This is a genomic window from Aerococcus sp. BD502 (genome assembly GCF_057919555.1).
This window is the reverse complement of sequence record NZ_CP147972.1, coordinates 230687-346029: the sequence shown is the minus strand read 5'-3', so window position 1 is coordinate 346029 and position 115343 is coordinate 230687. Positions and strand designations below refer to the sequence as shown.

Here is a 115343-nt window from a genome sequence, read left to right as displayed (position 1 = left end):
GGACCAAGAAAAAGCACGCCAGCAGATGGCGGCCTTAACCGAAAAATTGAACAGCTATGCGCACGCTTATTATGTTTTAGATCAGCCGATCGCAACCGATGCGGAATATGATGAAGCTTATCAGCAATTACTGGCTCTAGAGAAGGAGTATCCTGAATTTCGCCTGGCCGAATCGCCCACGCAAAGAGTTGGCGGCGTGGCTGATGAGCGCTTTGAAAAAATTCAACATGATGAGACCCTGCTCTCCTTAGATGATGTCTTTAGCCAAGAAGAGGTGGAGGCTTTTATCCGGCGAACGAAGGAGAGCTTAGGCGCAGACACGACTTATGTTTGTGAATTAAAAATTGATGGCCTGTCCGTTTCCTTACGCTATGATGGTGGGCGGCTAACGTATGGGGCGACTCGAGGCGATGGGCAGGTCGGTGAGGATATCACGGCTAATATTAAAACCATCCCCAGCATTCCCCTGAAACTAAGTGAGCCTTTAGATGTGACCGTGCGCGGTGAAGTTTACATGCCCAAAGCAGCTTTCGAGGCTTTGAATGAAGAGCGGGAAGCTGAGGGCCAGCCGACCTTTGCGAATCCGAGAAATTCAGCGGCGGGCAGTGTGCGGCAACTGGACAGCCGCATTACGGCTAAGCGCCAGCTTAATGTTTTCCTCTATGCCTCCCACTTTGAGGGGGAACCGGCTGTTAATACCCAGGCCGAACTCCTCAAGGCTCTGCCACAATGGGGTTTGCGGGTGAATCCGAACTATGCCCTTTGCCAAAACAGTGAGGAAATTTGGCAGTATATTGAAGCCATGGCTGAGAAACGCCACGCCTTACCTTATGATATTGATGGGGTGGTCATTAAGGTCAATGACTTCAAGGAGCAAGCCCAATTGGGGAACACAGTGCGCGCTCCTCGCTGGGCGACAGCCTATAAATTTCCGGCGGAACAAGCCCAAACCACCTTGCACGATATTGAATGGACGGTAGGGCGTACCGGAGTCGTGACCCCAACTGCGGTGATGGAGCCGGTCTTACTGGCAGGCTCAGTGGTGCAGCGGGCTAGCTTGCACAATGCTGATTATATTGAAGAGAAGGATTTGCGCTTAGGCGATGAAGTCCTCATTCATAAGGCTGGCGATATCATCCCTGAAGTGATTAAAGTTCTCACCGACCATCGTGGTGATCAGGCAAAACCTTATGAAATCCCGACCCACTGCCCAGCTTGCGACAGTGAATTGATCCACTTGGAAGATGAAGTGGCCCTACGCTGCATTAATTTAGCCTGCCCCGCCCAAGCCAAGGAAAAACTTTATCATTTTGTTTCACGGCCCGCGATGGATATCGTCGGCCTCGGCCCTAAAATGCTTGAGAAATGCTATGAGGCGGACCTCGTCCAAGACCCTAGCGACCTTTATCATTTGACCGAGGAGGACTTGCTCACCCTTTCAGGCGTGAAGGAGAAAACAGCAAGTAATATTTTAACCGCTATTACCGACAGCAAGGGGCAATCTTTAGAACGCCTGCTTTTCGGCTTAGGCATTCGCCACATTGGCCAGAAAGCCTGCCGGGATCTCGCTAGAGAATTTGGCGACTTGAAGCATCTCATTGAAGCCAAAGAAGAAGATATTGCGGCGGTCCCTGGCTTTGGAGCAATTATGGCCCAAAGTGTGGCCGAAGCCTTCGGGAATGAAGATATTCTAGCCCTCTTGGAACGCCTGGAAAAGGCGGGCGTCAACATGACATACGAAGGCGAGAGCCGAGCAGAGCTTGCCGCCAAGGACACTTTTTGGCAAGGGAAAACGGTCGTTTTGACCGGTAAATTAGAACACTATACTCGCCAAGAAGCCAAGGCTGCCATCGAAGCGGAAGGCGGTAAGGTCACTGGTTCCGTGTCAAAAAATACGGATGTGGTTGTGGCAGGAGCAGACGCAGGCAGTAAATTAAGCCGGGCACAGCAATTAGAGATTACCATTTTTAATGAGCAGGAGATGCGGGAGAAATTGCCATCTTAAGCGGCCAAAAATTATGTTAGAATAAAAGGGTAAGCATTGTGAAAGTAAGGAGCTAAACGTGTGAAATTGAAGCAGACGAAACGGGCCTTAGTGGCTTTTTTGAGCCTGGTAGTCCTGGCCTCTTGCCAAAGCGTCCCCCAAGTGGATAAGGGAGAGGGCGAAACAGAAGAAGCCGACTTAAAACAGGATACCGGCCAAAGGCTCAGCAAAAGCTATTATTCCGCCCTTATTACCGATGGCCAATATGCCATGAACCCCAGCCGTGGTGTCGTTTCCGGGCAAAGTTCGGAAGCCAATTTGCGGCAATTTGAGAAGGGGCTTTATGAATTGGCCCAAGAGCAATTCTCAACGGATGATTACTTGATCCAAGAAGGGCAATTAATTGACCAGAAATTAGCAGCGAATTGGCTCGCCCCCAAAGGGAAAGATTTTCCCGAGGGCTTAAATCCCAAGGAAGCAACCGCCAAGACACGGTCTAATTTCAAACCCAAAATTTTAAATTCTTTATTGGAATATGATTTTTTGACTCAAGATGAAGATGGCAAACATCATTTGGCGGGGGTGACGATTGGCTTAGCCCTAAATTCCAGTGAACAATTTACGAATGGTGAAGAAGAGGAAACGGTAGAGATTGACCAAGATACAGCCCTGGCAGAGGGCAAGAAAATGGCTCAGGAAATTGTGCGCCGCTTGCGGAAAAAGCATGATGCTTATAAGAAAATCCCCATTCAGGTGGCCCTTTTCTATAGTGCACCAGTCTCTGACTTAGCTGGTGGAAGTTTTAAGGCTGAGGCGGTCTCTGTTGCTGGTTCTTCCTTTAGTGATTGGCAATCCATTAATGTTCAGCACAAAACGTTGGGACTTGGTGATGATACGACTGCCGAGGATAATGTTGGCTTTCAACGCTTCCGTGAGGAAGTCGATAACTTCTTCCCACAATTGAGTGGGATTGAGGGGGTGGGCACCTATCAAAATGGACAATTAGTGGCTTTGGATATTCAAATCAACAGTCAATTCGATGGTTATTCTGAAATTATTGCCCTCGTGCAACATGCAAGCAAGCAGGCCAATACCATTTTCCGCAATAATCATGGAGAAGTGACCATGCGCTTGGTGGGACCCGGGGGCACGCGTGCCATTATGAAACGGCCAGCTGGCGAAACAAATTTCACCTACCAGATATTAAATTAGCCTTCATGGAGGCTAGGAAGGCTCGTTGTCGCCTTACTTTGACTTATGCTAAGATATAGACAATAAAGCTAGGAGGATGATGGATGGAAGTGACGAAAGAATTAGTCCACCACGTGGCTAATTTATGTAAATTATCATTTACAGACGAAGAAATACCAGCGATTACCCAAAAATTTGAGAGTATCATTCAAATGATGAATGATATGGATGAGGTGGACACGTCCGATGTGACGCCAATGACTTGGGGAACGGCAAATCATAATGTGATGCGTCCTGATGAAGTCGCCTGGCAAATGGATCGTGAAGAATTACTGGCCAACACGAAGACCAAACGTGATGGCTTCATTGAAGTACCAACTGTAATCGATGAAAGTGAGGACAATGCTTAATGGCGGAAGAATTTAAAGAAACCATCCAAGGCCTGCATGAGCAATTACTCGCTGGCGATTTAACAGCCGTGGAATTGGTCGAACGTACTTTAGAACGGATTAAAGCCCAGCAAGAACGCCTGAATACCTTCATTACATTAAATGAAGAAGAGGCCTTAAAAGAAGCCAAAGCGAGCGATGAAAAAGGCTACAGTGCCGACCGTCCCCTCCAAGGGATTCCTTTGGGGATTAAGGATAACATCATGACCAAGGGCCTAAAAACCACAGCGGCCTCTAAAATGCTGGCAGATTTCTTACCGGTCTACAATGCTTCTGTGATTGAAAAATTACAAGAGGCCGGGGCTATTATTATTGGTAAATTAAATATGGATGAATTTGCCATGGGGGGGTCTAACGAAACGTCTTTCTTTGGCCCCGTGAAAAACCCTTGGGATACAGAGCGGGTTCCGGGCGGCTCCTCCGGTGGGTCAGCCGCTGCTGTGGCTAGCGGTGAAGTAGTCGCTAGTCTAGGTAGTGATACGGGCGGGTCGATCCGCCAACCGGCGGCCTTTACCGGCACGGTTGGGATGAAACCAACATACGGTCGGGTTTCCCGCTTTGGCTTAATTGCCTTTGGGAGCTCCTTGGATCAAATTGGGCCCATGACGCGCAATGTTTACGATAATGCGCTCCTCCTGCAGACTTTAGCCGGTGCGGACGACCGCGACAGTACAACCAGCACAGAAGCGGTTCCAACTTATACGGATAAAATCAAAGACGGCATCAAAGGCCTTAAAGTTGCTGTGCCTAAGGAATTCTTCGGCCCAGGCATCAGTTGGGAAGTGAAGGACCAAGTGGAACAAGCCGTGAAGAAGTTTGCCGACTTGGGGGCCAGCGTTCATGAAGTGAGCCTGCCTCACCTTGAGCACGGGATCTCCGCCTATTACATCATTTCGTCATCCGAAGCGTCCTCCAACTTGCAACGCTTTGACGGGGTGCGCTATGGCTACCGCGCTGAGGATGTGCATGATATTGACGATCTCTACACCAAAACGCGGAGCGAAGGTTTCGGGACTGAAGTTAAAATGCGGATTATGCTGGGAACTTTCTCCCTGTCCTCGGGGCACTATGATGCTTACTTCAAAAAAGCTCGGCAAATTCGCCAACTGCTGAAGGAAGACTTTGCCCGTGTATTTGAAGACTATGACATCATTGTCGGTCCAGTAGCAACCAGCTGCGCCTATAAATTAGGTGAACGTGTGGAAGATCCGGTCGAGATGTATACGGCTGACCTGCTCACTGTGCCCGTTAACTTGGCTGGCTTACCTGCTTTGGCAATTCCAGCTGGCTTTAGTGAAGGTGGCTTACCGATTGGCATGCAGTTAATTGGGAACTACTTTACTGAAGATACCTTATATCGGGCTGCTTATGCCTTTGAGCAAGCGACCGACTATCACGAAAAACATCCAGAATAGGGGGGAAGCAGCGTGAATTATGAAACCGTCATTGGACTTGAAGTCCATGTGGAATTAAAAACAAATACGAAAGTGTTCTCCCCAGCACCAAGCCGTTTTGGGGCAGAACCTAATACCAATACTAACCCCATTGACTGGGGCTATCCCGGAGTCTTACCGGTCGTGAATGAAGAAGCCATTCACTACGGCTTAAAAGCAGCCTTGGCCTTGAATTGCGAGGTCAATCGGGAGCAATACTTTGACCGGAAGAACTACTTCTATCCGGACAATCCTAAGGCTTATCAAATTTCCCAATTAGATCAACCGCTCGGTGAGAATGGCTACATCGATGTGGAAATTGAGGGCGTAAATAAACGCATTGGCATTGAACGCATTCACCTGGAAGAAGATGCGGGGAAATCGATCCACGGCGGCCAAGGAACCTTGGTGGACTTGAATCGGCAAGGCACCCCACTCGTGGAAATTGTCTCCAAAGCCGACATGCGCTCACCCGAAGAAGCCTATGCTTACTTGGAACGGATCCGGGAAATTATGCTCTACATTGGGGTTTCTGATGTGAAGCTTGAGGAAGGGTCCATGCGTTGTGACGCTAATATTTCCTTGCGCCCTTATGGCCAGGATGCCTTTGGAACAAAAACAGAGATTAAAAATCTGAACTCCTTGAGCAATGTGCGTCGTGGTTTAGCTTATGAGGAAAAACGCCAAGCCCAAGTCTTAAATGCCGGCGGTGAAGTCGTGCAATCGACTTTGCGCTACGATGATGCTCAAAGAAAAACCATTCTCATGCGCGTGAAGGAAGGAGAAGCGGACTATCGTTACTTCCCTGAGCCAGATATTCCTCCGTTTTCAGTTACTGAAGATGTGTTGAAGGGTCTGGCCCAAGAAATGCCTGAAATGCCAAATGAACGTCGGCAACGTTACGTTGAAGACTTCGACTTGCCAGAATACGATGCAATGGTTCTAACACAAACGAAGGAAATGTCCGATTTCTTCGACCAAACGACTCAAGCTGGTGCTGATCCTAAGCAAGCGTCAAACTGGCTGATGGGTGAAATTTCTGCCTACATGAATGAGACCGAACAAGGCTTAAGCGATTTGAAATTGACACCAGAAAACTTAGCTGAAATGATCCAACTCATTGCTGATGGAACCATTTCCTCTAAACTTGGGAAAAAAGTCTTCAAAGGTTTAGCTGAAGAAGGCGGCAGTGCCAAGGACTATGTGGAAAAACATGGTATGGTGCAAATTTCTGATGAAGCGACCCTCTTACCCATGCTTGAGGAAATTATTGAAGCCAATCCGCAATCTCTTGAAGACTATAAGGCTGGGAAAAAGAAGGCGATGGGCTATTTAGTGGGCCAAGTGATGAAGCAAACACGTGGGAAAGCGAACCCGCAAGTCGTCAATAAGCTCTTGAAACAAGAACTCGACAAGCATGTTTAAAACCGTAAAGCGCCATTTTGGCGCTTTTTTTGTTTATTATTGGAAATTGCCTGTATGTTTTGTTTCATTATCATATTAGTATGTTATAATATATAATATCAAATAAATTTAGGAGGTCATTGTTCCTATGCAAAAACGTTTTAATCGTTCGATGCTAGTTGGCGACGACCACGAAGCTGGCTACAACCTCTCTTGGGGTGCCATTTTCGCTGGAGTTGTTACCTTCTTTGCACTCCTCTTTACTTTATCCTTAATTGGTGACGCCATCGGTTTTGGTATGCTCTCACCAACGTCATCGGATCCGATGGCTGGGGTCGGTACCGGCGTGATCATTTGGACGGTCATTTCCTTGATCCTCTCCTTCTTCGGAGCAGGCTTCGTTTCAGGAATTACCGCTCGTCGCGTGGGCCTTGTTCATGGTTTCTTAACCTGGGCCTTAAGCTTGATGCTGACAGTGATTTTATTGGTCAGTGTGCTCTCCCAAGCCTTGTCCGCCGTGGGCAGCTTATTTGGTAATATTGCCCAAGGTGCGGGCCAAGTCACCAGTGAAGTTGCTAGCTCTGCTAGCGACGCTGTGACGGAAAGCTTCGATAAAGTTGTTGGCCAAATTGATGTGGACCAACAAGATATCGATGAATTCAATGGTAATGTTGAGCAAATCTTGCGAGACACCGACGTTAAGGAATTGCAACCAGACTACCTTCGCCAGCAATTAAACGAAGCGAGCGAAGAAATTGGCCAAGCAGCAAAGAATGTTGTCACTGAACCTGAATCAGCTGACAAGACTTTAGATACCTTAATGAAAAATCTTGACCAACGTGTGGAAGGCATTGCCGAAAACGTTGACCAAGATGCTGTAACGAATGCTATTTACCAAAATAGTAATCTTAACCAACAAGAAGCTCAAGAAGCCACCCAAAATATTGTGGAAGGCTACGAAAAAGCCGCTAAGAGCACACGCGAGCAATTGCAAAAAGCAACGGCTGAGCTGGATCAAGCCCGTGTGGACTTAGAACAAGATGTAAAACAACTTCGCCAAGGTGCAGATAAAGCTAGCACCACTGCAATGAGCACCTCAATCTGGGCCTTTGTGGGTGTGGTTATCGGTGCCGTTCTTGCTGTCTTCGGTGGCATCTTAGGGACACGTTTTGTGACTGAAGAAATTACCGAAACGCGCAGCTAAAATTTAGGCTAAAGAAAAAAACCTCATGCCGCGTCGCATGAGGTTTTTCTAATGGGAAAAATTAGATATCGTTATGATCGGGATCCGCCTTATCGACGAGGTAGCTGAGGTCATCTAGTTTCGCCATATCGGCTTTCTCTAAGGTAAAATCAAAGACATCTAAATTGCTCTCAATATTGGCTGGAGTTTTAGACCTAGGCAGGGGAATATAGCCATGTTGCAAGGACCAGCGCAAGGCAATCTGTGCGACGGTGTGACCATATTTTTCGGCCAGTTCAAGCAGTGTTTCATCTTCAAAGATTTTCCCTGAGCCAAGCGGACTATAGCCTTCCAGCTGCAGGTCTTCTTGCCGGCAAAATTGAACCAATTCGGCTTGCGGGAGACCAGGAGCTAATTTAATTTGGTTCACGGTGGGTAAAATTTCAACGTGCGGCAGCAAGGCCTTTAAATGATGCTCTTCGAAGTTTGAAACACCTAGCGCCCGCGCCCGGTCTTCCTGGTAAGTTTTTTCAAAAGCCGCCCAGAGATCCAGGTTTCTCTTTTCATAGCCTGGCTCTTGGCGGAAGGCTACAGGGTTCGGCCAGTGAATCAGCAAAAGATCCACGTAATTAAGCCCCAATTTATCGAGCGATTCCTGAATGGAATGCAAGGCCTCTTCCTTAGTTCCAATATTGTTCCAAACTTTCGTGGTGACAAAAATCTCTTCGCGGTCGAGGCCACTGTCCCGGATGGCTCGGCCCACACTGGCTTCGTTGCCGTAATATTGGGCAGTATCAATATGCCGGTAGCCGGCTTTCAGGGCAGTTGTCACGGCTTCATAGCACTCGTCACCATCTGCAAGCTTCCAAGTCCCAAAACCCAATACCGGAATTTCCACCCCATTATTTAATTTATAGGCATTCATTTTCATAACCTCCTTTGCTTTTCTTAATCTTAGTAAAGAAAACGGTCTTAAGCAAAGAAAAGCGCTTATTTCTAAAAGTTAATTTGACCTTTACTGACCAAGATGCTATAATGAATGTAGTGGGGCAAAGGCCTCCAGAAAGAAAAGGTGATTAATATGAAAAAGTATCATGTGAGTGCTGATGTCAACAGTAAGAAATATGGGAAAGGTCAATTAATCGCTGAACTCAATGAAGCTGAATTTATTGAATATGCGAATCTGCCTGATGAAGATAAATTGGCTTTCCTCAAGGACAAAGGAGCTTATTTCCAAGTGGATATGGCTGACTTAGCGGCTGATGAAGTAGCTAATTTTCAAATTAAGCCGGCAGAAAAGAGTCAGGCCCCACGGGAAAATACAGTTGAGCCCCAAGTGCAACGTAAAATGCGCATGAATATTAATGGCCAAGATACCGGTTGGGTGGATGTGACAGAAGAAAATCAAGCCCAGTATGATGAATTGATGGACCATTTCAATCACATGCATAAGGAATTTAACCAACGATTTGGGGACTTCTTCCAAGATTTCCGACCTGGTCGTTTCCTCGACCATTGGCCAAAAGCTTTTACGCCCGGCCTAGAAGAGCCAAAAGATAAGGAAGACGAAAAGAAAGATCAAGATTAATAATTTTATTAAGAGGGGTAGGCGAACTGCTCCTCTTTTCTTATGGCTGTATTGCTCTCGCTTTGCCCTGTTGCAAGCCTTTGTTATAATGGATTTGTGTGAAAAATAAAGCAGATAGAAAGGATCGAATTATGGCTAAAGTTGAAAGTTTTGAACTCGATCATGATGCCGTTAAAGCCCCCTATGTCCGGATTGCTGGCCGAGAAGAGGGTCCGAAAGGCGATAAAATTACAAAATTTGATGTCCGTTTGGCCCAGCCCAATGTTTCCGCAGTGGATACGGCAGCCTTACATACGTTAGAGCATTTATCCGCGGCTTACATTAGGGATTACATGGACCATGTTATTGACATTTCGCCCATGGGCTGCCGGACTGGCTTCTATGTCAGTGTCTGGGGTGAGCCATCTGCTGAAGATATGGCCAAGGCCTACACCAAAGTTCTACATGATGTTGTGAAGGCTGAATGGAAGGATGTGCAAGGGACCGAACGAAAGAGCTGCGGTAACTACAAGGATCATTCGCTGTTTGGTGCGCAAGAATGGGCTAAAATTGTTCTTGATCAAGGTTTTTCCAAAGACCCTTTCAAGCGGGAAGTAGTTGACGTGACGGAATAAAGCTTTCCCCAGGTCAGCCTGGGGTTTTTATTTTGCCTGAAAGGAGGCGGCTGATGACGGCACCGGTTGTCAAAAACGAATATTTAGAAGTAACTATTGAAGATTTAACTTATGCAGGCATGGGGGTGGCAAAAATTCAGGGCTATCCGCTCTTTATCGCTCAGGCCTTGCCTGGGGAGGCCTGCCAGATTAAGGTTGTCAAAGTCTTAAAAAATTATGGCTTTGCGATACTCATAAAACGCTATACGGACAGCCCAGAACGGGCTGATGTATTACCCGCCCGGGATAATATGCTGAAAACAGGCACCTTGCCCCTGGCACATTTAAAATACTCTGCCCAGCTCTCCTTTAAAGCTAAGCAGGTTAAAAATTGCCTGCACAAAGAAGGCTTGAGTGAGCAGATTCAGGTTTTGGAGTCTTTGGGGATGGCTGACCCCTGGCATTACCGCAATAAAGCGCAGGTACCAATCGCCGGATCGAAGGGAAATTTGTACACGGGCTTCTACCGGCAAAATAGCCATGATATCCTATCGGTAAGCAATTATTACATTCAATTGCCGCAGATTGATGAAACCCTTGAGAAGGCGATAGAAATCCTCCGCCAATTTCCTATTGACGCCTATGACGAAAGCCGCCATCAAGGCCTCCTGCGGCACCTGGTCGTACGAGTAGGCTATTATACGCAGGAAATGCAGCTGATCCTTGTGATTAATGGAGAAAATTTACCCCAAGAAAAGCAAATTGTGGAAAAATTGAAAGCCGCACTTCCTCATTTGGTTTCCTTAGTGCTAAATGTCAATCAACGGAAGGATAATGTGATTTTAGGTGACCGTGAGCGGGTACTGAGCGGCCAAGCCTACTACCATGATCAATTATTCAATCAACGCTTTGCGATTTCAGCGCACAGTTTCTTTCAGGTGAATACTTTACAAGCGGAAGTCTTGTATGAGCAGGTGAGGAAGCGGGCCGCTTTAACGGGACAGGAAATCGTTCTAGATGCCTATTGTGGTCTGGGAACGATTGGGGCCAGCCTCGCTCCCAAAGCTCAGCAGGTTTATGGGGTGGAAGTCGTTCCAGAAGCGATCGCGTTAGCAAAGGAAAATGCTAAGGCGAATGGCTTAGATAATATGACCTTTGTTGCCAAAGATGCCAGCCAGCAATTAGCGACTTGGCAGGCGGAGGGCGTGCATTTCGATGTGGCCGTAGTCGATCCCCCGCGGAAAGGCTTGGCGGAAAGTTTTATCCAAAGTCTCTGTGAATTGGCACCCGCTAAAATCATCTATGTCAGTTGCAATCCCGCGACGCTTGCTCGTGATTTAAAGGCTCTGCTGGCTAATGGCTATGAGGCTGGAGACTTGCAGCCGGTCGACATGTTTCCGCAAACCACGCATGTGGAAGCTATAGCATTGATACAAAAGATGTAAACTTAGAAATCCTGCATTTCAAGCAGTTTTATAAGCATTTTGTCTTCGATAAAGATGAAGAAGGATACGTCAAAAAGACTCAAAAAAACTACATGGATGTAAGAGTTGTTTTGCAACTGGTATGAGGAAACACAAAAAATATATTTAACTCATTTTGTACTTTCTATAAGAGTAGCGTAAAAGGCTGCTCTTTTTTTGTTAAAGGGAGCAAGGATTCGTTACATCCTTTTCAAAATATGAAACATTCACAAGCCAACTTTACATATTCGCTTTTAAAACATATAATAAAAGCGTAAACGAGAGGAGGCGGACTATGAATACACTTAAAGAATTTATCCAAGAAAATTTAGTAATAACCAACAAAGAAGCAGAAGAACTTGGATATACTAGGCATAATTTATCAGAATTAACAAAAATCGGACAATTAGAAAGATTAAGACCAGGACTGTATCAATTAAAAGGAAAGGTAATAGACGATTTTGTTTTAATATCATCCAATAGCAATCGAATTATATTTTCTCATCAAACAGCCCTATACCTCCACGACCTATCAGATAGGACACCAAATGTATTTCATATATCTGTACCCCAAGGCTACAATGCCAGCCATATCAAAAAGAGGTACGAAGATCTACAAGTTCACTATGTAAAAAAAGACCTATACGAAATTGGAAAGACAGAAATAAAATCACCACAAGGCAACCTTATTCCAGTTTACGATATAGATCGAACAATTTGCGATATCATAATCGAAAGAGAAAAAATAGATAAACAGATTTTTACAGAAGCCTTAAAAAGATACTTTAAATCAACAAATAAAAATCTAAGACGACTCATAAAATACAGTAGACTATTTAAAATAGAAGATGAAATTAGAAAATACATGGAGGTATTATCGTGATTAATATCGAGAGTATAAAGGGAAAGATAAGGAGCTTGGCAGAGAAGAAAAATCTAAAGTCGTAAGAAGTTCTTCAAATATATTTTTTCGAAAGATTTTTAGAAAGGCTATCTAAATCAAAGTACAAAAATAATTTTGTAATAAAGGGAGGATTCTTAATATCTTCCTTAATTGGTATTGAAAATAGAACAACTATGGACATGGACACAACCATAAAAGGCATAGCCCTAAAAGAAGAGAAAATAAAAGACATTGTAGAAGAAATTATAAATATCAATGTAGAAGATGGAATAAGATTTGAAATAAAAGACATCTCTTATATAAGAGAAGAAGATGAGTACGAAAACTTTAGAATTTCACTAATAGCAAATGTTGGGAAAACTAAAAACCCAATGAAACTAGACTTAACAACAGGAGATGCAATAACACCAAGGGAAATAGAATATACCTATCCCTGTATCTTTAGCAAAGAAAATATAAAAATAATGGCATACCCATTAGAAACAATTCTCGCAGAAAAATATGAAACAATAATCAGAAGAAATATAGCAACGACACGAATGAGAGACTTTTACGACCTATACACCCTCTACAAACTAAAGAAAGATGAGATAAACTATGAAATTTTAAAAGAAGCAGTAGAGAGAACCTTAAACAAAAGAGAAAGCTGGGAGATAATGCAAGACTATGAGGAAATAATCGAGGACATAAAAGAAGATTCATACCTAAGATCCTTGTGGGAAGTATATCTCAGTGAAAATAAGTATATTGGGGATTTGAGCTTTGATAAGGTTGTTGATGTAGTGAGAATCGTTTCGAAAACAACAAGTTGATGTAAGTAGACAAAGGATTTTTAGGAAAATAAATATAAAAGAAAAGTTTGATTTAGAAGGTAAAGAGGAGTATTAAAATGATTTTAAAAAAGATGAAAGTCAAAAACTTTAGATTATTAAAAAATTTTGAGTTAAATTTTAAAGATGAATTGTCGCTAGTTATAGGCAAAAATAATTGTGGAAAAACATCATCTATTATTGTTTTAGATAAAATGCTAAATTCATCTAAATTATTTTGGGAAGATATAAATTTAGAATGCCAGAAAGATCTCTATAAAAAAATAATTGGTTTTGATATAACAAAGCTGGATGAAGTTCAATTATTAGAAACTATTAATATGCAATTATTCATTGAGTATAATGATAATGATTCATATGAGAATATTCAAAAATTCATGATGGACTTAAATCCAGATAATAACATAATAGTTTTAGAATTTATTTCGGTAATAGCTGCAAAAAAAATCATAGAATTAAAAAACATTATTAGTGAAAAAAATATTGAAGATTTTAAATCATTTTCCAAATTTATGAGTAAGAATTTTGCAAACTTCTTTGAAACGAAAAAATATTCAAGAGGGTTTGATGTTGAAGCAAACAAAACAACGCAAGATAGATCAGAAGAAATTGATAATAAAGATATTCAAAAAGTCATTAAAGTGGCAGGAATAAGAGCTGATCGAGCGGTTTCTAATGATGATCGTAATCATGTTTTATCAGGTTTAACTGGTAAATATTTCAGTTCTTATAAAGCTGCAAAAGATGAAAGTGAATCGGTATTTACAAGACTTGAAGAAAAATTGGAGGAAGCCGATAAAGAATTATTTAAGATTTACAATGGAGAAAAAAGTGAAGGTGAAGAACCCATTGATGGTATTTTTAGTGATGTTATAGATGTTATTAAAACTTATGGTGGTGCAGAAAATGGAATTGATATAGCAATAGAGTCATCTATTTCAGAGAAAAATTTATTGTCAGATAATACAAACTTAAGTTATAGACAAGGGGGAGATTATTCGCTTCCAGAAACATATAATGGATTGGGGTATTTGAATTTAATTGGTATTTTATTTGAGATTGAAACCAATATACAGGAATTGTTTGAACAACCAGCAGATATAAATCTCTTATATATTGAAGAACCTGAAGCACATACACACCCTCAGTTACAGTATATATTTATAAGGAATATTAAATCTCATATCAAAGCACATAGAAATAAGTTGTTGAAAGAAAAGAATAAGCAGTTGCAGATTTTAATCACTTCGCATTCATCACATATAGTTTCTGAATGTAACTTTGATGACATTATATATTTGAAGAAAAACGGGAATACGGTCATAGCTAAGAGCTTTAATTCTTTAAAAGAAGAGTATGGTGGAGATGAACAGAAAGGATTTAAGTTTGTAAAACAATATCTGACAATGAATAGAAGTGAACTTTTCTTTGCGGATAAAGCTATTTGTATAGAAGGAGATACCGAACGAATTTTAATGCCAGTGATGATGCATAAAATTGATAATAAAGAAAAGCCAAGAGCAGATATTATACCACTATTATCACAGAATATTTCTATAATAGAAGTTGGAGCGCATTCTCATATATTTATGCCTTTATTTTCCTTTTTAGGAACAAAAGTTTTGTTTGTTACGGATATTGACTCTGTTAAAGCTGAAAAGAAAATAGATAAAAATGGAAAAGAAAGAACTGTATATACGAGTTGTCACCCCGATGAGGGAACACATACAAGTAACGCATCAATAAAAGAATTTTTTAAAGATACTGGAATTGATACATCGAATAATCAATTTAAGGAACTTGTAGGGAAAAATGCTGAGGATAAAATTAAAGATAATATGAGAATGGCCTATCAAATACCAGAATCTTATGGTGAGTATCAAGCGAGTAGTTTTGAAGATGCATTTATAGCACTAAATAAAGACTTTATATTAAAAAACAAAGAAGGATTTCATCAATATGGAGCTTTAAAAGATTTTTCGAATGATGAAATAGAAAATGGTGATTATTATAATTTTGCTTTGAATAATGTGAAAAAGAAATCGGCATTTGCATCAAGCTTATTGTATTTTGATAATGAGAATGGCGAAGAAGATGAAAAATGGGCAGTTCCACATTATATTGAGGAGGGCTTATTATGGATACGCTAACATTGGAAAAAGAAGTATTAGAAGCTCTTCAATGTATAAAAAATGGTGAAAATTTTATTTTAGAAGGTGGAGCAGGTAGTGGAAAAACATACTCCTTAATTTCCTTAATAAATGCACTCACAGAGGAATCACCAGATATAAAGATAGTATGCATTACATATACAAATAATGCAGTTGCCGAAATTTTATCAAGAATAGAAAATGAGAATATTTGGGTTTCAACAATACATGAGTTTATATGGTCTCTTATCAGAAAATATCAGAATGAAATAAAAAATATTTTAGTTGAGCTTATTAACGATGATAATGAAAAGAACTTTAAAAAGCCAAAAGATTTTTCTGAGGATTTAATTTCTAAAGAATATTTCGAAAATCTTTATGTGGATTATGATGAGTATTATTCTGTAACGCCAAATGAAGAAAATAGAGTGAAAATCAGCCATAATCACATTTTGATTGTTGCAGAGAAAATGTTTGAGAAATATAAAAAAATAGCGGACATTTTAAAGGATATTGCAGATTGTATTTTTGTTGATGAATATCAGGATACAAGTCCTTTAGTTGCTGATATTTTACTAAAGCATCTTGAGCAAAGCGATAAGAAAAATGTAATTGGTTTTTTTGGAGATTCAATGCAGTCTATATATGACGACGGAGTTGGTAATTTAAATCAATATAATTTAACTAAAATAGTAAAGACGCAAAACCGAAGAAATCCAAGAGTTGTAATCGAAGTAGCCAATAAGTTTAGAGATGATGATATTGAGCAAAGACCTTCAGAAGATATAAATGCACCTAATATGGAAAATGGTACTATTAGAGAAGGTAGTATTAAATTTTTATATGGAACTGAAATAAATGATTTTATAAGTGTAAAGGGGAAGAATATTTTTGAATCTTGGGATTTTTCTGATGGAAAACAAACAAAAGAGTTAAGGCTAACACATAAATATAATTCTGAAATGACTGGCTTTAAAGACTTATATGATCTATATAATGCTGATTTGATAACTAAGCTTATAAGTGAGATAAAGAAAAAAATTGATAAGGGAAATTTAGACTGTAATAAGACTTTGGGAGAAATAGCGTTAGAGGTAAAACCGACATATAACAAAGTGGAGCTGTTAGATCAAATTAACGGAAATGAAATTTATCAGTCAATATATAGTGTTTTAGAAGATATGTCATGGGAAGAAGCTTACGAAAAATCTAGAATCACTAAGGAATCACTCATGTCATATAAATTAAATGGAATGAGTGGTAGATATGAAGCTAATTCTTATAGAGATAGGATTTTACGCAGATTAGATATATTAGAGGAGATTATTGAATTATATGAGGCTAATAGATTTAATGATTTTCTGAGAATAACAAAATTTTCTATTCATAATAGAAATGATAAGATTTGCCTTAAGCAAGCAATTGATTATCTTGTAAGTGAAGATAATCAAACGATAGAAAATGTATTAAAATTTGCGGAAGTAAAAGGGTTACTCAAAGAAGATGAATTGTTTAGTGATTATATTTCAAATAAAGGGTTTTATTTATGGGAGAGAATAAAAAAGATAACATTTAATCAATATAGAAAAAGCGTTTTATATTTAAAAGAATTTTCACCAATTTGTACTCAACATAGTGTTAAAGGTAGTGAATATGACAATGTATTGCTTGTATTAGAGTCTGATTGGAATAAATATGACTTTAGAACATTATTTGGGAAAGGATCTCCGAACTCTAATGTTCAGAAACGTACAAAAAAATTATTTTATGTATGTATAACAAGAGCAAAAAAGAATTTAATAATATATATGCCTACTGATGATTCTGACATATTAGAAAAAGCTAAAGAGTATTTTGGAGAAGAAAATGTTATAGATCTCTCTTCGATTTAATTGAAAAGTAGGTACTATTTCTACTTATGTTTTATGCTGCTTTTTAATATTATTCTATAGAATGAAAAAAGATAATTACTATTTTTATTTTAAGAATACTCTTGCATGAGGGTATTCTTTTTTTATTGTACACTTAAGTGAGTTGAGCGAACGAAAGAGAGCGAAACAAAAAACCACCTGCTATGCAGGTGGAGGGATTTAGCTTTAGCTTCAAGCACCAAGAAAACCCCCTTAAAGTATAATTGTGATAATCACATGCACAATTAAACAAGGAGGTCAAAACTTGGACAAGAATAGTTTATCACATACCAAGTGGAGATGCAAATACCATATAGTCTTTGCACCAAAATATAGAAGACAAGTAATATATAGACAACTAAGAAAAGATATAGGCAGCATACTTCGAGAATTATGTTCAAGGAAAGGAATAAACATAGTAGAAGCAGAGCTATGTCCAGACCATGTCCACATGCTGGTAGAAATACCACCAAAATATTCAATATCACAAATAATGGGATATTTAAAAGGAAAAAGTTCGCTGATAATATTCGATAGACATGCCAACTTAAAATATAAATACGGAAATAGACACTTTTGGTGTAGAGGATACTATGTGGATACAGTGGGAAGAAATGAAAAGAAAATAAAAGAATATATACAAAATCAATTAAAAGAAGATTATTACGCTGACCAAATAAGTATAAAGGAATACTATGACCCGTTTACGGGAAAGTCAGTAAATAAAAACAAATAAAAAAACTGCTTAAGCAGTAGTTGGGAAAGTGGTGCATGTGACGGAATACTCGGAGCCCCAATAGGGGCGTGCCGGTATTCGCGCCTTATAGGCGCTGTGCAAACTACCAGCTAAGCTGGTAGTTTTGATTGTATTTACTAGAATACTATATTTAAGTTCGGAAAGATATTTTTCAAATCATGTAGATTGATTTGAAAAATAAAAACATGATTATATTCATGAAAAATGCAGTATTTGATGTACCTAGTTTTTATTAAAAATGTAGAATTTCTCAGCTGGTATTTAATGTATTTATAAATTAAATTTTGATTTATATAATAAATTTCATTTTGATTTATTAAGAAGTAGGGAATGGATCTGCCATATTTCTCTTGACAACTTTTCTATCTGTTTATTCATTGATTCGATTTCATTCTTGTAAATAACACCAGTTGTATTAGCGGCTTTTGCAATCTGGTTTATATTATTTGTTGCATTTGAAAGTAGCCATTGGATATCTCTAAATGGTTCTAGGTCTACAATATAAATTTCTTTTTCTAATACGCATTTTCTAAGAAAGTGGGACATAGTTTTGCAATTAGCAAGTTTCATTTTCTTTTCAAAAACTTCCTTTTCTTCATCTGTTAAATATATTTTCAGTTGATTATTTCTTTTTCTATTATCCATAGTATATCTCCTTATCATAAAATATTGGGGTCTTAGGGTTCTCCCTAACAAGGTAAAATTGATAAAAAAAGAAGCAGTCCATAAAGGTTCTGCTTCATCAATTTTTCGTAAGTGGGTACTCACTTACTGTGCTTGCTCATATACTAATAGTATAAGAACAGCTTTAAGCATAGTTCTTAAAAATGAACCTAATCATCTATGATAAAATTATAGATATTAGGGATGAAATGGGATTGTTTTATGTGCTTGCTGGGTTTCCAATTTAGGAATTACTCATTTGATAGACTCCACCCTCATTCCATTGCCTTTCATCTTTTCGGTTGGTTAGGTTCATTTATTGATTACCTGTATAACTCGTGAGCCTGTTGTGGTTTTGGATTAACAGGGCATCCCAAATTATAGGAGGTATATTATGTCAGAAAAAATTGTTGTAGGAATTGATGTGAGTAAAGCTTTCAGTGATATCTGTATTCTATCACCTAATAATGACATCATCAAAAGACTTAAAATTTCTAATGATATTAATGGTATGAAGTCACTCATCTATGTACTTGAAAAGGTAGAAGATAAGTACAAAGACAGAGCAGTAATTATCATGGAAGCTACTGCACACTATCATCAAATTTTAGCTAATTTTTTCCGTAAGCATAATTACGAAGTCATTGTAATTAATCCGATTCAAAGTGGAGCATTGAAAAATATCAATATCCGAAAAATTAAATCAGATAAAACAGATGCATATAATATAGCGTTGCTATATCGTATTAAGAATTACAACGAAACAATTACGCACTCAGATACCGTTAACAGTATCAAAAAGCTTTGTAGACAGCATAAAGAATTGACGGATGAAATTGTGGAACACATCAACCGATTAATCGCTTTTTTAGATATTTCCTTTCCAGATTTCAAGAAAGTATTTGCGGATTTGCAAGGGAAAACACCTTTGTCTTTGCTTGAAAAATATTCTACTATACAAGAAGTATTATCTCCTGAAAATAAGCAAGATATTATTCAACTGATAAAAGAAAATTCACATAAAAGCACCTCCTATGCCGAAGTAAAATATGAAAAACTATTGAAATCTGCTGAAAAATCTATTGAAGTTTGTATAGTAAGCCTTAGTTCAGCAGTACTTATTCAAACAACTGTGAGGGTTATTTTCAGTTTACAGGAAGCTTTGAAAGCAATCGATGATGAAATCAAAAGACTATCTCTTTTAGATGAAAAGTTTCATAAAGAAATAGTGCTTTTACAAAGTATTCCAGGAGTTGGAGAATATACAGCATGTGTTGTTTTATCAGAGCTTGGAGATATATCCAATTTCTCGAAACCGAAAGAATTAGTTGCCTTCTTTGGCTTGGATCCGGGAGTATCCCAAAGCGGAACATACAATAGGAAAAACAATAAAATCTCTAAAAGAGGATCACCTCATGTTCGCTCAATTCTCCATATGCTGGCTAAATCTAATGTGTATCCAAATCGCAACAGAGAGTATTTAAATCCTATTATGCGAGCTTATTTTGAAAAGAAAATAGCTGAAAAACCATACAAAGTTGTAATGTGTGCAATTATGCGAAAGATGGTTCAAATTATTTTTGCTGTTCTCAGAAACCAAAAATCATTTGAATTAAGAACACCCGAAGAACATCAAAAACTAATTCGAGAAAAGAGTAAGTTAGTCGCATAAACTATTAAAAGTGTTGCCTCAAAAAATGAAAGTATATGAGGCTTATTTGCTATGCACATTTTTAAGTTCTGCGACTGAAAAATTTTTTTAAAAAATTTTTAAAATAACTATTGACTTCCTTAGTTGGTCTATTAAAGTTATAAGCGTTAAGCGTTTATTCAATTTTATTGATTATACCGCATTTAAAGAAATTAATAAAGAAGTATAAGCGAAGCTATTGACAATGATTATCAGTGTTGATATAATAATACCGACAATAGTGTCGGTTTGGAGGTTATTTATGAAATGAAAATGGAAGCTGATGAAAGAAAAAAGCAGATTAGACAAGCAGCTATGAAAGTCTTTTTGGATAAGGGATTTAGAAATACAGTTATGAATGACATTATGGAAGCTACTGGGCTTTCTAGAGGTGGTTTGTATCATCATTATGGTTCTACCTATGAAATTTTATACGACATTATGTTAGAAGGAAATAAATACAGAGAGAAGATAATCTATGATGAGATGAATAAAACAAGTCAGGATTTTAGCGAAGTTTTATCTGAGATTATTTTAGAAAAAATGCTATATCAGAGTGACTATGTTTCAATTTATGCAATGTTTTTGCAGGAATTAAATCATGACGATAAGTTAAAAGACTTATATAAGAAACTAAAAAAATCATCATCTGATAGTATTCTAATGTTATTTGATGAAGATGTAAGAGGTGAATTAAGTGAAGCTATCGAATTAATAACTGATTTTATTAACACATTTATTCTAGGTTGTGAAGTTCTAAATGCAAGAGAAAATTTTGTGAAGAACAAACTTGCATTAAAAAAATGATAGAAATTATCTTAGATAATAATGCTAAGTAAATCTTAGGGTTTACTCAGAAAGAAAAAATATATCTTAAATTGGAGGTTTATATGAAATTAAAAGATATCGTACAAGTTACAATTTTTACAGTAGTGGCGTTTATATTAAACATGGCTGTATCAACAGCAACAGGAATGTTAGGAACTTTATCCTTATATATAGCGGCAGGATTTTCTTCCTTTGTAGTAGCTCCGCCATTTATAATTATGGCTAAAAAATTACAAAAAAGAGGAATAGCTTTTATATTTTTCATGTTGCTGGGTGTATTTTATGCATTAAGTGGATATTGGCCAATGCTTATAGTAAATGCCATCGCAGCTATTGTAGCAGAATTAATTATAGGTAACTATAAAAATGATAATAGAGTTGCCTTAGCATTATCTGCTGGAATGTTTGTTATTTCAATGCATGCAATGACATTTGTAAGATTACTTGGACCAGAAAAAATTGTTGAAGTTTTTAGCGTATTTACAAAAGAACAGGCTGCCTTTATGGATGCCTTTTTTACACCAAAGGCAATGCTAATCTCAATAGGCATTAATATCGTTTTGGTATTAATAGCAGGAAGATTTGGATTATATATAAATAATAAGTTTTTTAAAAAGAGTAAAAAATCAGGAATATTGTAATGGAAAACATAAGGAGAGATGACAACTGTCTTGTAAATCCTATAATCTTATTTGTTTTAATTTTAGCGTTTTCGATTATATTATTTATAACAGATGATATTGGCTACTATATTATGATAGGAATATCAATGTTTCTAACCTTAACTTTTTCCTTAAAACAATTTATTAAACAACTAGCAACAGTTCTTATCTTGTTAATTGTTGGCAAAACATTAACTATTATAGACTTAGGAATAGGTGGAAATGCAATTTTAGGTCTTGTAGAAATCGTATTAAAACTCTTTCCGATATTTATTATTGGCGGTATTCTTGTGAATACATCACCACTTAAAATGATGAGTTCACTTAAGTTTTTACACATTCCAAATGTGTTTGCTCTAAGCATAGTGATAGGAATGAAGTTTATATCAGAGATGGGGTTAAGGATTAAAGAAATAAAGAATGGCATGAAGGTAAGGGGGCTAAGATTAAGTCCCCTCCATCCTGTTAGGTCTTTTGAACTTTACTTCATCCCTCTTATCTATAAATGTTTGCAAGTGAGTGAAACTTTGACTTCATCTATTATATCTAAAGGAGCAGAATATAGAGGGGAAAGGACTAATTATCATAAAATAACTTTTAAATTTTTTGATATCGTATTCTTACTTTTAGCTATTTTCTTATTGTGGAGGTCAATATGAATGTAATAGAAGCAGATATTAAAAAATTCTCTTATGACGGAAATGATAAGGTAATTTTAAAAGATATAGAGCTAAATATTAAAGAAGGGGAACTTGTTGTTATAAGTGGTTTATCTGGTTGTGGAAAAACTACGCTAACAAGAATATTAAATGGCTTAATTCCGAATCATTATCAAGGACAATTATATGGACAAGTATCTATTTTAGGAAAAAATATTTCGCAATATAACAATGGAGAATTGGCAAAGTATATAGGAAATGTTTTTCAAAATCCAACAGATCAGTTTTTCGCAAATATTGTTGAGGATGAGCTTGCCTTTGTTGGAGAAAATTTAGGAATGGAGCTTTCAGAATTAAAGAAAAGAGTTGATGACTCTTTGAGTGTGATGGGAATTGAAAATTTAAAATATAGAAATATCAATTCTTTATCAGGTGGACAAAAGCAAAAAGTTGCTATCTCATCTACTCTTGTTTATGATACTAAAATAATTTTCTTTGATGAACCATCATCAAATTTAGACTATAGGGGAATAGTCGAACTTAAGAATATTCTTGAAAAATTAAAATCATTAGGAAAAACGATAATAATATCTGAGCATAGATTGTTCTATTTAAATGATTTATATGATCGTTTTTTGTATATGAAAGATGGTAAAATCGAAAAAGTTTTTAAAAAAGGTGAATTAACAGAAAAGGATTGTAAAAATTACTCTTTAAGAACAATTAACTATAATTTTTTGCTATCTGAAAATATTGATAATTGCAAAAATGTAGTTGAGGATATAAGAGGAGCTGGTATTTCTATTGGTAAAAAAGAATTAATAAAAAATTTAAATATAAGCTTATATGAAAATGAGATAATGGCGATTATAGGTAAAAATGGAGTAGGTAAAACGACTCTTGCAAGATCTTTAGCTGGTTTATTAAACTTTAAAGGCAAGACAAGCTTTGGGAGAAATAAAAAAGAAAGATTAAGAAACTCTTATTATATGATGCAAGATGTAGAATACCAAATATTTTTTGATACGGTGGAAAATGAGCTTTTACAAAAAGATAGAATTAATGACGTTGGATATTTAGATAGACTTAGAAAAGAATTAAAACATATTGACCTTTGGGAAAATAGGTATGATCACCCTCAAAATCTATCTGGTGGGCAAAAACAAAGACTTGCCCTATTGACAGCTTGTTTAAGTGGTAGAAAGTTAATAATTCTTGATGAACCTACGTCAGGTTTAGATTATAAGAGGATGAACGACATTTCTCAAATAATAAAAAGATATTCAAAAACTTATCCCTTTGCAATAATAACTCATGATATAGAACTTATTTTTAAGGTTTGTAACTCTGTGTTAATGCTTGGAAAAAATGGATACAAGAAAGTAAATATCCAGGGACATGAAAAAGAAATTTTGGAATTTATTAAAGATGGACTGATTGTGTAAGGAGTTGATTTTATGAAACAAGATATGAAAGAACAATTATTAACAAAAAGACCTATAGATTTACTTTTTCAATTATCTATCCCTGCTGTAATAGGAATGATAGTAATAGGTCTTTATCCACTAATGGATGGAATTTTTGCAGGAAATATTATAGGACAAACAGCAATGACAGCTTGTGGTGTAGCTATGCCACTTACATTTTTCAATAGTGGTGTATCTACACTTATTGGTGTAGGTTCAGCATCGGTTTTATCAAGAGCTATAGGAAAGGGCGACAAAAAAACAGTTGATAAAATTATGGGGAATTTAATCTTTTGGGTTATTCTATTCTCATCAATTATTACAATAGGCGGAATTTTACTTGCACCACATTTTTTAGATATGGTTGGAGCAAGTGGAGAAATTAAAGAATATGGTATCAGATATTTACGAGTAATTTTTATTGGTTCTTTATTTGTAAACTTTACTCAATCAGCAAACATGGTTATGCGTGGAGAAGGATTAATGAAAAAAGCAATGCTCATTATGGGGCTAGGAGCTTTTTTAAACATAATTCTTGATCCCATTCTAATGAAATTAATGGGAAAATATGCAATAGAAGGGGCTGCACTTGCAACTATTACAGCACAATTTGTTCAAGCAATAATAACACTCCATTACTTCAAATATAAAAGTAAAGCAGTAAAAATAAATAAAATCAAACCTGATCAGGAAATAAAAAAAGAAATGTTTGGCGTAGGGTCATCTGCTATGATGATGCAAATTTTATTTATGATTCAACAAACAATGCTATATAAAATGTCATTTAAATATGGCGGAGATACAAATGCTATCTTAATGGCAGCAACTTTAAGAATATATGCCTTTTCCTTTATTCCACTTTGGGGAATGAGTCAAGGCTTGCAACCTGTTGTTGGTACAAACTTTGGAGCAAAAAGATATGACAGGGTAAAGGAGGCAATGAAGGTATTCTCCATTGGAGGACTTGTTCTTGCAGCCATATTTTGGCTACCAGTCTTATTATTTTCAAAAAGCATCCTTTCCCTATTTGGAGTAGAAGAAAGTATTATAACTCAGGGAGTAGGAAACTTTAGACTATTTTATTCTATATTTATCTTATATGGAGTAATGGTTATGTCTATAACATTCTTCCAAGCAATAGGAAATGCTAAAAAGGCAGGCATAATCGTCATGCTAAGACAATTATTTTTATTCCTCCCTGCCATGATTATTCTACCGATGATATTTGGGGTTAAGGCAGTATGGTTTGCTGAACCTCTTGTAGATTTAATTATGATTTTAACTGGAATAGGAATGATGATTGGAGAACTTAATAGAATGTCATCTCAAGCAAAAAAATAAAGTAGATAGTTAAAAAATACTACCAAAAGGAGGTTTTGAAGTGAATTTAGTAAAAGAATATGTAAATAAAAGAAAAGGCTCATATTTTATATCTATCCTACTTGCCATAGTGGGAGTAGTTGCTGGGCTTTTTTCTTATATATACATGGCAAAAATTATTGTAAATTTGATTAATGGTGCGAATGATATGAGTTTATATACTCCACTATGCAAAAATATTTTAATAACATTTGTTATTAAAGAAGTGGCAGCAGGAATATCAACAAGTATTTCTCATACGGCAACCTTTAATTCATTAGGAGAAATTAGAAATGATATTTCCAGAAAATTATTTAAGATGCCATTGGGAGATGTATTATCAAGATCATCTGGAGAATTAAAAAATATTATAGTTGAGCAAGTAGATTCTATGGAAACTTCTCTTGCCCACCTTGTGCCAGAATTTACTGCAAATTTAGTAGGACCTATTCTATTGTTTATTTACATGTTTACATTAGATTGGCGTTTAACTTTATTATCACTAATTCCATTTGTGGTAGGAATGGCTACCATGATGTCTGTAATGAATGCTCATTATAAAGAAATGTTTGGAAAGTCAGTTGCCATTGGTCAACACATGAATAATTCTATTGTTGAGTATATCAATGGGATTGAGGTAATAAAGACCTTTAATCAAAGCGAATCATCTTATAAAAAATATACTGATTCCGTCTATGACAATGCAAAATTTTATTATTCTTGGATGGACGAGTCTATGAATAAGGTTGCCATAGGTAGGTTACTTTCTCCTATGGGGATACTTACAATCATACCCTTTGGAATTTTATTTTATATCAATGGAAGCCTTGATTTAGGAAATTTAATTACCTTAATCGTCTTATCATTTGCTACAGTTTCTAGTATTTTAAAAATCATGAACTATATGGATGATATGTCAAGAATATCAACTATAACTTCTGAAATAGGAAAGATTTTAGACTCAAGAGAGTTAGAAAATATTGACAAGGGAGAAAAAATAGGATCCTATAATATAGAACTTCAAGACGTAGACTTTTCTTACGATGGAGAAAAGAAAGTCATTGATAATCTTTCTATGGAAATAAAAGAATCTTCTGTTTCAGCCCTCGTTGGACCTTCGGGATCAGGCAAGTCAACAATAGCAAAACTTATTGCTGGATTTTGGAATGTAGATAAGGGATCTATTAAAATCGGTGGAGTAGAAACAAAAGATGTGTCGCTCGAAAATTTGTCTTCACTTATTTCTTTTGTATCCCAAGACAATTTCCTCTTTGATATGACTATAAAGGAAAATATTAGGCTTGGAAATAAGAATGCCTCTGACGAAGAAATTATAGATGTATGTAAAAAATCTGCCTGCCATGATTTTATTATGAATCTATCTAATGGTTATGATACAAGAGTTGGCGAAGGTGGAGGTCATCTATCTGGAGGAGAAAGACAAAGAATATCTATTGCTCGTGCCATGCTAAAAAATGCACCAATCGTAATTTTAGATGAAGCAACTTCTTATATAGATCCTGAAAATGAAGCTCTCATACAAAATGCCTTGGCAAATCTAGTTAAGGGTAAAACTTTAATCATAATCGCTCATAGGTTAAAGACAATTGTTGATGCAGATAGGATATTTGTTATTAAAGATGGTAAATTGGATTCTTATGGAAATCATAAAGAACTATTAAAGTCATCAGAGCTTTATAAGGAAATGGTTGCTGCAAATTTAAGGGGTGATGAAAATGCTTAAGGTGTTTAAAAAGATATGGAATTTTTCTAAGGAAGAACAAGCAAATATTAAAAAATCTATTCTGGCTGGATTCTTTCATGCAGTCTTTAATGCTCTACAATTTGGTGCAATTTACTATATGTTGGTAAATATCTTTGCTAAAACTTTAGACTATGAGGCAATCTTTATTTGCCTTGGAATCTTAATAGTTTCCCTTGTTGGAAAAATCATGACACAAAAATCATCTCAAATGGCACAAACTCACGCGGGATATTTTATGGCTGCCCATAAGAGAATAGAAATAGGCGAGAAGATAAAAAGAGTTCCCATGGGTTTCTTTTCAGACTTTTCACTGGGAAGACTTACAAGTATTGCCACATCTAATCTTTCCCAAGCAGAGCAATGGGTGCCTATGCTACTGGTTCTTGTACTTGGTGGAGTTTTAAATACTTTAGTCTTTGTTCTTGGAACTTTAATTTTTAACGTAAAGGTAGGACTGGTTGCTGTAGCAGGTGTGGTAGTATTTTTCATCGTTACATCAATGATGGAGAAAAAATCATCAGCTAATGCAGACAAAATGACAGTAACACAAACAAGACTTACAAAAGAAGTATTAGCAACTTTACAAGGAATGCAGGTTATAAAATCCTATAATCTTGGTGGAGAAAATAACAGAGCTTTAAGAAAGTCTATAAAAGATACATCCAAAATACTCTTAGACCTGGAGAAATCTGTAGCACCCTACACAGTTATTCAAAGAATTGTAATGGGAATAACAACAGTATTTATGGTCTATGTATCATTAAAATTAAATTTATCTGGTGAACTTCCACTTGCTGAAACAATTCTTATGATTATGGCATCCTTTATTATCTTTGAAGGCTTAATCGGGGCAGGATCAAACATGGCAATCCTAAGAGCTTGCGAAAATGCCATAGATTCTGTAGGTTTTATCGACTCTATGACTGATATGAGAGAAGGAAGTATTACAGAGCCTATAAAAAATCATGATATAGTCTTTAAAAATATTTCTTTTTCTTATGATGACAGACCAATTTTAAAAAATGTATCAGCAGAGATAAAAGAAAATACTATGACTGCTATTGTTGGACCATCTGGATCTGGTAAGACAACATTTTGTAATCTTATTGCAAGATTTTGGGATGTAAAATCTGGCGAAATTTTAATAGGTGGAAAAAATATTAAGGATTATAAGATAGAAAATCTTATGAATTCTATTTCCATGGTATTTCAAGATGTATATCTATTTGAAGATACGATTGAGAACAATATAAAATTTGGAAAACAAAATGCAAGCCATGAAGAAGTAGTTCAAGCTGCAAAAAAAGCAAGATGTCATGAATTTATAGAAGCTTTACCAGAAGGATATGACACTATTATTGGGGAAGGTGGAGCAAGCCTATCTGGTGGAGAAAAACAAAGAATCTCTATAGCCAGAGCCATGCTAAAAGATGCAGACATAATTATTTTTGATGAGGCGACAGCAAATATTGACCCAGAAAATGAAGATAAACTTAAAGAAGCAATAGAAACATTAACAAAAAATAAAACAGTAATTATGATTGCCCACAGACTAAAAACCATTAGAAATGCAGATCAGATTCTAGTCTTAAAAGATGGAGAAATAGTAGAACGTGGAAATCATGAAAAATTGATTGAAAATAATGGACTTTATTCTGACCTTATAAATGCAAAGGCTAAGGCAGAATCATGGAAATTAAATAATTGATAGGAAGAAATATTAAAGTCTTTAAACAGTAAAATTTAGAAAAGAGGATTTATGCCTAATAGCATAAGTCCTCATTTTTTATGTTCAAATTAATCATTAAAACTCAAAGTACTATAAAAAAATAAAAAATCTGGTTACCAAAGAGAGCAAATTTCACTTTATAAAGTGAGGGGTATTTTGTCATCTTTCTATAAAAAACCAAATACTTTGAAGAGTGAATATTCTTGAAAATGCTTAGGTGAGATTAACATGTTTCATATTTAATTCACTTATCAAGGTGAAAAAAATCAACTTACATAGGAGGTAAAATGCAAGCAATAAAGATTTATAGTATGAGAGTTGCTATGTTATGTAGACTTTATGATCTTAAATTAATTAATGATAAGGAATATACAAAAATAAAAAATAGAATAGAAAATGATTATAAGAAGAGAGATAGAAAGTAATTGTTCTTGTGATATAATAACACTGTAGAAAGATACAAAATGGGAAGGAGGTAAAATGAATACTAAAGTAAAAGTAATAAAAGCTTCAAATACAGGAGCAAGAAATAGAAATGCACTACATTTAGATTTAAAACGAGTTGCAGCATATTGTCGAGTAAGTACAGATAGTAAAGACCAACTTGAATCATATAAATCGCAAGTTGATTATTACACAAATCTAATAAAAAATAATAAGAATTGGACTTTGGCTGGTATATATGCAGATGAAGCGACAACAGGAACAACTACTACTAAAAGAGCAGATTTCATGAGACTAATAAGTGATTGCCAAAATGGAGATATAGACATGATAATTACTAAATCTATATCAAGATTTGCCAGAAACACATTAGATACTTTGAAATATGTAAGGCTTTTAAAGGAAAATAACGTTGGTGTAGTATTTGAAGAAGAAAATATAGATACTTTGACAATGGATGGAGAGTTACTATTAACAATATTAAGTTCAGTAGCTCAACAAGAAGTAGAAAATACCTCAGCCCATGTAAAAAAAGGACTGAAAATGAAGATGGAAAAGGGGGAGCTTATTGGTTTTCAAGGTTGCCTTGGATACGACTATGATCCTATAACAAAAAGTATCTCCATAAATGAAGAAGAAGCTAAGATTGTTAGATACATCTTTAAAAGATATCTAGAGGGCAATGGTGGCTCAGTCATTGGCAGGGAATTAGAAGAACAAGGATATCTCACTCCTAGAGGTAAAACGAAATGGTCTGACACTACAGTGTTGGGGATAATTAAAAATGAAAAGTATATTGGTGATATACTAATGGGAAAGACCTTTACAGTTGATCCCATAACAAAAAGAAGACTAGCAAACTTTGGTGAATCTGATAAATATCACATTGAAAATCATCACGAGCCAATTATATCAAGAGAAGATTTTGAAAAGGCACAAGAGATTAGACTCAGGAGAGCACAAAATAGAAACACCATTGCTAACAAGGATAGAAAAAGAGAAAAACTATCAAGACAATACGCTTTTTCAAGTATGCTGGAATGTGGATTTTGTGGAGAAATACTTTCAAGAAGAACTTGGCACACAAGTTCAATTTATAAAAAAATTAACTGGCAATGTGTAAGGTCAACAAAAAAAGGTAAAAAATATTGCCCTCATTCAAAAGGAATACAAGAAGCAGCAATAGAAAAAGCATTTGTTGAAAGCTATAGGCAATTATGCCATGCGGATTCAACAGTAATAGATAACTTTTTAAAAATTGTAGAAGAAGAAATAAATGATAATACTTTAGTCAAAGATTTGAAAAAGTTAGAAAATCAATTAAACAGAATCATTAGTCAAGAAAGAAAGTTAGTTGATCTTCATTTAGAAGATAGTATAGACGAAGAAGTTTATGCTAAAAAGTATAAAAAACTTACAAAACAAAAAGAAGAATTACTTGATGAAAAGAAAACACTGGAACTAACAATAAAAGATGAAAATTCTATTAAAGAAAGACTAAAGCAATTTAAAAAGGTCTTAGAGAATAGAGAAATTATAGAGGAATTTAACAGAACAGTATTTGAAAGCATAGTTGATAAAGTCGTGGTGGGTAGAATTGACAAAGGTGGAACAGTTCATCCATATGACTTAACATTCTATTTCAAAACAGGAATTAAAGATAGTCAAAATTCTAATGATTTCAAAGATAAAAGAAAAAATGCCAAGGACAATGACATTAATAAATTGTGTTCCTACAAGAATGACGAGGATAAAAAATTATGTTCCCAATCAAAAGACAACGCATGTGGAGTGCGTCATCTTGCTGTCACGCTCCGTTAAATAAGAAGGTAAATCGCCAGGGAGAATGAGATTTTTATCAAGCTAAATAATGAGTATTAAACTGTCTGATGGAGAAGGAGGGAGTTATGATGGCTTTAATTGACTTACTTACCGAACTTAAAAGCTATGAATGGATTAATCTGACCCATGATATTACGGAGGGAATGCCTTTATACCAAGCCTTTGAACCTTTAGTTCCCCATGTGGTGACCACGATTAAGGAGACCGGTTCAGATAACCGTACCTATACACTAGCAACTTCCCATGGAACGCATACCGATGCTCCCATGCATTTTATTCCCGGCGGCCGAAGTTTTGACGACATATCGCTCAAGGAACGGGTCTTACCCTTATGTGTAGTTCACATCGAGGACCAAGTGAAAAAAGATCCTGGTTATGCGGTGACAGTCGATGATTTAAAGGCTTGGGAGTCTCAGCACGGCAAATTCCCAGCGGGGTCCTTTGTCGCCCTATCCACGGGCTGGTACCATAAGGCAATTGACCAGGAAACATTTGAAAATCGTAATGCCGAAGGAGTTGAAGTGACGCCAGGTTGGTCCATTCCGGCCTTGGAATTTCTGAGTCGCGAACGGCAGATTCAAGCCATTGGCCACGAAACCTTAAATACCGATTCGGGGGTGGAAGCAGCTGCCTCTAAGGCCGACTTACCCCTGCCTGCCCAACGCTTCTGGCTGGGTGAAAATAAGTACCAGGTCGAAATGCTCAAAAATCTAGACCAATTACCCGCCACGGGGAGTCTCATTTTTGTCACACTTCCCCATGTCAAAGGAGCGCCAGCCTTCCCGTCCGAAGTGTGGGCTATTGTTCCTAAAGAATAGAATATTAAGAAGTAAAAAGCTAGCCAACAGGGGCTAGCTTTTTTATCGGGCTATTTTCCAGGAATATTGAGTCTCATCACATCGACGCTCGGCACCATGACTTGGGCGGCGAGGGCATCACGGAGCAAACGAGAGAGCGGGCCATTTTGGTTATAGGCGTAGCCCCCACCGAGGCGCATGGCGAGGAGGGCGGACTGAATAGCAGAGTCGGAGGCATGTAGGCGGGCGGCTTCTAATTTGGTCACGCCGGCCTCTTCATGCTGTTCCACGGCCGCGAGGGCATCCCGCAGCAAGGCCTCCGAAGTTAATTGATTCTCATAGATATGGGAGAGGTGGATCTTCACCGTTTCCTTGTCGAAGAGGGTGCTATGATCGGGGAATTGCCGATTTTGGGTATGGGCTAAGGCAGCGTCATAAATGGCTTTGGTGAGGCCGGTGTAGACGGCTGCTAAGCCGGCCATAAAGTAGATCCCATTGGAATCCACGGGGTAGGGAAATTCATCATGCTCCCGGTTGCGCATAATCCGATTTTCCTGTGGCACTTCACAATGATCCATCACCATGGGGCAGGAGTAATTGCCGCGCATGCCGAGGCCATTCCATAAATCCCCCTCAAAGCTCAAGCCCTTCGTGTCACGGGGAATCACATAGCGGACCGGTTCTCCCGCTTCATTATCGGGGACGGAAGTGAGATAGTAGCTAGCGTAATCCGCGTTCGTTACCATGCTTTTCCGGCCGGTGATGGTGGTCAGGGCGGCGCTGTCTTCCGTACGGGTTTCACTATTCTTAACATTGACGCCACTTTTTGACTCACTGACGGCAAGGGCGAAGAAGTTTTTATGCGTTAAAATATCTGTGATAATTTTCTCCCTTAGCGCTGGCTGGCCGTATTGCAGGACATAAGTCAGCCCCGCATTATGCATCATATAGCAAAGGCCGACTGTGCCCGCTCCGGTGGCTAACAGCCGGGAAACCTCCGCTGCTTCTGTTAAGCCCATGCCTAAGCCCCCTGCTTCGGCGGGAATAATCAGAGCAAAGAGGCCCAGTTCCCCGATTTGCTTAAAAATATCAGCGGGGAATTTATTTTCTTTGTCAATCCGCTCGGCCTTGGGCTCCACCACTTCTCGGGTGAAGGCCTGTACTTTTTCATATAGGTCTTGTTTTTCCATTCAAACACCTCATTTAAGTCCTTTTTGCTTACTAACTTTATCCTAGCACAGTCTGACCCGTGGACGAAGGGGAAGGCTTGCCTCGTCTTTATGGGAAAGTAACCTTAAAAAACTAACTTAAATGAAAATATTATGAGAATAAGGTTGACAAAGCTCATAGAACGGCGTATACTCATTAAAAATCAATGAAGTGGTGGTGGCTAACAGACATCTTAGCGAGCTGAGTTGAGTGGAAGTCAGCGATGGAAGTTAGCCAACCGCGGGCCATGGAGATGGTATTGTGAATGATGAGCAATACCCGCGCTGCAGCGTTACGCATGAGGTGGGGCAAATGCCCAAGAAGAGTGGTACCGCGGAATGTCGTCTCTTTTCCTGAAAAGGAAAAGGGATTTTTTTATGGAAAGGATGAGGCAGATGATTGAATCGATTAAAAAAGTGGTGTTAGCTTACTCCGGCGGCTTGGATACTTCGGTGATGATTGCGTGGCTTAAGGAAAATTACCATTGTGAAGTGGTTGCGGTAGCGGCCGATGTGGGCCAGGGCGAGGAATTAGAGGGCTTGGAAGAAAAGGCCTTGAATTCCGGTGCCAGCAAGCTCTACATTGAAGATTTACAAGCAGAATTTGTGGAAGACTTCATTTTCCCGACCCTCAAAGCAGGCGCCAAATATGAAAACCAGTATTTACTGGGAACGGCCTTTGCCAGACCGCTGATTGCAAAGCGCATGGTGGAAATTGCCCACCAGGAAGGAGCCGATGCGATTGTGCATGGCTGTACCGGCAAGGGTAATGATCAAGTGCGTTTTGAAACGTCCATTAGACATTTTGATCCGGAGATTAAGATTCTAGCACCCTGGCGGACTTGGGAATTGAAATCCCGCCAAGATGAAGAGGCTTATGCTTTGGCGAGAAATATTCCGATTCACAAAAATCAAGGCTGTGCTTATTCAGAAGACCGTAATTTGTGGCATATTTCCCACGAAGGCTTAGAAATTGAAGATCCGGCCAAGGCGCCCAAGTACGAGCGTTTCTTAACTTTGACGAAAACTTATGAGGCGGCCCCAGATACGCCTGAGGAAATTAGCTTAACTTTTGAAGAAGGAGTGCCCGTCGCTTTGAATGGCAGGAAAATGAGTCCGGTAGCTCTGATTGAGGCCCTTAATGACCTGGGTGGCCAGCATGCGATTGGCATTGATGATATCATTGAAAATCGTATTACGGGGATGAAGGTTAGAGGTATTTATGAAAATCCGGCTGGCAGCATTCTCTACCAAGCCCACAGTATCTTAGAATCCCTAACTCTTGACGGCGATACGCAAAAATACAAGCAAACATTAGCTTTAAAGTATGCTGATCAGGTCTACCAAGGCCTCTGGTATTCGAAATTAAGAACCGCCCTGCAGGCCTTTGTTGAAGAAACCCAAGCCCGTGTTTCTGGTGTGGTTAAGCTGAAATTGTATAAAGGCAATATTATTGCTAATGGGGTTGAGTCGAAATATTCACTCTTTTCACCGGAATTTGCCACGTTTGAAGAGGATGAAGTCTACAATCAGCAAGATTCCGAAGGCTTTGTGAATATTTTCTCCCTCCCGCTTAAGATTGAAGCCCTGCAAAAGAAAGTGGGTGGCTGGTAATGGATCTCTACCACGGACGTTTTAAGGAAGAAGTGGCCGATTTGGCCCAGGCTTTTAATCATTCCCTCCCGATTGATTATAAGCTTTACTCCTATGATATTATGGGCTCCATCGCCCATGCGCAAATGCTTGGTGATTCTGGCATTATTGAAACGGCGGAGGCCGAGGAATTGGTCGCCGGCTTAGAGGCGATTAAGGCAGATATTGAAGCAGGCAAGTTAAGTTTTAATTCGAGTGCAGAAGACATTCATTTGTTTATTGAAGAGGAGTTAACCCAACGTTTAGGTGACGTGGGAAAAAAATTGCACACGGCTCGCTCGCGCAATGATCAAGTGGCTTTGGATTTAAAATTGTATGTAAAAGACAAGCTTGAAGGCCTCATTGCCTTACTTAAAAACTTAGAAACGGCCATTTTTAAATTAGCTGAAGAGCACTTAGAGACGCTGATGCCAGGCTATACGCATCTCCAAATTGCTCAACCGGTCACTTTTGCCCATCATATCATGGCTTATGCACAGATGTTTTTAAGAGACTTAGAAAACTTAAAAGCTTGTCAGGATCATTTAGAGACGTGTCCCTTAGGAGCCGGGGCGTTGGCGACGACAACTTATCCCATTGATCGTTTCCAAACTGCACAAGCTTTGGGCTTTAAACGACCTGCTTGGAACTCCTTAGATGCCGTATCGGACCGTGATTTTATCATTGAAAGCCTCAGTTGTTTAGCAACTTTTTCCTTGCATCTTTCGCGCTTGGCCGAGGAATTAATTATATTTTCTTCGCAAGAATATCAGTTTGTGGAGATTTCTGAAAAATATTCAACCGGCTCGTCAATCATGCCCCAAAAAAAGAATCCGGACATGGCTGAATTAGTTCGCGGTAAGGCGGGGAAAATGATTGCCAATCTGCAGGGCTTCCTTACCACCTTAAAAGGTTTGCCCCTGGCTTATAATAAGGACATGCAAGAAGATAAGACGTATCTGTTCGACAGTGTGGAAACAGCAGAGATGCTGGCTAAAATCATGACAGGCATGCTAGAAACGCTCACGGTGAAGGGGGAGCGTATGGCGGAGATGGCTCATTTAGGCTACATCAATGCGACCGATGCGGCCGATTACCTCGTGAAAAAAGGCCTTCCCTTTAGGCAAGCTTATTATATAATAGGTAAAATTGTGCAAGACGCGATTGCTAAAAAATTACCCCTTTGTGACATTCCTTTAACGGTGTATCAACAATACTCGCCCCTTTTTGAAGAAGATTATTATGAAGCCATCGATCTGGATCATATGCTCGAAGGCCGCCAAGTCTTTGGGGGACCCGCTCCCTCATGCGTGGCCCAGCAAATTGAATTAACCCGAGAAGCTGTGCAAAATATATAAGAAAAACCCGTTGAGCGTGAAAACTCAGCGGGTTTTGCCTTACCTTAGCAGCAGCAACTGCCTCCCTCACATGAGGCGGGACTGTCATCTGGCCTTGGTTCACTGCTGCTACCACAACCAGGAAAAGCGCCAAAATGCGTTGACCGATCCCCTTGAATGCTGAAGAAATTTTTGAAACGGGTATTTTCCAGCATGGCACAAGAGTTGCCACAAACGAGGTGCGGGCGGCCTTTTTCAAAATAGTGGTGGTCGTCTAAGGTAAAGCCCCATTCGTGGTCAGGAATGCCTCCTTGGTAGGTCGCAATTTGCCCGTAATCTTCACAAATATCTTCGATAAGAGTGGGTAATTTAAAGGCCCGTATCGTTCGCGAGCTGAATTTCGCATTGCCCACGAGGGCTTCAATGTCCGGATTTTGAATGGTGGAGACGGTACTGGTGACGTAGCGGAAATCTAACCAGCCCACGCGTTGCATCAGGCGGCGGAAGTCTTCAATGTACATAGCTCCCCCAAGGCACTCTCCCCGTAAAACAGGCTCCGTTCGCAGACTCTCCGGTAAACGGCGGTCGCAGAAAATATCCGCAAAGTAAAGTTCGCCGCCCTCTTTAAGAACACGCCAAGTTTCCCTAAAAACAGGCTCTTTATCGGGGGCTAAGTTAATCACACAATTAGAAACCACGACATCAATGCTGGCATCGGCAATACCTAGCGCTGCTAAATCTTCAATGTAGCCTTTTTTGAAAGTGATGTTGCTTTTTTCATAGCCCCATTTCTTAGCCATTTCCTCTTGGTGTTTTTTTGCAATAGCTAGTTGATCATCATTCATATCGACACCAATGACTTTGCCGTTTTCACCGACCAAACGGGAGAGAATATAACAATCTCGGCCCGTGCCACAGCCCAGATCTAAAACCGTACAACCCTCTAAAGCTTCCGGAATGGGGGAGCCACAGCCATAAAAACGTTCGGTAATCTCGGGGGTAATTTCTCGGGCAATGGCTTTAAATTCTTCGGGCATGCTGGAAGCCGCACAGGTGCAGATATTGGTTTTCATTTTTCCGGCCTGTTCTTTGGTAATATGACTATAATATTCTTTGACACTTTGATGTTGATCCACCTTAATCACTCCTTAACAGCAGCAAGTATTTTTAAAGTTTTGACGAGGTTCAACGATATATCTGAAAACAAGCACCCCCATAGCCGCTCCGATGAGCGGACAGAGGGTATAGACGAACAAATTCGCAAGCGTAAAGTTAGGGGCACGAAAGCCGGCTAAATACCCTACTAGCCGCGGTCCCAGGTCTCTTGCTGGATTTAAGCCAGCATTGGTCATGGGACCAATCGTGCCAATTAAGCCCGCAATGGTCAAACCGATGAAGACTGGGAATAAATCAAAACTGGGGCGGCCAAGGTTACAACCTTCTGTCATTGAAAAAATGACCAGGACTAAAACACTAACTCCCAAAGCTTCTGCAAAGCCGGCAGTCCACAGAGAAACAATACCATTGGGGGTGTTGGGGAAAACTTCCAGCCAGATCGATGAAGCTTGTGTGGCTTCTGCCATACCATTAGCTATTCCAGCGAGCTGTTCCTTGATGGTATCCATAAAGAATAGCCAAAGGGTACCACTGCCTAGGATAGCGCCTACAAATTGACCTGCCACATAAATGGGAAAATTTTTCCAAGCACACCGCCCTGACAGGCACATGGCGAAGGTCACGGCAGGATTAAAATGAGCTGCGGATAGGTTTCGTGTCATGTAGATACCAATCATAATGGCCAACCCCCATATCATCCCAATTTGATAGGGGCCGGTATGGGATTCATACAAGGTGGCAGTAGCAACCGCCCCAATTCCTAAAAAACACATCAGAAAGGTGCCTAGCACCTCACCCAAAAAATCTGACCAGGGATCCGAAGCCACGGAAGGCTCATCGCCGTGGTCGTTTTTTGTTACCATAGGAGCTCCTCCTTATTTTTAGTTACCTTAAGAATATCATACCATTTTAGGAAAGACTAGAATAATTTAGGTTTGCAAAAATCTTTGTCATCTCTAGCAGTTTTTCCTCCTGATATCAGCTCTTTTCGTGAGAGGAGGCTTGCGCATGCTTAAAGAAGATGATAAATTGAGGAAGCATCGTTAAAAATTGGGAGGAAAGAAGCCATGGGCAAGCAGCAGCTATTGTTTATTATCAGTCAGAAATCGGGCGTTCCTAACAATTATAAGAAAATTGAAGCCCTAATTCGGGCGCATTTTAAGCCTGAAGAAGCAACGATTCAAATTACGGAGAAAAAGCATTCCGTTTTTGAATATGCCAAGGCTTGGGCGGAAAAATTTGGCGATCGTGGGACCGTCTACATTTGTGGTGGCGATGGGGCCATTAATGAAGTCGCTAATGCCCTCTACGGCACGCCTACGCGAATGGGGGTCATTCCGGGCGGGACGGCCAATGATTTTGCAAAAACGCTATATGGCAAACAGCCTTTCACCGAAGACATTGTGCAAAAACTCCTCGATCAAGCCCACCAGCCGAAACATCAGGCCATTGACCTCTTGCGTTTGAACCAGGAAAAAGTTGTTGTCAATAGTGTATCATTGGGCTTTGATAATTTAGTGCTGAAGCAAGCTTATGAAAATATTAAAAAATGGCCGCGCATTGGTAGTCGGGCCTACCCCCTCGCCGTGGTGCAGTCTTTATTTAAGGATCGGTCCTATCCGGTGGAGATTACCTTAGAAACGGCAGCCGGAAAAACGCTGACCTACCGAGATGACATGGTGCTTTCGGTTTTCGCCAATGCTGGTTTTTACGGGGGTGGCTTTAATCCGGCACCTCATGCGGTTATTGATGATGGCCAAGGGGATTTCCTCTATGCTAAGGCCATGAATCTTTTTGCTTTTCTCCCCTTAATTCTTCGCTACGAAAAGGGCACCCACCTTAACCACCCCAAAGTGGTCAGCCAGCGCTTTAAAAAAGCTCGTCTCAAAAGTACAACAGGCCAGCCCATTCATGGCAATTGCGACGGGGACCTCTTTCAGGCGATAGAAGTTGAAGTGGAACTCTTGCCCAGCGCCTTGCCATTCTCACGTTTATTCTTATAGGTCTTCTAGCCTTACACGGTCCTTTTTACCGGTAAGGCTTTTTTATTTGCCTAGCCTCGGACATTGAATTAATATCCAGTTTTATAAGGGCTGGACCTTGTTTTCTGACGCTAATCCCTGTTAGGATGAAAGTGTCGGTTGTCAAGTATTTTTGAAAAGGAGACAAGATATGGAAGCCTTAATTACCAGTACAGAGGGCTTGCTTTTTGTGATCTTTGCGATGGTAGCGATATCTTTATTCCTGCAAAGATATAAATTGTTCAAGTCCCTTGGTCCGGTGCTCACGATTGTTGTTTTAGGAATTATTTTATCCAATACCAAAGTTGTGCCGATCGAGCATGATTTCTATAATGCGCTCGGAGCCTACGCCATTTTACCGGCCATTTCTATTATGCTGTTGAATATGGATATTCAGGAATTGAAAAAATTGAAGAAAGGGCCGGTAGTGGCCTTGGCTTCGGCTATTTTTTCGGTCATGCTGGTGGCCACACTTTTAGGTTTATTTTTCGCTCCCCATATTGAAGAAGGCTGGAAGACAGCAGGGATGTTTGTGGGAACCTACACGGGTGGGACGCCCAACTTAACGGCAATTGCGGTAGGCTTAGACACCTCCAGGGAAACACTAGCTGCTGCTAATGCTGCCGACTATGTGATTTCGACCCCACTCATGATATTAATGTTTGCAGCACCTGCCTTAATGAAGGCGTCAAAAAAATGGAATCAATTTTGGCCCTACCAATTTACGGAGGAAGAATTAAGTGTGGGCAGCAAGGAAGATGAATTTGGTGCCAGCAAGGAGTGGTCGATCAAAGACATTGTCATCCTCCTAGCCCTCGGTTTTGGCATTGCCTACCTCTCGGCAACCGTCGCCCAAGCCATCTTCCCCGATGACTTCTGGAAGGCGGGGCGTTTACTGCTCATTACGACCGTGTCCATTGCCCTTGCCCAATGGGAGCCGATTAAGAAATTACGCGGGAATTTAGACCTCGGTCTCTTGATTTCCCTGACCTTCCTAGCGACGATTGGCTTTGCGGTGGACTTACAACAGTTTATCGGCTCAGCCTTATGGATGACCCTCTATGTGTTCTTCATGCTCGTGGGCTGTATCATTGTCCACCTGCTCATTTGCCGTTTGTTCAAAGTGAAGTATGAACTAGTTGTCCTATCCATTGTTGGCTGTATCGTCGACGGACCGACTGCTTCTCTGACGGCAGCAGGTGGCGACTGGCCAGCACTCATTAATGTCGGCTTAATCATGGGCGTGATTGCGGGGGCTTTAGGGAACTACGTGGGTATTTTTGTCGCCTACGCCGTTCGCTTCCTCACGGGAGCTTAGTTAAATTCGCACAACCGACGATAACTGGCTGCAGCTAACAGCCAGTTTTTTTAAAGGTTGCTATGACAAGTTTGCTTTACAAAATGTCAAATAAAGTTTACCATTAAAGAACTATGACGAGGAAGGAAGTGAAGGCTATGGAAAATAAATTAGCCTATTTTCGTCATCGTGAAGCGCTCACGCAGAAGGCTTTAGCTGAGGCGGTAGAGGTTTCCCGGCAGACGATTATTGCCCTGGAACAGGGGCGCTATAATCCGTCACTCATTTTAGCGTTTAAATTGGCACATTATTTTAATGTCGCCATTGAGGATTTATTTTTATATGAGGAGGATAAGGATGGGTAAAAAAATTCAGCATCTGCTGGCTATCGGCGTCGGCTTGATTTTTATTCTTGGTGGAATTTATGGCGTGCATGGTATCGAAAAGCTAAATCCGGCCCTCCAAGTTTTCGCCTACCTTGCCTTAGGTTTGGGCTGCTGTTTGCTTGGCTACGGGGCCAGCCGTTTATCCCAGCGCCGTATATTGGCAGGCAACCCCGAAGTGGAAAAGGAATTTAGGATTAATCAGCAGGATGAACGCAATCAGCAGATTACTTTCCGCGCCAAAGCCAAGGCCTATGATGCCATGTGCTTTGTTTTTGCGGCTCTCCTGATCACATTTCTCATTCTTGGCGTAGCTCGTTTAGTGATCTTTCTATTCATTATTGCCTATGCTTTTGTTCTAGGTTATGGCCTATACCACCGCTTCAAATTACAGCAGAAAATGTAAATTCTTGAAAGGGTAAAAGGGAAGAAGCAGAGCAAAGCACTCCTGCAAGCGATAAAGTGAGAGTGTGATTCAGGACTGTTTATCGTATTGGCCATTAACTCAACCATCCGTTTTTGCGATCTTCTTCTAATGCCTGCGAGGCTTGCGCTTTGTTCCTCGATTTAAAGCACGGTCAGCTTCCTAGTTTAACTCTCCACCAAGCCCCTGCGCTTGCGTTAGTTCGGCTTTGGTCATATGTCCTAGTAACGAGCGACTTTTAAGTCTAGTTCGGCCAGGCAGTCTGGACATCCACTTCAACAAATACTTTGAGACCATGCTATGCTGTCTCTACAGTATTTGCTTCCAGCGATTTTGCCTGCTCTTTGAACTTCGCCTTCTCTTTGTAGTCCGGCTCAGGCGGGCGAGGCTCCACTTCACCAAGTTGTTGGAGACAATGCTACGCCGTCTCTGCACAACTTGGAGTTGAACTCACCACCAGTTCCTACGCTTGCGTTACTCGATAAGGATGAACCTGGCTAAAGCCAGAACCATCTTCATCGAGTCAACTCAGCGGGAACCCTGGTGGCTTCGTATCCTATTAGTTGAACTCACCACCTACCCTAGCGCCTGCGTTACTCAATAGAACGAACCTGACTTTGTCAGAACCGTTCTATTGAGTCAACTCGGCTAGGGTAAGCGGTGGATTCGTATCCTATTTTTTCCAGTGATTCTGACCGCTTCTCCGCCTTCGCTTACTAACATTAACGGGAACTTTACATTATTCTGCTAGGAAGTACGCTATAATGGGGGATACTGAGGAGGTCAATATGGTACATACTTTAATTGACTACCTGAAGCAGGGTTTAAGTCCTGAGTGGGTGGTCTTTCTTATTTCAATGTTACCGGTTTTGGAATTGCGTGGGGGCCTGATTGCGGCAAGTTTACTGGGCTTGCCTTGGGTAAAGGCGACGGTGATTGCGATTATCGGGAATGCTTTGCCGGTGCCTTTTATTGTTTATTTTGTGGAAAGAATCCTAAATATTCTCTGTGAGCGGGGACCCTTCAAGTTGCTGGCACGGAAAATGGTGCAGAAGGGCCGGCAGGGGAGTCAGGCCTTAACGGAAAAGTATCCGAATAGCATTTGGCTGGGCTTAATGCTTTTCGTGGGCATTCCCTTGCCAGGGACGGGGGCTTGGACGGGGGCTTTAGTGGCTGCCTTCCTGCGCCAGAAACCACGCCAATCGATTTTCCCCATCGCCTTGGGTTTAGTGATGGCGACAGTTATCATGCTGGCCATTACGTATTTAGCACCGGCAACTTTTGGTTTGAAGTAGGCAATTTTTCCAATTTTTTAGGAGGTCTCAGATGAAAAACGAAAAAGGAAAATGGCTGTTTCTCATAGGTCTAGTGCTTTTAATCATCGCGTTTTTCCTGCCCACAGAAATTCTGAGTGACTTTACCGAACTGAAGCCCATCGGCCTGGCATCTATTTTTTTCTGCCCCTTGCTGGGAGTTGCTGGCTTAGTTTTCTCGATTCGGGCCCGGCAGAAAACCTTTATCGTTTTAAACAGTCTATTAATCGCGGCTTTTCCGATTTTAATGCTTTTTGCTCAAATTTTTGCGCTCTTCCAGCCTTAATGCTTTAAAATTTTTAGAAAGTGCGTAAAATGTTTTTCGCCTATTTATTTAAAATGAGGCTTCTTGATCTCATGCGCTTTAACTTGATGAAAGTTATTTTCATGAGGGCTTGGCCTTCCAATCACAAGATAAGGCTGTTATAATTCAAACAGACACAACATATAGGGTGCAATGTCCATTGTTCCCTATATTTTTTATGAACGAATTTATTTTGAAGGAGCGATGGCCATGTCTCGAGTGAAAATTTATACGAAAAGCAATTGCCCTTGGTGCGACAAATTGAAAAGTTGGTTGGACGAGGAGAATATTGCCTACCAAGAAATTGATATTGAAGAAAACCGTGAAGCGGTAGAATTTCTCCAAGAGCAGGAACTCTACACAGTGCCCCAAGTTTTCATCGATGGGGTGCACAGGGATCACGAGCCGAGTTACTACATGTTATTAGAATGGCTGAAAAAAGATCCTGCCAAAGCAGTCACCAGCCAGCAAGTTACCAAGCGGAATGGCGAAGACGTGCCCTTTAACGCGGAAAAAATTGCGATTGCAATTGGCAAGGCCAACCATGAAACCGAAGAGATGAAAGAAGCGGAAGTCCAGCAAGTGACGGAAGCTGTGGTCAAAGCGATCGGTAAAAACCCGATTCATGTGGAAGAAATTCAAGACCTCGTCGAAGAGCAACTCATGCTCCAAGGTTTCACGAAAACAGCCAAGGCCTATATTCTTTACCGTGATAAGCAAACACAAATGCGAAAGCGGGATATCTTTAAGCCACGTGATAATTACCGGCCCTTTGAGTACCCGGAGCTCTTCGATTATGGGGAAGCCGTCCAGCACTCCTACTGGCTGCATACCGAATATAACTACGATTCCTCGGTACATGACTTCAAGGTGAACGTGACGGATGCCGAGCGGAACGCCATCAAGAATTGCATGCTGGCGATTTCCCAAGTGGAAGTTACTGTGAAAAATTACTGGGGCGCTTTGGCATGTGCCGGTTTTGGGAATAGTGTTCCGATTGTGAAACCGGAAATTTCCGGGACAGCCGCTATTTTTTGTGAGAGTGAAGTGCGCCACAGTGAAGCTTATTCCAACCTGCTGACCTTGCTCGGCTTATTGGATGAGTTTGAGCATTACAAGGAAATTCCCGCCCTTCATAATCGGGTGGAGTACTTGAAGTCCTATAATCGCTTCGTTTTCACTGGGAATAAACGGGACTACACCTTGTCCATGATTCTCTTCTCGGCCTTTATTGAGCACATTTCCCTCTTCAGTCAATTTCTCATTATGATGGCCTTTAACCGTCATCGCAATCTCTTCAGTGGCTTGTCGAACGCCATTGAAGCCACCTCCAAAGAAGAGCAGTTGCACGGAGAATTTGGCGTAGAGATTGTTAATATTATTCGTGCTGAGCACCCAGAATGGTTCGATGAAGATTTGGCCAACACAGTTTACGCCTTATCTAAGGAATGCTGGTCGGCGGAACAAGAGCTGTTGGACTGGATTTTTGAGGATGGGGAATTAGACTTTCTGCCCAAGCACGATGTCAAAGAATTCGTCAAACACCGCGTCAATAATTCGCTAGAAGCAATTGGCCTAGAGCGTATCTTTGAGGAAGACGAAGAAGCAGTTGAGCGAACGTTATGGTTTGATGAAGAAATTTTAACCACAAAACACACGGACTTTTTTGCTAAACGCTCCGTGAACTATACCAAACGCGCCCAGTCGGTCACAGCAGATGACCTATTCTAATGGGCTCTATACCAATAAAGGAGGTAAAGATGGTAAAACTGAAACACTTAGCTTATGAACCATTTTACTGGCTGACAGAGGATTCACGTACCTTCCTTTCGCGCGGCTACTTGGCAGAGGGCCAAGCCGCTGAGGAACGCTTGCGGGTGATTACGGACCGTGCCGAAGAAATTTTAGGCATCAAGGGCTTTTCGGATAAAATGTATGACTACTTATCCAAGGGCTATTATTCCTTATCGACACCCGTTTGGACAAATTTTGGAACGGATCGGGGCTTTCCAATCTCTTGCTTCGGCTGCACGCCATACGATAATATGGCCAGCATCATCTATACCGCCGGAGAAGTGGGCATGATGTCCAAATATGGCGGCGGCACGTCCGGTTACTTTGGCCACATTCGTCCCCGGGGAGCTAAAATTACGCATAACGGCACTTCCAGCGGGTCCGTACATTTTATGAAATTATTCGAGCAAATGACGGATACGATTAGCCAAGGTAATGCTCGTCGCGGGCGTTTCTCGCCTTACTTACCCATTGATCATCCTGATATTGAAGAATTTCTAGATATCGGCATTGAAGGGAATGATATCCAAGACCTTAACCACGCCGTCACCGTCACGGACCAGTGGATGAAGGAAATGATTAGTGGTGACCGGGCCAAGCGAGCAATTTGGGGCAAGGTCATCCAGCGTCGGATTGAGATGGGCTATCCTTATATTTTCTTCACTGATAATGTCAACAACCAAAAACCCGACTGGTACAAGGACTATCCCATTACCCACTCCAACCTTTGCAGTGAGATCGCTCTGCCGGATAATGAAGATTGGTCCTTTGTCTGTAATTTGTCGTCTATGAATCTGCTTCACTATGAGGAATGGAAGGATACCGACGCCGTAGAAACGATGATTTACTTCCTCGATGCGGTTATGAGCGAGTTTATTGAGAAATTAGAAGGCTTGCGCGATCATCACGACCGAGAATACACGGAGGCCTTTCATTTTATGAAGCGGGCCTATCAATTCGCCCGCGACAATCGTGCTCTTGGCCTGGGTGTCTTAGGCTGGCACTCCCTCTTGCAGGCTAATATGCTGGCCTTTGAATCCGAGGAAGCTAGTTTGCTGAATGAAGAAATTCACCAATGCATTCGAGACCGGGCGGATCAGGCTTCCCGGCAATTGGCCAAAAAGTTTGGCGAGCCTGCTGTGCTCCAAGGTACCGGCCGGCGGAATGCTACGCTCATGGCGGTAGCTCCCACCACGTCTTCTGCCTTCATTATTGGCCAAGTGTCCCAATCCATCGAGCCTCTATTCTCCAATTATTACGTGAAGGATATGTCAAAAATTAAAACGACCATTAAAAATCCTTACCTTGTAGAATTATTGGAAGCAAAAGGCAAAAACACCTCGGAGGTCTGGGACGATATTAAAAAACATGATGGCTCCGTCCAGCAACTCACCTTCCTAAGTGAGCATGAGAAGAAGGTTTTTAAGACTTTCTCAGAAATCAATCAGTATGAAATTATTAATCAAGCCGCGGTACGCCAGCGTTTTATTGATCAAGCGCAGTCTCTCAATGTCATGATTAATCCCGCCCTGACGACGGCGAAGGAAATGAATCAACTCTATATCTATGCTTGGGAACAAGGGCTTAAATCCCTCTATTATCAACATTCAACCAGTGCCGCCCAGGAATTTTACCGTTCCAGCGTGTGCTTGGCTTGTGAAGCTTAGAGAGGCAAAAGCTGTCTGTCAAGAAAAGTCAAAATGACAACTCTTGATGTGGAAGATAACTTTCATGCAAGAGAAGTAGAGGAAAAGCCCTCATTTTAGGGCAGATAAAAGAGTTTAGGGAAGCAGAAAGTAAGATAGAACCTGAAAAAGAAAGTAAAGAACAGAACAGAGAACGTTAAGGGGCTGGGAAATAAGTTGCCCTAAATAATAAAAAATGCATTGAAGTTATCCATATTGAATTCCTTCAGTGCATTTTTTACTTTTAGAGAAATGATTACGAAGGGCCTCTGCTCTTCGCCGGCTTTCAATGGCTAGTTTTGTTAAATTCATGCTCATCAGCATGACTCCGATATCATTATAAACTGCTTGTTTGCCTCTGACGTGCGTCCTGCGCATGCTAAAGACACCTTTCATCTTAAGCCTTTATCTGAAGGTGGAAGTCACGATGAAAGCAATCTTATGAGTTTATGTAAATCTTGTCATGAGAAAATTCATAGAGAAAGAGGAGATAGATAAATAACCACCCTATTTAGCATAGAGTGGTTATTTTACTTGATGGTCAATGATCCAATCAAGAAGCTCATTGTATCCTTCTTTACCAGATGCAATGGCTAGAATTTGTGAGATAAGTTCCTCTTGAGAGTAATCAAGTTCAATTCCGTTAAGTGCAAGAAAAACAAGCATAAGGTGTGTACCTGTCCTTTTGTTACCATCAATAAAGGGATGGTTAGAAATAACACCAAAGCCAAGTCTTGCAGCCTTTTGATAAATGGAAGGAAAGATATACTTTCCATCAAAGCTTTGAAAGGGAGTAGCTAGAGCAGATTCAAGAAGATTAATATCTCTTACTCCATTTAAGCCACCAGTTGCATTGATAAGGTCGGAATGAAGTTTCAATACTTGTTCTTTAGAAAGCGTAATCATTTGGCAAGTTCCTTATAGGCTACTTGATTTTTCTCGATTAGTCTTTTGGAAATGTCATCAACACTTTCGTTTGGTGCAAGTTGCATTTCTTCTGCTGATCCAAATTCAACGATTAAGTATCTCGGAACATTATTTTTAAGAATAATAGCAGAGCCCTGTTTATCAACTAAGCGAGTAACTTTAGAGAAATTTTGGTTTGCTTCTGTGATAGAAACCAGTGAATTAGTATTTATATTCATAAAAACACCTCCTTTGAACATATTATAATATAAAATAGGATAAATTCAACCTATTTTATAAAGGGAATGTCAAATCTCTAAAGGCAGATCCCCCTGAGAACGGCGGCCCCTCTTACGCACAAAAACAAGAAATCAAAGGGGGGATTAAAGAATATCCATCCAATTATTTGGGAAGCCCATAAATTTAAAATTAAAAAATCTTTCATATTTATAAAAAGTATTTTTTAAGTCATTTAAAAGAGAAATCCACTGCTCATTAGAATTTAACATTCTCTTTATTATTAGCAGGATAGGAAATACTTTATTTTGTTTTCCTTTATATTGTTCGTTTTCAGAATAAAGACGAGGATTTTCTTTTAAGGGCAGTTCAACTTGGTCTGTCCTTAAGAGATATGGATTTGCTTTTCATAGGTATGGTAAATGATATGTTCACAGAAAAGAATAACGATGAATACAAATACAAAGAAGTAGCTACGCAAGAAGACTTTGATAAATTTTAGAATCTATTTGAAGAAAATATAGATTGGAGTATATTGACAAAAATAAATTCTAGGAGGAAGAAAATGAAAAGAAAAATAACTTTTTTGTTGATATTCTCAATACTATTATCGACAATAATACCAGCTACAAAATCTTACGCTTCAGAAAATCAAACTAACAAGCTCGAAGAAGTAACTAACAATCAGTCTAATGTACATGTTACTAATGATGGTATATTCATAGATGATAAATTTTATACTCAAGAAGAATTTACTAATTTATTAGATAGTGCTATCTTGTTTCAGAAAACAATACTAATGGAATATCAACTAGAAGTGCTTCTGGAACAGCGGCGTTAGTTGCAGGTACATGGGAGATACCAGGAGTAGGATTAGTTGTTGTTACTGTTGCAGGAGTTATTTTAATAAAAGATGTAGTGATACCTGCTGGTTCATGGACTTATAAAAAAGTAATTAATTGGTTTGAAAATAGAGCATATAATAAAGCTAAAGAAAATGGGTCCAAAACAAATGATCACTCAACTCAAACAGGTGGTAGTCTACCAACAAAAGGTAGACCTAATTCATCGAAAGATAAGAAAAATCCTAAAACTGGTAAGGTAGTTCAAAGAAGGTATTATGATAAAGATGGAAATGCAGATATGGATATTGATTATACTAACCATGGAAATCCAAAACAACATCCTAAAGTTCCGCATAGACATGATTGGAAAAATGGTAAGAGAGGACCAGCGTATTAAAATGGACAATTATAATTTAGAAAGTTTTAAAGAAGACATTAAAGCAAATAGAGAGTTTGAATTTAGTTATCATGATAAAATGTACTCTCTTACTTTTTCAAAGGAGGGGTATATTTTCACTGATATTTGTGGGAAAAAAGATTCGGTATACAATTCATATGCTGATTTACTAAATTATACAAAAATAGAAGGAAAAAAATTGAAGAAATAATAACTGGAAAGCTTTATGATGATTTAAGTATATATTAGAAGGCTTTATTAACTAAAATTATTTTTTAGCATCTATCAAAATGATAGGTGCTTTTTTGATGCCTAAAATCAAGGAGGTGAGATATTGGCAAATAGAATAAAAGGGATAACTGTTGAGATTGGGGTCACACGACGAAATTACAGACGGCTCTAAAAGGTGTAAATATTGAAATAAAAAATACACAGTCTCAGCTTAGAGACGGAAACAAGTTATTAAAACTAGACCCAGGAAATACTGAACTTATTAAACAAAAACATAAACTCCTAGGGCAATCTATTGAAGAGACTAGGAAGAAATTGGAATCTTTAAAAGAAGCGCAAAAACAAGCGCAACAAGCTTTGTCTGAAGGTAAAATCCCACAGGAACAAAGCGAGAAGCTACTTACTCAGAAAATATGAGGCTAAATTATCGCTTCTATTGCTTGAAGAATCTTGACTATTCAGGGCTTTAGAGTGATGTATGTAATGGGAGGTAAATAATGAAAAACATATAAAAACTACAGCCTAAATTACTAAGGGCTAGACAGCGTCAGAAAGTCTGTGCTTATGCCAGAGTGGTTCAAAATCAAGAAACTTACAACAAGAATTATAACCAGTTGATTGACAAATTTGAAGCCAGGAAGGCAGAGTATGAATGGGTGGAAGCCTTAATTAGCGACAAACAAAACCGAGCGAATCATACTGAGCTTTTCGTTCGTACCCTCAAAGAGATGGAGGAGCTCATCACGCCGTTTGATCCGCTTCTTTGGAATCTGTTGCTGGATTATGCAGAGGTAGATGAGGAAGGAGAGATGTCCTTTAAATTTAGAACTGGAGAGTAAACACGAAAGAGCTGATCATCAGGCTCTTTTTTGTTATATTAGTAATAATAGAATTGAAAGAGGGGTAGCAATGAAAGCGGAAATAGAAATCGGGCCTAATGGCGTATATGATCTGGGTGATGTATCAAAGACTAGTCGAGAAAAAGGGAAGAGTATTATTGATTTTCCAGAAGAATATGTCGTTTTAGATTTAGAAACGACCGGGCTTGACCCTAAATATGATTCAATTATAGAAATAGCAGCCGTTCGATATAAAGAGGATAAAAGAGTTGCAGAGTTTAATACGTTGGTTAAACCGAGCAAATATTTTTTATTGGATGAAAATGATGATGATATGGATTTCATTATAAGAGATGGCTATAAGATATCTTACTTGTCAAACTTTATTAAAGAATTAACAGGCATTAGTAACATCGAATTAGATTCCGCTCCTGATGAATCATCCGTTATCACCGATGTCTATGACTTTATCGGAGATTCAGTAGTAGTTGGTCACAAAGTTAATTTTGATATTAATTTCTTATATGATGCGCTATTAAAACACCAAGCAATTTATTTTAAAAATGATTTTATAGACACTTGGCGAATCGCAAGAAAGTTATTAAAAAAATTAGATCACTATCGTTTGTTGGATTTAGCAAATCATTATGATATCGATAATGATCAAGCTCATAGGGCACTGAACGATGTTGAGACTACCAGTCAAGTTTACCTTGCTTTAAAACAAGAAGTCGAAAGTAAGTATGAAAGCCATCAGGAATTCATTAATTTATTCAAAACATCATCCTCAAAGATAAAGGCAAAAGATGTAGTACCCGAATCATTTGATTTTGACGAGGATCATATTTTATTCAACCAAGAATGTGTGATAACGGGTAAATTAGAAAAAATGACTCGAAAAGAAGCCATGCAAATTATCTCGAATATTGGTGGTAAAAATAGAGATAGTGTAACTAAGAAAACCCGCTATTTAATTTTGGGCGATTATTCGGATTGTAGGAATGTAAAAGGTGGAAAAACTGGAAAGCTTAAAAAAGCCGAAGCATATATGCTTACAGGGCAGGAGATTGATATTTTGTCTGAAGAAGCTTTCTATGATTTAATAACTTTTGAAAATTAATGGTGTTTGAACACCCCATAAGCCTGTTTGCACATACGCAGACAGGCTTTTTTCTGTGCCATTAATTTGTATCAAAATAGGTAAGAACATCGATCCACCTTCTAACTTAATTAATCCCTATCTCTCCACTTCCTTTATCGTTTTTCTTTTTAAAAATATCTTTCAACTTTCGCTGTTCCCAAGGAAAAAACACCGTTTTAAACCGATACTAGGGAGCTTAAATTAGCTTTTAAACGTGATGAAAGTATAATGGAGTTAATTGATGCAGCACTTGGCGGTAGAGTAAACTGGAATAGTGAACTCTAATGATCGTTTTCTAGCTCAGCTAGGTAGAAAGAGCAGTGCCATGAAGAAAAGAATTGCTTTATTGGTTTACCCAGAGTTCAGTTTGCAGGAAATTGGGAATACACTGGCCTTGTTTCGCTGGTATTTTTCTTCACCAACGGATGTTATTGCTTCAACTAAGGCTGCTGTAAGGTCAGAAGAGGGCGTTCGTGTTTTGCCGGATAAGACGGTGCTTGAATTTTCAGTGGCTGATTATGATTGCCTGATTTTACCTGGTGTGAGTGATGTGCGACCCTCCTTAAATGACCAGCCATTGCTGGCATTTTTAAGAGGCTTAAAGGCTTACTCCGAATTGGTGATTGGGGCCATTGGTGGGGGACCACTCTTTTTATCGTTGTCGGGCTTACTGAAGGGTAAGAAATTTACGAATGAACTCTATGTGGAAATGAATGAGCGCCTGCCTTTTATTGAGGAGGAAAATATCCAGTATCAGCCGCTCGTGGTGGACGAAAATATCATTACCGCTACTTCAGGAGCCTATGCGGCTTTTCCCATTGCACTGGCGAGGGTGCTGGGCTATGAATGTCCGGAGGAGGCCTACCAACCCCTGCATGGTCAGGCAGTATCAGAAGCAGACCTTAAATTCCACCTCGACGAGGAGGGGGTCAAAATTTTTGAAGAGACGTTTCAGGACTTTCTTTAAGGTGAAAGCTGTAAATTAAAAAGCATCGGCTAGAGCTCGATGCTTTTTTAGACTACTTTTTGGCTAATTTTTCAAAGAGGTAAGGGGTCAAAAAACTCGTGATAATGACGCCTAATGCGAGCTGGCTAATGGCTGGAGCGATAAAGGGCTCAAAACTCGGAATAAAGCTGGCGACAAAGGGTGGGATGGACATGGAGAAGGCTGCAATGGAATGCATGGAGAGGGCCATCCGACCGTGATTTTTATTCCACTTCTTGTCGAAGAAATAAAGAGGGAAAACCATCAGCACATAGAAGAGAGCCGTCACGACTAGTCCAGCTGGTCCCGCATGCAGGGCATCGATCAGATTAATTTTAGCCCCAAAAGTCACCGCTAAAAAAGGAATGAGCAAGCGTGAGAGAGGCGCGTAAGTTTGCCGGGAGCTGGGGAAGAGGCCACCGACGACCATGCCAATAATAAAAGGCAGGAGACTGGCGATTAAGGGCATCAGAATGGGCACGTGCAGGCCATCACTTTGCGTGATATTAATGAGCATTAAGGGGAGGGCTGGTAGCATGAGAAGATTAACCATGGAAAAAGACGACTCTTCGACTTCCGAAATATCCTCCCCCAAAAGGACTAAATACATGCCGGGGTTGCAGCTGAGGAGGGTTGCACAAATGGCCAGGCTGGAAATCCCGAGCCAGCCGTCATTGCCGCCCAATTTTACCCAGATAAAGGTAACAAGGCCCGTCAGTAAAATTTTTAAGATAAGAATAGGCCCGATGGAGCGTGCTACTTTGATGAGGTCTTCGAGAGTCGTTTGCAGGCCAGAAACGAAAAGTAGGATCGCCACGATGAGGAAGGTCGCCTCGGTCGTGAAAAAGCCGGAAAACGGCACGCCTAATTCTAAGACGCTAGGGAAAAAAGTATAGATGAAGGCAACGAGAAACATTGGTATAATAAAGTTACTGCCTGGGAAATGCAGGAGTTGTTTAAGTTTTGACAATGGATTCACCCTTTCAAATTTTGTGTACTGCTGTAGTATACAGAATTTCGATGGAAAACTCCACCAATTAGTTTAGGAGGATCGTATGATCGAAAATATTAGTAAGTATTTAGCGGCCATTTACCGACAAAGCCGGGGGCAAATCGAAAAAACGTCACCAGAGCGCGAGGTAAAAATGCAGCACTCGGACTTACTTTTGTATGTGTATAACAATCCGGGATCCATGCAGAAGCAAATTGCTCATAGTATGGCCATGGATCCCAGTTTACTCAGTAAAGATATGAAGAAATTAGTAGCTAAAAACTTGGTGCATCGCCGCCGTGGTGCGGATCGGCGGGGCTACCAAGTTTACTTAACCGAACATGGTCAGGAAGTAGCGGAAGCCTTGACGGCTGATTTAATCGCTTGGTGGGAGAAATTTTTTGCGAAGCATCCTAATATTGACGCCGAAAATTTTGTCCAAGGGCTGGATGACGTTTACCACGTCTTCCAAGAGGAATTTCCCTTGCAATAGGTGAGGTTGGCTTTCCCAGAGCAGCGCCATTTTTTTAACGTTGATTTGCTTGAAAATTCAAGCAAATTCAAAAGATCATTAATATACCATAGCCCAGCTTGAGGCTTGAAAAATTCACCCACCACAGAATGTTTTCTGGTGGGTGTTTTTTTATGGAGGCGGTTGATCCTGCCTTAATAATATTTACACCTCCTTCACCTGAGTTTAACGCTTGCCGGCGCTGACTCATGCTATCCTAAGTAAGGAAACAAAGTTTGTATAGATAAGGGGGCTCCCATGGTTATTTCCTTACTCATGAGTACGCTGGTGCAATGGTTCTTATTTCTGCTGCTGCCCATGGCCTGTTATGCTATTTTTATGCGGAAACATTATAAGCTCGGGGAGATGTTTGGCTTGCAGAAAGCTTCTTCCCTGCCCCAGCGTGAAATGTGGCTGCTTGTCGGCTTAAATATATTTTTCCTGGTCTACAATGAATGGCGCTTGACCCATTACGGCCTTTACCTGGAGGATATTCGCTACCAAGCTTATCAAAATTTTGGCTGGTCGGGGCGCACCATATTGATTATTCTGGTCTATTCCTTAATTAAAACGAGCTTTTTGGAGGAGCTCGTTTTCCGGGGTTTTATGATCAATGCCTTGCGTTTATTTTTTTCTTTGCGTGTTGCCCTTCACTTGCAAGCTTTTCTCTTCATGTTGGTCCATACGATAGGTTTAGTGATCCTGCAAATTCCGGCGGTCGATGTGTTGATGAGTTCTCTCATCGTGTACCTACTCGCTTACTATTTCGGACGCCTCTTCATCAAAAGCGGTTATTCAATTCTTTATACGGCCATTTGGCATGGTGGGCTGAACTTGCTAGCGGCTTTCATTGATATTTTTTGCCATTAATAAATAGCCTGGGGAAACTGAGTCTCAGCAGATAAAAAACAGCAGAAAAATATTTCTGCTGCTACTTGACTAGCGATCGGCCGTTTTGGGTGGTTCGACGGGAAGGTCGTGAGGGGGCCTGGGACTATGCCGGCCGTCACGCGCGTCTTTTTTAGGGGGCGTTACTCTGGGTGAAGATTTTTCCGGTTGCAGGGGGCTGGGCTTTTCCTTCTTAGGGGCGGACTTTTCTTCCGTTTTAGGTTGGGCTTTTCCTTTGGGCGTGGCGGGTGGCTCAGGCTTTTTAGCTTTGCCGTCCTTGGGCCTGGGGGTTGTAGGCATGGTTTTTCCTCCTTTGGGCTTTTTTTCTTTAGTGGGGGGCATTTTTTTCGTCGGGGCACTGGGGGCGACTTCGGCTTCATTTTTGGTTGAATTATTTTGGCAAGCCGCTAAAAATAAGACGAAGGCCACGAGTAGCCACCATTTTACAGCGTGAGTCATGGTAACCTCCTTAGGGCGAGAGCTTTTGCCTTCAGTATAACATAAATTTAAGTAAGGGCTTACGAAAAATGCTTTTAAAAAAGGCCGTGACCAAGCACGGCCTAGTGACTTCTCTAATTATGCAATGACATCGGGGGTTTCGGGGAGGATTTGCCCGCCATCCACGACTAAGCTTTGGCCGGTGATGTATTTGGCTTCTTTTGATGCTAAAAACGCCACGGTAGCGCCAATATCCATCGGCTCACCCAGTGTTTTAGCAGGGATATATTTAGCTCCCTCATTCAAGGTCGGCAGTTCGCGCATGAGCGATTCGGTCGCAATGACGCCCGGTTGCACAGCATTCACGGTAATGTTTTTATCCGCAAATTCTACGGCTGCATTGCGCATAAAGCCGAGGTTGGCCGCTTTGGTAGCCCCATAAGCGGTCCCACCTGGGTAGCCGGTAATAGCGCCCGTGATGGAGGAGGTGATAATAACGCGTCCATATTCTTGTTCGGCCATCACTTCTAAGACCGCCTGGCAAATGTTAAACATGCCTTTGACGTTAATATCGAAAATTTGGTCTAATTGCTCCTCGCTCAGATCTTTGAGTAGGATTTCTGGGTAAATCCCCGTATTGGCAGCGAGAATATCAATTCGCTGGAATTCGTCCTTAATTTTTTGGACGGTTTTTCTGACGCCCGGGCGGTCCGTAATATCACAAGCCATGAAGCTGGCTTTGAATTCATCAGCAGTTTCCTGGCCGACTTCTTCATCAATATCTAAGAGGATCACTTGCGCCTCTTGTTTGGTGAGTGCTTCAACGATCCCTTTGCCGATGCCTTTGGCGCCGCCCATGACGACGGCAACTTGGTCTTTTAGTGAAAACATCATATGCCTCCTTACCAATTATAACTAAGCTACACTTGTATTTTATCATTTGACATAAAAAAGTACCAAGGTTATGCCCTGACAAGTTCGAATAAACATGCTATTCTAAAGTGGAAAAATACATTTTAGGGAGGAAAGGATCATGAAAGAACCTGCAATTGACACGCATGCCCACCTTTGGCCGGATGCCTACCTCGAGCGCTTAGGAGATTTGGGGGCTGACGGCACAGCGATTGCCCAAGGAATGGGGGCGTCTGATAGCGAGGAAGATTTAGAGAAGCGCTTTAAGATGATGGCAGCTGCTGGGGTTGAAACGCAAGTACTCTCCGCCACCCCACAATCTCCTTATTACGGAACCGCTGCGGAGGCTTTGGCCTCGGCCCAGATGATTAATGATACGTATGCGCACTTAATAGAAAAACACCCTGGCAAATTTTTAGCCTATGGGGCGGTGCCTTTGCCCCATGTTAAGGAGGCCATTGGCGAAGCAAAACGCTGCCTTGAGGAGTTAAAGTTTGAAGGCATTGCCGTGAATACCTATATTGGATCGGCCTATCCTTTTGATGATCAATTTTATCCGTTTTGGGAGGCTTTGAATGAGCAGGGGACGATTGTCTATGTGCACCCCACCGGAAACGGAGCCTGCTCGCCGATGGTTAATGACCGGGATTTGGAATGGGTGGTGGGTGCCCCCATTGAAGACATGCTTTGTGTTTTACACTTACTGAAGTCAGATATTCCTTACCGCTTGAAGAATTTAACCTTCCATATTGCCCATTTGGGTGGAGGGCTTGGCTTTCAACTGCAGCGCTTAGAGGATAATTACGAGGATTGGGACGCTTTTCCCGCTTCTCCCACCGAGACGCTCCGGGATCGCTTCTATTTTGATGCTGCCAACTTCCTCGATGAAGCTTTGGCTTTAAGTGTGAAAGTCTTTGGGGCTGATAAGATATTGATGGGAAGCGACTTTCCTTACTTCCAAAATGAAAAATATGTGCGGGCTGCTGATTACATTCGCCAAGCAGATCTTACTGATGAAGAAAAAACAAAAATTCTACAAGACAATGCGAAAGCTCTCTATCGACACTACCAAGATGAAGCGTAAAACAAAAAGGCTGTGTGTGCAGCCTTTTTATTTTTCTTTGGAGGGATAGGGGACATAGCGTTCGCCAAGTACTTTCATTTGCGCCTGGCCATGGGTGAGGTCCTGGATCCAGGCTTTAAAGCGTGGCAGGTCTTCTTCTTGGAGTTGAAGCACGTAAGTGACGGTTTCGGTATAGGTAGGTTCCTGCACGTTAAGCCAGGGGCAGGCCTTTAATTCATGGCTGACGCTGCCTTCAAAGTGATAGGGGATCGTCAGTTCACATGCCTTATTCAAGCGCCATTCCGCCAGGCCCAGCTCGCGGATAGCTTTTTTGCAGGCGCCGCCATAGTACTTCTTTAATCGATTGGCTCCTAGCAAATGGCCGCCGAATTTTCGGCTAACAACGGCGGTGGTGTTGGTCACGCCCGCTTGTTTGAGGGCAGCTAGGATGGGCTGGCCGGCTGTTCCGTTGGGCTCACCATTATCTCGAGCACGTTGTTCTTCACCACTCATGCCGACAATATAAGCAGAGGCATTGGTGTAGCCTTTATGTTCTTTTTTCATTTGGCGGATAAAGGCATCCGCTTCCTTAACAGTGGGGGTCATGGCTAAATGGCAGCAGAAAATGGACTTATCGACCTCGGTCACACTACTGGTACCGGGGAAAATACTTAAAAAAGGCTTGGACATGCTACTCCTCCTTACCTCCTTATTATAGCAAAAAGAAAAAGCACTCTGGGGGCTGACGCTCAGAGTGCTTGATTTAACATCGGCAAACTATACCCCTCGTTCAGCGAGGAGAACTTCAATTTCATCTTCATTAATACCGACCATCGCTTCGCCGAGGTTAGCGGAAACTTTGGCGAGGACGTCTGGCTCTTGGTAATGGGCGACGGCTTGAACGATGGCATCGGCGCGTTTTTCTGGTTCCTTGGATTTGAAGACGCCCGACCCTACAAAGACCCCCTCAGCGCCTAATTGCATCATCATCGCGGCATCGGCTGGGGTGGCGACCCCACCAGCGGAGAAGTTGAGAACCGGCAATTTTCCATGGTCATGAACGTATTTCACGAGTTCATAGGGCACTTGCATATCCTTAGCTTCCACATAGAGTTCGTCTTCGCGCGCATTGGCCAAGCGCCTGATATCGGCTTGAATGGCCCGCATGTGGGTGACCGCTTGGACCACATCGCCGGTGCCGGCTTCGCCCTTCGTCCGAATCATTTTGGCCCCTTCTTGAATGCGACGGAGAGCTTCACCTAAGTTTCTGGCACCGCAAACGAAAGGTGTTTTAAAGTCTTGTTTATTGATGTGGTAAACATGGTCAGCGGGGGAGAGGACTTCGGACTCATCAATATAGTCAACGCCAATGCTTTCAAGAATTTGCGCTTCCACGAAATGTCCAATTCGAGCCTTGGCCATAACAGGGATATCGATCGCTTCAATAATAGCCTGAATCATCGCCGGGTCGCTCATCCGGCTCACGCCACCCGCAACACGGATATCAGCTGGCACACGTTCCAAAGCCATGACCGCCACTGCCCCTGCATTTTCGGCAATTTTAGCTTGCTCGGGATTGGTGACATCCATAATGACCCCATGTTTTAACTGCTCGTGAATTTCTTCAATCGTTTTCAATTTTTGTCCTCCTAGTTGTTTTTCATTGTACTTTTACTATAACGAGTTTTTGCACCTTTTAAAAGACTCAAAAAGAAATTATTTGAAGGGTCCAGATATGGTATGATGGTGGGGAGGTGAAGGTATGCTAACCATTCATTTTACTGAGGGAAAGCCCCTCTACGAGCAGATCGTGGATCATATTATTCAAGAAATTGCGTCGGAAAATTTAGCGAGTCGGGAGCGCTTGCCCTCGCGCCGGCAATTGGCCGAGCATTTGAGTGTAAGCTTAAATACGGTAATTAAAGCCTACCAGCAATTGCTGGATGAGGGTTATATTGTCTCTCGGGAGCGGTCGGGTTATTATGTGGATCAATTAGAAGCAGAAATGCTGCGCCAGGAAAAACCTCAAAGGGAAAGGGCTGTGATACCGCTGCCGCCTGTTACAGCTTACCGTTATGATTTTTCGCCTTTTGCCAAGCGGCCGCAAGTCATGAAGGAGAGTCTTTTACGGCCAAGTATGGGGGAAGCTTTGCCCCAAGCGTTAGCCGTTGGTCGGGTGCCGAGTGGAGGATATGGCCCTTTGCGCGCAGCCATTGCCCAAGACGTCTGGCGTTACCGCGGCCTGTCTTGTGAACCGGGCCAAGTGATCATTACCAATGGCTACCAAAGTAGCTTGCAGGCCTTATTTTCCTTACTGGATACCCCTGAGATGGCTCTTGAGGAGCCAGGCTATCCGCGCACCAGACAAGTGCTACGTGATTTGCATATTCCTTTCCAGTCTATTCCATTGGATCGCTATGGTTTTTCAGTACGGGCTTTGGAAGAAACCCAGGCGAATGGTGTATTAACGATGCCCAATCTGCAATTTCCCAGTACACAAATTATGGGAGTGCGCCGCCGCCAGCGCCTGCTGAACTGGGCTTATGAAAGGCCGGAGCGTTTTATTATTGAAGATGATTATAATAGTGAATTTCGCTTTACGGGTCGGCCCATTCCCCCGCTAATGGCTTTAGACCAGGAAGAACGCGTGATTTTACTGGGCTCTTATACGCAATCGCTCGCTCCTTTACTTAAAATTTCCTATATGGTTTTACCTAAGCCCTTGGCCAAATGCTTCAAAAAGGACGGCCATGTGATGGGCCAGGCGTCCGTTTTTGACCAGTGCTGGTTGGCTACCTTGCTTCGGTCTGGCCGTTTTTCCCAACATCTGCAACGCTTAAGGACGCATTACCGGCAAGTGGGTCAAGCCCTCACGAAGGTGATCAAAAATTCGGCCTTGCCTGTGGAGATTTTTGGAGAAGGGCGGGGCCTGTATTTTATTTTAAATGTCCACCTCCCTAACGTCACGGTTGCAGCTGTTTTGCAGCAAGCTAAAAAGCGAGGCCTAAACCTCGCTTGGCTTGGTACTTATCAACAGGACTTGGCCCAGACAGATTTGCGTTTTGTCTTGGGTTTTGCTGGCCTAGGCCGCGAGGAGGTGGGAGCCGCCTGGGCAGAACTCGAGGCGGCCTTCCAGGCTGCGCGCTCCGCTTAGTCTTCTTCCCAACGCTCATTTTCTTGGGGGAGGAGTTTGAAGCCTTGCTGCTCCACGGCCTTAAGGACTTGGGCCCGCATGGGGAGGACATTAGTCAATTGCTTTTGGACGAGGCCGGTGTAAGTGCTCGTTTTTGGATTAACCACCCGGTTTTCATAGTAGTCCTGCATGGTCTGGTCGTATTTAGCGACTTCTGCTTTGAGGTCCTTTGTAGGCGTGACGGTATCCTGATAGAAGCGGACTGTTTTAGGAAGGCGTGGCTTTTTAGCTGAGCGGTCGGTGGGTTCGCCCAGGGCCACTCCTAAAACGGGGAAGGTGAGTTCAGGCAGCTCCAGCACGTCAATAGTTTTGAAGGGATTATTTTGAATGCAACCAAGGAAGACGGCCCCTAGGCCTAAAGCTTCCACAGCGGTCATTAAATTTTGTGCCATCAGGCAGGCATCGGTATAAGCGCGGAAGAAAAAATCCATGCTACGCGCATAGCCACCGGCAAAACCTTGGTCTTGGGCGAGCTGGTAGAGCCGGCGCGTATCTACGAGAAAAACATACAATTCTGGCACCTTGGCAATATAAGCTTGCTGGCCAATTTCAGCCAATTGTTTTTTCTTCTCGGCTGTGGTCACGTGCAGGACGGATGAAGACTGCAAGCCGTGACTGGTTGCAGTTTGCTGCATGACGTCTACCAGGCTTTGGCGGGTGGCTTCTGCTAAGGGTTCGTCTTTGAAGTGGCGGATACTGCGGTGAGCAATTTGGTGTTTTAGCGTGTAATTCATAAGAGCCTCCTAAAATTTATTTTAATACTCATCCTCAGGATAACGCGGCCTAAGTTTTGGCCGAAGAAAAAGCATCGCGCTAAGTTTCTGGCAATGCTTTTTGGTGTAATTTAATGGTAGGTTTTGAGGAATTGCTGGATGGCTTGCTGGCTTTTCTGGCCCGCTTTCTGATTGGCTTTGGTTTCGCCACCGGTACTTAGGCGCATATTGGATAGGTTCAAGAAGCCATCTCCAGAAAAAACATGGCCGGCGTGCGGGTAAATTTCAAGTTGAATTTGCTTAGGAGCTTGCTCTTTTAAAATTTTTCCCATCCCGGCACTGTCCCAAACCTGGTCGTCCTCTCCAGCGAGAAGGAGGAAATGAGCTTTGGAATTTTCGACGGGAATGCGTTTTTTGGCCGCCTGGTCATCTTGCTCGACGGCGGATTGATAGGTATTGCGGTAGGTCACAATATTTTTGGTGAGGCTAGGCCAGAGGATGCCTTTCACGAGCGCACCTAAGGAACTTCTCCGAAAATCAATAAAGGGTAAGTCTTGGCCTTGCCAGGTCCAAGAAGAGCCCACGGTTTCATTATCTAAGCCGGCATAATTATAAGCCGAGGGGGCCAGGGCGATAACATTCGTGATTTCTGGGTACTTGGTCGCTAAGTTTAAGGCGTACTCCGCTCCTTTCGAGGCGCCCACTACTGTGATAGGTTCCTTCTCATCGTGAGTTTTTCGGATGTAAGTTAAAACATCAGAAAACTGTTCGAGCGGTACTCTAACGAGGCTAGTGGGCTGTTCTGGCATGCCATACATGAAAACCGCTAATGTTTCGTAGCCCGCTTCAGCTAAGGCGCGGGCGGTGTCGAAATTGGGCCCTCCATCAGAACCGCCATAGCAAACAATGACGCCCTGATATTTTGTTTTTTCCGGTTGGAAATGAAAACCTTGCAGGGTTTTTTCGTGGACTTCCGTAACGCTTAGGCCCGGGATCGTCGTGGGGTAAAGGGACCAATCTGTCGGCTTTTGATAGTATTTGGCACTGTGGGGTCCAGGCTCACCATACTTTTTGTCATTTAAAGTCCTGAGCAACAAAACCCCAGCTGCTGCTAGGAACAACAAGGATAGGATGATCAAGCTGACACGTTTCAGGGTTTTCATGGGCCACCTCCAACAATTTCACCGGGACATTGACAACTTAATCTTACCATGAGCTCATTTTCCTGAGCAAAAATAATGCTTTTTATTTTATTTTATTTTTTAACCAAAAAAGGGACGAAGTAAACGCTGCTTTTTTGGGGGCTTTCGTGGTAAACTTATGGCGAGGTGGTGAGGGCATGAAGAAGAAAAAAAGATACCCGACAGAGACTTTAACCGTTACCGTTCAAGCCTTAAGTGACCGCGGAGATGGCATAGCGACTTACCGGCATCCGCCAACACGAGGGCCTCTAGGGAAGAAGTTAACCTTGTTTATTCCTAAAACAGTGCCTGGCGATGTCGTTCAGGTTACGGTGCGTGATGCCAAAGGCCGCCGGAAGGCCACAGTTTCCTATGACAAATTGCTGGTAGCTGGTCCTTGGCGGCGCGAGGGGCCCCTACTGCCGGAGAATGAGCGGGGAGGCATGCCTTTAAGCCATATGACTTATGAAGGACAATTGGCTTTTAAAACCAGTCTCATTAAGCAGGCCTTTGACTCACAGGGTGTTGACACTAGCACGATGCGGCCGATAATGGGCATGGCCAAGCCTTATCGCTACCGGAATAATATGGAGCTCACCTTTGGCCAAGGGGGAGAATTAGGCATGCACCGGCAAGGAGACTATCGGACGGTGATTGATCTGGCGGACTCCTGGCTGGCCCCTAAAATTTTAGTGGCCGTTAAACATGTTTTGAGTGAATGGCAAGCGGACTGGCAGCTTCCCGGCTTTGACCGCGTTAAGAAAACAGGCCTTTTGCGGCGGGTGCGCTTGCGCTATAGCCAGAAAAAAGCCGCTCTGCTAGTCGCTCTCTATGCGACAGCGCCTGCTGAGGACTACCCTGAAGCGAGTGCGAGTTTGGCCGAGCGGCTGACCCGTACTTTTCCTGAGTGTCAAGGGGTATTGTGGCTTTGGGACCAAGGCCAAGATGAGCAAGTCAAAGTGGCTCAAGTGCAAGTTTTAGCGGGCCAAGAGACGATTCCTGAAGAACTTGGCGGCTATACCTATCATATTGGCGTGGATACGTTCTTCCAAGTGAATCCTACCCAAGCAGAAAAATTGGTAGCCACTGTCTTGGATTTTGCTGCTGTGCAGCAGGGGGAGCAGGTGGTTGATCTGTTTTGTGGCATTGGGACCTTCAGTCTGCCTTTAGCGGCCCGTGCCAAACATTTAGTGGGTATTGAGTTGGTCGAGGCCTCTATCGTCCAAGCGCGTCGCAACGCTCAAGAAAATGGGCTAAGGAATACCCAATTTATGGCGGCGGATGCTAGGAAAGGCTTCGAAGAATTGAAGGCTGCTGGCTATGAGGCCGATGTTTTACTGTTGAATCCACCACGGGCTGGTGCGGGCGGAAAACTGATGCGAAGCATTGGACGTTTCAAGCCCCAGCGAATTGTTTATGTTTCCTGCAGTCCGAAAAGTTTAGCCATCGATTTACCTTGGCTCGAAGCTTTTGGCTACCAAATTAGGGCTATCCAGCCCATTGATCAATTTCCGCATACCGTTCATGTGGAGAATGTTGTTTTACTAACCCAGCAGTCTGAAGATGTTGATGAATAAAAAAGTGGTAAAAGAAGGCAGCGTGCCACCCAAAAATACAGGCCTAAGGATTATTGCAAAAAAATGAATTCAGGAAAAGAGCAGCTGCTCAATAGTTAAGTTGAGCAGTCCTAAAGACCTACCGAGTGTACTAGCCAGCCTTCATATGAGGGGGCAATTTTATAAGGAGTCAGCAGAATGAATAAAATGCTCAGTATTTTAGAGGAAAGATTTCATTATTACAAAGATCGCCATGCCGAGTTAACATGGGCAGAGGTTGCTTCAGCCCTAGAAAAGGCCCCTAGCGCCCTTGACATATTAGAGCGTATGGAAGAGACAGGTGGGCACCCTGATGTTTTGTGGGCCGATGAGGAAGTGTTTTGGTTTTATGATTGCGTTTTGGAGTGCCCAGCTGAGCGGAAGAGTCTCTGCTATGACGAGGAGGCTTGGGCCAGTCGCAAGAAAAATAAGCCCAGAAGTAGTGTAGCAGCAGAGGTGGCTAAAATAGGCAGCACTTGGCTCACAGAAGAGGATTATTTTACTCTGCAAAATATTCAGCCTTGTGATTTAAAAACCTCCTGCTGGTTAAAAACACCGACTCCTATTCGTCAAAAAGGTGGTGCTATTTTCGGGGATCGCCGTTTTGGGCGGGTATTTGTTTACCATAATGGAGTTGAATCCTACTACCGGACAAGGGGCTTTCGGACTAAACTGGGTGTGCCCCGACCTTCGGAATAATGTTTTGCTGGTTTAAGCTTAAAAATATTGCAGAATTTTTGCCATGTTCCTCCTAAGGTAGACACTCAAAAGAGTGAAATGCCCTAGGGGGAATTTTTTTTGCCTTCAAGGGGTTTAGGCTCCCACCATAAAAACCATGGATAGTAGGACAGTAGATATAGGAAAATTTGTGTCATTGCCTGTCTATTTAACAGCATAGTTCAAAGCTTCATTGAATTCACAGGAAAGGACTCAAGGGTTAGTAAAAACATAAAATATTTGTTTTTGCTTTAATTATAAATAAAGCTAAAAAATTATAAATTTGTGCGAACACCAACAAAACTTTTGAATTATATTCCGTATTTTAAGTATAATTAAAAATATCAATAAAGTAGAGTTAGGCCCGGGAACCCAGTGTTCTCATGGGACTGATTGAGGAGGGTGTTCATATGCCAGCAAAAAATAATTGCCAGAGGAAATTCCGCCAATTGACGGACAGGCAGTGTCATTTTTCCATTCGTAAGCTCAGTGTTGGGGTTGTCTCGCTTGCGATAGGCATGATTTTCTATCTTAGCGGCCCGTCGCATCTTGTTTTAGCTGCTGAGGAGGCCGATCAAGACATCATACCAGCCCAAGTTAACCCTCATGATCAAAACTTGAATAGCGAAGGCGTTAATATCGTCAGTGCAGAAAAAGATATGGAAGATGTATCTCCTAAAGAAAAGCTGTCCCCGGCCTTGGGGCTTGGCTCAGAGGCTATTTCCCCTACTCCCAACAAGGAGGAAAGCTTAACTTTTAAGAAAGACGAAGAAATTAAGGTAGGAACTTCAGAGAATCATAAAGTCGTAACAGATGAAAAAGTGGAAAAGCAACGGTTTTTGAATGTTGCAAGTGGGCGGCAGGCTCGGGCTGCTGCTGAAGAAAAATATTATTACGATGGCGATATTGCCTATGATAAGGATCAAGTTGATGAACAAGGCCGTCACACAATTGCGGTCGGGCTGAGTCCGGAAGGGAAGCAGAATGTGCGCCAAAAAGGTTATGTTTTATCCTTCCCTGAAGGGGTCACTGAAATTCGTTACGAGAAAAACAAAGAGAATATTACTTTTAATGATGCCAATATCCAGAATATTATCTTCCCCAAAACTTTAAGAAAAATTGGTGACGGGGAAAGGCTAGCAAGATATAATGCTGACAGCGTGAGGGAAATTGGGGTGTTCTCAAAAAACTGGATTAAATCCATTTCTTTTCAAGAAGGCCTGGAAGAAATTGGTTTTGGGGCTTTTGAAATGAATGACCTCACGCAGGTGGAAATTCCCGCTACCGTTAAAATCATTAAAGATCGTGCCTTTGCTAAAAATGGCATTAAAGAGCTTATTTTTAAGGGGGATCTGCAGGCCATACAAATCGGTGAAGGCGACAATCGTGATGTTTTTGGTGAGCAAACCTGGGGATCATCAAATAATCGTCGCATGGGTTTTCCTGGTAATGCCAGGATTTACTATAAGGAGCCAGCGAGATTTGAATTTCTTAGCATTAGAGATAAAAATGGCCCCGTTCAACTCAACAATTTCAAAGTCTTAACGCAAGAGATTAATGGTTTATGGCCAGTCACCCCACCAAGTGCTACGCATCCGCAATACCAGCATCAGTTTGAAGAGGATATTGAAAATATTCGTGGTAAGGATAAAGAGGAAGCGCCTAAATTTAAGTTGGAGACCCAGGAAGTAGGGCACTTAGCAGTCAGTGTTCTCGACTATCGTGACAAGCGCAAGAGTCATAATCAGTTTTGGGTTATCGCTAGTTTGCCAGCTTTTGCAGGGGCAGAATCTGAAGCTCATCCCTTTATCTATGGCCGTTTTAACCTGATGTATTATCCTGGTTATACGATTACTTTGATTTCTCGTCCGGGTGAGGAAAATGACGAAAGAGCAGAAGTCAATCTCATGCCTGCTTTTGATAGCTGGTGCTCAAGTTCTTGGAATTATTGCCCCTATTTGCCGAACTTTAAGCCTGAATGGCCGGGCCATGAGTTTTTAGGCTGGTATGATGAGAACGATGAGCGTTGGGATATTGAAAATAATAAGGAAGTCACACGAGATATGGTTCTTAAAGGCAAGTGGCAGGCTAATTCTATTGACATAAAATATGAATTTATGAGTGCAACTGAAAATAAAACTTTGCCAGAAGATGTGCGGCACTTAACGCCGCTGACGGAAAAAGCGATGCCTGGTGAATTGTTCATTCCCAAAAAGCCAGAAAAAGATATTGTTAAGACTACAGATGGTCTCTGGTCATTTTTAGGCTACCAATTAGAAGGTGCTTTTATCCCTGAGGACGGTATTATTCTTAGCGAAAATGAAGATAATATAATTGGTTTGTGGAGCTTCTCTCCTTCCCAAACTTTAATTCATGAAGTTCCACATTTAGTCATCAAAGATATCGCTATCCGTAAAGGGGAGAGCCTGGATTGGCATGATTTAATTGTTGAGGCGACGAGTCCGACCGAGGGCGACCTGAGGAAGCAAGTTAAGCTTATTGCTCAGGGCGGTTTCGATCCCAATATTGCGGGAAGCTATACCCTGATCTTCGAAGTGGAGGATCACCTCGGCGCCAAAGTCACGCGAATGGGGACGGTGACGGTTCATGAGACGCTCAGCCCACTTAATGAAGCGCCCCAGCTCATTGTTTCGGATCAAGTGATCATGAAGGGAGAGGCTCTCGATCTCATGAGTCTCATTGAAAAAGCCGAGGATAAGGAAGATGGTGATTTGCGTTCCCAGGTTAAAATTCTAGATCGAGGTGGCTTTGATCCGAACGTAGCAGGAACTTATCAAATCACCTTCCAGCTCACCGACAGTCAAGGTGCCTGCGTCACTAAGCAAGCTCAAGTTCAGGTGAAAGAAGCCAATGAGCCATCAGGTGGGAAGGACAAACCCAACTCCGAGATCAAGTCAGACTCGAATTTAGTAGTCCCTCACCACCCTTCAAGCAAGCCGACAGAAAAATTGCCGGCTAAGGCTTTAGTGACGAGTCTGCCTCAAACTAGCATGAAGGAAAATCTGCCTGCTGTCAGTTTAGGTTTAGCTTTTCTTAGCCTGGGCTTGTGCTTTTGCATTGAGAATAAGAGGAGTAAAAAGATAAAGCAAAGAGAATCCTAGCTCAAACTTTATTATAATCCGGCTTCTATAGTTTAAGGATGCCGATCTTATGAAAGTTTAATTCATAAGATCGGCTTTTTAATGCAGAAATTTCCATTTTTATCTTCCTAGTGCAATTTGTGGAGACTAAGCTTAGCCTCACTACTAAATTTGCTAGCCTTTCAGGAAAAGGGCAGTAGGACAGAGGACTTACCTGTGCGAAAATTTGAAGGCTTTAAATCACTGGCTGACTGGTAAGGGGAGCATATCAGTGCAAATGGAGTTTCTTATGATTTGCTTACCTATAGAACTCTTTATAAAATGAAAGGGAAAAAGAATGCTTAAGGAGGCATAATATGACAATGCGCGAGGCATTTACGCAAAAGCTATTAGCAGCGGGCTTAAAACCTGGCATGCGTATTTTAGATATGGGCTGTGGCCAAGGAGAAGTGAGTGCCTTAGCACTCGATTGTGTGGGAGACAGCGGTGAGGTTTATGGAGTGGACATGAGCGAAGAAGCCATTATAGCGGCTAGGGAAAGCCATTCTGCTCCCAATCTTCATTTTCTTGTGGCCGATTTAAATAGCGCCTTACCGGTTGCTGGGAAGTTTGATGCCTTGATTGGCCGACGGGTACTCATGTATTTGCCAGACCCTTTGGCGACCTTGCAGCATGTCAAAAAGTATTTAAAAACAGATGGTCTCTTTCTTTTTCAAGAGAGTGATGCAACGCTGGCTTTAGCACAAGAAGCCGCCCTGCCTAAAATGCAAGCGGCCCAAGAAGCAGTCTGGCAAACCGTGGCTCATGAAGGTGGCGATATTCATATGGGCATGCATCTTCATGGCTTGCTGAGCCAGTTGGGGGCAGAGGTAAAATGGCTCCATTCAGAAAATGATCTACAAAGCAAGGCAACTGGCACTGATTTGCCTTGGCTATTGGAAGTGATGGCGGAACGATTAGCGGCGGTCGCGGATTTACGGGACTTAACGCCGCAAGCCCTGGAAGAAGAACTCGCTGGGTCAACGGGGTCATTTGTTCGTGATACGCATGTCGGCATCGTAGCGCAAAGCAAGGATTGATGCCATCCCTGGTAGGCATAGGAATAGTGATATTGAGTTCATATTTAGTTTCTGTTGAAGCAAATCATCTTAATATTGAGGTCATTTATATTAGAGCGTCTATTTGACCAATGATACTCATCAGGTTAAGAATTCTTGGGTGATGTTTTTATGAGCCTGACAAGGGGACGGTCGCTGTTGGGGGCTAAGATATTAAAACCTTGCAGGAAGCAGACCATTGCCAGCAAATTAGCTATGCCATTTAAGATTCAGCCATCCTCTTTGGCTTAGTGTAAAATTATGCTCGGTAAGACTTGAAAAATAAAAAAAGGACATCTATCTTTAAGTTGATCAAAAAAAAGAAAGAAGATGTCCTCATGAATGATATTATCACAGATATTCTAAAAAAGACGGAAAATTGCTCATCTTTAGGTGACTTTGAAGATCTTGTTTATCCGATATTAAGCAATTTTTGCTGTGAATGTCTTGCAGCGGTTTTCACTCAACTTGATCAGCAATTAATTCAAAGATACCAAGTCGAAGGTTGGAAAATTGCTCGCTATGAACCACGCACACTATGTTTTATGTTTGGAGCCGTCACTTTCAGACGCTGTCGGATGAAAAAAGAAGGTCACTCTAGCTTTCTTCCCCTAGATTTGTGTTTAGGACTAGAAGCAAGAAGTCATCTTTCTTCTCAGGTCAAAGAAAAAATTGCCCAGCTTTGTACGAAGCAAACTTTTCGTGCGACTGCAGAAGCCTTCAATGCTTTAATGCCTTTTAGTATTTCGCATCAGACCGCACATCATATTGTTCAAGAAATTGGGCAGAAAATTTTAAGCTTTGAGAATAAAAAAGCAGAAGAGAAGGAACTGGCTTACTCTCAAAAACGATCCGTTCCCTTTCTGTACATTGAAGGGGATGGGGTTTTAATCACTAAAAAGAAGAAAAAAGGGAGAAGAACAAAACATCTTCAACTACACCGTGTGACTCTCTATGAAGGCGTCGATCGATCCACTTCGCGGCATCAACTTATTCAAGCTCATTATTTTTCTTCTGTTCAATCTAGTGCAGCCCTTCGAGAAAAAGTTAGCCGATTTCTTAAATCCTACTATGATTTACATCAAACGATTGTGATTTCTAATTCGGATGGTGGCAGTGGTTATACGGAGGAAGATTTTAACGAGATGATTGGGGTATGCCTTCGGCATGAACATTTCTGCGATAAATTTCATGTCATTCAAAAAATCAGAACGCGCCTATTTTTTGATCATAAAATACGTCAATTGGTCATTAAAAAAGTGAAGGCTTATGATTTCGAAGGGGTTCAAGTTACTTTGGAGACCTGTGAAAGTCGCTGGCACCATCATCAGGAGTTTTTGGCTGAAATTGAAGCTCTAAGAGCTTATCTTCAAAGGAATTGGTTACTCATTAAACCAGCAGAGCAGCGAGGCTTACCAAACCATTTTTCCGGTGGCGTTTGTGAAGCAGGCCATCGGCTTTATACTTATCGTATGAAAAAGCAAGGACGAAATTGGACCCATCAAGGCGCAGCAGCGATGGCTGCTATGATCACCGCTCAATCTAATCATTGTTTTGAAGAAGCTGTTCGATCAGATATTGAAGCTAATACAAGCCCATTTATACCCGAATATCCAGGGATTGTTAGGGCAATACTATGTCACAGGCCGCAACAAAGTTCTTGTGGTGCCCATCAGGGCACGATTCCAAGTGAAGTGTCAAGCAGTATGGTCGGGAAATTATACCATACATTTTGTTAGCTGCTTCGCCAAAAGACACGGAGTGCGTGCTAAAGACCTGCGTTAGCAGTGTTAGCAGGCCGTCCGTATATCTGGCTCTCGGAGTGCCGATAGGGTGAGCGTAGCGAGGCCTATCCAACGACATAGAGCCAGAATAGGACGGTCAGGCGTAAGCTTCTATGAAGCGTAAGCCGGTGCCACTGCTTTTCAACGCAGCTTCCTTTAGCACAAAAACGAAGTGACTTTTGAATAATTAGATACGAGATAGAGTTCTTTATGATTGACCGAACATTGCTTGACACTAACCCTCTTTGGCTTTTTGGTATTCCACGGATGGGGCATGCTATAATGAGAATGCTTATCAATAAAAGATTAGAAAGTGGGGATGCCATGAATACGATAGATATTACCATGCCGGTAGCCCAATTGGTTAAGGAACACCCCGATTTACTGCCGATTTTAATCGATTTGGGTTTTAAACCTTTGGCTAAGCCTGCTATGAGAAATACGGTAGGCCAGGTGACCAGCTTAAAAACAGGCTCACGCCTCACCGGCATTCCGCTGGAAAAAAATTATTCAGGAATTGAAGTGGAATGGCTATGACGTGGTAGAAGGTGATCGTCATGACGAATGATCAACGTGCTGGACGTGTTCAAGTTCTAAAGGAAATTCTCCTGGCCCTGCATGAAGGGGCGACACCCGCAAGCGTTCAGGAGGAATTTAACACGCATTTCGCCGGAGTTAGTGCCATTGAAATTGCCATGATGGAGCAGGAACTCATTTTTAACGATGATAATCCCATTACTTTTGAGGATGTTTTAAAGTTATGTAATGTGCATGCCAATCTCTTCAAAGGCCATGTCAAGGAGGGAGAAGTGGCGGATGCGGACCAGCCCAACCACCCCGTCCAAGTTTTTAAGGCAGAGAATATGGCCCTGCAAGCTGCTTTGAAACGGGTTGAAAATATTATTGCTGCCCTAGCTGACGAGCTCCTAGCGGAAGAGCCTGGGGTTTTGCGTGGCTTAAAAAATCAATTAGCCTTGCTTGGGCAATTTGAGCGCCACTACCAAAGGAAGGAGCGTTTATTTTTCCCCTTTATGGAACGAAAGGGCTATGATGCCCCTCCCAAGGTGATGTGGGCTAAGGACGATGAAATTCGCGGCCTCTTTAAGGCGGTTAATAATGCGGTAGCAGTCTTGCCAGATGGAGATCTTGCCCTAGTGGAAGAGCAGTTTTTGGCTTTTGGCGATGAATTTAAGGAAATGATTTTTAAGGAAGAGGGTATTCTCTTAAATATTTTACTCGAAGCTTTGACCGCTGAGGATTGGGGGCAGATTAGCCTGGAATCGCCGGCTTACGGCTACGCGATTATTAATGCTCCCGAAATATGGCAGCCCGAAGCTCAGAAGGAAGCAGAAGCAGCACCCAAGCCTCTAACCCCAGCAGCGGCGGCCCAGCCTTCCGCTGTAGCGTTTGAAAAAGCTGTAAAGGCCCGTAACAGTTATCAGTTAGACCTTCCGGAGGGGACCTTGGTATTGACCCAAACGGACACGCAAATTGGAGAAGCTTGGGACTGGGGGACCCCGTTGGAAGAGCCTTTCACCCACGGGCAGCTCTCTCTAGCAGAAGTAGAATGGGTGCTCGATTACCTGCCCTTTGAATTGCGTATCTTCGACGCTCAGGGTATGTTCCAGTATCATAATGCTGCTGCTCGCCAAAGCGGCTCCGCCTTAGTTGCTGCCGAAGAATTAACCCGCGATTGGACGACTGTTTTCAACTCCAACACCAGAGAATGGCTTAAAAAAGTGCAGGAAACACTAGCTGGCCAGGCTAATGAAGAAGTCAGCAGCCAGCCCTTCATTCGCCGGCATGCCGACGCTTTGGAGCAAGTCCTTCCGCTACCTTCAGGGGGCTTCATGCATTTAGTTGAATCTACGACCGCCCTTGAGACCATTGATCGTCCGCTAAATCGGGAATTATCAGCCCCTGCACCGGTGGAAATTAAAACAGAGCGCCTTGAGCCAAAAGCAGAGCAAGGGCAATTGGCTAGCGAAAAAGTGTCTCTTGGGGGCCAGGAATTTTTATTAACCTGGGAGTCGCGTGCGACTCACCTGCCCCAAGCCGAGCAGTTGATCACTTTCCAGGGGGGTGAACTCTCCTTAAGCTTGGTGAATGAAGTTTTAAATACTTTGCCAATGGAACTAACAGTCGTGAATGAGAAGGCACGTTTTATGTATTATAATGAACATGTGGATGCTTCTCGTATGGTGTTTAAGCGCACGCCTGCTCAATTGGGCCGGCATTTGGAGTTTTGCCACCCACCGAAAGTATGGGAAAAAGTCTCTCAGTTAATTGAACAATTAGAAAATAAAGTCAAGCCTTTGGAAAGCATGTGGTTCACGAACCACGCAGGTCAAGTCATTTGGATTCAATATATTGCCCTCTGGTCGGCTGACGAAAAATACCAAGGGATTCTAGAAATTGTGCGCGATGTCACTGATTTTATAGCAGCAGATAAGCATTAAATTAGTAAAAATAGCCTCGGGAAATATTTCCGGAGGCTTTTTGTTTAGGTCAGGAAAAACAATTTAAAGATTTAAGCTTTTGTAAGGGCTTTGCTTTGAAATATGACAAGAAATTAGTTAAGATAAGTGGAAGTTTCAATGAAAGGGGGCACAAAAACTACCATAATCCTGACCGGCTGAGACGCTAGAAGATGGGAGTGAAGGAAGACAATGATGGGAATCCAAGTTAATGAAGAGCAGGGGACTTTTCATTTATACAATGAAGAAATCAGTTATGTCATGGCGCTCGCCTATGATCGCTATCTTATGCATTACTATTGGGGGCCGCGTTTGCGACAAGTGCATCAGGGCTATGACTATCCCAAGCGGAGCACTAATTTTGCGGCCAACCCGGCACATTTAGACCTCAAAGATCGATCTTTTTCCTTAAGTACCGCCCCGCAGGAATACCCGGCCTTTGAGACGGGTGACCACCGGGAAGCGGCCTATCGTTACCAGGATGAAGCTGGCCGCTGGGCGAATCAAATGCTTTACGCAGGCTATGAAATTATGGAGGGAAAGCCTAAACTGGAAGGGCTGCCCCATACCTATGCCGAAAAAGGGGAGGCCCAAACCTTAATCATTAAAGTTTACGATGATAAGACGGGCTTGGCAGCGGACTTATACTATACCATTTTTAACACTCTGCCAATTATTGCGCGCAGTGTCAAATTTCATAATGAAGGAGAGGAGACACTGGTTCTAGAGCGTGTTTTCAGTGCGTCGCTGGATTTTCCGGATGACGAGTATGATTTACTGCAATTACCGGGCGCCTGGGCCAGGGAAAGGCAATGGACACGCTCTGCCTTGACACGCGGGATTCATACCCTCGATAGCAAGCGGGGCACCTTGGGACATAATTGCCAGCCTTTCTTTGCCTTATTGCGGCCGGAAACAACAGAATTTCAAGGGGAAGCCTATGCGGCTCATTTGCTTTATGGGGGTGAATTTGCCGCTCATATCGAGGTGGACACCTTTATGCAGACCAGGGCGCAAATCGGTATCAGTCCCACGCATTTTTCCTGGCGCTTGCCAAAGGGTGGGACCTTCCAGACGCCCGAATGCATTCTCAATTACTCGAAACAAGGCCTAAATCATCTATCTCATGGCTTTCATGATCTGTATAACGAGCACTTGCTGCGCGGCCCATACAAACATAAAAGCCGTCCGATTTTACTTAATAATTGGGAGGGAACCTCAGCAGATTTTAGTGAAGAGAAAATTGAGCAGTTGATGCGTGATGCAAAAGGCTTGAACATGGAGCTCTTTGTTTTAGATGACGGCTGGTTTGGCCAGCGTGATGATGATTACCGGTCTCTAGGAGATTGGTTTGTGAATCAAGAGAAGCTCCCCCAAGGTTTAGAGCATCTCAGTGCTTATGCTAAGGCGCAGGGCTTAGGTTTTGGCTTGTGGTTTGAGCCGGAAATGATTTCTGAGGATAGTGACCTCTACCGCAAGCACCCCGATTGGGTCTTACATACCCCTGGCCGGCCGGCTTCCCGGGGCCGTTCGCAATATGTTTTGGATTTGAGTCGGCCTGAGGTACGTGAAAATATTACCCAGCAATTGCGGCTGATCCTTGACCACGTGCCCATTGACTACGTGAAATGGGACTATAACCGCAATATGACGGAAATTGGCTCGGGAGATCCGCTGATCCCCACCGGTGAAGTGGCTCACCGCTTTATGTTAGGGCTTTATGAATTGCTAGAGGAATTAGTCAGCGCCTATCCTAATATCCTTTGGGAGAGTTGCTCGGGCGGAGGCGGTCGTTTTGACGCCAGTTTCCTTTATTATATGCCGCAAACTTGGACGAGTGATAATTCGGATGCCGTTGCGCGCTTGGGCATTCAATACGGCTCATCCTTGTGCCTGCCCATCAGTGCGATGACGGCCCATGTCTCAGCAAGTCCCAATTACTTAACTAGGCGCTTTACGCCTTTGGCCATGCGCGGGGCAGTCGCCATGGCCGCTAATCTGGGCTATGAATTGGATACGGAGCATTTAAGTCCGGCGGAGCGGGCGGAAATTCAACGGCAAATTGCCTTCTATGAGGAGCATCGAGAGCTGGTGCAGTTTGGCCGCTTCTATCGTTTATTAAATCCCTATGAAGAAGGCCAAGAGGCGGCTTGGCTTTTTGTGGACAAGGAGCAAGAAGAAGCGCTGGCCTTCTATTATCAAATTTTAGATACGGGCAATAAACCCTTGCGGCGCTTACGTTTAGCTGGTCTCGATCCCAAGAAGGACTATCAAGTTAATGGGGAAAAACTTTATGGCGGTGACGAATTAATGGCACGCGGCTTATACGTGAACCAAGACTTACGAGGGGATTTCCAATTTGTCTGCCTCACCCTGAAGGCGGTGAAGACTTAAGTTTTTTAGGCTGATTTGGTGAAGCATGAAGCCCGGAAAAAAGAAGACTATCAATGAGTAAGCTTTTATGCTTATAATAGATGTAAGGTAAAGCAGGTTGAAGTAGAGATAAAGGAGCGTTAAATATGGAAAAATTACGCGTCGGTGTGATCGGCTACGGCTTGCGTGGCCATCTCGCCAAGCATTGGCATCAGCCGGAAGAGGGCGGGCGTTCCGTCATTACGGCCTTTTCGGAATTGGATGAGGCTTTGATTGAGAAATTTAAGGCTGAGATTACAGCTGATTGCTTTATTACGAAGGATTACCACGAGTTACTGGCCCGAGAAGATGTGGATGCGGTGGCTATTCTAACGGAAGACTGGAAGCATCACCAGCATGCCTTGGATGCCTTTAAGGCGGGCAAGCATGTTTTCCTGGAAAAACCGATGGCCATTAGTATTGAAGATTGCGATGATATTATTAAAACCTGGCAGGCGACGAATTTGAAGCTCATGATTGGCTTCAATATGCGTTACATGCCGATGTTTCAGACGATGAAACAGTATATTGACCAAGGCGCCATTGGTGAAGTGAAGGCCATTTGGTGCCGGCATTTTGTCGGACGTGGGGGCCGCTATTACTACCAAGACTGGCACCGAAACTCTAAGTACACGAATTCCCTCCTCCTCCAAAAAGGCTCGCATGATATTGACGTCATTCATATGCTGGGGAATAGCTATACGAAGAAAGTTTCTGCCTTTGGGAGCTTGGACTTCTACAATGACCGCAAGAATTTTGAAGCAGATGGCCTGAAAGACGAGTGGGATATTCCGATTGATGTGGAAGACAATAACGTTTTGATTATGGAATTGGAAAATGGCATCAAGGCCTCTTATTTGCAGTGTCACTTCACGCCGGACTACCACCGCAATTATGTGGTGATTGGAACTAAGGGCCGCATGGAAAACAGCATGCCGGATAATACCATCACCATTAAGTCCCGTAACACCGCCGCCCTCCATGACCAAAGTGATGTAGTCATTCAAATGAAGCCGACAGTAGGCGGCCACTCGGGTGGGGACGTTCGAATTGCAAGTTCCTTTGTTAATTATATTTTAGACGGGAAATTGCCTGATGTGACCCCACATGATGGTCGCATGAGTGTGGCCGTGGGCTGCCAGGCAACGGATATCCTCCGTGCTGGCGGTGGGGTGGCCGAGATTCCGAAGGCAGCTTATGATTTAAATGATCTGAAGCGTTAATAGCGATTTGAGGAAGGCTTAGAGGGCCTTCCTTTTTTCTAGCCATTTAGCCCATAAAAAAAGAGCCAGCGGCAAGCTAGCTCAAGGATCGGAACGACAGGACTTGAACCTGCGACCCCTTGCACCCCATGCAAGTGCGCTACCAAGCTGCGCCACGTTCCGCTAGAACTTATTGTAACCTATTTGGACTAAAAAAACAAATGAATTTTTAAAAGAAATAAAAAGCCATCCCTGAAGAGATGGCTGCATCAATTACACCATAGTGGACAGGACATGGACCTTAGAGATAATGCCTTCGAGATTTTTATCAGGTCCTAAGACGGCAATCGGGAAACGCGCGGCGGTTGCTTGGCCCATGACATCACTTAAGAGGGCATCCGGCTCAGTGGTATCCACATCGGTAATGAGAATGTCGGCTAAGTCCCATTTTTCCTGGCGGGCCTTCAGGGCATCATCAATTGTGACGACACCTTGGAAAATCATGTGCCGGTCCACCACATAAGCCGAGGAGACGCCATTATTTTTCATGGCTTTAATGGCAATATTCGGGCTGTCGGAGAGGCGGACGAGGGAGTTCGGCGTGACCATGACGCTTCCAACTGAGTAAACTTCGGTCATATCGGCACTGTCAATGAACTGCTGGACGTAGTCATTTTCAGGATGCTCACTCATGTCTTCCGGACTGGCAATTTGGATAATTTCCCCGTCCCGCATGATGGCAATGCGGTCGCCCAGTTTAAAAGCTTCGTTAATATCATGGGTAATAAAGACTAAGGTCTGCTCCAACTTTTGCTGGATGGTGAGTAATTCAAATTGCATATCCTTCCGCACCAGCGGGTCTAAGGCGGAAAAAGGCTCATCCATGAGTAAAACTTCAGGGTCATTAGCCAGCCCACGGGCAATACCTACCCGCTGCTTCATCCCGCCAGAGAGGGCGGTAATATTTTCATATTCATGGCCACCGAGGCCTACCATTTCAAGCATTGCCTCTGCTTTTTCCTGCCGCTCCTTTTTGGGCAGACCCTTAATTTCTAGGCCATATTCAACGTTACCAAGCACATCGCGATGGGACATGAGACCAAAATGCTGGAAGACCATGGCCATTTTTTCCCGGCGGAACTGGCGTAATTCCTCCCGATTAAACTGACTAATATCCTGACCATTGTAGAGAACTTGGCCAGCGGTCGGGCGGTTCAGGCCATTGAGGCAGCGGACTAAGGTTGATTTTCCCGAGCCAGAAAGGCCGATGATAACGAAAATTTCGCCCAGCTGAATATCGAAGTTAGCCTTGTAGAGGGCCACAGTGGACTTTGTTTTTTCGTAAATTTCCGCGCGGCTTTTGCCAGCGGCCTTCATTTTTAAGGCTTCCTTTTCTTCAGGGCCAAAAACGAGGGAGAGATCTTTCACTTGAATTAAAGGCTTATTTTCCATTCTCATTCACCTCACTGCGATTGATAAAGCCTTGCGTTAGACGGTCAATAATGACAGCAACAATAACGACAGCAATGCCGGAGATGAGGCCCCGGCCGATTTCAATTTTATTGACCCCATTGAGCACTTCCATTCCCAGACCGCGCACCCCAATCATGGAAGTTGTCACGACCATGGAGATGGCCATCATTAGGGTTTGATTAATCCCCGTCATAATGGTAGGCAGGGCTTGCGGAATTTTAACTTTGGTGAGGGCTTGGAGCCAGGTGGATCCAAAGGCTTGGGCCGCTTCGACCACTTCCGCATCAATTTGCTGAATGCCCAGACTGGTCAGCCGAATCATGGGGACCACGGCATAAATCGTTGTCGCAATGACGCCAGGAGCTTTCCCCAGGCCGAAGAAGAGCAGGGCGGGGATCAAGTAAACAAAGACTGGCATCGTCTGCATGGTATCCAAAATAGGCTTGAAAATTTTATTCATTAAGGGACTGGCTGCCAAGAGAACGCCCAGCGGGAAGCCGACTAATAGAGAGATCAGGACGGAGGCAACAATAATTGCCAACGTCTCGTTCATCATCTCCCAATAGCCGACCGTGCCAATTAAGAAGAGCAGGCCGCTATAGAGTAAGCCGATTGGCCAGCTGCCAAGCAATTTCCAGCCGCCTATAAAGACGAGCAGGAGCAAGACAAACCAGGGGATCATTTTGAGTAAACCTTCGATCCCAGTGACCAGAGCAGTGAGCCCTTTTGTAATGGCGCTGAAGAAGCGGTCGTGTTTGATACTGAAAGCACGCACGGCATCATCGATTTTGCTAAATTTAATGGGGAGTTGGAAGGGAAATTCAAAAATAGATTTCCGTAAATTCCCTTGACCACTCGCCAGCGCTTGACTTAAGGTTTGGGCTTGTTCTTCAGTCAGCCAGCTTTTGACCACATCTTCATGTTCTTTAAGGAACCATTCCGCCGTTTCATCATAGGAAGCATCGTGCTCTTCCATATAGCCGAGCGCTTCTGAAGTCAGCTCGCTGGAGGTTTCGTAGTTTTCTAAAAACTGGATAAAGTCTTGATTCCCTTTATCCTGGGCAAAATCGTTGCTCGTACTGACGGTGACCCGCATTGAGGGAAACTCTGTTTTACCCGCCTTAAAATCTTCCTCATTCGTGTAGGGCTTGTCCTTGAGGAGAACCATATCGTAATTCCCCAAAAGCGAGGTCGGACTCCAGTAATAAGCAGCGACCGGCTCGCCTTGATCGTAGGCGTTCATAATTGCTGTCTGCAAGGCCGTGTCTGAGCCGGGCCGGAAGTAGAGGAATTCCTCATCTAAATCATAGTGTTCGAATTTATTATGCAGTGCTTCATCGACCGCCCAGCCTGGAATAGAACCATAGAGGCGGCCCATATTTTTTTGTTCAGCGTCAGGAAACAGTTCGGGATATTTCTTTAAATCCCAAATATATTCCAGGTCAGGAGCCAGCGCTTCAATGCCCCGCTCCTCATCTCCTTCGATCACGTAGCGCGGGACGTAAATCCCTTGCTTATTATCGTCATAGTTGACGCTAAGTTCTTGTAATTTACCTTGTTCGATATCCGTGGCATAAGTGGGAATATTATCAGTCCACTCCTCCATATGCACATCAACTTCACCTAGCAATAGGCCTTCGTGCATGACGGCTGTGGAGCCGGGGTTTCCTCCCAGTCATAGCCAAAGACCTCCTTGGCAATACGACCCGCAATCGCATTATGCAATTTATTACTCTCCCAGCCAGCGTCCGCAAAAGTAATGCTCTGCTGCTTACCTTCGACCAGCGCCGGTTGAAAGAAAGAAAAGAGTAATATGCCGAGGCTTAAGAAAGACCAAATTTTTTTCTTCATCGTAGCACACCTTTCTAAAAACTTTGCTGCCCTTAAAAAATACTTGTAGCTGTTTTGGGCTAAATCGATAACAATAAAGCCAAAATGCCATAAAAGCGTCAATTACGAGGGTAACATAGAAGGCTGCAGACAGCAAAATACTTCCGCCTTAAAGAGAGCCCTTGGTGAGTGCGAATTTGACCTGGTTATTAGAGGGTAATGTTAGTGAACTAACGATCAAATCCCTTAGTTTTCGCTATACTAAAGAAAACATATGGAAATCGCTAACAATAAAGGAGGGCAGGCATTTAGCAATGAGCGAAAACTTGGTGTCTTATGAGGAGTGATATCATGATGGGAAAAAAGGAAAAATTTCAAGGTTGGAAAATGCTGGTGGCGGGGACCTTGCTGATGGGCTTGATGATGCCTTTATCGACAACTTTAGCTAATACATTTCTATTAGCTGTCACTGCTGACCTTGGGCTTTCACGGACCGTCTTTACCTTAAACAGTGCGATTTTAGCGGGCATGGGGATGTTGGTTTCGCCTTTTGTGTCGAAAGTCCTTAATGCTAAGACTTTTCGCTGGTTTTTAGGCTTAGGCACAGGGATTTACGGCTTAGGTTTTTTACTTTATGGCTTGGCTCAGTCGGGTCTTTTTATGAATATCGTGTCAATTTTTATGGGGGCGGGGCTCCATGTAGCGACTATCGTGCCCTTAATGGTCATGGCCCACCACTGGTTTATTGAGAAGCGCGGCTTGGCCATGTCCATTATTATGGCGGGCATTGGCCTGGGGGCTTTTGTTTGGAGTCCTATTATCGGCTTTCTACTGGAGAATTTTGGCTGGCGGCCGGCTTATTTTCTGATTGGTTTGACTATTTTAATCGTCTGCTTGCCCTTGGCGATATTTGTGTTGCGCCTAACCCCTAAAGAATTAGGCCAGCAGCCGCTCGGCAGCGAGGCGGGGGAGCTAGCGGAGGCCGACGACGAACCAAAAGGCGATCGTCCTGCAAAACAGCCGCAATTTTTACGGCAGCCGGCTTTCTGGTTCTTATTATTGGGGGCCATCTGCATTGCCTTTGCGAACTCGGGTGGCTTAGGGCATTTCCCCCCGGCTCTCGCGGAAGATTTTTCCCCCGCGCAAGTTTCGCTGACTATTTCCCTTTATTCGGTGGTGGGCATGGTTGCCAAAGTGGCCCTGGGCTGGGTGAGTGATCGTTATGGCGCCTTTATTTCTTATACCTTGACCCTCATTGGTATTTCCCTGGCCTTTATTTTGATGATGTTTATCACCGTGCCTGGCGTTCCTTATCTTTTTATTCTGGCTTTTGGCTTGGGCCTACCGTCATCCACAGTGCATCCGCCAATTGTAACGGGGCAAATTTATGAGGGCTCTGCCTATACCAGTGCGTACGGTTATGTGAATAGTGCCATTCAAGCTGGCATGACGACCGGTTCCTTGGCCGTGGCCGCTCTATATGATGTGAGTGGGACTTATGACTTGACCTGGCTTGTTTTAGGAGCCTTGTGTGCTTTGACTTGGCTTTCTTGGTTAACTGCCATAAAATTAGGGCAAAGCAAGAAGCTGAGAGCTTCTTAAAGAAGGAGGAGCGTTTATTTTTACAGAAGTAGAAAAAATACAGCTGCTGGCTGACCTCATTGCCGTACCATCAGTGGGAGACCAGGAGCGAGAAGTCGCCTTGCGCATACAAAAATTTCTCCAAGCCTATGGAATATCCAGTGAGCTGGTGCCGATTAGCCCCACGCGCGCTAATTTAGTGGTGGAAATTGGGGGTGAGGGGCCGGTGCATGTATGGTCAGGGCACCTGGACGTGGTCGCTTCTGGGCCAGCAGGGAACTGGCAGACGCCACCCTTTGAATTAACAGAGCAAAATGGCCGTCTTTATGGCCGAGGGGTTGCGGATATGAAGGGGAGCGTTGCCGCCATGGTGCTCGCCCTCGTCCAACTCAAAGAAGAGGGGGCCTTGAGTCATAGTCGCCTGCGCTTACTATTAACAGCCGACGAAGAGACCGGCCAAGCCGGGGCTAAAGCCTTGTATGACCAAGGTTATATGAAAGAAGCAGCTTCCTTATTCATTACAGAGCCTGTGACGGGTGGGGTGATATACTCCCATAAAGGTTCCGTGAATTTTAAGCTCACTTCTCGGGGAAAAATGGTGCACTCTTCCATTCCGGAGGAGGGTTATAATGCCATTGAGCCCTTGGCCTGGGCTGTGGGGCAGCTCAAGGCATATGCTGAAAGCCTGCCCCTCCAACTGCCAGAAGCTGGCCGACCTGTCCTCAATTGCACGGTCTTTAAAGCGGGTGAGCAGATCAATTCCCTGCCCGATTTGGCAGAGGCTTATTTCAATGGGCGCACGGTGACCCAGGCGGATCATGAGGCCATGCTGGCAAAGGCAGAGAAGCTTGTGCATGAGGCCAATGAAGACGGGGCTCAGCTTGAATTGACCGTCTTAGGAGAGGTGTCACCGGTCGTGACGACGGGGGCTTCTTCTTTAGTGGCCTTGACGGAGAAATTAGCTAAGCAATATCTAGGTCGCGATATTTCAGCCTTGTGGTCACCGGGAGCTTGTGATGCGGCTAGCTTGCTACCGGGTAAGCCGGCCGATTTTCCCTTTGCCGTCTATGGTTTTGCGGACGGGAATATGGCCCACCGGGTGGATGAATATTGTGTGAAGGCAGACTACTTAAAATACCCAGAATTCCTGGTGGCTTTAATGAAGGGCCTACAGGAAGAAGACTTGGCCAAGCCTGTGGAGGTGTAGTGAAATGACTCAGGAAGATCATTGGCTGACCTATGCGATTGAACTCCAGGCCCTAGCGCAAAGTGGCCTGGCCTATACGAAAAATCCCTTTGAACGGGAGCGTTATGAACGCATTCGAGAAATTGCCGCCGAAATGGTTAGTCGTTATGGAGAGATTTCCCTAGATAAAGTGGAGAAACTCTTCTGCAATGAGACAGGCTACCAAACCCCCAAATTAGACACGCGGGCGGCTATTTTTAAGGACGGTAAAATTTTACTGGTTCAGGAAAATTCTGGCCTCTGGTCCTTGCCGGGGGGCTGGCTGGATGTGGACCTGTCTGTTAGGGAAAATACCATTAAGGAAGTGAAGGAAGAAGCCGGTCTGGATGTCACTTGTGAGTACCTCATTGCCCTCCATGACCGTAACAAGAGAAATCAGCCTCCTTATGTCTACGGGATCTGCAAGGTTTTTGTGGCCTGCCAAGCCCTGGGGGGCAGTTTCCAGGAAAATTCTGAAACCCAAGCAGCGGCTTACTTTGCCTGCGAGGATTTGCCAGAATTGGATCCGGCTAAAAATACCAAAGAGCAAGTCGCCATGTGCTTTGAGGCAAATGCAGCAGAAACTTGGGAACCTATTTTTGATTAGGTAGAGGAGTTAAGGATTTAAAAATGCTGATGAAGCCATTTGGTGACAGGAAAGGCGGACAAGAATGAAGAAAATTATCATGTTTGATATTCGTGAGGAAGAGCGGACGCTAGTGGCTCGCTGGGCCGAAGAGCAGGGCGTTCAGGTCGAGGCCCGGGTGGAAAGCTTGACGCCAGATAATGTGGGGAGAGTGCAGGGCTATGATGGCTTATCCCTTCAAGCCGCTAAGCCTTTGGCGGCGGAACTTTACCCCCAATTGGAGGCTTACGGCATCAAGCAAATTGCCCAGCGCAGTGTGGGTTTTGAGCAGTATGATTTAGACTTGGCCAAGAAACATGGCCTCATCATCTCAAATGTCCCCGCCTATTCGCCAGCTTCCATCGCAGAATTTGCGGTGACGACAGCTCTCGTTTTAATTCGGCGCCTGCCGGCTCTGGAAGCGCAAATGGCCGCCCAGGACTTCCGTCGCCTGCCTGCGGTTCGGGGCCGAGTTTTGGGAGAAATGACGGTGGGCATTGTGGGCACCGGGCGGATTGGCCTAGCCGCTGCCCGCCTCTTTAGGGGCTTTGGCTGTCAGGTTTTAGGCTATGATCAATATCCTAGTGAGGAAGCGAAGGGCACGTTAACTTATGTGGCTTCCTTAGAAGACTTAGTTAGCCAAGCTGATGTCATCTCCCTCCACATGCCACTGACGGCGGAAAATGCCGGGCAATTTTCAACCGAAATGTTCAAGCACTTTAAAGCCGGGAGCTACCTTGTCAATACGGCGCGCGGTCAAATCGTGGATACCAAGGCCTTGTTAGCGGCTCTAGATGCAGGCCAGCTGGCAGGGGCGGCCTTGGACACTTATGAGGAAGAGGCAAAATTTGTGGGCCAGCGCTTCTCGGGGGAAAGCTTGGAGTCAGGAGAATTTAAAACCCTGCTTGAGCATCCTAAAATTTACTTCACCCCTCATATTGCCTATTACACCGATACCGCCGTTAAAAATATTGTTGAAGAAAGTTTAGACGCCGTGCTAGCGGTATTAGAAACGGGTGATACGGAATTGCGGGTGAATTAATCTCTTTTTAGCCACCTTCATTGGGAGGTGGCTTTTTGCTGGCTAGCTTTTCTTTAGAAAGTCAATTTTTCTATGTTAGAATATAATTGTTAAAAATAAACGGAGAAAGCAATGGTGAAATTTGACAAAATTGCCAAATAAATAAAATTATTTTAGAAAGGAATGGGGTTTTTGCCAAAAGAAAAACAAAATACCTGCTTTAAGGTAGAAAAATTATCATACGAAGCGGATGGGAAAACCATCCTCCAGGACCTCGATTTCCAAATTTTTGCGGGAGAACGCGTCAATTTACGGGGGGCTTCTGGTAGTGGCAAGAGCACGCTCCTACAGCTCTTAGCCCTCTTGTTGAAGCCTAGTTCAGGGCATATTGAATATCAGGGAAAAGACTTGGAGTCTTGGCCCTATACCACTTACCGGCAAGCTGTCTCCTATTGCCACCAAACGCCTCGGCTCTTTGGGGAGAGTATTTTTGACAATCTGGCTTTTCCCAGTCAGATTCGCCAGAAAAAATTTGACGCTGACCGGGCACGCGCTTTGCTGGCTGATGTCCGTTTAGAGCAGTTTGACTTGAGGCAAGGCATTGATCGCTTATCAGGTGGTGAACGCCAGCGCTTAGCCTTGATCCGCCATCTGATGTTTCCACCGGAAGTTTTACTCTTAGATGAAGTTACGACTGGCTTGGATGCAAAAACGGCAGCGATCATTTGGACCTGGTTGTTTAAGGTTGCCGAGGAGGAAAATTTGACCTTAATTTGGGTGAGCCACGATGAAACGGAGCAAAGGCGTGCGGATCGCTTCCTAACGATTCAAAATGGGCATATGGAGGTGGCCACTCATGCTTAGTGAAGGTTTGATGATGAGTCCTTTATCACTGGTTTTATCCTTTGGCCTGATTATTATTGCGTTAGTGCTTGGCTACAAGGAAAAGCTTGCTTTGAACAAGGAAATGCTGGTTTCCGTTTTGCGCATGGTGGTCCAGCTTTTTGTGGCCGGCTTTGTCCTCACTTATATTTTCAAGTGGGACCGCTGGTGGGTGACCATTTTTGCTATTTTATTTATTAGCTTAAACGCTGCATATGCGGCGAGCAAGCGGGGGAAAAATTTTCACCAGCCGCTTAAAATTGCTGTTTTAGCGACCTTGGCGAGTACTTTGGTGGCCTTGGGAATTTTGGTTTTGTCGGGAGCAATTAAATTTACGCCGGCACAAATCATTCCGATTACCGGCATGGTGGCGGGGAATTCTATGAAAATTATTGGGCTCACCTTCCGAAATATTCAAACGCTTTTCCGTGATCAACGGCAATTGGTTGAGGAAAAATTAGCCCTAGGAGCGACCATGAAGCAAGCCTCGCAAAGTATCATTAAGGAGAGTATCCAAGCCTCCATCCAACCCACCATTGATTCGGTGAAAACGGTGGGCCTGGTCCTCTTGCCTGGCATGATGACGGGGATGATGCTGGCGGGTTCCATGCCGATTAATGCGATTCTCTATCAAATTGTGGCCTACTTTATGCTGATGGCCACAGCCACCATTACCGCCATTATTGTCGCCTACCTGGCTTACCAAGACCTCTTCGATTCCCAAGGACGCTTGGTTCGAGCCGAAAGGAATGCGGAATAAATTTAGTTTGCTCATCTGCTTATAACTCGCTGTCACAATGAAAAAGGTAAGCGAGCATTTCAGAGAATACTGGAAACATTGTTAGCATGGAATAAAAGGACTCTAACGCGCTTTTTGGCCTTGAAAATTAGGCATAAGAAAACCCCAAAGGTTTATTCTCTTCCCTTTGGGGTCTTTTTTAGCCATTAAGCTCTTCTAAGAGTCTATCTTCCGCAACCACGACCAGGCGATCATCACGCTCCAGTAATTCATGCGGATCAGGGTTCACCACGGTTTTCCGATTTCTTTTTTTCACGGCCACGACGTTAATATTGTGCTTGGCCCGCAAATTAAGCTCGTCCAAGCTCTTATTGATCCAGGCTTCTTTAAGATCCAATTCAGCTATGGAATAACGGTCGGAAAAATGGATATAGGAAATGATGTCCGTTTGCTTAATACTGGAAGCGAGAGTGACAGCGGAGTCGCGTTCTGGGTAAATGAGTTTGTTGGCCCCTAAACGCTCCAAAATTTTAGCTTGCTTGCTGGAACCGACTTTGGCGACAATTTTTTTGACACCGGCCTCGGTACAAGCCAGCGTTGCGAGAATGGAAGCATCAATTGCTTCACCAATTGCAACCACGGCTAAGTCGAAATTGCTGAGGCCCAGTTCAGAGAGGGCCTTGTCATCGGCGATATCCAATTGGACCGCGGCATCCACGTAATTGCTGACGGCTTCAACGCGCTCCATATGGCGGTCAACGACGAGCACTTCATGGCGGCTCTTAGCCAGACCACGGCAGAGGGCACTGCCGAAGCGCCCCGCACCGAAAATGATGATTGACTGTTTTTGCATGGTAACCTCCTAGCCAATAAATAGGGTAGCTTTTGCGTATTTCATATGTTTGTTTTGCTGGTGATTTAAGGCGTAAGCTAAAGTTAAAGGCCCAATCCGGCCAATATACATGGTCAAACACAAGAGAAATTTAGAAACAGCGGTTAAGCCTGGGGTAATGCCTAGCGTATTGCCGACTGTCGCAAAGGCCGAGACGGTCTCAAATAGAATCGGCAGGAAGGAAAACTTTTCGATGGTCGTTAGAATAAAGGTCACCACTAAAACGAGGCTTAAGGATAGAACCATTAAGGCATAGGCTTTCGCAATGGTTTCCCGGGGCACGCGCCGCTTGTAGAAGACGGTCTCCTTATTTCCCCGAATGGTATGATAGGTGGAAGCCAGTAAAACCCCAAACGTGGTGGTCTTCAAACCACCGCCGGTCGAACCCGGCGAGGCGCCGATGAACATGAGCATCAAGAACCAAAAGGCCGAGGTCTCACGAATTTTAGTGAAATCTAAGGTATAGAAACCGGCCGTTCGGGCAATAACACTCTGGAAGAGGGCTTGCAAGCCTTGGGTCCCTAAGCTTTCCTGGCCCATCGTGAGCGGATTACTACGCTCTAGCAGCCAGAAGATGAAGGCCCCACCAAAAAGCAAGAGGGCCGTGATCATTAAGACCAGTTTCGTTTGCGAGGAAAGGCGCCGCCGCCTCCGCCAGTAGAGAATTTCTTGGTTCACCAAAAAACCCAAGCCCCCAATGACCACGAGGGCCATAATGGCAAAATTCACGATCAGATTGCTGCGGAAGGGATAGAGGGAGTCGCCGACTAAATCAAAGCCCGCATTACAAAAGGCGGAAATGGCGTGGAAAATGCTGAACCATAAGCCGCGTCGCACTCCATAATAGGGAATAAATTGCGTGGCCAAAAGCAAGGCCCCCAGTCCTTCTGTGGCGAAGGTAAAGCCCAAAATATATTTTAAAATACGGACAATGCCTTGCAGGCGGTCATAGCCGTGCTCGCCACTTAAAATCTGCCGATCCCTTAGGCCGATACGTTTCCGGACTAAAAGGGCAAAAAGCGTCCCAAAAGTCATGAGCCCTAAGCCGCCCACTTGGATTAAGGCAATGATGACAATTTGCCCTAGGGTATTCCAATGTGCTGAAGTGGTCACCACCGTCAGCCCGGTCACACAGGAAGCTGATGTAGCGGTGAAGAGGGCATCGATAAAAGGGGTGCCCGCCCCGCTTTGGGTCATGATCGGTAAGGTTAAAAGTCCCGCTCCTAAAAGAATATAAAGGGCGAAACCGAGAACCACCCGCATTTCAATACTGAATTTATTTTTGGTCAAAACCTCACAACCTTTCCCATAATTTCCTGCGAAAAATTTTTAAAGTGTTTGGAATATGATTGATCTTAGTCCAAAGCGCACTTTAATACAAGCTTCTTTTTATTATTAATTTTTTGTTCGAGGCGCTCGTGGGCTGCTTCTGCTTGGCTAAGTGGCAAGACCTCGATGTTATCGTTTAAGAGTAAGCCTTGGGCGAAGAGCTTATTGATGACCTGGCTGGCAGCTTGGAGATCTAGGGCACTCGCTTGGCTGATGACAAAGCCTAGAATTTGGGCGGATTGCGTGTAAAGACTCCACAAATTCAAGTCTTCGACAGGTGGTGGGGTGATCATGAGTATTTTACCGCCTTGCTTAAGGGCGGCGATTTGCTCTTTTAGGGGGACTTGGCCCGAGGTATCCACCACAATATCGAAGCGGTGGCTGAGGGCCTCCTGCTGGTCTTCATGGTAATCATAGACCGCCTTAGCGCCTAAAGCGCGCACTTCCTTTAAAGCTTTGGGAGCGGCTGTTGCGGTGACGTCAAGCCCCATTTGCTGGCCGATTGCCACTAATTTACTACCCACATGGCCATTTCCGCCACAGACGAGTAAGCTTTGGCCGAGCTTAGCTTGGGCGACTTTTGTTAAGAGGATGGCTGCTGTTGCTGCAGAGTGGACACTAGCGATTGCCTTTAAGGGTGAGGTGCCCTGAGGAAGGGGATAGACTCTATTCACTGGCGCCGCAAAGTATTCAGCGGCCACGCCTTGGCGACCGTCATGGCCCATGGAATTTGTCCAAACCCAATCCCCAATGTCAAAGGCCGTCACCCAGTCACCTTTCTCCACGACCTGCCCGACGGCATCGCGCCCGATAATGAAAGGCTGGGGCAAGAGCGTCTTGTACTGGCCAGAACGGACGAAGGTATCCACATAATTGACCGCCGAATAGTGATTTTTAACGAGAACCTCATCCAGGCCGGGCTTAGGCTTGCCCAAGTCTCCGTAATGAATGCTAGCGGGACTTCCGGTTTTTTCGATATAAGCAGCTTTCATTTTTTCGCATCCTTTCATTAGTTTTCATTGGTACTTGTATTGTACGCCAGCCCTTTTGCCTTAGCAATAGCTAGGGGTTTTAAATGCTTGCTGAAGAAGCTTCTATTAGGCCGCGCTTATTTTAAAAATGGGGGTTTTATGATAGCATAGGGCTAGTTATATGGAGGTGGCCAAAAGGATGCGCATCAACTGTGAAGCAGAGCACTATGATATTGATATCGTTAAGCAGGAGCCGGAATTACTCAGAGAAACATTGCTCCCCTGGCAGGATAAGCAAATTGCTGTGATTTGGGATGAGCAGGTTCATGAACTTTATGCCAAAGATCTAGCTCCCGTTTTCAAAGACTTTCGTGTCCATACCGAAAGTTTTACCCCGGGAGAAGCCAGCAAAAGCTTAGCGACCTATGAACGGCTGACGCGTTATCTCTTGGAAAAAAACTTTACCCGTGGTGACCTGCTGGTGGCCATTGGTGGTGGCGTGGCGACTGATTTAGTGGGCTTTGTCGCGGCGACTTTTCTGCGGGGCATCCCTTTTATCGCGGTTCCAACGACCCTGTTAGCGATGGTTGATGCTTCCGTGGGGGGAAAGACCGGACTTAATTTTGGCCATTTCAAGAATCAAATTGGTAGTTTCTATTTTCCCCAGCATGTGCATATTGAAAGCAAATTCATACAGACTTTAGAGCCACGCCAGCTGCATAGTGGCCTGGCAGAAGTGATTAAATATGCCTTCTTAAGTGATGCTAATTTGTATCAAATGCTGCAGGCGAAAGACCAGCTAGCCTTTGAAACGGTGATTGAACGTTCGGTGAAGATTAAGCTGGACTATGTTCAAGAAGACCCGAAGGATTTGGGCAAGCGCCAGTGTTTGAACTTGGGGCATACGGTTGGCCATGCGATTGAAGCCTTATCGGACTATACTTTGCTGCATGGCGAGGCGGTGGCTTTGGGTTTAGTGCATATGTGTCGGGCCAGCGAACGCCAGGGGCTAGCGGTGCCGGGTTTAACGGCCGAGTTAATAGCCTTATTAAAAGCCTATGACCTGCCCACGACTCACGAGTATGCCGCGGCGGATCTCTTAGCGGCTATTCAACATGACAAGAAAAAATCTGGCCAGAACATGCATATTATTATTCCCAAAACCTGGGGCGAAGTCGAGAGAAAATTGGTTTCGCCTAAAGAATTAGCTGCTTTTCTAGAATTGGGGCAAGAGCATGCGTAGGCGGATCATGAATCAAGCTTTAGGGGGAACAATCCGAGCACGCAGTTCCAAATCCCTAGCCCACCGCGCGATTTTCTGTGCCCTTTTGGCTCCCGGAAGCTCTAGGATCGTCTTAAAGGACTTATCCCAAGATATTGAGCGTTCCCTGGCGGTAGCCCGGGCCTTGCAGGTCGATATTAAGCAAACTGGTGATACCTATCAATTCACGCCTCCAGCCCAGTTTCCTACTGAAGTGGAAATTAATGTGGGTGAAAGTGGCACTACCCTACGCTTTTTACTGCCGGTTTTAGCAGTGCTTGGGGTGCGGGCTAAGATCATTCGGGAAGGCAGCCTGATCCAGCGGCCCAATACCCCTTATTTTTCCTTTTTTAAAGCCTATGGTGTCCGTCTAAGAGAAGAGGGCGCTGCCTTATTCTTAGCAGGACGCCTGCCCGCTTTTCGGGTGACTTTGCCCGGTAATTTAAGCTCGCAGTTTATTTCTGGCTGCCTCTTGGCGGCAGGCTACTTAGAGGAGCCCTCTGAAATCAAAGTCCAAGGGGAACTTGAATCCAAAGCCTATGTCCACTTAACGATAGAGGTGATGCGTGCTTTTGGTGTGCACGTAGAAGCCGGTGCTCGTACTTACCACTGCCAAGGTCCCTATGAAGCCGCCAGTTACCAAGTGGAAGGGGACTGGAGCAATGGCCTTTTCTTCTTGGCGGCGGGGGTGCGGGTGACGGATTTAACCTTAGACTCCAGGCAAGCTTGCCGCTTGGCTTTAGGCACTTTGAACCAATTGGGCTATGAAGTCGTGACGGATGAATTAGGCCTAACCCTAAAACCCCGACACACGCCCGCTTCAAGCCGCTCCATTGATGCCCGGCAAATGCCCGATGCTATTCCGATTTTAGCCGTTCTGGCTGCCCGAACGCCTGGCCGCACGCAGGTCATTCATGGTGAACGTTTGCGTTTAAAGGAGAGCGATCGTCTGCAAAGTACGGCGGCCCTCTTGCGGGCTTTGGGCGTGCCGGTGGTGGAAACCACTGCGGGCCTAGATTTTAGGGGCGTTAGCCGCTTCCAGCCAACACAAGTGCGTGCCTTTAATGATCATCGGCTAGCCATGGCGGCTGCCATCGCAGCGACTTGGGCAGCGGGGCCTATCGAACTTTGTGAAAGTGAAAGTGTGCAAAAATCCTATCCGGAATTTTTCCATGATTTTAATAGCTTGGGAGGTAAGAGTGATGTCCTTTAGTTTTGGTCAGCAATTTAAGGTCACCTTATTTGGCCAGTCACATGCTCCTGCGATTGGTGTGGTGATCGATGGCCTGCCGGCAGGTTATAAAATTAATCATGAAGCCATCCAAACCGCCTTGAAACGCCGGCGGCCGGGCCAAAGTTTTTACTCCAGTCCCCGCCGCGAAGCGGATGACTACGAAGTATTAAGCGGGGAGGTTGCTGGCTACACGTGTGGTGCCCCTTTAAGCTTTCTTATTCGAAATCGCGACTCGAGAAGCAAGGACTATGAAGAACTGGCCCTGAAGCCACGACCTTCGCATGCCGATTACCCGGCCCAGGTGAAGTATGGAGGCTTCCATGACATCCGCGGTGGCGGGCAATTTTCTGGCCGCCTGACGGCTCCCTTAGTTTTAGCGGGTGCCTTGGCTGCTGATATTCTAAAGCAGCGGGGTATTCAAACGTATGGCCGCATTAAGCAAATTGCCGGGGTGATTGATGACTATGCCAGCAGGGGGTCGGCTTGGGAAGCAGATTTACAGGCCATTGCCGGCCAAGCTTTCCCGGTGTTGAATGACGAAGTCAAAGAAGAGATGCTGCTGGCAATTCGAAAAGCGCGCGGTGAGCATGACTCGGTGGGCGGCCTGGTGGAATTAGCGACCTTTGGCCTGCCAGTGGGTGTCGGCGAGCCTTTCTTCCGCTCGGTCGAATCCGTCTTAGCCCAGGCTTATTTTTCCGTGCCTGGCATGCGGGGGGTTGAATTTGGCACTGGCTTTGCGGCTGCCCAAATGCGTGGCAGTGAGCACAATGACCCCTACCGCTATGAAGGCGGGCAGGTGACAACGATGAGTAATCACCACGGGGGGGTTATTGGCGGCTTGACGACCGGCCAGCCTCTTGTTGCCCGGGTGGCCGTTAAGCCAACGAGTTCCATTGGCCAAAGCCAGGATACCGTTGATTTAAAAGCCCAGAAAAATACGACCTTAAGTATTCATGGCCGCCACGATCCAGCTATTGTTCCCCGTGCACTCGTTGTTTTAGAGATGATGACTTCGATCGCTTTACTAGACCTCATGCTAGAAGGAGGTTTTATTTCCCTTGGCGCATTTGACAAATAAAAAGACAAAGGCTGCCTTTGGCTTACTGGGTGAGCACTTAAAGCATAGCCAGTCGCCGTGGATACACCAGCAGTTCAACCGCTATGCCTATGAACTTTGGGAATTACCGCCCCATGACTTACCAGCTTTTTTCAAGGCGAAGGCCTTCCAAGGTTTAAATGTTACAATTCCCTATAAAATCACGGTCATGGACTACCTGGATGACTTAACGCCAGAGGCTCAGAAAATTGGTTCGGTCAATACGATTGTGAACCGCGCTGGCCGGCTCCTTGGCGCTAATACCGATTACCTCGGCTTCCATTACTTACTTAAACAAGAAGGGCTAAGCGTCACTGACCGCCATGTGCTAGTTTTGGGTAGTGGGGGGGCGAGCCAGATGGTTCAGACCTACTGCCAGGAGGAAGGGGCGGCTTCCGTCACTGTGATCAGCCGGCAGGGGCCCAATCACTACGATAATTTGTATGCTCACCCCCAAACACAAATGCTAGTCAATGCCACGCCGGTGGGCATGTATCCCAACAATACAGCCTGTAAGGTGGCACTCGATTACTTTCCTCAGTTGGAAGCCGTGGTGGATTTAATTTATAATCCCTTAAGGACGCGCTTGTTAGCGCGGGCTAGGGAACGTGATATCCATGCGGTGAATGGTTTAGGCATGCTAGTAGCCCAAGCCTTTGCGGCCATGGAATTATTTATGAACGAGAAAGGCGAGCCCCAAGAACTCGACAGGATTACCCAGCGTTTAGAGCGCCGGATGCAGAATTTGGTTCTGATTGGCATGCCTGGGGCAGGAAAGACCAGTATGGGCCAGCGTCTAGCCCAAAAGTTGCAGCGGCCTTTTGTGGATTTGGATGCCCAATTGGTTGAACGCTTGGGGCAGAGTATTCCGGATGTTTTTGCCAAGCATGGGGAGGCTTATTTCCGGCAGGTTGAGGCCCAGTTGACCCAAGAGTTTGCCAAGGAAACCGGCCTGGTCATGGCAACGGGTGGGGGAACGCCCCTGCGCCCTTCGAATCGCTTGGCCTTACAGCAGAATGGTTTTATTTTTTACTTGGATCGGCCGGTGGAGGAATTAGCGACAGCGGCACGCCCTCTATCAAAAGATTTACCCGCCCTTAAAACCATGTATCAAAACCGGCATCAGCTCTACCAAGGCTTAGCTGACCGGCGACTCCCAGTAGTTGAGGGTGAGGAAGTCATGTGGGAACGGCTCTGGAAGGCGGTGCAGAATGAGAATTTTAGTGCTTAATGGACCTAATATCAACTTACTAGGAATCCGGGAGCCGGATATTTATGGCCAGGAAACTTATGAGACTTTGTTGGAAAATTTGCAGGAACTTGCGCAAATTGAAGGCATTGAAATCGACCATTTCCAGTCCAATCATGAGGGGGCCTTGGTGGACCGTATTCAGGAAAGCTTGGGCACTTATGATGGCCTAGTCATTAATCCTGCGGCCTATACACATACGAGCATAGCGATCTTGGATGCCCTCCAGGCCGTGGGGCTGCCAACGATTGAGGTCCATCTCTCGGACATTAACCAGAGGGAAGCCTTCCGCCAGCATAGCTACGTATCCCGTTATGCTAAGGCAACCATTGTTGGCCAAGGCCTGGCGGGCTATCGCTTGGCCATTCAAAATTTAAAAGCAATTATAAAGGAGCAGACATGCGAGCATTAATCATTGATAATTATGATTCTTATACGTATAACCTCTACCAACTCATCGGGAAAGTGAGTGGCGAAGCCCCCTTGGTGATTAAAAATGATGAATTGTCCTACGAAGAGGCGGAGGCTTTGGCTTTTGATTTTGTCGTACTCTCCCCCGGCCCTGGCCGTCCCGATCGCAAGGAAGACTTCGGCCTATGCCAGGACTTCATTGAAAAATCGACCAAGCCAATTTTAGGCATTTGCCTCGGCCAGCAAGGCCTCTACCAGTATTATGGTGGCCAATTGGCGAAGGGTGAAAAACCCATGCATGGGAAAATTAGCCAACTTCACCATGAAGGTCAAAATTTATTCCAAGGCCTGCCAAAAACTTTTAAGGTGACCCGCTACCATTCCCTGGTCTGCCAGGAACCCGTGCCTGACGCCTTAACTGTTGACGCACGGACGGACGATGGGGTGATTATGGCGATCGCCCACAAAACTAAGCCTCAATATGCCGTCCAATTTCATCCCGAAGCGGTCGCTAGTGAATATGGCGAGGCCTTAGTCGAAAACTTCCTGCAGTTGGCCGGGGAGAGCCAAGCAGGCCTGCCGTTTAAAGTCGAAAAAGAAAAGGCAGAGCTCAGTAGTGAGGAAATCTTTACACGACTTGAAGCTAGTGGCCAGCAAGTGCTCTGGCTGGATAGTAGCAAGGTGGATCAAGGCCTGGCTCGTTTCACCATCTTTGGCCTGCCAAGCCCTAAGCACAGCCACCGCCTAACTTATGATGTCAACCAGCATGTGGTGACTAAAACAGGAGCGGATGGGCAAGTCGAAACCCATGCCACCGATGTTTTTTCCTATTTGAAAGCCCACCGGCCCAAGTGGCGGGTCCAAGACGAATTGCCTTGTGACTTCCAGCTGGGCTATATTGGCTACTTAGGCTATGAATTGAAGCAGGATACCGAAAAGGTTAAGAACCGCTTCCAAGCTAAGCAACCGGATGCCTACTTTGTGTACTGTGATCAGGCTATAATTTTAGATCACGAAACGGAGACGCTATATTTCCTCGCAGAAGCAGGGCGGGAAGACTTCTTCCCTTGGGTAGAGGAAGTGCTGGCTAAGGAGGCTCACAGGGAAAAACCGGCTCCCCAAGCTTTACCAAAACTTCAGTTTGTGCAGGGCCGTGAAACCTATCAAAAGCATATTGCAGAGATCCAAGAACTCCTACGCCAGGGAGAAAGTTATGAGGTCTGCTTAACGAATCGCTTAGATATTCTTGGCCATTTGGAACCGACCCCTTATTACCTGGCCTTGAGGTCAGCGAGTCCTGGTCCTTACAGTGCCTACCTCCCTTTGGACGGTTTTTCAGTGGCCTGCTCATCGATGGAGCGTTTTATTAAGGTAGACCGCAATCGCTGTGTTACGGCTAAGCCAATTAAGGGGACCATTCGCCGCGGTGTAGATCCCAAAGAAGATGCAGAACTCATTGAGGCATTGCGTTTTGAAGAAAAAACGCAGGCTGAGAATCTAATGATTGTGGATCTTTTGCGTAATGATTTAGGTAAGGTTTGTGAATTAGGCTCCGTGCAAGTGCCTAAATTAATGGCGGTGGAGACTTATGATACCTTACACCAGCTTGTGACCACGGTGGCCGGTCAGGTGCGGGCAGATTTAGATGTCTTGGCTGTTTTAGAAGCCACTTTCCCAGGGGGCTCGATGACGGGAGCTCCCAAGAAGCGGACCTTAGAAATTATCGACCAGTTGGAAAGTGTTCCTCGTGGTGTATACTCAGGAGCCATTGGGTTTTTAGCCAACAATGGGGCGATGGATTTTAATATTGTTATTCGGACCGCTATTATTGAAGAGGAGAAGGCAACGCTAGGAGTAGGCGGTGCGATTGTTAACCTCTCCGACCCTGAGGAAGAATTTGAGGAAATTGTCTTAAAAGCAAAGGGGGCGCTCCTTGCCCTCCAGGCTTACTGCCAAAGCCAAGAAAAATTGCAGATAGAGGAGTCATCATGTTAGAAAATAAACAGTGTATTCAGGTGAAAAATGTTAGTATCGGCCAAGGCCGGCCCGTCATGATAGCGGGGCCTTGCTCGATTGAATCGCGCCAGCATATCTTAGACGAGGCAGCGCAACTCAAGCGTTTGGGTGTAGATATTTTGCGGGGTGGCGCCTTTAAGCCGCGGACGAGTCCGGACGCCTTCCAAGGCTTAGGAGTAGAGGGCCTTAAGTACCTGCGTGAAGCGGGCGACCGTTATGACTTACCCATTATTACTGAAGTGATGAGTGAGGAAATGGTTGATGTAGTAGCGTCCTATGCGGATATTCTCCAAATCGGTTCCCGAAACATGTACAACTACGCCCTCTTGAAAAAGGTCGGCCAAACCGATAAGCCCATCATGCTAAAACGCGGCCTGCAAGCCACCTTGTATGAATGGGAAATGGCCGCAAAATACATTGAAAAAGAAGGCAACAAGCAAATTATTTTCTGCGAGCGCGGCCTACGAAGTTTTGAATCAGAAACTCGTAATATGCTGGATTTAGCGGGAGCCACCCTCTTGCGCCAGCGTACCCCGCATCCTGTCATCATTGATCCTTCCCATGGGACCGGCCGGCGTTCCTTAATTTTGCCGATGACTAAAGCCAGTTTGGCCTTGGACATGGATGGGGTCATGATTGAAGTGCATGAAAATCCAGATGAAGCTTTGAGCGATGGGGCGCAAACCTTAGACTATGAAGCCTTTGCGGGCGTCATGAAGGAGTGGACCAAGGCATGCAAGTAGCATTTGATGATGGCTTTACTTTTGGGCGGGGGGTTTTTGAAACCATTAAGGTCGTCAATAAAAGACCTCTCTTTCTAAAAGCCCACCTCGACCGCTTAGACCGCGGCCTGGCTTTTTTTGGCCTACCGCGGCAATCATACCAGGAGCAAATAGAAGAATTTATTGCCCGAGATGAAGAGACGCATTATGGCTTAAAATTAATTGTCACGGCGGACAATGTGTGCTTGGTGAAGCGTCCCGATCCCTATCGTGACGGAGAGGAAGGCTTTACCTTAGGCTTAAGTACGGTTAGGCGGAATGCAACTTCCCCGCTCACTTACCACAAAACTCTTTGCTACTACGATAATATTTACGCCCACCAAGAGGCCCAAAAGGCGGGCTTTCGGAGCGCCTTCTTTTTAAATGAGGCGGGGGAATTAACGGAGACCGCCTTTGGTAATTTATTCTTAGTCTGTGATGGGGAGATCAAGACCCCCACGGTAAGCGCGGGGCTTTTGGCGGGCACCATGCGGTCTTATTTGTGCGCGCAGTATCCCATTACAGAAGCTCACTTAACCTTAGACGACGCTAAGGAAGCTGAGGAAGTTTTTATTTCCAACGCCTTAATGGGGGTGCAGCCTGTCACCCAATTAGGGGACTTGGCATATACCATTGGCCCACGTTACCAGCAATTAAAAAAAGCCTTGGCCCCCTTAGGTTTTTAGCCAAGGCCGGCAGACTGCTTAGAGGGTCTGCCTTTTATTTTTTTGCAATTGGTAGAAGGTGTAGGCCGCTAAGGCGAATGTCAATAGTTCCGCCAAGGGCGCAGCGTAAAAGAAAGCCCTCTGGCCCAAAAAGCTTAGGATCAACCACAAGGCGAGGAGGAGGAAAACCGAGCCCCGGCCTAAATTAATTAAAATACCATAGATGGGCCGTTTCACGGCTGAAGCAATGGCCGCAATGAAGACATTATAGCCGGATAGGAGAAAAGTCAGGGCATAGTGGCGAAGCATGGGCGTTGCAGCTTCGACCTGACGAGCTTCCTTTAAAAAGAGGCTTAGAATGGTGTGGCCGCCGAAAAAAGTAAAGCCATAAGCCAAAAGAGATAGGCCAAAAATCGTGACAAAGCCATAGCGTCGTAATTGCTGCTGGGCGCTTTGGTCTTTTCGGCCGTAGTAATAGGAGAGAAGGGGGGCAGTGCCGTGGCAGACCCCCTGGTAGGTACAAGAAACAAAGAGGGCAATGTAATTCATCACTGCATAAGGAGCAATGTAAGCCTCACCGAGGTAGCGGAGAATAAAGGTATTAAAAATAAATAAAATAGAAGCCGCATTAAATTCGGAGATAAATTCACCTAAACCAATGTAAATCATTTCAGCGAGGTGCCGTGTGGCCTTACGCCAGGAAATATTTGTTTTGACGAAGCTTAAGGGACCGATTTTCCGTTGAAAATGTAAGATATAAATGAAGGTTGATAGGAATTGAGCCAGGCCTGTTGCTAAGGCTGCCCCGGTCACAGACCAGTGGCAATGGGCAATGAAAATGTAATCGAGGAGAACATTGGTTAAGCAAGAAGTGGTCGCCCCAATGACAGCAACGCGCGGAAAGCCATCGATTTTAACGAGCACTTCAAAACTATAGGAAATAATGAAAAAAGGACTAAAGAGTAAAATGATGCGCAGGTAAGCTTGGGAGAGCTCAAAAAATTCGCCTTGCGCCCCTAAAACAAAGAGTAGAGGTTTCATAAAAAGAAAGCCTAAAAGCATAATGGCTAGGGCAAAGCCTGTGACAAAGCGCATGATGAACGTAAAAAGCTGGCGAGCCTCTGCTAATTTTCCCTGGCCCAGGTCAATGCCAATTAAGGTTTGAGCACCAATAGAAAATAAGATGGCCAAGGCGAAGAGCACGTTAACGAAGGGGATGACCAAACTGACGGATGAAAACTCGGCTACCCCAGCAAAGCGGGCCACAAAAAAACCATCAACAATACTATAGATGGAAAACACCCATAAAGAAATGGTCGAGGGAAGAATATAATTAATAAAACGTTGCTTTAAACTTTTTTGCCTTGGCATAAATAAGCCCCTTTCTGATCACTCTTTAGTATAGCGCACCGGGCAGCTAGCCGGCTAGTCGCTGGGCTTATTTTTTGCTTTGCTCGTTTTTTGATATAAAAACCGCATGCTCATTTAAGCATACGGTTACTGCTTATATTTCTTCAACTTGGATTTGGTCATAGAGTTCCGTAAAGTGGTCAGGGTTGATATGACCTGTTTTTGCCTCGCGCGCATTGAGCATGCCCGTAGTCATACCTGTTTTGAGCACATCTTCGATATTTTTATTTTGGCCCAGTGCATAAGCTAGACCAGCCAAAGTGGCATCCCCCGAACCGACAGGATTCACAACTTCAATTTCAGGAATGTGTACGCGGTAGAAAGCTTCTTGGTATTTCGCAAAGGCTCCCGCTGCGCCCAAGCTCACCACGATAAGCTCAATCCCTCTAAACAGAGGGTGCTGCAGGGCCGTTTTTAAGGCGTCGGCGCTATGGGCGGAAATTTTCTGTTGGAGGAGCTGACTCAATTCATGTTCATTGGGCTTAATGCCATAAGGCTTGGCCTCTCCTCTAAGGGCTTCGGCCAAACTACTACCCGAGCAGTCTAATAAAGTTGGGACATTTTGCTTGGCACTTTCAGCTAGTAATTTCGCATAAAAATTGGTCGGTAAACCTTGGGCGAGACTACCTGAAATTGTGGCAAAATCCACGTCTTCTAATAAATCTTGATAGGTTTTAAGGAAAGCACAAGCCTCGGCCGTTGAGATGTGCGGGCCTGCTTCAAGAATTTCAGTTTGCTGGCCACCATCATGTAGAATAGCGATACAGTCTCTCGTTTCTCCCGCACACGTTGAAAAATGATGAGCTAAGTTGCGTCTATCTAATTCCTGGCGAATGAATTCCCCATGCTGGCCCCCTACAATGCCCGTCGCCATGACAGGTGCCTTGAGATCATGGAGGACGCGCGCTACGTTGAGGCCTTTTCCGCCTGGTGTTTTAGAAACGTCCTGGACGCGATTGATGGTATTTATTTTTAAATGCTCCAACGGGTAGGAAATATCAATCGAAGGATTCATGGTTACGGTCAGAAACATATTTAGCCGCCTTTCTAAGCTGTTCCACTTAACTATAGCTTAAGCCTGGTTCATTTTTCAAGAACCTTGCGCCCCTTCACCTGGCAAGCGTATAATAGCTCTAGAAAGGGAGGCTCTATGAGTTTAGAAGTTAGTTTTAAGGAAGCATGCAATTTTAAAACGCCCTTATTTATTGATGTCCGAAGTCCGGGCGAATTTGCGGAGTACACGATCCCTGGCGCTATAAATATGCCCATTTTAAATAATAAGGAGCGTGAGCAGGTGGGAAGGACCTATGTCCAAACCAATCATGACCGGGCAAAATTGCTAGGGGTGCAGTTTGCTAGTGAGCGCTTGCCTAGCCAAGTGGAAAAGTACATGTACCTAGCTAAACACCACCAAGTGATCTTGTTTTGTGCTCGCGGTGGTTATCGGTCCAGTATCCTCTTCGAATTGCTGAATGCCCTGCACGTCCATGTTTTTAAGCTACAAGGTGGCTATAAGGCTTTCCGAAAATTGGTCAACCAGGAGCTTCCTAGTTTGGTGCAGGCCTTGACATGGATTAATTTAAACGGCATGACGGGGGTAGGAAAGACTGAAATCCTATCCTGCCTAAAAGCCCAGGGTAGTCAAATTGTTGATTTGGAAGAGCTGGCTAATCATCGGGGTTCTAATTTAGGGCAGGTTGGCTTAGGAAGCCAGCCGAGTCAAAAGCAGTTTGAGGCAGATTTGTATCAAGTACTCCTAGGGCTTGACCCAGCTCGGCCGGTCTATATTGAAGCAGAGAGTCATCGCATTGGCGAGCGACAGGTGCCCCATGAGTTGTTTTTAGCCTACCAAAATAGTGACCAGCAAGTGCTGGTGACGAGCCCTTTATCGGTGCGGGTGGCGCGCATTGAAAATATTTATGCCCCCCAACGTAGTCAAAGAGAACAAGAAGAATTAAAGGCAGGCTTAGCTCACTTAGCCCATTTCCTAAAACCAGCCACTTATGCCCATTTTCTGGTGGAATTAGAAGCGGGAAATTATGGAAAACTGATTGAGGAATTAATTACCCATTATTATGATCCGCACTATAAATTAAAGGCGGGTCCTTATGCCTTAACCATTGATAATACTGACGCCAAGGAAAGTGCGAAAACACTGCAGGCCTACTTTGAAAACTAGGCCTAGCGTTTCTTATTAGGCATTGTAAACGCTTATTAATGTTGCTATAATTAATTTAAGATGAAAAAAGGAGCGAAGAATATGGTGAAAGAAGCATTAGCCAAGGATGATTTATTCCAAGCTGTTAACGGGGAATGGTTGAAGGAAGCAATCATCCCTAATGACCAACCCACTACAGGCGGTTTTATGGATCTGGTGGTGAACGTAGAGCAAACTCTGATGGCAGATTTAGATGAAATGTTGGCAGGCAATATTCCCCTAGAAACTGCTGAGCAAGAAGAATTGGTGGCTTATTACCGCCTTGCCCAAGATACCAAAGAGCGTGATCGACTGGGTATTGAGCCTTTACTGGGAGAGCTAGCTAAGGTTCAGGCGATCGAAAATATGGCCGACTTAAAAGCCTTACTTGCCGCTTGGGCGCAAAAAAGCTATCCTGGCCTGCTGAATTTTACGGTTTCTCCACGCCTGGATGATGTTCTAAACAATGCCTTATGGCTAAGGCCAGCACGGACGATTTTACCGGACACCACGTCCTATGAAGATGAGAAAAGCCGAGAGCCATTGTTGACCATATTTGCCAATATGGTCAAAGGCCTTTGCCAAGCTGTCCCAGAATTGGAGGAGCGGGCGGAGAAAATTGCCCAAAACGTTCTCGCTTTTGACCGTCGTTTAGTGCCCCATTTGCTAAGTAATGAGGAATTAGCCGATTACACGAAGCACTACCACCATTATTCTCGGGAGAGTTTGGCGCAGGCCAGCGAACACTTATCGCTAACCGATTTAGTCGATGAGGTGGTTGAAGGCAAGGTTGATGAAGTCATTGTGACCCAACCTAAGTTCATGGAAGCCCTAAATACCTTAGTCACCCCTGGCCATTTAGCAGAAATTAAGGATTGGTTAATCGGTCGTCTTTTAGTGAGTGAAGCGCCTTTCCTATCTGAATCTTTAAGGCAAACTGGCAGCCAATTTCAAATGGCTTTAATGGGCTTACCTGAGCCTCTCAAGGCAGAGCGGCAAATTTACTACTTGGCTAAGGAACCTTTTGACCAGGTTTTGGGTCAATATTATGCCAAAAAATATTTTGGTGCTGAAGCTAATGCTAATATTAATGCCCTCGTGCAAGAAATATTAGCGACCTTCAAAAAACGCTTAGCTCAAAACACTTGGCTGTCCAAGGCCACCATTGAAAAAGCCCAGAAGAAATTAGCCACCATGCGGACCTTTGTAGGCTATCCAGAAAAATTACCAGCCGATTATGCCTTACGCACCGTGGATAGGGCTTTGGGTTTTTATGGGAACACCTTACGACTGCGTCAAATCATTAATCGCTATGAATTTGACCAGTGGAATCAGGCAGCAGATCGGGAGCGGTGGGAAATGAGTGCCGACACGGTAAATGCTTATTTCAGCCCTGAAGGCAATTTAATTTGCTTCCCGGCTGCGATTCTTCAAGCGCCTTTCTATGATTTAAAGCAAAGCCGTAGTGAAAACCTCGGCGGCATTGGTGCGGTTATGGCCCATGAAATTACCCATGCATTTGATAACAATGGGGCGAAGTTTGATGAATTAGGGAATTTAAATAATTGGTGGGAGGAAGCTGACTACGAGGCCTTTGAAGTTTTGACGAAGCGGATGATTCACCGCTGGGATGGCTATCCCTATGCGGGTGGCCAGGTCAATGGCACCCTGACAGTTTCAGAAAATATTGCTGATGAAGGCGGTTTGGCTGGAGCACTAGCAGCTTTGAAGCAAGATGAGGATGCCGACCTAAAAGCCTTCTTCTATAATTTTGCTCGCATCTGGCGTTTTAAAGCCCGGCCAGATTACGAAGCCCTTCTACTAAAAGTTGATGTACATAGTCCTCCGCCATTGCGTGCTAACTTGACTCCGCAAAACTTGGATGAATTCCATGACACCTTTAAAACTGAGTCTGGCGACGGCATGTGGCTAGCGCCTGCGGATCGGGTTAAAATCTGGTAGCGGGAAAATAAGGCAAGCCCTCAAGAAATATTTTGGGGGCTTTTTGCTCTAGCACATGTTACGAAGCGGTAAAGTCTCACGAATAACTCCCCCAACCTGGCTTGCAAAAGGCTGCCTCTCTTGCTATAGCATTCCCCGAACTTTACTTTGCATATTACTATTTTAATAAAATTATTACATAATTATGACAAAGACTGTGTTATAGTGAAATTTGTAAAGGAAATGAAGGGGTGACACCATGTGTGGTTTTACCGGCTTTTTGACGGGCAAGACGCTGGTCAGAAATGATAGAAAACAAATTATTCAAAACATGAATGAAAGAATTCGCCATCGCGGGCCTGATCGTGGAGGCTATTTTTATGGCGAAAAAACTTGCCTAGGCTTTCGACGCTTGTCAATCATGGATTTAACGACAGCGGGAGATCAGCCCCTCTATAGTGAAGATGGTCGCTATGTTTTTGTCTTCAATGGTGAAATTTATAATTACCTAGAACTCAAACAAGAATTGGAAAGTCAAGGCTATCACTTCTGTTCACAAACGGATAGCGAAGTTATCGTGCGCGGTTTTGAAGCTTATGGCGAGGGAATTTTTTCACGTTTACGAGGAATGTTTGCGGTGGCTATTTGGGATCAAGAAGAGGAGCGACTTTTCTTAGCCCGTGACCCTTTTGGCATTAAGCCCCTGTATTATACCAGTCACACGCAGGATGGTAGTCTGTTGTTTGCTTCTGAAATCAAGAGCTTCTTTGCTTTTCCTGCTTTTGTAAAGGAATTTAATCAGGCGGCTCTTAAGCCATTTTTGAGTTTTGAATATAACCCTCTTGCCGAAAATTTCTTCGCTGGCGTATATGTGGTCAAGCCTGGTCATTTTATGGTCTTTGAAGGTGCCCATTGCCAGCGAGAGGAAGCCTATTTTTCGCCTGTTCGGGCTGGCTCACCTATTCCCCAAATGGAATTGGAAGCTTACGCCGATGAATGCTTAAGTAAGCTGCAAGAAAGTGTGCAGAAGCATGCGGAAGCTGATGTGGAGATCGGGAGTTTTCTATCGGGAGGCGTCGACTCGAGTTTAATTACGGCTCTCTTGCAGCCTAAGCGGACTTATTCGATCGGTTTTTCGCGCTACGAAGGAAAATTTAATGAGACCGACAAGGCTGACGCACTGGCCAAGCATTTCGGGCTTCATAATGAACGCCTGTTTATTACTGCCCAAGATGCTTTTGCTCATCTCGATCATATTCTCTACCATTTGGATGAATTGAATACTAATCCATCGATTATTCCTCTGTATTTCTTGGCAGAGCTGGCTAGTCGTGAAGTAAAAGTAGTCCTCTCTGGGGAGGGGGCTGATGAACTGTTTGCTGGCTACGATTGGTATCGGCCTAGTAAATTAGCGCATACCTACCAACATTTGCCCCAAGCCATGCGACAGAGTCTCGCCCGTCATCTGGTGCGGGGTTCAGGACAATCGGCTTGGCAGAAATTTTTACAAAGAAATGCATTACCGATTGAAGAGCGTTTTATCGGGCATGCCCTTATATACAGCAGCAGAGAAGCTGAACGGCTATTGAAGCCCCCTTATCGAGCCTCGCCTTCTTTAGCGGCTCTCACCTTACCTGTTTTTTCTGCCTTTAATGCTGAGGGAGAACTAGGGAAAATGCAGGGCTTGGATCAATTTTTCTGGCTGCCAAAGGATATTCTTGTCAAGGCTGATCGCATGAGTATGGCTCACGGCTTAGAGGTACGAGTACCTTTCTTAGATCGGGAAGTTTTTAAATTTGCCCAAAGTATTCCAGATGAGTATCAAATTAATTATACGGAAACAAAACGGGTTCTCCGCCGTGCGGCTTTGAAAATATTGCCTAAGGAATGGGCAGAACGTCCTAAAGTGGGTTTCCCCGTTCCAATCCGTTACTGGTTAAGAGAAGAACCTTTTTATTCTCATGTGAAGAAGATATTTTCAGACCCGCTGGCAGCTCAGTTTTTTGACCAGAAATACTTGCTCCAACTGCTAGAAATGCATCGCTCTGGAGCTAATCTAGGGCGCAGAATTTGGACTGTTTACCTATTTTTACGCTGGTATGAACAACATTTTATCCAAGACCAGAGTGCTTGCCAAAGCCTAGTTTAAGAAGAACCCCTAGCTTATTGGGCTAGGGGTTTTTTCGTGTGAATCTTATTTTTCCTGGTGGAAGAAGTCATCAATTTTTGCGATATCTCCTTCGTTAATCATGAGCAGTAAATCGTCTCCAGCTTTAAGGGTTGTTCCTGCCCTGGGTAAGATGTTTTGATGCTCGCGACGAATGCTAATGATTATACATTGGCTGGGGAATGGAATGTCTTTTAAGGCTGCATTCAGATAGGTAAAATTACCTGGAACCAACAAACGTTCTAATTGTGGCTCGTCATGCAGCGTCACTTTTTTGGGAAGAGGTTGGAGGAGGCGGTGGTATAAGCTTTCATAAATAGGCAGTGTACCGAGGATTTCGGCTACGACATAGGCCACCATAGCGGTTGTAGTCATGGCGATAAAGGAGTGCACCGAGCCGCTCATCTCACTGATTAAAAGAATTGAGAGGAGGGGGGCGCGAACTACGGCACTCAAAACCGCAGCCATGCCTAAGTATAGAAAGTTATGCGTATAGGCCGCATCGATGCCAAAACTATGTAAAACAATGGCACCTAAGAGGGCGCCTAAAACGAGGGTGGGGAGAAAGATTCCTCCTTGCGCTCCACTCCCATAGGCGAGCCAAAGGAAGACCAGGCGTAATAGTAAGGCAAAAAGCAAGTAATACAGGGGACGGCCTGCTTCTGAGAGGCTTTCAATTAAATGATGACCGCCACCTAGCATGGTGGTGGAGTAGTAACCGATGGGCAGCATGGCCAACATCAAAATTAAAAAGATCCAAAAACGGCTAATAGGTAGGGCTTTCAGCCAGTCGGTGATTTTACCTAAGCCTGTATTAAATACAGACCCTAGGATGCCGCCTAAGGCTCCTAGTAAAACTGCAAAGCCAAGCAAATTTAGGGGCAGGCGGTCTCAATGGGAAAGGAAAAGGCTGGTTCATTTCCCAAAATTTTAAAGGAAATAAAATTGGCAGCCAAGGAAGAAAAAACACAGGGGAGGAGTAAATAGGGGGAGAAGGACTTATGCATCTCCTCCATGGCAAATAAAACCCCGGACATAGGGGCATTGAAGGCGGCGGCGAGCCCCGCTGAGGCGCCTGCTGAAAGTAGGTGCTTGGTTTCTAGTGGACTGCGTCGGGTGAGACGAGCATATATTTTTGTGATCATCCCCCCTAATTGAATGGAAGGACCTTCCCGTCCAAGAAATTGTCCAGAAATATTTGCTAATAAGCCCCCGAGGAACTTTGAGCAAATGGTTGGGATAGGGGCAGGGTCAATGTTATGATTGAGCTCAGCGCGGATTTGTGGAATCCCACTGCCGTTACTATAGGGCGCCCAGCGGAGCAAGCGATCCATGAACCAGGCGGCAGGAATAAAGAGCAAAATAAAAATCAGCAAATGGAAGCCAGAGAATTCTGAAAAAAGATAATTTCGAAACTGATCCACTTGACTGAGAGTAAAGCGATAAGCAACAGCTAACAGGCCGGCGAGCAAGCCGACGACTAAGCCGTCTCTAATAAGTAGTAATTTATAGCGTCTTGTTTCTAAATCGTGTCGGTCTAAATTTTCTTCTGTCATTGAAGCCACTCCTTCTTTATTCCATTTTACACTTGATCTTAAAGAAACGAAAGCTGACCTACTAGACGTAAACCAGCGAGGTGAATATTGTGTTTAAAAAATTATCAGATATCGATGACTTAAAACCAGTGGAGAGGATGCTTGAAGCGAGTTCTTGGGGTGCTAGCCAGGCATTATTGAAGATGCTGAGACATGGAGAGGTTAAAGCCGATACGGACCGGGAAGTTTACTTTTTGTATGACCATGGGGAGATCTTAGGCCATGCTTGCCTCGTTGCTAGGGATTACCTCGAGCGGCCGCAATATGGTCCTTGGCTTTCCATGCTCTATATCAAACCCGAGCGGCGAGGGGAAGGTTGGTCACGGCAATTTGTTGCCTTTTTGGAAGAGGAGTTATGGCAAAAGGGCTATAAGAAAGCCTATATTGCCACCCAGCATCAGGGCCTCTATGAGCGTTTTGGCTATCAGCTTTTAGAAGAAGCAAAGGATGGCATTCATGAAATCGACTACGTTTACAAGAAATTTTTAAGCTAATAATGAGCAGCAAAAAACCCTCTGTGTGAAGAGGGCTTTCTTGGTAGCTTTATTCGGCAATCTTAGGTGCTTCGCCTAACTCGGCTTGTTGCATCCAGATATATTGTTCGATGGTGCCTTTAGCATCGATACACATGTCTTCCGTCACATTGTCCTCATCTTCTTGGGCAGCTTTGATCGCTGCACCGTAGCCTTTAGCTAGGGCTCTAAAAACCTCAACAAGCCGGCGGCGATGGTCGGCAATGCTTTTCTCGTAATCGCCTTGAATGCTTTTGATCGCTGAGTTTTCAACAAATTGCTCGAGTGTAGAGTAGGGGGCACCATCAATGGTAATGAGACGTTCGGCAACTTCGTCTAGCTGATCTTCTACGGTGTCGCGGTAAGTATCCATCAGTTCATGGGTAGAGACAAAGTTTTCTCCACGCATGTACCAGTGAATTTGATGAATGGCTGCGGAAGCCTGTGATAAGTCAGCCACTAATTGATTAAGGGCTTTTTTTGTCTTGTCAAAAGTCAAGAATATCCTTCCTTTCTGTCACACCATATGATACTTACATTCTATCAGTTGCTTTTGAGGAGGGCAATTAATATGCTTACATCGGTTTATTTTTGCCTTTTTAAGGGGCGCAGTAGACGCAAGCCATTTAGAATAACTAATAGCGTACTGCCTTCATGCACGAGCACGCCTAAGGTAATGCCTGCCCAGCCGGTGAAGACACTGATCACTAAAAGTACGACAACAAGAAGGGCAATAGCGATGTTTTCCCAGATTACCCGAAGCATTTTCTGACTGAGGGCGTGGGCATTTACCAGATTGGTTAACTGATTATTCACCAGAGCCAAGTCTGCCATCTCCAAAGCCACATCCGTGCCTTCGCCCATGGCAATGCCGACATCAGCTTGGACGAGGGCCGGGGCGTCATTAATCCCGTCCCCGACCATAACAGCTGTCCCATATTCTTCCTTTAAGGCCTTGATGCGCTCTGCTTTTTCCTCAGGGAGAATATTGGCATAGACTTGCTTAAGCCCCAGTTTCTTACCAATCGCTTCACCCGCTAATTCTCCGTCACCGGTTAGCATGACCGTTTCCAAGCCTTTTTCTTCAAAATATTTTAACATCGCTGGGGCTTCATCCCTCTCCACGTCCATTAAGGCTAAGGCGGCAACAACGGTGTCATCTACAGAGAAAAAAACTACGGTCTGACCAGAATTGGCCCATTCTTCATGCTTTTCCTGGATGCTGGCTGGAATATCGGCAAAGAAATCAGGCTTGCCGATACGGTAGTAATGCTTGCCATCTTCAGCCGTTAAGCCTTTGCCCGTGATATTTTTAACTTGTAAAGTAAACTCAGGCTCCAGGCTCAAATAAGTGGTAATGGCTGTCGCCAAAGGATGATTGGCTTCGGCTTCCATAGCGGCAATAATGTGTTGATGCTTTGCTTCTTTTTCGGCTTGGTCAAAATAACTGGCGGTCACTTTGGGCTGGCCTTTGGTTAAGGTACCTGTTTTGTCAAAGGCAATGACCTTAGCATCGGCGAGTTGTGAGAGAAAAGTACTTCCCTTGGAGAGCACGCCGTGGTGGGCTAAATTGGAAGTGGCAGATAAGCTAGCCGAGACGGTAGCCGCTGCGAGGGCGCAGGGAGAGGCTGCCACAAGGAGGCCCAGTCCTCTTTGGAGACTGACCGTTCGTGACCAGCCGAAGAAATGTGGGGCCAAGATAAAGAGTAGTAAACTAGCAACTAGGACAATATTCACATAATAGGGTTCGTAACGCTCAATGAGGGTGGCCGTTTTGGTTTGATGTTCCTTGTTTTGGGACACTAGGCGCACAATTTGGGAGAAGACGGTGTCTTTTCTTTCTGTGGAGATTTCAACAACAATAGTTTCTTGCTGGTTGATCGCTCCCCCGTAAACGGTATCCCCTTCGCCTTTTTCCTGTGGCATACTTTCTCCGGTAATGGCCGCTTCATCTAAAGTGGTATATCCGGTTATAATTTTTCCGTCTCCGGGTACTTGGTCACCTTGGCGAACTTGCACGTGGTCGCCTTTTTTGAGTTCATCTGCAGAAATTTCTATAGCTTCCCCCGCTTCATTTAAGCGCCGCGCTTGGGTGGGTTTTAAGGCCAATAATTTTTTGAGATCGCGCTGGCTGCGGCCTTCTGCGGCATGTTCCAGGAAGTGGGCCCCGGCAAAAATTAGAATCAGCAAGGCGCCTTCGAAAAAATTCCCCAAAAAAGCAGAACCGATAGCTGCCAGGCCCATTAAAATATGGGCGTTGGGAGAGAAGTGCCGACGTTCCTTGGTTTTTTGGATGGTATCTTGGATTCCTTCCAGCAAAATAATATCATAGCCCGCCAAGAGCATGACGAGGCTATAGGTCAGATTTTGCCAGTATGGCCAAGGCCTTAAGGTAAGGAAGGCCAGAGCCGCCAAAACTAAAGCCGCAAAGTATAAATATTTGGACGTGTCATGATGGTCGTGATTCTCGCCATGACCATGTTGCTGATGGGCGTGAGACATGGGTAACATCCTTTCTGATGAAAATCGTAATGGTCATGATTTACATATGAACAAATTATCATATGACCTTGTGTTCATTATAACAAAGTCCACCAGGTAAACAAGGTCTAAGCTTTAAATTTAGGTAAAGAATGCCCAGTCTGCGTTGAGTTGGAAACTGTGCTAAAATAATAATAAGAAATAAATTTAAAAGAGCAGCAAAGGAGAGGTCGTGTGGCAGAGAAAAAGCAAGCAACACCTATGATGCAGCAATATCAACAATTGAAAGATCGCTATGCAGATGCTTTCCTGTTTTTTCGTCTGGGCGACTTCTATGAATTATTTAATGACGATGCCCTGAAAGCCGCACGTTTATTAGAGATTACCTTGACGAGTCGAAATAAGAATGCAGATGAACCTATCCCTATGTGTGGTGTGCCTTATCATTCGGCTGATAATTACATCCGGACCTTGATTAGTATGGGCTATAAGGTCGCAATTGCGGAACAATTAGAAGATCCCAAACTTACTAAGGGCATGGTCAAGCGCGATGTTGTGCGGGTTTTAACGCCTGGAACTTATATTGAGGAAGGTAAGGCAAAGGAAAATAATTACCTATCGGCTTTATATCATGATGAAAAGCTTGGCTATGCTCTGGCTTATGCAGATTTAGGGACAGGTGAATTCAAGGTCACTCATGTTAAGGAGCGGACTGATTTATTAACAGAGTTTTCTCAATTGCAGAGTCTAGAATTAGTTTTTTTGGGAGAAGATAATGTCGAAGCTGATCTTCTCGAAGACTTAGAAGCCTTACACCGTTTCACTCCATCTAAGCTGCCCCATTTGTCGAAGTCTTTGGCGGCAAGCCCGCTTCTCGAAGAATTAAAAATCAAAGCCGAACAGCTGGCGGGTCAATTGCTGCTAACTTATGTAGAGGCAACCCAATTTGAGCAATTGGATCACTTGCAGGCTGCTGAGCATTATGATGTGGACCATTATTTACATTTGGATCATTATGCCAAGCGCAATCTTGAACTGACTAGCTCCATTCGCACACGGGATCGTGATCATAGTCTTTTTGCCTTCCTAGATCATTGCCAAACTACCATGGGCAGTCGGCTTCTCAAGCAATGGATGAATCGGCCGCTATTAAATCCGGAGGAGATCACTCAACGGCAAGATGCTGTCGCAGCTTTTATTGACCATTATTTTAATCGCTTGGAAACCCAAGAACTTTTGAAAGGTGTTTATGATTTAGAACGCTTAGTGGCGCGTGTGGCAATGGGCCAGGCCAATCCCCGGCAGTTGTTACAACTCAAAATGACGTTGGAGCGTATTCCGGCACTCCGAGCTCAAGTGGCTGACATGCAGCAGGAAGAAGGCATTCCCCTCTTTGAAGAGAGTTTAAAAGCCATGCAGGCCTTGCCAGATTTAGTTAAACTTTTGGACCAGGCCCTAGCTCCTGATGCGGGGGCAACTTTTAATGAAGGAGAAATTATTCGAACAGGTTTTAACGAACGCTTGGATACTTACCGGGATACCATGCGCCATGGCCAGGAATGGTTACTGGACCTCCAGCAAAAAGAACGCCAGGAAACCGGCATTAAATCCCTAAAAATTGGCTATAATAAAGTATTCGGCTATTACATAGAAGTGACGAAGGCTAACTTGCATTTGCTGCCCGAAGGCCGCTATGAGCGCAAGCAAACCTTAACGAATGCGGAACGCTATATTACGCCCGCCTTAAAGAAGATGGAGCAAAAAATTAATGAGGCTGAAGCCCAGGCAGAAAGCCTAGAGTACGAACTCTTTGTGGAAGTCCGCGAAGAAGTGAAGACCTATCAAGCAGCCCTGCAAGCCTTAGCCCACACTTTGGCGGCTTTGGATGTCCTCCAAGCCTTTGCGCAAATTAGTGAGGACCAAGGCTTCACCCGCCCCAAGCTTACGTTCAACGGGCGGGAGCTGCATTTGAAAAATAGTCGCCATCCGGTCGTGGAAGGGGTCGTGGGTCGGGAAAATTTTGTTCCTAATTCGATTGACATGACCAAAACAGAGCAAATTCTGCTCATTACCGGCCCCAATATGTCGGGGAAATCTACCTTTATGCGGCAGCTAGGTTTAATTGTGATCCTCGCGCAAATGGGTTGCTTTGTACCGGCCGAAACAGCTAGCTTACCCATTTTTGACCGGATTTTTACGCGAATTGGGGCTTCCGATGACTTATCCGCTGGGCAAAGTACATTTATGGTGGAAATGATTGAAGCCAATCAGGCGATTCAACATGCCACCGATCAAAGCTTGCTTTTATTCGATGAATTAGGGCGGGGCACGTCGACTTTTGACGGCATTGCCTTAGCCCAGGCGATTATTGAGTACCTCCATGCCCACTCCCAGGCCAAGGTTTTGTTTAGTACGCACTATCATGAACTGACGCATTTAGAGCAGGAACTTGACGGCTTGAAAAATATTCATGTTGGTGTCCGAGAAGAGGCCGGTGAGGTGACCTTCCTGCACAAAATTTACCCCGGAGCAGCGGACCGCAGTTATGGGATCCATGTGGGGAAATTAGCTGGCCTGCCAGCAGATCTACTGCATAATGCGGAAGGCATTTTAGAACACTTAGGCCAAAAAGAAGCGGCCAAGGTTAGCTCGGCCCAGCAGCTGGCCTTGTTTGACACGGAGCTAGCTCCCGTGGTGGCTGAGGAAAAAATGCTCGTCCAAGAGCCTTGGCGGTCACGTATTCATGACTTAACCTTAGAACAACTGACACCTTTAGAGGCTTTGAATATACTTGCTTCTTGGCAAAAGGAAATTGATGAGGAGGAATAAGATGGCGATTATGCGCCTGCCCGAACAGGTGGCTAACCAAATTGCGGCTGGTGAAGTCGTGGAGCGGCCCGCTTCGGTTGTCAAGGAACTTGTGGAAAATGCCATGGATGCCCAAGCGAAAAATATTGATATTCATATTGAAGAAGCGGGCATGAAACGCATTCAAGTGATCGATGATGGTCGGGGACTGGCTCCCGAGGAAATGGAATTAGCCTTAGAGCGCCACGCCACCAGCAAAATCTACACCAGCCAAGATTTATTTCGCATTCACTCCCTCGGCTTTCGGGGCGAGGCTTTGCCGAGTATTGCCTCAGTCTCCGAATTTTCCCTCGCCAGTTCCAATGGCCAAGAAGGCCGCTACTTAGCCTTTCAGGGCGGTAAGAAAATCGCGGATGAGGCCAGTCATTTGCGGCAGGGGACTGAAGTGGTGGTGGAAAATTTATTCTTCAATACCCCAGCACGCTTAAAATATGTGCGCTCTTTACGGACAGAATTGGCTCATATCACGAATATTATCAATCGCCATGCCTTGGCCCGGCCGGATATTCGCTTTAGTTATTACCATGACGGGAAACTGATGCTGGAAACGAATGGCAAGGGCCGCTTGCAGGAAGTGATGGCGGCGATTTATGGCTTTCAGGAAGCGAAGGTTTTAGAGCCTTTTGCCGTGGAAAATTTGGATTTTCAAGTGGAAGGCCTACTCAGTCCTCCCCGCTTAACCCGGGCCAGCAAAAATTATATTTCTTTATTTGTGAATTCGCGCTTTATTCGCAATTATGCCTTAACGAATGCCTTAATTCGGGGCTATGGTAAAATGTTAATGATTGGCCGCTATCCCATCGCTGCCATAAAAATTACTTGTGATGCACAACTCTTGGATGTAAACGTCCATCCGACTAAAATGGAAGTTAGGATCAGTAAGGAAGCGGAGCTTTGCCAATTACTGGAAGCAGGGGTTCGGGAACTCTTCCTTAAGCAGGAGCGGATTCCGGAAGCGATGAGCCCTTATGACTATACGGCTTCTCAAGTTGCGGGCCGTTCTCTAAAGCAGGAACAGTACACGGAACAAGAGGCCCTGCCCTTAGAGCGTTTGCGGGTGGAGAAAAAGGAAGGCCAGAAAAGTCAGGCCCAAGCGCCTACGAATTGGGTCGACCAGGACATGGTAGAAGAAAGCAGGGCGGCAGGAATTGAACCTACCGCCCCCGCCAGTGATGATATTGAATTACCCAAGGCGGAAAGGCATCATAAGCATAAGCCGGCTGCGGTCTGGTCGGATGTTCAGCGTTTAGCCCGCATTGATGAAAAAGCGAAGGCAGAAGAACGTCCCTTCCCGGCGCTCGATTACATTGGCCAAGCTCATGGAACTTACCTCCTAGCAACGGATCCGAGTGGCTTATACCTGCTGGACCAGCACGCCGTTCAAGAGCGCATTAAGTATGAATATTTTAGAGAGCAACTGGGCCAGCCGGAGGAGAGTGTGCAGGAATTACTTATGCCGCTAGTTTTTAACTTCTCTGCAGATGAAGCCCTAGCCGTCGAAGCACTGCTGCCAAGGCTTCGAGAAATGCATATCTATCTCGAAGCTTTTGGGCCGACCAGTTTTCAGTTAACGGCCCATCCCACCTGGATCCATGATGATCAAATTGAAGAGACGGTGGATGAACTGATTGCTTTAGCCTTAGCGGATCCTAAGGCAGGCGTTCGGGAATTTCGGGAAGCCACGGCGATCATGATGAGCTGTAAATTGTCGATTAAGGCTAATCACTATCTCGCTGACGAAGAAGCCTGCCAATTATTAGAGGATTTAAGCCAGTGCGAGAATCCTTTTAATTGTTCCCATGGCCGGCCGACAATGATTCACTTTAAGACTTATGATATTGAGCGGCTCTTCAAACGGATTCAAGACCCTAAAACTGACGTTTAATTTAAGGAGGATACCATGACAGAAAAATTTGACAAGGAAAAACGCCTTAAGGAACTGGACCCAGAAGCCTATCATGTCACCCAGGAAGCAGGGACGGAGCGTGCTTTCACAGGAAAGTATGATGACTTCTATGAAAAGGGCATCTATGTCGATATTGTGGACGGCACGCCTTTGTTTGCCTCGACCACTAAATTTAATGCGGGCTGTGGCTGGCCTTCCTTCTCCAAGCCCATCACCAACGAAGAACTTAAGGAAGTCGAAGACCGCAAATATGGCCTTATTCGTACCGAAGTGCGGAGCCGAGGCGCTGATTCCCATTTAGGCCATGTCTTTCCCGATGGCCCTAAGGAAACGGGAGGCTTGCGCTACTGCATTAATTCGGCGGCCTTGGATTTTGTCCCTTATGAGGAAATGGACGAGCGGGGCTACGGCGAATTCAAAGCCCTACTCGATGAATAACGATGTATTCTTATATTAAAGGTCAACTCACCGTCATTAGCCCAGCAGCGGTGACGATTGAAGCAGGAGGGGTCGGCTACCATATTTTGGTGGCCAACCCTTATCGTTTTAGTGAGCAGATGAATAAGGAACTGACGATCTGGCTCGAGCAAGTGGTAACCCAAGATGCGATCCGCCTGTATGGCTTTTACTCGGAGGAAGAGAAGCTTTTATTCCAAAAATTAAATCAGGTTTCGGGTATTGGCCCCAAGAGCGCCCTATCCATTCTTTCCTTAGGCGATAGTGCAGGCTTAATTCGGGCCATTGAAGCTGAAGATATTAAATTCCTAAGGACCTTCCCCGGTGTCGGTAAAAAAACAGCCCAGCAAATTATTTTGGATCTCAAAGGCAAACTTGCCGACCTCAAAACCGAAGTGGAAGAGGAGAAAGCAGAGCCGGCTGATCAAACCCAGCA

At 43.8% G+C, this 115343-nt stretch carries 103 protein-coding genes, 1 tRNA gene and 1 pseudogene (2 of these 105 running past the window's edge); 77 read left to right on the top strand and 28 right to left on the bottom strand.

The genetic code is table 11. The features are described from left to right. The 6 genes from ligA to WF803_RS01685 all read left to right on the top strand — a co-directional run. On the top strand, positions 1 to 2005 hold the 3' portion of the coding sequence (gene ligA / locus WF803_RS01710; RefSeq protein ID WP_489611405.1) for an NAD-dependent DNA ligase LigA. It extends 2 nt beyond the left edge of the window; 2005 of the gene's 2007 nt are visible here — the last part of the coding sequence; its start codon straddles the left edge of the window (only 1 of its three bases is visible, at position 1); the stop codon is at positions 2003 to 2005. Between the two features lie 60 nt (positions 2006 to 2065). After that, positions 2066 to 3196, top strand: a complete 1131-nt coding sequence (locus WF803_RS01705) for a CamS family sex pheromone protein (RefSeq protein WP_489611404.1) — start codon at positions 2066 to 2068, stop codon at positions 3194 to 3196. 83 nt (positions 3197 to 3279) lie between these two features. Then, the gene (gene gatC, locus WF803_RS01700) at positions 3280 to 3585 is read left to right on the top strand and encodes an Asp-tRNA(Asn)/Glu-tRNA(Gln) amidotransferase subunit GatC (RefSeq protein ID WP_489611403.1); all 306 of its coding nucleotides are present in this window, start codon (positions 3280 to 3282) and stop codon (positions 3583 to 3585) included. Beyond that, positions 3585 to 5039 carry an Asp-tRNA(Asn)/Glu-tRNA(Gln) amidotransferase subunit GatA gene (gene gatA, locus WF803_RS01695; protein ID WP_489611402.1) on the top strand — a complete coding sequence of 485 codons (1455 nt, stop codon included), beginning with the start codon at positions 3585 to 3587 and terminating at the stop codon, positions 5037 to 5039. Before gatC ends, gatA begins: the two co-directional genes overlap by 1 nt. A 12-nt stretch (positions 5040 to 5051) precedes the next feature. Then, on the top strand, positions 5052 to 6482 hold the full coding sequence (gatB, locus tag WF803_RS01690) for an Asp-tRNA(Asn)/Glu-tRNA(Gln) amidotransferase subunit GatB (RefSeq protein WP_489611401.1): 1431 nt from the start codon (positions 5052 to 5054) through the stop codon (positions 6480 to 6482). Between the two features lie 127 nt (positions 6483 to 6609). Beyond that, positions 6610 to 7665, top strand: coding sequence for a hypothetical protein (locus WF803_RS01685; protein ID WP_489611400.1), 1056 nt, complete (start codon positions 6610 to 6612; stop codon positions 7663 to 7665). A gap of 61 nt (positions 7666 to 7726) precedes the next feature. Here WF803_RS01685 and WF803_RS01680 read toward each other — a convergent pair whose 3' ends face one another. Then, on the bottom strand, positions 7727 to 8569 hold the full coding sequence (locus WF803_RS01680) for an aldo/keto reductase (protein WP_489611399.1): 843 nt from the start codon (positions 8567 to 8569) through the stop codon (positions 7727 to 7729). 156 nt (positions 8570 to 8725) lie between these two features. Between WF803_RS01680 and WF803_RS01675 the strand changes: the two genes are divergently transcribed. The 8 genes from WF803_RS01675 to tnpA all read left to right on the top strand — a co-directional run bounded on the left by WF803_RS01675 (position 8726) and on the right by tnpA (position 17818). After that, positions 8726 to 9232 (top strand): hypothetical protein, encoded by a 507-nt coding sequence (locus tag WF803_RS01675; RefSeq protein ID WP_489611398.1) that lies wholly within the window; start codon positions 8726 to 8728, stop codon positions 9230 to 9232. Positions 9233 to 9363: 131 nt separating this feature from the next. Next, positions 9364 to 9846 (top strand): S-ribosylhomocysteine lyase, encoded by a 483-nt coding sequence (locus WF803_RS01670; protein WP_489611397.1) that lies wholly within the window; start codon positions 9364 to 9366, stop codon positions 9844 to 9846. 53 nt (positions 9847 to 9899) lie between these two features. Beyond that, entirely contained in the window at positions 9900 to 11270 is a 1371-nt protein-coding gene (gene rlmD / locus WF803_RS01665) for a 23S rRNA (uracil(1939)-C(5))-methyltransferase RlmD (RefSeq protein ID WP_489611396.1), read from the top strand. A gap of 313 nt (positions 11271 to 11583) precedes the next feature. Next, positions 11584 to 12171 carry a type IV toxin-antitoxin system AbiEi family antitoxin domain-containing protein gene (locus WF803_RS01660; RefSeq protein ID WP_019117957.1) on the top strand — a complete coding sequence of 196 codons (588 nt, stop codon included), beginning with the start codon at positions 11584 to 11586 and terminating at the stop codon, positions 12169 to 12171. 77 nt (positions 12172 to 12248) lie between these two features. Continuing rightward, the gene (locus WF803_RS01655; RefSeq protein ID WP_489611941.1) at positions 12249 to 13004 is read left to right on the top strand and encodes a nucleotidyl transferase AbiEii/AbiGii toxin family protein; all 756 of its coding nucleotides are present in this window, start codon (positions 12249 to 12251) and stop codon (positions 13002 to 13004) included. A 77-nt stretch (positions 13005 to 13081) separates the two neighbouring features. Further along, complete coding sequence (locus tag WF803_RS01650) at positions 13082 to 15172, top strand: ATP-dependent nuclease (protein ID WP_489611395.1); 2091 nt, start codon at positions 13082 to 13084, stop codon at positions 15170 to 15172. Continuing rightward, a complete protein-coding gene (locus tag WF803_RS01645; protein WP_489611394.1) occupies positions 15160 to 17064 on the top strand; it encodes a UvrD-helicase domain-containing protein in 1905 nt (634 codons plus the stop codon). Before WF803_RS01650 ends, WF803_RS01645 begins: the two co-directional genes overlap by 13 nt. A gap of 283 nt (positions 17065 to 17347) precedes the next feature. Continuing rightward, positions 17348 to 17818: an IS200/IS605 family transposase gene (tnpA, locus tag WF803_RS01640; RefSeq protein ID WP_489611393.1), complete on the top strand. Its 471-nt coding sequence runs from the start codon at positions 17348 to 17350 to the stop codon at positions 17816 to 17818. Positions 17819 to 18142: 324 nt separating this feature from the next. Here the strand turns inward: tnpA and WF803_RS01635 are convergent, their stop codons facing one another. Continuing rightward, positions 18143 to 18484, bottom strand: a complete 342-nt coding sequence (locus tag WF803_RS01635) for a plasmid mobilization protein (protein WP_489611392.1) — start codon at positions 18482 to 18484, stop codon at positions 18143 to 18145. 412 nt (positions 18485 to 18896) lie between these two features. On the opposite strand from WF803_RS01635, the gene WF803_RS01630 reads away from it, so the two are divergent. From WF803_RS01630 to WF803_RS01580, 11 genes are all read left to right on the top strand, one after another. Further along, complete coding sequence (locus tag WF803_RS01630; RefSeq protein ID WP_489611391.1) at positions 18897 to 20174, top strand: IS110 family RNA-guided transposase; 1278 nt, start codon at positions 18897 to 18899, stop codon at positions 20172 to 20174. 285 nt (positions 20175 to 20459) lie between these two features. Next, complete coding sequence (locus WF803_RS01625; RefSeq protein WP_489611390.1) at positions 20460 to 20999, top strand: TetR/AcrR family transcriptional regulator; 540 nt, start codon at positions 20460 to 20462, stop codon at positions 20997 to 20999. Positions 21000 to 21082: 83 nt separating this feature from the next. Beyond that, the gene (locus tag WF803_RS01620; protein ID WP_005956598.1) at positions 21083 to 21661 is read left to right on the top strand and encodes an MptD family putative ECF transporter S component; all 579 of its coding nucleotides are present in this window, start codon (positions 21083 to 21085) and stop codon (positions 21659 to 21661) included. Then, complete coding sequence (locus WF803_RS01615; RefSeq protein ID WP_012291072.1) at positions 21661 to 22341, top strand: energy-coupling factor transporter transmembrane component T family protein; 681 nt, start codon at positions 21661 to 21663, stop codon at positions 22339 to 22341. Before WF803_RS01620 ends, WF803_RS01615 begins: the two co-directional genes overlap by 1 nt. Further along, on the top strand, positions 22338 to 23786 hold the full coding sequence (locus WF803_RS01610; protein WP_489611389.1) for an ABC transporter ATP-binding protein: 1449 nt from the start codon (positions 22338 to 22340) through the stop codon (positions 23784 to 23786). The genes WF803_RS01615 and WF803_RS01610 overlap by 4 nt, the downstream gene beginning before the upstream one ends. A gap of 12 nt (positions 23787 to 23798) precedes the next feature. Further along, positions 23799 to 25148 carry an MATE family efflux transporter gene (locus WF803_RS01605; protein ID WP_288158922.1) on the top strand — a complete coding sequence of 450 codons (1350 nt, stop codon included), beginning with the start codon at positions 23799 to 23801 and terminating at the stop codon, positions 25146 to 25148. A 40-nt stretch (positions 25149 to 25188) separates the two neighbouring features. Then, positions 25189 to 26910 carry an ABC transporter ATP-binding protein gene (locus tag WF803_RS01600; protein WP_489611388.1) on the top strand — a complete coding sequence of 574 codons (1722 nt, stop codon included), beginning with the start codon at positions 25189 to 25191 and terminating at the stop codon, positions 26908 to 26910. Next, on the top strand, positions 26903 to 28639 hold the full coding sequence (locus tag WF803_RS01595) for an ABC transporter ATP-binding protein (protein WP_489611940.1): 1737 nt from the start codon (positions 26903 to 26905) through the stop codon (positions 28637 to 28639). The genes WF803_RS01600 and WF803_RS01595 overlap by 8 nt, the downstream gene beginning before the upstream one ends. A gap of 308 nt (positions 28640 to 28947) precedes the next feature. Then, entirely contained in the window at positions 28948 to 29085 is a 138-nt protein-coding gene (locus WF803_RS01590; RefSeq protein WP_004838640.1) for a hypothetical protein, read from the top strand. A gap of 55 nt (positions 29086 to 29140) precedes the next feature. Next, complete coding sequence (locus WF803_RS01585) at positions 29141 to 30925, top strand: recombinase family protein (protein WP_489611387.1); 1785 nt, start codon at positions 29141 to 29143, stop codon at positions 30923 to 30925. An 86-nt stretch (positions 30926 to 31011) separates the two neighbouring features. Then, a complete protein-coding gene (locus WF803_RS01580) occupies positions 31012 to 31764 on the top strand; it encodes a cyclase family protein (protein WP_489611386.1) in 753 nt (250 codons plus the stop codon). Between the two features lie 50 nt (positions 31765 to 31814). Here the strand turns inward: WF803_RS01580 and WF803_RS01575 are convergent, their stop codons facing one another. Next, positions 31815 to 32933, bottom strand: a complete 1119-nt coding sequence (locus WF803_RS01575) for an acyl-CoA dehydrogenase family protein (RefSeq protein WP_489611385.1) — start codon at positions 32931 to 32933, stop codon at positions 31815 to 31817. Between the two features lie 414 nt (positions 32934 to 33347). Between WF803_RS01575 and WF803_RS01570 the strand changes: the two genes are divergently transcribed. Beyond that, entirely contained in the window at positions 33348 to 34565 is a 1218-nt protein-coding gene (locus WF803_RS01570; protein WP_489611384.1) for an argininosuccinate synthase, read from the top strand. Then, on the top strand, positions 34565 to 35941 hold the full coding sequence (argH, locus tag WF803_RS01565) for an argininosuccinate lyase (protein WP_489611383.1): 1377 nt from the start codon (positions 34565 to 34567) through the stop codon (positions 35939 to 35941). The genes WF803_RS01570 and argH overlap by 1 nt, the downstream gene beginning before the upstream one ends. A 44-nt stretch (positions 35942 to 35985) precedes the next feature. On the opposite strand, the gene WF803_RS01560 is transcribed toward argH, so the two are convergent. Beyond that, complete coding sequence (locus WF803_RS01560; RefSeq protein WP_489611382.1) at positions 35986 to 37056, bottom strand: methyltransferase domain-containing protein; 1071 nt, start codon at positions 37054 to 37056, stop codon at positions 35986 to 35988. Positions 37057 to 37068: 12 nt separating this feature from the next. Then, on the bottom strand, positions 37069 to 37899 hold the full coding sequence (locus WF803_RS01555; RefSeq protein ID WP_489611381.1) for an MIP/aquaporin family protein: 831 nt from the start codon (positions 37897 to 37899) through the stop codon (positions 37069 to 37071). 204 nt (positions 37900 to 38103) lie between these two features. On the opposite strand from WF803_RS01555, the gene WF803_RS01550 reads away from it, so the two are divergent. From WF803_RS01550 to WF803_RS01515, 8 genes are all read left to right on the top strand, one after another. After that, entirely contained in the window at positions 38104 to 39039 is a 936-nt protein-coding gene (locus WF803_RS01550) for a diacylglycerol/lipid kinase family protein (protein ID WP_489611380.1), read from the top strand. A 169-nt stretch (positions 39040 to 39208) separates the two neighbouring features. Then, positions 39209 to 40375 carry a DUF819 family protein gene (locus WF803_RS01545; RefSeq protein ID WP_489611379.1) on the top strand — a complete coding sequence of 389 codons (1167 nt, stop codon included), beginning with the start codon at positions 39209 to 39211 and terminating at the stop codon, positions 40373 to 40375. 137 nt (positions 40376 to 40512) lie between these two features. Next, entirely contained in the window at positions 40513 to 40719 is a 207-nt protein-coding gene (locus WF803_RS01540; RefSeq protein ID WP_489611378.1) for a helix-turn-helix transcriptional regulator, read from the top strand. Then, on the top strand, positions 40712 to 41143 hold the full coding sequence (locus WF803_RS01535) for a DUF6442 family protein (protein WP_489611377.1): 432 nt from the start codon (positions 40712 to 40714) through the stop codon (positions 41141 to 41143). The genes WF803_RS01540 and WF803_RS01535 overlap by 8 nt, the downstream gene beginning before the upstream one ends. Before the next feature lie 806 nt (positions 41144 to 41949). Further along, positions 41950 to 42456 (top strand): COG2426 family protein, encoded by a 507-nt coding sequence (locus WF803_RS01530; protein ID WP_489611376.1) that lies wholly within the window; start codon positions 41950 to 41952, stop codon positions 42454 to 42456. A gap of 31 nt (positions 42457 to 42487) precedes the next feature. Then, the gene (locus tag WF803_RS01525; protein WP_489611375.1) at positions 42488 to 42760 is read left to right on the top strand and encodes a hypothetical protein; all 273 of its coding nucleotides are present in this window, start codon (positions 42488 to 42490) and stop codon (positions 42758 to 42760) included. A 228-nt stretch (positions 42761 to 42988) separates the two neighbouring features. After that, complete coding sequence (locus WF803_RS01520; protein WP_489611374.1) at positions 42989 to 44509, top strand: ribonucleotide-diphosphate reductase subunit beta; 1521 nt, start codon at positions 42989 to 42991, stop codon at positions 44507 to 44509. A gap of 29 nt (positions 44510 to 44538) precedes the next feature. Next, complete coding sequence (locus tag WF803_RS01515) at positions 44539 to 46239, top strand: ribonucleoside-diphosphate reductase subunit alpha (protein WP_489611373.1); 1701 nt, start codon at positions 44539 to 44541, stop codon at positions 46237 to 46239. 225 nt (positions 46240 to 46464) lie between these two features. Here WF803_RS01515 and WF803_RS01510 read toward each other — a convergent pair whose 3' ends face one another. After that, positions 46465 to 46635: a hypothetical protein gene (locus WF803_RS01510; RefSeq protein WP_489611372.1), complete on the bottom strand. Its 171-nt coding sequence runs from the start codon at positions 46633 to 46635 to the stop codon at positions 46465 to 46467. Here WF803_RS01510 and WF803_RS01505 point away from each other — a divergent pair. Next, positions 46621 to 46755, top strand: coding sequence for an HNH endonuclease (locus WF803_RS01505; RefSeq protein WP_489611371.1), 135 nt, complete (start codon positions 46621 to 46623; stop codon positions 46753 to 46755). The two genes, WF803_RS01510 and WF803_RS01505, sit on opposite strands and share 15 nt — an antisense overlap. A 27-nt stretch (positions 46756 to 46782) precedes the next feature. On the opposite strand, the gene WF803_RS01500 is transcribed toward WF803_RS01505, so the two are convergent. Both WF803_RS01500 and WF803_RS01495 read right to left on the bottom strand, forming a co-directional pair. Further along, positions 46783 to 47163 (bottom strand): type II toxin-antitoxin system death-on-curing family toxin, encoded by a 381-nt coding sequence (locus tag WF803_RS01500; RefSeq protein ID WP_489611370.1) that lies wholly within the window; start codon positions 47161 to 47163, stop codon positions 46783 to 46785. Continuing rightward, the gene (locus WF803_RS01495) at positions 47160 to 47402 is read right to left on the bottom strand and encodes a type II toxin-antitoxin system Phd/YefM family antitoxin (RefSeq protein ID WP_489611369.1); all 243 of its coding nucleotides are present in this window, start codon (positions 47400 to 47402) and stop codon (positions 47160 to 47162) included. Before WF803_RS01495 ends, WF803_RS01500 begins: the two co-directional genes overlap by 4 nt. 563 nt (positions 47403 to 47965) lie before the next feature. On the opposite strand from WF803_RS01495, the gene WF803_RS01490 reads away from it, so the two are divergent. The 6 genes from WF803_RS01490 (at position 47966) to WF803_RS01465 (ending at position 51820) form a co-directional block, all read left to right on the top strand. Continuing rightward, positions 47966 to 48241 (top strand): hypothetical protein, encoded by a 276-nt coding sequence (locus WF803_RS01490; RefSeq protein WP_489611368.1) that lies wholly within the window; start codon positions 47966 to 47968, stop codon positions 48239 to 48241. 77 nt (positions 48242 to 48318) lie between these two features. Then, a complete protein-coding gene (locus tag WF803_RS01485) occupies positions 48319 to 48642 on the top strand; it encodes a hypothetical protein (protein ID WP_489611367.1) in 324 nt (107 codons plus the stop codon). Position 48643: 1 nt separating this feature from the next. Continuing rightward, entirely contained in the window at positions 48644 to 48853 is a 210-nt protein-coding gene (locus tag WF803_RS01480; protein ID WP_489611366.1) for a hypothetical protein, read from the top strand. Between the two features lie 634 nt (positions 48854 to 49487). Next, a complete protein-coding gene (locus WF803_RS01475) occupies positions 49488 to 49712 on the top strand; it encodes a hypothetical protein (RefSeq protein ID WP_489611365.1) in 225 nt (74 codons plus the stop codon). A 70-nt stretch (positions 49713 to 49782) separates the two neighbouring features. Then, positions 49783 to 50832 (top strand): exonuclease domain-containing protein, encoded by a 1050-nt coding sequence (locus WF803_RS01470; RefSeq protein WP_489611364.1) that lies wholly within the window; start codon positions 49783 to 49785, stop codon positions 50830 to 50832. Positions 50833 to 51178: 346 nt separating this feature from the next. Then, positions 51179 to 51820, top strand: coding sequence for a DJ-1/PfpI family protein (locus WF803_RS01465; RefSeq protein WP_489611363.1), 642 nt, complete (start codon positions 51179 to 51181; stop codon positions 51818 to 51820). A 52-nt stretch (positions 51821 to 51872) separates the two neighbouring features. On the opposite strand, the gene WF803_RS01460 is transcribed toward WF803_RS01465, so the two are convergent. Beyond that, positions 51873 to 52808 (bottom strand): 2-keto-3-deoxygluconate permease, encoded by a 936-nt coding sequence (locus WF803_RS01460; RefSeq protein WP_489611362.1) that lies wholly within the window; start codon positions 52806 to 52808, stop codon positions 51873 to 51875. A gap of 85 nt (positions 52809 to 52893) precedes the next feature. Here WF803_RS01460 and WF803_RS01455 point away from each other — a divergent pair, with 85 nt between their 5' ends. Next, positions 52894 to 53322 carry a MarR family winged helix-turn-helix transcriptional regulator gene (locus WF803_RS01455; protein WP_489611361.1) on the top strand — a complete coding sequence of 143 codons (429 nt, stop codon included), beginning with the start codon at positions 52894 to 52896 and terminating at the stop codon, positions 53320 to 53322. Between the two features lie 276 nt (positions 53323 to 53598). Continuing rightward, positions 53599 to 54210 (top strand): CPBP family intramembrane glutamic endopeptidase, encoded by a 612-nt coding sequence (locus tag WF803_RS01450; RefSeq protein ID WP_489611360.1) that lies wholly within the window; start codon positions 53599 to 53601, stop codon positions 54208 to 54210. 69 nt (positions 54211 to 54279) lie between these two features. On the opposite strand, the gene WF803_RS01445 is transcribed toward WF803_RS01450, so the two are convergent. Further along, positions 54280 to 54687 carry a hypothetical protein gene (locus tag WF803_RS01445; RefSeq protein ID WP_489611359.1) on the bottom strand — a complete coding sequence of 136 codons (408 nt, stop codon included), beginning with the start codon at positions 54685 to 54687 and terminating at the stop codon, positions 54280 to 54282. Between the two features lie 117 nt (positions 54688 to 54804). Then, positions 54805 to 55557 carry an SDR family NAD(P)-dependent oxidoreductase gene (locus WF803_RS01440; RefSeq protein WP_489611358.1) on the bottom strand — a complete coding sequence of 251 codons (753 nt, stop codon included), beginning with the start codon at positions 55555 to 55557 and terminating at the stop codon, positions 54805 to 54807. Between the two features lie 142 nt (positions 55558 to 55699). On the opposite strand from WF803_RS01440, the gene WF803_RS01435 reads away from it, so the two are divergent. Then, positions 55700 to 56662 (top strand): amidohydrolase family protein, encoded by a 963-nt coding sequence (locus WF803_RS01435; RefSeq protein ID WP_489611357.1) that lies wholly within the window; start codon positions 55700 to 55702, stop codon positions 56660 to 56662. 27 nt (positions 56663 to 56689) lie between these two features. Here the strand turns inward: WF803_RS01435 and WF803_RS01430 are convergent, their stop codons facing one another. Both WF803_RS01430 and pdxS read right to left on the bottom strand, forming a co-directional pair. Then, positions 56690 to 57331: an IMPACT family protein gene (locus WF803_RS01430; protein WP_489611356.1), complete on the bottom strand. Its 642-nt coding sequence runs from the start codon at positions 57329 to 57331 to the stop codon at positions 56690 to 56692. A gap of 87 nt (positions 57332 to 57418) precedes the next feature. Then, the gene (gene pdxS / locus WF803_RS01425) at positions 57419 to 58279 is read right to left on the bottom strand and encodes a pyridoxal 5'-phosphate synthase lyase subunit PdxS (RefSeq protein WP_489611355.1); all 861 of its coding nucleotides are present in this window, start codon (positions 58277 to 58279) and stop codon (positions 57419 to 57421) included. A gap of 124 nt (positions 58280 to 58403) precedes the next feature. Here pdxS and pdxR point away from each other — a divergent pair, with 124 nt between their 5' ends. Beyond that, on the top strand, positions 58404 to 59795 hold the full coding sequence (gene pdxR, locus WF803_RS01420; protein WP_489611354.1) for a MocR-like pyridoxine biosynthesis transcription factor PdxR: 1392 nt from the start codon (positions 58404 to 58406) through the stop codon (positions 59793 to 59795). Here the strand turns inward: pdxR and WF803_RS01415 are convergent. Beyond that, complete coding sequence (locus WF803_RS01415; protein ID WP_489611353.1) at positions 59792 to 60568, bottom strand: nitroreductase family protein; 777 nt, start codon at positions 60566 to 60568, stop codon at positions 59792 to 59794. The two genes, pdxR and WF803_RS01415, sit on opposite strands and share 4 nt — an antisense overlap. Before the next feature lie 110 nt (positions 60569 to 60678). Further along, positions 60679 to 61710, bottom strand: coding sequence for an alpha/beta fold hydrolase (locus WF803_RS01410; RefSeq protein WP_489611352.1), 1032 nt, complete (start codon positions 61708 to 61710; stop codon positions 60679 to 60681). Between the two features lie 176 nt (positions 61711 to 61886). Here WF803_RS01410 and rlmD (WF803_RS01405) point away from each other — a divergent pair, with 176 nt between their 5' ends. From rlmD (WF803_RS01405) to WF803_RS01365, 9 genes and pseudogenes are all read left to right on the top strand, one after another. Then, positions 61887 to 63305, top strand: coding sequence for a 23S rRNA (uracil(1939)-C(5))-methyltransferase RlmD (rlmD, locus tag WF803_RS01405; RefSeq protein WP_489611351.1), 1419 nt, complete (start codon positions 61887 to 61889; stop codon positions 63303 to 63305). Positions 63306 to 63482: 177 nt separating this feature from the next. After that, on the top strand, positions 63483 to 64022 hold the full coding sequence (locus tag WF803_RS01400) for a DUF4256 domain-containing protein (protein ID WP_489611350.1): 540 nt from the start codon (positions 63483 to 63485) through the stop codon (positions 64020 to 64022). 428 nt (positions 64023 to 64450) lie between these two features. Continuing rightward, complete coding sequence (locus tag WF803_RS01395) at positions 64451 to 67162, top strand: SHIRT domain-containing protein (protein WP_489611349.1); 2712 nt, start codon at positions 64451 to 64453, stop codon at positions 67160 to 67162. Between the two features lie 341 nt (positions 67163 to 67503). Then, positions 67504 to 68220 carry a class I SAM-dependent methyltransferase gene (locus WF803_RS01390; protein ID WP_489611348.1) on the top strand — a complete coding sequence of 239 codons (717 nt, stop codon included), beginning with the start codon at positions 67504 to 67506 and terminating at the stop codon, positions 68218 to 68220. Between the two features lie 326 nt (positions 68221 to 68546). After that, positions 68547 to 69977: an ISLre2 family transposase gene (locus WF803_RS01385; RefSeq protein ID WP_489611347.1), complete on the top strand. Its 1431-nt coding sequence runs from the start codon at positions 68547 to 68549 to the stop codon at positions 69975 to 69977. Between the two features lie 369 nt (positions 69978 to 70346). Continuing rightward, positions 70347 to 70590, top strand: a pseudogene (locus tag WF803_RS01380) (DUF1858 domain-containing protein). Beyond that, complete coding sequence (locus WF803_RS01375) at positions 70580 to 72481, top strand: DUF438 domain-containing protein (RefSeq protein WP_489611346.1); 1902 nt, start codon at positions 70580 to 70582, stop codon at positions 72479 to 72481. Before WF803_RS01380 ends, WF803_RS01375 begins: the two are co-directional and overlap by 11 nt. 213 nt (positions 72482 to 72694) lie before the next feature. Continuing rightward, a complete protein-coding gene (locus WF803_RS01370) occupies positions 72695 to 74893 on the top strand; it encodes an alpha-galactosidase (protein WP_489611345.1) in 2199 nt (732 codons plus the stop codon). 125 nt (positions 74894 to 75018) lie between these two features. Beyond that, on the top strand, positions 75019 to 76134 hold the full coding sequence (locus WF803_RS01365) for a Gfo/Idh/MocA family protein (protein ID WP_489611344.1): 1116 nt from the start codon (positions 75019 to 75021) through the stop codon (positions 76132 to 76134). An 88-nt stretch (positions 76135 to 76222) separates the two neighbouring features. On the opposite strand, the gene WF803_RS01360 is transcribed toward WF803_RS01365, so the two are convergent. The 4 genes from WF803_RS01360 to WF803_RS01345 form a co-directional block, all read right to left on the bottom strand. Beyond that, positions 76223 to 76296: transfer RNA gene (locus tag WF803_RS01360), tRNA-Pro, on the bottom strand. A 90-nt stretch (positions 76297 to 76386) separates the two neighbouring features. After that, positions 76387 to 77565 (bottom strand): quaternary amine ABC transporter ATP-binding protein, encoded by a 1179-nt coding sequence (locus tag WF803_RS01355; RefSeq protein WP_489611343.1) that lies wholly within the window; start codon positions 77563 to 77565, stop codon positions 76387 to 76389. Next, a complete protein-coding gene (locus WF803_RS01350; RefSeq protein ID WP_489611342.1) occupies positions 77555 to 79192 on the bottom strand; it encodes a glycine betaine ABC transporter substrate-binding protein in 1638 nt (545 codons plus the stop codon). The genes WF803_RS01355 and WF803_RS01350 overlap by 11 nt, the downstream gene beginning before the upstream one ends. Before the next feature lie 17 nt (positions 79193 to 79209). Continuing rightward, positions 79210 to 79437 carry a hypothetical protein gene (locus tag WF803_RS01345; RefSeq protein WP_489611341.1) on the bottom strand — a complete coding sequence of 76 codons (228 nt, stop codon included), beginning with the start codon at positions 79435 to 79437 and terminating at the stop codon, positions 79210 to 79212. 330 nt (positions 79438 to 79767) lie between these two features. Here WF803_RS01345 and WF803_RS01340 point away from each other — a divergent pair, with 330 nt between their 5' ends. The 6 genes from WF803_RS01340 to WF803_RS01315 all read left to right on the top strand — a co-directional run bounded on the left by WF803_RS01340 (position 79768) and on the right by WF803_RS01315 (position 85510). Further along, positions 79768 to 81018, top strand: a complete 1251-nt coding sequence (locus tag WF803_RS01340) for an MFS transporter (protein WP_489611340.1) — start codon at positions 79768 to 79770, stop codon at positions 81016 to 81018. Positions 81019 to 81034: 16 nt separating this feature from the next. Further along, the gene (locus WF803_RS01335) at positions 81035 to 82204 is read left to right on the top strand and encodes an ArgE/DapE family deacylase (protein ID WP_489611939.1); all 1170 of its coding nucleotides are present in this window, start codon (positions 81035 to 81037) and stop codon (positions 82202 to 82204) included. A gap of 4 nt (positions 82205 to 82208) precedes the next feature. Continuing rightward, positions 82209 to 82829 carry an NUDIX hydrolase N-terminal domain-containing protein gene (locus WF803_RS01330; protein ID WP_489611339.1) on the top strand — a complete coding sequence of 207 codons (621 nt, stop codon included), beginning with the start codon at positions 82209 to 82211 and terminating at the stop codon, positions 82827 to 82829. 64 nt (positions 82830 to 82893) lie between these two features. Then, positions 82894 to 83889 (top strand): D-2-hydroxyacid dehydrogenase, encoded by a 996-nt coding sequence (locus WF803_RS01325; RefSeq protein WP_489611338.1) that lies wholly within the window; start codon positions 82894 to 82896, stop codon positions 83887 to 83889. Positions 83890 to 84060: 171 nt separating this feature from the next. Then, positions 84061 to 84732, top strand: a complete 672-nt coding sequence (locus WF803_RS01320; protein ID WP_489611337.1) for an ABC transporter ATP-binding protein — start codon at positions 84061 to 84063, stop codon at positions 84730 to 84732. Beyond that, positions 84725 to 85510 carry an ABC transporter permease gene (locus WF803_RS01315; RefSeq protein ID WP_489611336.1) on the top strand — a complete coding sequence of 262 codons (786 nt, stop codon included), beginning with the start codon at positions 84725 to 84727 and terminating at the stop codon, positions 85508 to 85510. Before WF803_RS01320 ends, WF803_RS01315 begins: the two co-directional genes overlap by 8 nt. A gap of 178 nt (positions 85511 to 85688) precedes the next feature. Here the strand turns inward: WF803_RS01315 and WF803_RS01310 are convergent, their stop codons facing one another. The 3 genes from WF803_RS01310 to WF803_RS01300 all read right to left on the bottom strand — a co-directional run bounded on the left by WF803_RS01310 (position 85689) and on the right by WF803_RS01300 (position 88702). Beyond that, positions 85689 to 86342, bottom strand: coding sequence for a potassium channel family protein (locus WF803_RS01310; RefSeq protein ID WP_489611335.1), 654 nt, complete (start codon positions 86340 to 86342; stop codon positions 85689 to 85691). Positions 86343 to 86351: 9 nt separating this feature from the next. Then, the gene (locus WF803_RS01305; protein WP_489611334.1) at positions 86352 to 87671 is read right to left on the bottom strand and encodes a TrkH family potassium uptake protein; all 1320 of its coding nucleotides are present in this window, start codon (positions 87669 to 87671) and stop codon (positions 86352 to 86354) included. A gap of 65 nt (positions 87672 to 87736) precedes the next feature. Next, positions 87737 to 88702, bottom strand: coding sequence for an alcohol dehydrogenase catalytic domain-containing protein (locus tag WF803_RS01300; RefSeq protein ID WP_489611333.1), 966 nt, complete (start codon positions 88700 to 88702; stop codon positions 87737 to 87739). Positions 88703 to 88880: 178 nt separating this feature from the next. Here WF803_RS01300 and aroB point away from each other — a divergent pair, with 178 nt between their 5' ends. Genes aroB through WF803_RS01260 form a run of 8 tightly spaced genes read left to right on the top strand, consistent with a single transcriptional unit; the run spans position 88881 to position 97395 of the window. Next, positions 88881 to 89924: a 3-dehydroquinate synthase gene (gene aroB, locus WF803_RS01295; protein ID WP_489611332.1), complete on the top strand. Its 1044-nt coding sequence runs from the start codon at positions 88881 to 88883 to the stop codon at positions 89922 to 89924. 7 nt (positions 89925 to 89931) lie between these two features. Continuing rightward, the gene (locus WF803_RS01290) at positions 89932 to 91155 is read left to right on the top strand and encodes a 3-phosphoshikimate 1-carboxyvinyltransferase (protein WP_489611331.1); all 1224 of its coding nucleotides are present in this window, start codon (positions 89932 to 89934) and stop codon (positions 91153 to 91155) included. Next, positions 91145 to 92254 carry a chorismate synthase gene (gene aroC / locus WF803_RS01285; RefSeq protein WP_489611330.1) on the top strand — a complete coding sequence of 370 codons (1110 nt, stop codon included), beginning with the start codon at positions 91145 to 91147 and terminating at the stop codon, positions 92252 to 92254. Before WF803_RS01290 ends, aroC begins: the two co-directional genes overlap by 11 nt. Beyond that, a complete protein-coding gene (locus WF803_RS01280; RefSeq protein WP_489611329.1) occupies positions 92235 to 93503 on the top strand; it encodes a shikimate kinase in 1269 nt (422 codons plus the stop codon). The genes aroC and WF803_RS01280 overlap by 20 nt, the downstream gene beginning before the upstream one ends. Continuing rightward, positions 93484 to 93933, top strand: coding sequence for a type II 3-dehydroquinate dehydratase (gene aroQ / locus WF803_RS01275; RefSeq protein WP_489611328.1), 450 nt, complete (start codon positions 93484 to 93486; stop codon positions 93931 to 93933). Before WF803_RS01280 ends, aroQ begins: the two co-directional genes overlap by 20 nt. Continuing rightward, entirely contained in the window at positions 93921 to 95927 is a 2007-nt protein-coding gene (gene pabB, locus WF803_RS01270; RefSeq protein WP_489611327.1) for an aminodeoxychorismate synthase component I, read from the top strand. The genes aroQ and pabB overlap by 13 nt, the downstream gene beginning before the upstream one ends. Beyond that, positions 95921 to 96691, top strand: coding sequence for a 3-deoxy-7-phosphoheptulonate synthase (aroF, locus tag WF803_RS01265; protein WP_489611326.1), 771 nt, complete (start codon positions 95921 to 95923; stop codon positions 96689 to 96691). Before pabB ends, aroF begins: the two co-directional genes overlap by 7 nt. Continuing rightward, a complete protein-coding gene (locus tag WF803_RS01260; RefSeq protein ID WP_489611325.1) occupies positions 96682 to 97395 on the top strand; it encodes an aminotransferase class IV in 714 nt (237 codons plus the stop codon). The genes aroF and WF803_RS01260 overlap by 10 nt, the downstream gene beginning before the upstream one ends. Before the next feature lie 18 nt (positions 97396 to 97413). Here WF803_RS01260 and WF803_RS01255 read toward each other — a convergent pair whose 3' ends face one another. Both WF803_RS01255 and lacC read right to left on the bottom strand, forming a co-directional pair. Further along, positions 97414 to 98745, bottom strand: coding sequence for an MATE family efflux transporter (locus tag WF803_RS01255; RefSeq protein WP_489611324.1), 1332 nt, complete (start codon positions 98743 to 98745; stop codon positions 97414 to 97416). A gap of 133 nt (positions 98746 to 98878) precedes the next feature. Then, positions 98879 to 99817 (bottom strand): tagatose-6-phosphate kinase, encoded by a 939-nt coding sequence (gene lacC, locus WF803_RS01250; protein WP_489611323.1) that lies wholly within the window; start codon positions 99815 to 99817, stop codon positions 98879 to 98881. Positions 99818 to 99934: 117 nt separating this feature from the next. Between lacC and mnmH the strand changes: the two genes are divergently transcribed. The 3 genes from mnmH (at position 99935) to asnB (ending at position 105071) form a co-directional block, all read left to right on the top strand. Then, positions 99935 to 100963, top strand: a complete 1029-nt coding sequence (gene mnmH, locus WF803_RS01245) for a tRNA 2-selenouridine(34) synthase MnmH (protein WP_489611322.1) — start codon at positions 99935 to 99937, stop codon at positions 100961 to 100963. An 81-nt stretch (positions 100964 to 101044) separates the two neighbouring features. Further along, on the top strand, positions 101045 to 102943 hold the full coding sequence (locus tag WF803_RS01240; RefSeq protein WP_489611321.1) for a M13-type metalloendopeptidase: 1899 nt from the start codon (positions 101045 to 101047) through the stop codon (positions 102941 to 102943). A 238-nt stretch (positions 102944 to 103181) separates the two neighbouring features. Further along, positions 103182 to 105071, top strand: coding sequence for an asparagine synthase (glutamine-hydrolyzing) (gene asnB, locus WF803_RS01235; RefSeq protein WP_489611320.1), 1890 nt, complete (start codon positions 103182 to 103184; stop codon positions 105069 to 105071). Positions 105072 to 105116: 45 nt separating this feature from the next. Here asnB and WF803_RS01230 read toward each other — a convergent pair whose 3' ends face one another. Beyond that, positions 105117 to 105962: a chloride channel protein gene (locus WF803_RS01230; protein WP_489611319.1), complete on the bottom strand. Its 846-nt coding sequence runs from the start codon at positions 105960 to 105962 to the stop codon at positions 105117 to 105119. A gap of 2 nt (positions 105963 to 105964) precedes the next feature. Beyond that, positions 105965 to 106645, bottom strand: a complete 681-nt coding sequence (locus WF803_RS01225; protein ID WP_489611318.1) for a chloride channel protein — start codon at positions 106643 to 106645, stop codon at positions 105965 to 105967. An 89-nt stretch (positions 106646 to 106734) separates the two neighbouring features. Here WF803_RS01225 and WF803_RS01220 point away from each other — a divergent pair, with 89 nt between their 5' ends. After that, positions 106735 to 107178, top strand: coding sequence for a GNAT family N-acetyltransferase (locus tag WF803_RS01220; protein WP_489611317.1), 444 nt, complete (start codon positions 106735 to 106737; stop codon positions 107176 to 107178). Positions 107179 to 107227: 49 nt separating this feature from the next. On the opposite strand, the gene WF803_RS01215 is transcribed toward WF803_RS01220, so the two are convergent. Both WF803_RS01215 and WF803_RS01210 read right to left on the bottom strand, forming a co-directional pair. After that, positions 107228 to 107695 (bottom strand): Dps family protein, encoded by a 468-nt coding sequence (locus tag WF803_RS01215; RefSeq protein WP_489611316.1) that lies wholly within the window; start codon positions 107693 to 107695, stop codon positions 107228 to 107230. An 86-nt stretch (positions 107696 to 107781) separates the two neighbouring features. After that, a complete protein-coding gene (locus WF803_RS01210) occupies positions 107782 to 109698 on the bottom strand; it encodes a heavy metal translocating P-type ATPase (protein ID WP_489611315.1) in 1917 nt (638 codons plus the stop codon). A gap of 213 nt (positions 109699 to 109911) precedes the next feature. On the opposite strand from WF803_RS01210, the gene mutS reads away from it, so the two are divergent. The 4 genes in view from mutS to ruvA are tightly spaced (at most 15 nt apart) and all read left to right on the top strand, a layout consistent with a single transcriptional unit that may run on beyond the window. Next, positions 109912 to 112506, top strand: a complete 2595-nt coding sequence (gene mutS, locus WF803_RS01205; RefSeq protein ID WP_489611314.1) for a DNA mismatch repair protein MutS — start codon at positions 109912 to 109914, stop codon at positions 112504 to 112506. A 1-nt stretch (position 112507) separates the two neighbouring features. Next, the gene (gene mutL, locus WF803_RS01200; RefSeq protein ID WP_489611313.1) at positions 112508 to 114430 is read left to right on the top strand and encodes a DNA mismatch repair endonuclease MutL; all 1923 of its coding nucleotides are present in this window, start codon (positions 112508 to 112510) and stop codon (positions 114428 to 114430) included. A 15-nt stretch (positions 114431 to 114445) separates the two neighbouring features. Further along, positions 114446 to 114889 carry a peptide-methionine (R)-S-oxide reductase MsrB gene (gene msrB, locus WF803_RS01195; RefSeq protein ID WP_489611312.1) on the top strand — a complete coding sequence of 148 codons (444 nt, stop codon included), beginning with the start codon at positions 114446 to 114448 and terminating at the stop codon, positions 114887 to 114889. Positions 114890 to 114891: 2 nt separating this feature from the next. Continuing rightward, positions 114892 to 115343 carry the 5' portion of a Holliday junction branch migration protein RuvA gene (gene ruvA, locus WF803_RS01190; protein ID WP_489611311.1) on the top strand. The gene runs 154 nt beyond the window's last position, so the window shows 452 of its 606 coding nt (coding positions 1-452); the start codon lies at positions 114892 to 114894; its stop codon lies off the right edge, out of view.

Excerpts from the sequence above, each read along its gene's own strand:
- WF803_RS01535 (WP_489611377.1), top strand. The coding sequence starts at position 40,712 with ATGGGTAAAAAAATTCAGCATCTGCTGGCTATCGGCGTCGGCTTGATT.
- WF803_RS01325 (WP_489611338.1), top strand. The coding sequence starts at position 82,894 with ATGAAGAAAATTATCATGTTTGATATTCGTGAGGAAGAGCGGACGCTA.
- WF803_RS01390 (WP_489611348.1), top strand. The coding sequence starts at position 67,504 with ATGCGCGAGGCATTTACGCAAAAGCTATTAGCAGCGGGCTTAAAACCT.
- WF803_RS01225 (WP_489611318.1), bottom strand. The coding sequence starts at position 106,645 with ATGACAGAAGAAAATTTAGACCGACACGATTTAGAAACAAGACGCTAT.
- aroC (WP_489611330.1), top strand. The coding sequence starts at position 91,145 with ATGTCCTTTAGTTTTGGTCAGCAATTTAAGGTCACCTTATTTGGCCAG.
- WF803_RS01675 (WP_489611398.1), top strand. The coding sequence starts at position 8,726 with ATGAAAAAGTATCATGTGAGTGCTGATGTCAACAGTAAGAAATATGGG.
- mnmH (WP_489611322.1), top strand. The coding sequence starts at position 99,935 with ATGAGTTTAGAAGTTAGTTTTAAGGAAGCATGCAATTTTAAAACGCCC.
- WF803_RS01510 (WP_489611372.1), bottom strand. The coding sequence starts at position 46,635 with ATGCGCAGGACGCACGTCAGAGGCAAACAAGCAGTTTATAATGATATC.
- WF803_RS01645 (WP_489611394.1), top strand. The coding sequence starts at position 15,160 with ATGGATACGCTAACATTGGAAAAAGAAGTATTAGAAGCTCTTCAATGT.
- WF803_RS01240 (WP_489611321.1), top strand. The coding sequence starts at position 101,045 with ATGGTGAAAGAAGCATTAGCCAAGGATGATTTATTCCAAGCTGTTAAC.
- WF803_RS01260 (WP_489611325.1), top strand. The coding sequence starts at position 96,682 with ATGCAAGTAGCATTTGATGATGGCTTTACTTTTGGGCGGGGGGTTTTT.
- WF803_RS01440 (WP_489611358.1), bottom strand. The coding sequence starts at position 55,557 with ATGTTTTCACTAAAAGACCAAGTTGCCGTCGTCATGGGCGGCGCCAAA.
- WF803_RS01410 (WP_489611352.1), bottom strand. The coding sequence starts at position 61,710 with ATGAAAACCCTGAAACGTGTCAGCTTGATCATCCTATCCTTGTTGTTC.
- WF803_RS01615 (WP_012291072.1), top strand. The coding sequence starts at position 21,661 with ATGGAAAACATAAGGAGAGATGACAACTGTCTTGTAAATCCTATAATC.
- WF803_RS01580 (WP_489611386.1), top strand. The coding sequence starts at position 31,012 with ATGATGGCTTTAATTGACTTACTTACCGAACTTAAAAGCTATGAATGG.
- aroF (WP_489611326.1), top strand. The coding sequence starts at position 95,921 with ATGTTAGAAAATAAACAGTGTATTCAGGTGAAAAATGTTAGTATCGGC.
- WF803_RS01350 (WP_489611342.1), bottom strand. The coding sequence starts at position 79,192 with ATGGAGGAGTGGACTGATAATATTCCCACTTATGCCACGGATATCGAA.
- mutL (WP_489611313.1), top strand. The coding sequence starts at position 112,508 with ATGGCGATTATGCGCCTGCCCGAACAGGTGGCTAACCAAATTGCGGCT.
- WF803_RS01455 (WP_489611361.1), top strand. The coding sequence starts at position 52,894 with ATGATCGAAAATATTAGTAAGTATTTAGCGGCCATTTACCGACAAAGC.
- WF803_RS01400 (WP_489611350.1), top strand. The coding sequence starts at position 63,483 with ATGAATAAAATGCTCAGTATTTTAGAGGAAAGATTTCATTATTACAAA.
- WF803_RS01515 (WP_489611373.1), top strand. The coding sequence starts at position 44,539 with ATGGTAAAACTGAAACACTTAGCTTATGAACCATTTTACTGGCTGACA.
- aroB (WP_489611332.1), top strand. The coding sequence starts at position 88,881 with ATGCGCATCAACTGTGAAGCAGAGCACTATGATATTGATATCGTTAAG.
- WF803_RS01545 (WP_489611379.1), top strand. The coding sequence starts at position 39,209 with ATGGAAGCCTTAATTACCAGTACAGAGGGCTTGCTTTTTGTGATCTTT.
- WF803_RS01450 (WP_489611360.1), top strand. The coding sequence starts at position 53,599 with ATGGTTATTTCCTTACTCATGAGTACGCTGGTGCAATGGTTCTTATTT.
- WF803_RS01595 (WP_489611940.1), top strand. The coding sequence starts at position 26,903 with ATGCTTAAGGTGTTTAAAAAGATATGGAATTTTTCTAAGGAAGAACAA.
- WF803_RS01590 (WP_004838640.1), top strand. The coding sequence starts at position 28,948 with ATGCAAGCAATAAAGATTTATAGTATGAGAGTTGCTATGTTATGTAGA.
- WF803_RS01570 (WP_489611384.1), top strand. The coding sequence starts at position 33,348 with ATGATTGAATCGATTAAAAAAGTGGTGTTAGCTTACTCCGGCGGCTTG.
- WF803_RS01540 (WP_489611378.1), top strand. The coding sequence starts at position 40,513 with ATGGAAAATAAATTAGCCTATTTTCGTCATCGTGAAGCGCTCACGCAG.
- WF803_RS01680 (WP_489611399.1), bottom strand. The coding sequence starts at position 8,569 with ATGAATGCCTATAAATTAAATAATGGGGTGGAAATTCCGGTATTGGGT.
- WF803_RS01685 (WP_489611400.1), top strand. The coding sequence starts at position 6,610 with ATGCAAAAACGTTTTAATCGTTCGATGCTAGTTGGCGACGACCACGAA.
- WF803_RS01650 (WP_489611395.1), top strand. The coding sequence starts at position 13,082 with ATGATTTTAAAAAAGATGAAAGTCAAAAACTTTAGATTATTAAAAAAT.
- WF803_RS01310 (WP_489611335.1), bottom strand. The coding sequence starts at position 86,342 with ATGCAAAAACAGTCAATCATCATTTTCGGTGCGGGGCGCTTCGGCAGT.
- WF803_RS01625 (WP_489611390.1), top strand. The coding sequence starts at position 20,460 with ATGAAAATGGAAGCTGATGAAAGAAAAAAGCAGATTAGACAAGCAGCT.
- WF803_RS01375 (WP_489611346.1), top strand. The coding sequence starts at position 70,580 with ATGACGAATGATCAACGTGCTGGACGTGTTCAAGTTCTAAAGGAAATT.
- lacC (WP_489611323.1), bottom strand. The coding sequence starts at position 99,817 with ATGTTTCTGACCGTAACCATGAATCCTTCGATTGATATTTCCTACCCG.
- WF803_RS01445 (WP_489611359.1), bottom strand. The coding sequence starts at position 54,687 with ATGACTCACGCTGTAAAATGGTGGCTACTCGTGGCCTTCGTCTTATTT.
- WF803_RS01660 (WP_019117957.1), top strand. The coding sequence starts at position 11,584 with ATGAATACACTTAAAGAATTTATCCAAGAAAATTTAGTAATAACCAAC.
- WF803_RS01210 (WP_489611315.1), bottom strand. The coding sequence starts at position 109,698 with ATGTCTCACGCCCATCAGCAACATGGTCATGGCGAGAATCACGACCAT.
- WF803_RS01340 (WP_489611340.1), top strand. The coding sequence starts at position 79,768 with ATGATGGGAAAAAAGGAAAAATTTCAAGGTTGGAAAATGCTGGTGGCG.
- WF803_RS01415 (WP_489611353.1), bottom strand. The coding sequence starts at position 60,568 with ATGAATTACACGCTAAAACACCAAATTGCTCACCGCAGTATCCGCCAC.
- WF803_RS01620 (WP_005956598.1), top strand. The coding sequence starts at position 21,083 with ATGAAATTAAAAGATATCGTACAAGTTACAATTTTTACAGTAGTGGCG.
- WF803_RS01430 (WP_489611356.1), bottom strand. The coding sequence starts at position 57,331 with ATGTCCAAGCCTTTTTTAAGTATTTTCCCCGGTACCAGTAGTGTGACC.
- pdxR (WP_489611354.1), top strand. The coding sequence starts at position 58,404 with ATGCTAACCATTCATTTTACTGAGGGAAAGCCCCTCTACGAGCAGATC.
- aroQ (WP_489611328.1), top strand. The coding sequence starts at position 93,484 with ATGAGAATTTTAGTGCTTAATGGACCTAATATCAACTTACTAGGAATC.
- WF803_RS01495 (WP_489611369.1), bottom strand. The coding sequence starts at position 47,402 with ATGAATATAAATACTAATTCACTGGTTTCTATCACAGAAGCAAACCAA.
- WF803_RS01470 (WP_489611364.1), top strand. The coding sequence starts at position 49,783 with ATGAAAGCGGAAATAGAAATCGGGCCTAATGGCGTATATGATCTGGGT.
- WF803_RS01575 (WP_489611385.1), bottom strand. The coding sequence starts at position 32,933 with ATGGAAAAACAAGACCTATATGAAAAAGTACAGGCCTTCACCCGAGAA.
- WF803_RS01365 (WP_489611344.1), top strand. The coding sequence starts at position 75,019 with ATGGAAAAATTACGCGTCGGTGTGATCGGCTACGGCTTGCGTGGCCAT.
- WF803_RS01670 (WP_489611397.1), top strand. The coding sequence starts at position 9,364 with ATGGCTAAAGTTGAAAGTTTTGAACTCGATCATGATGCCGTTAAAGCC.
- WF803_RS01395 (WP_489611349.1), top strand. The coding sequence starts at position 64,451 with ATGCCAGCAAAAAATAATTGCCAGAGGAAATTCCGCCAATTGACGGAC.
- WF803_RS01315 (WP_489611336.1), top strand. The coding sequence starts at position 84,725 with ATGCTTAGTGAAGGTTTGATGATGAGTCCTTTATCACTGGTTTTATCC.
- WF803_RS01370 (WP_489611345.1), top strand. The coding sequence starts at position 72,695 with ATGGGAATCCAAGTTAATGAAGAGCAGGGGACTTTTCATTTATACAAT.
- WF803_RS01355 (WP_489611343.1), bottom strand. The coding sequence starts at position 77,565 with ATGGAAAATAAGCCTTTAATTCAAGTGAAAGATCTCTCCCTCGTTTTT.
- WF803_RS01610 (WP_489611389.1), top strand. The coding sequence starts at position 22,338 with ATGAATGTAATAGAAGCAGATATTAAAAAATTCTCTTATGACGGAAAT.
- argH (WP_489611383.1), top strand. The coding sequence starts at position 34,565 with ATGGATCTCTACCACGGACGTTTTAAGGAAGAAGTGGCCGATTTGGCC.
- WF803_RS01345 (WP_489611341.1), bottom strand. The coding sequence starts at position 79,437 with ATGAAGAAAAAAATTTGGTCTTTCTTAAGCCTCGGCATATTACTCTTT.
- WF803_RS01465 (WP_489611363.1), top strand. The coding sequence starts at position 51,179 with ATGAAGAAAAGAATTGCTTTATTGGTTTACCCAGAGTTCAGTTTGCAG.
- WF803_RS01630 (WP_489611391.1), top strand. The coding sequence starts at position 18,897 with ATGTCAGAAAAAATTGTTGTAGGAATTGATGTGAGTAAAGCTTTCAGT.
- WF803_RS01290 (WP_489611331.1), top strand. The coding sequence starts at position 89,932 with ATGAATCAAGCTTTAGGGGGAACAATCCGAGCACGCAGTTCCAAATCC.
- WF803_RS01300 (WP_489611333.1), bottom strand. The coding sequence starts at position 88,702 with ATGAAAGCTGCTTATATCGAAAAAACCGGAAGTCCCGCTAGCATTCAT.
- WF803_RS01255 (WP_489611324.1), bottom strand. The coding sequence starts at position 98,745 with ATGCCAAGGCAAAAAAGTTTAAAGCAACGTTTTATTAATTATATTCTT.
- WF803_RS01550 (WP_489611380.1), top strand. The coding sequence starts at position 38,104 with ATGGGCAAGCAGCAGCTATTGTTTATTATCAGTCAGAAATCGGGCGTT.
- WF803_RS01555 (WP_489611381.1), bottom strand. The coding sequence starts at position 37,899 with ATGGTAACAAAAAACGACCACGGCGATGAGCCTTCCGTGGCTTCGGAT.
- rlmD (WP_489611396.1), top strand. The coding sequence starts at position 9,900 with ATGACGGCACCGGTTGTCAAAAACGAATATTTAGAAGTAACTATTGAA.
- WF803_RS01530 (WP_489611376.1), top strand. The coding sequence starts at position 41,950 with ATGGTACATACTTTAATTGACTACCTGAAGCAGGGTTTAAGTCCTGAG.
- WF803_RS01490 (WP_489611368.1), top strand. The coding sequence starts at position 47,966 with ATGAAAAGAAAAATAACTTTTTTGTTGATATTCTCAATACTATTATCG.
- WF803_RS01330 (WP_489611339.1), top strand. The coding sequence starts at position 82,209 with ATGACTCAGGAAGATCATTGGCTGACCTATGCGATTGAACTCCAGGCC.
- WF803_RS01605 (WP_288158922.1), top strand. The coding sequence starts at position 23,799 with ATGAAACAAGATATGAAAGAACAATTATTAACAAAAAGACCTATAGAT.
- WF803_RS01585 (WP_489611387.1), top strand. The coding sequence starts at position 29,141 with ATGAATACTAAAGTAAAAGTAATAAAAGCTTCAAATACAGGAGCAAGA.
- msrB (WP_489611312.1), top strand. The coding sequence starts at position 114,446 with ATGACAGAAAAATTTGACAAGGAAAAACGCCTTAAGGAACTGGACCCA.
- WF803_RS01500 (WP_489611370.1), bottom strand. The coding sequence starts at position 47,163 with ATGATTACGCTTTCTAAAGAACAAGTATTGAAACTTCATTCCGACCTT.
- WF803_RS01635 (WP_489611392.1), bottom strand. The coding sequence starts at position 18,484 with ATGGATAATAGAAAAAGAAATAATCAACTGAAAATATATTTAACAGAT.
- gatC (WP_489611403.1), top strand. The coding sequence starts at position 3,280 with ATGGAAGTGACGAAAGAATTAGTCCACCACGTGGCTAATTTATGTAAA.
- WF803_RS01520 (WP_489611374.1), top strand. The coding sequence starts at position 42,989 with ATGTCTCGAGTGAAAATTTATACGAAAAGCAATTGCCCTTGGTGCGAC.
- rlmD (WP_489611351.1), top strand. The coding sequence starts at position 61,887 with ATGAAGAAGAAAAAAAGATACCCGACAGAGACTTTAACCGTTACCGTT.
- WF803_RS01480 (WP_489611366.1), top strand. The coding sequence starts at position 48,644 with ATGGACAATTATAATTTAGAAAGTTTTAAAGAAGACATTAAAGCAAAT.
- WF803_RS01435 (WP_489611357.1), top strand. The coding sequence starts at position 55,700 with ATGAAAGAACCTGCAATTGACACGCATGCCCACCTTTGGCCGGATGCC.
- gatA (WP_489611402.1), top strand. The coding sequence starts at position 3,585 with ATGGCGGAAGAATTTAAAGAAACCATCCAAGGCCTGCATGAGCAATTA.
- asnB (WP_489611320.1), top strand. The coding sequence starts at position 103,182 with ATGTGTGGTTTTACCGGCTTTTTGACGGGCAAGACGCTGGTCAGAAAT.
- pabB (WP_489611327.1), top strand. The coding sequence starts at position 93,921 with ATGCGAGCATTAATCATTGATAATTATGATTCTTATACGTATAACCTC.
- WF803_RS01525 (WP_489611375.1), top strand. The coding sequence starts at position 42,488 with ATGAAAAACGAAAAAGGAAAATGGCTGTTTCTCATAGGTCTAGTGCTT.